Source organism: Capnocytophaga bilenii (genome assembly GCF_017565765.1).
GTDB lineage: Bacteria > Bacteroidota > Bacteroidia > Flavobacteriales > Flavobacteriaceae > Capnocytophaga > Capnocytophaga bilenii.
This window is the reverse complement of the sequence record NZ_JAGDYP010000009.1, coordinates 1-101,256: the sequence shown is the minus strand read 5'-3', so window position 1 is coordinate 101,256 and position 101,256 is coordinate 1. Positions and strand designations below refer to the sequence as shown.

Below are 101,256 nucleotides of genomic sequence, written 5' to 3'. Positions count from 1 at the left end.
TTAAGGTGGTTATAGTCAAAGGTCTCACCTCTTACCATTCCGAACAGAGCAGTTAAACCTTTTAGCGCAGATGGTACTACGGTTACGTGGGAGAGTATGTCGCCGCCTTCTTATAAAAGAGCAATTCTGATAATGAGTTGCTCTTTTTTTTGTTTGTGAATGGTGATTAGGTGTTAGACATTAGATTTGGATAGTGATATGGTATGTAAAGAAAAAGGCACGACCTGTAGCTCGTGTCAATGAAGATTAAGGAATACTTTAAAAGAGAATAAAAGTTATTCTTGTTTTTCTGTATTTTCATTTTTTTCTTCAGCAAGTTTAGCTTTTATTTTGCTTTCTATTTTTTCCTTGAGTTTCTTGCTAATACCTTTTTGTTTGCGCTCTTCTTCAAACTTTAGAAGTCGTTCTTTATGTTTTTCAAAACCTTCAATGAAAACACTTTCGTCAAGGGTTTCTGTTGCTTTTTGCACTGCATTGGTAAGACTTTCTAAAACGGCATTTTTTATCTCACGTCCTGAAAAACCATCTGAAATTTCGGCTAATTTTTTGCATAACTCTTCTTTATTAATCTCTGCACTAAAAGGTACTTTTGAGGGGATTGTAATATTAATAATCGCTTCTCGATTTTCTAGAGTAGGTAAATCGAAGTGGATGTGTTTGAGAATACGCGATTCAAAAGCTTTGTCATAATTGTCGGCTAAATTAGTAGCAAAGATAACAACCCCTTCAAAATTTTCTAAAAGAATAAGCATTTGGCTTCTGAGAGAGTTGATCGCTTGATCGGAGCTGTTAGATACGTTTTGGATACGTTTTCCTAAGAAAGAATCGGCTTCATCAAAAAATAGAACTGCATCGGCTTCTTTGGCAGCATTGAATGTCTTGAACAAGTTTTTAGGAGCATCACCCACATATTTAGACTCTATTTCAGCATAATTAACTGCCAAAATATTCTTGTTGGGCATTTTGGCTACAGCGTGCGATACCATTGTTTTTCCGGTACCAGGAGGTCCGTAAAAATTAAGGATAAGTTTAGGCTTGGCATCTACTTCAGCAAATCCCCAGTCCTCATAAATACGTTTTTGGTTTTCAAAAAGTTATCCAACTTGCTTATTATCAGTAAAAAAAAAATATGACTACACAACCTGAAAATATAAAAATAAAAAAAAGGCTCTACTTTACGTAAAGCCTTCCCTTTTCTTGCTCCCCCTACTGGACTTGAACCAGTGACCCTCTGATTAACAGTCAGATGCTCTAACCAACTGAGCTAAGGAGGAATGTTATGTCTTTCTCAAATGCGGTGCAAAGGTACAACTAATTTTGAAACCTGCAAATTTTTTGGCAGAAAAATATTAATTTTTTTTACCTTTATTTTCTATATAGTTAAAAATCAATGAAATAAAAAATAAAAAAGACTTCGCTAAAAGTAACAATTTTCGGCGAAGTCTCTGTTTTTTAGCAACAATTAGCTACTATTTATTATTTACAAAGTAGTGATAAAACCACGGAATAGTTTCAATACCCTTCAAAAAGTTGAAAATACCATAGTGTTCATTAGGCGAGTGTATCGCATCACTATCCAAGCCAAAGCCTAAAAGAATAGATTTGCTGCCCAATTCCTCTTCAAAAAGCGCTACAATAGGAATACTACCCCCAGAACGCACAGGAATAGGCTCTTTGCCAAAACTCTCTTTGCAAGCCATTACAGCAGCGCGATAAGCAGGTGTATCAGTAGGCGTTACATATCCCTGACCACCGTGATGAGGTGTAACCTTCACACGTACCCCCTCTGGAGCAATGCTTTCAAAGTGCTTGGTGAAAAGTTCTGTAATTTCGTGATTATCTTGGTTAGGTACTAAACGCATCGAAATCTTAGCATACGCCTTGCTTGGGATAACCGTTTTAGCACCTTGCCCTGTATAACCACCCCAAATACCATTCACATCAAGAGTGGGGCGTATAGAAGCACGCTCAGTAGTACTATACCCCGCTTCGCCATATACAGCATCAATATCTAATGCCTTTTTATAAGCCTCTAATGAGAAAGGAGCTTTAGCCATCTCATCTCGTTCAGCCTGCGAAAGCTCTTCTACCTTATCGTAAAAATGAGGAATAGTAATGCGATTATTCTCATCGTGCAACGAAGCAATCATCTTAGTAAGCACATTGATAGGATTAGCAACCGCACCACCATACAAGCCCGAGTGCAAGTCGCGGTTGGCACTAGTAACCTCTACCTCCACATAACTAAGTCCACGCAAGCCTGTTGTGATAGAAGGTGTATCATTAGCAAGCATACCTGTATCGGAAATAAGAATAATATCATTCTTAAGCTTCTCGTGGTTGCGTTTCACAAACCAACTTAGGCTTTCAGAACCCACTTCCTCTTCACCTTCAATCATAAACTTCACATTACAAGGTAGCACATTGTTTTTCACCATATATTCAAGCGCCTTTACGTGCATAAACATCTGCCCTTTGTCATCACAAGCCCCACGCGCAAAAATAGCCCCTTCAGGGTGAATATCTGTTTTTTTAATCACAGGGTCAAAAGGGTCGGATGTCCAAAGCTCAATAGGGTCAGCAGGTTGCACATCATAGTGTCCATATACCAATACTGTAGGCAAGGCAGGGTCTATTGTTTTTTCGCCATATACGATAGGGTAACCTGGTGTTTCACATATTTCCACCTTGTCGCAGCCTGCCTTTTCCAAGGCGTTTTTTACAGCTTCAGCTGTATTCAGCACATCTTGCGAATAAGCACTATCAGCACTGATTGAAGGCATTTTAAGTAGCTCAATCAATTCCGCAATAAAGCGATCTTTGTTCTCGTTGATATAATTTTTTACTGTATGCATATAATTTATAATTAACATTTTATAATATTGGCAGTTGTCTTATGACAAAAATTAGTTATTTTGTATTTGAAAAAAAGCTCTAAAAAAATAGTAACTTTCTGCAAAGATACAATAAATAAATGGATTATCCATTCTTTAAGTATAGGAAAAAAAGAATTTAAAAAAAATACTGTATCTTTGCGGTCTCAATAACTATTTTTGTAAATGACTTATTTCCTTCCTTTTTTGGCTGTCTTGCTGGGCTTTGCAGTTGTCTCCCTCTTCAAACTCTCTTCCCAGTGGTATATAAAATTATTGCTATCATTTAGTGGTGCTTTCTTGCTTGCACTTACTGTTTTTGTGCTGATTCCTGAAGTGTATCACCACGAAGAACACACTCACAATTTTAAACATATAGGCTTATTCATCATCATTGGTGTACTGCTGCAAATTGTATTAGAATTCTTTTCTCACGGCGCTGAGCACGGTCATTCGCAACATACAGTAGCACATCAGCATACAGTCTTTCCGCTTTCACTCTTTATTAGCCTCAGTATCCACTCTATTCTGGAAGGTTTTCCTCTTTCGCACGCACACAATCAGAACTTAGTCTATGGTATTTTTATGCACAAACTGCCCGTAGCTATTGTTCTAACTACTTTTTTTATCAATTCAGGTGTTGGTAAGTGGAAAACAACCTTCTTTTTACTATTTTTTGCACTAATGACACCGCTGGGAACGTTTCTGAGTGCGAATGTCCCTCAGTTAGGAGCCTATCATACTGAACTTTCGGGGATAGTCATTGGTATTTTCTTGCATATTTCTACAGTGATACTCTTTGAAAATGCTGAAGGACATCGCTTTAATTTATTAAAGTTTTTAACCGTTTGTATAGGTTTTGCTGTGGGGTATCTCAGTTAGAGAACCCCTACAACACTAAAACCTCATCTATAAACAACCACGCATCACCCCCTTTGGGCGGTGTTTTTACATTCTTTAGCTTAACCCTTACATAACGACTCTCTTTGGCGGCAAATTTTAGCACAAAATCCTTTAGTGAAGCTTTTCCTCTGATTTCACAAGGCACTTCTTTTGCAGCTACCTCTTCATAACGCTTGCCGTCTGCCGATATTTCTACCACTATTTTTACAGGAAAGTAAATCCCCGATGATTGCGCGTCCATTGCACCTACACGCACCTCACTGACTGTTGTTGCAGCCCCTAAATCAATTGTCATTTCAACATCATCACCCAGCCAACCTAACCATTGCCCATCGTGGAAATCCTTCGTGCCACGCACTATATTGGTAAGCGTTCCAGCTCCTTGTCCCCCATACTTTTTATGATAAGGTACCTTATAATGCACTTCTTTGTTCATAGCTTTATGAAATGTAATCTCCCCTGTAGTAATTGTAGTTGAAAAATTTCCCTGCATTACCGCTGCATTATAAGTAGTTGTTCCCTCGATGGCAATAGGCGCTGTATAACGCTGCCCTTTATTTATAGACACACCGCCAAGTGCATACTTTATTTCGGCAGTAGGCACTTCGCAATCCAAGTGCAAATATACCTTCCCATCTTTATTTTCCACCGTAGGCACTACTTGGTACATCGAGCGCGAATAGTTGATGCCCATTGCATCCATTCGAGGCATAAAACGCTCTACACGCCCCATAAAATCCTCCCAATTTTTCAACTTACTATCCGTCCAAGCAATTTCCGAAAGCGCTAATAGTCGTGGGAAAATCATATATTCTGAATGCGATGTGGTTTCTACGTGTTCAGCCCACAAATTAGCCTGTACTCCTAATACTCCTGCTTGTTCTTGAGCCGAAAGCTTATCCTTCTCTAAGTTATAATGATACAACTGCTTCAGCGGCAAATAGCCCCCATTTGCCAGCGGCTCATAATCGGGTAATCCCTGATAATGATTGATATAACAATCACTCGTCAGTACCAGCTTATTACCTTGTGCCAACGCTTGTTTGCCAACCTCTATGCCACGCCAATTCATCACTACGGCATCCTTAGCCAATCCTTCTTCTACAATCTCGTCCCAGCCCACCAAAGTTCTACCTTTAGAAACCAAAAAATCATTCACTCTATTGATGAAATAACGCTGCAGCTGATGTACATCTTTCAAATGATATTCTTTCATCCGCTGCTTACACTTAGGGCAACGCTCCCATTCGGTATGAGTAGCTTCATCGCCCCCAATGTGAATGTATTTGCTTGGGAAAAGCTCCATCACTTCCGTAAGAACCCCTTCAATAAACTCAAAAGTCTCCTCCTGACCTGCACAATAAATATCTGTAATAGGCCACACAGCCCCTGAAGGCACCCCAATAGGGCGTTTGTGGCACGAAAGTTCGGGGTAAGCCGCAATAGCACTCATCACGTGTGCAGGCATCTCTATTTCGGGCACAATTGTAATCCCTCTTGATGAGGCGTACCTCACCATCTCATCAATATCCTCCTGAGAGTAATACCCGCCGTATTTTTTAGCGCCCTTAGCTATCGCATCAGCATCGTTGGGCACACGTTCGTCCCACAATTTATCCTCTTGGTCTACACGCCACGCCCCTACTTCCGTTAGTTTTGGATATTTCTTGATTTCAATACGCCACCCTTCATTATCTACCAAGTGCAAGTGTAGCACATTGAGTTTCAGTAGTGCCATACGGTCTAATGTTTTAAGGATATATTCCTTGGGGAAAAAATGCCGAGCCACATCCAGCATCAGTCCACGCCATTGGTGAGCAGGAGCGTCCTCAATGGTTACGGCAGGAATCACCCACTCGCGCCCCTTAATCTTGTGTTCCACTTCAGACGGGAACAATTGTCGCAACGTTTGCAACCCATTCCGAATTCCCTCAACATCACTTGCCTTGATGATTACCTTATCCCTATCCGAAGAAAGTATATAGCCCCCTGCAGGCAGCGTTTTGTCCAATGACAATTCCATATAATTACGCTTTGCTCTTTCTTTTTTAGGACGAGCAGACATCAGCTGCAATTCTTCGGCAAGGAGATACAACGGCAACAAAAACGCGGTTGTGTCACGCACGACAAACCTTGTTTCATCGTTAAATACAAAGTAACCCTCACCCATTTTCACCGAAAGAGGTTTTGGGATAATGGTAAGGTCTTTTTCGGTAAAAGTCGCCTCTTTTTTAGGCGATTGGCAAGCTGCTACTCCCAGCAACAGCAAGCCTATCAATAATATGTTTTTCATCATTTATAGTATTTAGCCACAAAGATATAAAATAATGTTGAATTTTGAATTCTGAATTCTGAATTTTGAATTTTGAATTGTGAAGCGCATAGGCTTCACATACTCGGCTGCGCCGACTTTCCTTCGTCACATACTCGGCTGTGCCAGCTCGCCGACTTTCCTTCGCTCATCCTTCGCTGAACCTTCGCTGAACCTTCGCTGAACCTTCGCTCATCCTTCGTCACATACTCGGCTGTGCCAGCTCGCCGACTTTCCTTCGCTGAACCTTCGGTGGGGGAATTATGAATTTTGAATTCAAAAAAACTCTTCTAACGTTATTTTAAAAATATTTTTTGTTTTTTTTAAGTTGTTTTTAAAATTTTGTTGTATATTTGTAGCCTGATTAACCATTATGTTTTTAAATAAAAAAATGAAAAAATTACTTACTATTGTAGCACTAAGTGTGGCTTGCAGCTTGCAGGCACAGAAGCAGCCTGTGGATTATATCAATCCGATGATTGGTACGTCTAACTTTGGGGCTACGCACCCTGGTGCTGTTGTGCCTCGCGGGATGCTGAGTATTTCGCCTTTTAACGTTGCCTTTGATACTACGGGTGAAAAAAATCTGTTGGAAAAAGACAGCCGATGGCTCTCTAATCCTTATGTAAATGAAAATAACTTTTTTACTGGCTTTACACACGCTAACCTAAGCGGTGTGGGTTGCCCCGATTTAGGCGTAATTATCAGTATGCCTACCACGGGGGCTCTTGAAGTAAATCATTTAAAATACGGCTCTACCTATAAAAATGAGATAGCCAAAGCAGGATACTACAGCAACGAACTTACAAAATATGGTATAAAAACAGAAGCTACTGCTGCTACCCGCTCAGGAATTACACGTTATCACTTCCCCAAAGGTGAAGCCAACTTGCTCATCAACTTAGGCTTGGGGCTTACCAATGAAAAAGGTGCTATGCTCAAATTCGTCTCTCCTACTGAAGTAGAAGGGATGCGTATGGTAGGCTCATTCTGCTACAACAGTCCGGAATCAGCCTATCCTGTTTATTTTGTGGCAAAAGTTAATAAAGCAGCTCCTTCTTATGGCATATGGCAACAACCAGAAGTGCACAAAGGAGTAGAAGCCCAATGGATGTGGTACAATGGACAAGTACGCCTGAAAGAACAGTTTGCACGCGAGGTAGTAGGCGATAGTATAGGGGCTTACTTCCGTTATCAATTTGATAAAGAAGAGACTGTGGAACTAAAAGTAGGAATTTCATATGTGAGTATTGCTAATGCCCGCGAAAACTTATATCGTGAGATTGGCGACAAGAGCTTTGATGAGGTATATGCGACAGCACGTATCAACTGGAACGATGCTTTGCACGCACGTGTAGAAGGAGGTACTGAAGACCAAAAAACTATCTTCTATACAGGATTGTATCACGCCTTGTTGCACCCTAATTTGCTAAATGATGTGAATGGTGATTTTCCTGAAAATAGCACGAATAAAATTGGGAAAAACAAAGAGCGTTACACTGTGTTCTCATTGTGGGATACTTACAGAAATTACCACCCCTTGATGACCTTGCTATATCCCGACCAACAGCTGCAAATGGTGCGCACGATGCTTGATATTTATAAAGAAAGCGGCTGGCTGCCTAAATGGGAACTCAACTCTACCGAAACCTTTACAATGGTGGGCGACCCAGCAAGTATTGTGATTGCCGATACTTACTTGCGTGGGCTTACTGATTTTGACATCCATACAGCCTACGAAGCGATGCTAAAAGGAGCTAATACGCTGGAAGACAATCCTATTCGCCCAGGGGTAGAAGAATATTGGAAAAATGGTTATTTGAGTGTAGATGGCGGTATAAGAGGTCCTGTATCTACCACTCAAGAGTATAATATCGCTGACTTTGCAATTGGGCAATTGGCTAAAAAATTAGGCAAAAAGGCTGATTACGAGCGTTTCAACAAACAGGCTTATACTTATAGAAAACTATTTGATAAAGAAACACACCTATTGCGTCCTCGTTATGCAAATGGTACTTGGTATGCGCCTTTTAACCCTGAAAGTGGTGCTAATTTTGAAGAAAATGTAGGCTATATAGAAGGAAATGCTTGGCAATACGTGTATATGGTAACACACGATGTAAAAGGTATGATACAGCTAATGGGCGGTGAAAAGCCTTTTGAAGCACAATTAGACCGCATTTTTGATACCAAACAATACGATATGGCAAACGAACCTGATATTGCTTATCCTTATTTGTACAATTACTTGAAAGGTAAAGAATGGAAAACCCAACAAAAGGTAGATGAGCTTATTAAAGAATATTTCCAAAACAAACCAGCGGGCTTGCCAGGTAATGACGATACAGGCGTAATGTCGGCTTGGTTGGTGTACGGAATGATGGGATTATACCCAGTGAGCCCTGCTGAGCCTCTTTATACACTCACTTCGCCAAAGTTCAACAAAATTACCTTGCGATTAGATGAAAACTATTACCCTAATGGCGAATTGGTAATAGAAAGTAATGCTTCTGACAAGAATATTTACATTCAGCAAATATACGTAGATGACAAGCCTTTGAAAGGGTATTTCATTAGTCAAGATGATTTGCGTGCTGCAAAGAAGATACGTTTTGAGCTTAGAGAAAGCCCTCTTAAATAATAATCCAATTATTTGGTAGTTGTAATTTATTTTGTACCTTTGCATAAGAATTGGAATTATTGAATGGTAATTTGAGCCATCTAAAATTATAAAAACAATGGAAATTCAAGGACGTATTTTAAAGATAGGACCCGTACAAACAGTGGGGGCTAATGGTACTTTTCAGAAACGTGAATTGGTGCTTGTTACTGAAGAACAATACCCACAATATTTGCCAATAGACTTTGTGCAGGAAAAGTGTAGCCTTTTGGATAATTTTCAGCCCAACCAAGTGGTAAAGGTTAGCATTAACTTGCGCGGGCGCGAATGGACAAATCCGGCGGGAGAAGTGAAATATTTTGTAAGTATACAAGCTTGGCGTATAGAAAGTGCTGATATGCAACAAGGTTATGGACAGCCACAAGGCGGGTATCCGCAACAAGGCTACGCTCCACAAGGGTATGCGCAACCGCAAGGCTATGCTCCACAAGGGTATGGACAACCGCAAGGCTATGCTCCACAGGGTTATGCACAGCCACAAGGCGGCTATCCGCAACAAGCTTTTGGGCAACCACAACAAAGCTTCGGGCAACCGCAACAAGCCTTTGGGCAACCCCAGCAAAGTGCTCCTGCAATGCAACAAGTGCCACCAGTAGCACCACCGTCATCGCCTGTAGATGATGATGCTGATGATTTACCATTTTAGTAGATTATTTTGTACTTTTGCCACCGATTAAATATTGGTACAATTGAAGAATACATTAAAAACATACCTTATAAAAGTTTTATTTGCTGTTGCTCCGTTGGTATCGTGGCTAATGGAGAGTGTAGTTACTTTGTGTATGTGGTTATACAAAACGCTTTGCTATGCAGCTAAAGGGGTATGGGTATTGGTAGTAATAGCGATACTCGCAATACCACTACTTGTGTATTCATTACGAGGCAGAAGCAGAAAGTTTTATATAAGATGCTTTCTTATCCCTACAACTATAGGGGTGGGAAGCATCTTTTTATTGATATTGCTTATTTATTTAGGGGTATTTGGTACGTTGCCTACAAAACAAGATTTGAAGGACTTACGACAAGCCGAAGCGAGTCTTATCTACGACTGCAACGAAGAGTTTATAGGTAAGTTCTATATCTTCGACCGCACGAAAATTGAATATAAAGACTTTCCTCCATACCTCATCAATGCCCTAATAGCTACCGAAGATGAACGTTTTTACGAGCATAGTGGGGTAGATATTAAAAGCTTGTTTAGAGTATTCTTCAAAACGCTCTTGCTGCAAGATGACTCTTCGGGTGGAGGTAGTACCTTGACGATGCAATTGGCTAAAAATCTTTTTGGCAGGGAACAACGTTACGGCAAACTCACAATGCCTGTGCATAAACTCAAAGAAATGATTATTGCGCGGCGCATAGAAAAAGTATATTCCAAAGAAGAAATCATTGCTTTATATCTCAATACGGTGCCTTTCAGCGATAATACCTATGGTATAGAGAGTGCTTCGTGGCGTTTTTTCAGTAAGCCCGCCCGCGAGCTGACACTCAATGAGGCTGCTACCCTTATTGGCACCCTAAAAGCAAATTACAATTACAACCCTCGTACAGCAACCAAACGAAGCCAAGATAGGCGCAATACCGTTTTGGCAAAGATGAAAAAAAATGGGATGCTATCGGAGAACGATTACAATAATTATAGCAAAGATAGCCTAAAAGTTCACTACAACCCTATTGCAAGTAATGGAATTGCTCTCTACCTACGAGAGCAAATCAGATTGCAATTGCCTGAACTGCTTAAAGATATTAAAAAAGAAGATGGTACACCTTATAATATCTACAGAGATGGCTTGCGCATCTATACTACCATTGATAAAACAATGCAAGAATACGCCGAAATAGCTGTTAGAAAGCATTTAGAACGATTGCAAAAAGAATTTGAACAGGCTTATGGCAAGAAAGCTCCTTGGAACTTAGATAATGCGTGGCTTAAGCAAGAAGCTAAGCGGTTGCCTATATATAAACAGCTTAAAGAGCAGGGCAAAACAGATGAACAAATATGGGAACTGCTAAGTGAAAAGAAAGAAATGGACTTATCGTTCTATGAAGAGGATAAAAACCAATTGCATAGCACTTTGGATAGCTTATCGTTCTTCTCGCGTTTGCTCAATACAGGCTTTGTAACTGTTGACCCACAATCTGGAGGAGTAAAAAGCTATGTAGGAGGGATTGACTTCGAGCACTTTAAATACGACCATATCCTGCAAAGCAAGCGGCAAGTAGGTTCCATTTTCAAGCCTATAGTATACGCTACTGCCTTAGAGGGAGGAATGCCCGTATGCACTCACTTTTCACCACGCGCCCTCACCTACGCCGATTACAAATATTGGTCTCCTAAAAATGCTTCAATAACAGATGATGACCCCTATACATATTACTCCGTAGGAAAAGCGTTGCGCGAATCGCTAAATACTATTGCTGTGCAGGCATTGTTTTATGCAGGCTTAGATAACGTAATTGCTAAATCTAAAGCTATGGGTATCACTACCTCTTTGCCTAAAGTGCCTTCAATAGCTTTGGGTTCGGCAGAACTTCCTGTGATAGAAATGGCAAAAGCTTTTACTACTTTTGCCAATAACGGAGTGCCTTCACATCCTTATTTCATACAAAAAATAGTAAATAAAAAAGGAGTTGTAATATGGGAGTATCACCCTAAAAAAGAAGAAGCTGCCTTACAAGAAGCTACTGCACAAAAGATGATAGAACTAATGCGTGCTACTGTTAATGCAGGTACAGCTGCCCGTATGCGTAGCCAATATGGGCTTACCAACGACCTCGCAGGGAAAACAGGTACTACTCAGGACAATAAAGACGGCTGGTTTGCAGGGTTATTGCCCAACCTTGTAATGATTAGCTGGGTGGGGAATGACAAGCAAATAGGCTTCAGAAGTACCCGTATTGGGCAAGGAGCTAATTCAGCACTTCCCATAGCAGCCCTATTTGTGCAACAACTAAACCGCAATAAGAAATTCAGCAAGCTCACGAGGGCTACCTTCACTGTCCCCGATGAGATAAAAGAAGAAATTATAGCTTGTGATGCCGAAGTGCACGAAGGCTTTTTTGACCGACTGCTGAGTTCCCCTCCTAAAGATACCATAAGAGCTGGCGAATTGCATTACCGTATCTACGAACGCAGCGGTAAACTACACGATATAGACGATGAAGAAGTTATATCTATAGAAGATCTCAACGCCCCAAATAAACCTAATAAAGACAAAGAAGAAGAGCAACAACCTAAGAAGAAAGGGTTCTTCAATCGCATTTTTGGTAATTAATCAAGGGTATAGTTCTTGTAATTGCGCCACTTTTCAATACACAGCTGCATATCTTCAGGCAGCACACTGTCAAATCGCATATATTGATGAGTAATAGGATGTTCAAACCCTAAGGTTTTGGCGTGCAACGCTTGGCGCGGAAGTACCGCAAAACAATTCTCTACAAACTGTTTATACTTCGCAAAAGTAGTCCCTTTTAGCACTTTGTCTCCACCATAACGCTCATCGTTGAACAGCGTATGACCAATATGCTTCATATGCACGCGTATTTGGTGCGTACGCCCCGTTTCCAAACGGCACGATACCAAAGTAACATACCCAAAACGCTCCAATACCTTGTAATGCGTAACAGCTTCTTTGCCGTGCGAGCCATCTTCAAAAACAGCCATTTGCAGCCTATCTTTCAAGTGCCTACCTATATGCCCGCGCACTGTTCCTTCATCTTCGGCTATATTGCCCCATACCAAGGCAATGTATTCACGTTCGGTAGTTTTGTTGAAAAACTGTTGCGTGAGGTGCAGCATAGCCTCTTCAGTTTTAGCCACTACCAGCAACCCGCTAGTATCTTTATCAATGCGATGCACCAATCCAGGGCGATTACTACTATTGTTAGGCAAATTTTCAAAATGATATACCAGCGCATTGATAAGCGTTCCGCTATAGTTTCCGTGTCCCGGGTGTACAACCATACCCGCAGGCTTATTCACTACCAGTAGCTGCTCATCTTCATATACGATATCTAAGGCAATATTTTCAGCCACCAACAAATCTTCGTGAGGAGGATGCGCAAAAAGCACCTTTACCTCATCGTTAGCTTTCACGCGGTAGTTAGATTTTACAGGGCTTCCATTTACAAATATATTCCCCTGTTTGGCAGCCTGTTGTACTTTGTTGCGAGTAGCATTCTCTACAAAGTTCATCAAAAATTTATCCACTCGCAATGGTTCTTGTCCTTTGCCAGCCTTGAAACAATAATGCTCATAAAGCTCATTACCTACTTCCTCATCGGGTAGTAGTTCATCGTAATCGTCTTGTTCGTATGTCATTATTCGCCTATCAGTTCTTCAATTGGAATTTCACTCGGGATACTGTCATTATCTTTATTCTCCAAGCCATTGCCGCAAATAAGGTCTATGCGCGAAGTTTTCACTAATTTTTCCCCTGGCAATACGGGTTTGCCGTTGTGTTGCAGTTCCAGCACCATATCCTTGCCAATATCATCTACATAAGTAATATTGCCAATAGTAAGCCCTACCGATTGCAAAGTCGCTTCAGCATTGCGGCGTGTAACCTGTATTACCTTAGGTACTGTTACCTTGTGATAGCCCGTAGGGTTAATATTTAGGTATATTTTTCGGTTCTCTTTTACCCGCTCGTTAGGCTCTGGACTTTGGCTAATGACTGCCAAAGGCGGATATTTAGGGTCGTATTCAGTCGAATCGAGTACCTCATAGCGCAGGTGTTCTTTTTCAAAAAGAAGCTGCACCTCAGTAAGCGTTTTTTTCGTAAGGTCGGGCACTACGATATACTTTCCGTGATCAGTATAATAATCTAAGAGGTGAAGGGTAGCCCACACCAGCAAGGCAAAGGCTACTACGCCTAATAGCAGCTGCCCTAAGAGTTTTTGGAATATCTTTTTCAACATCTATTTTCTTAATTTTCTACTTTATCTTTTTCAAAAGGTGCAAAAGCAAGAGTTTGCGAAAGCGATAAGCAAGTACTAAACATTACAGCACCCCAAAATCCAAATACTTGAAAGCCCTCTACCAATTGTGCCGCCAATAGCACAATAATAGCATTGATAACCAACAAGAAAAGACCCAATGTCATAAACGTAATAGGCAATGATATCAGCGTAAGTATAGGGCGTACCACTATATTTAGCACCGATAACACCAAAGCCACCCATAATGCCGATTCGTAATTCTGTATCTCAGCGCCAACACGTAGGCTACCCAACAAAAATACTATCGTAGCCGTAACAAATAATCCTATAATGTATCGCATAAAAAATGAATAGTTTTATCGTAAAATTCAGTAGGGTTTTGAGCGTGAAGCCAGTGTCCAGCTTTGCTCACCTGCTCAATTACAGCGTTAGGAAAGTGAGTGTATATCAATGCTTCATCTTCAGGCATCACATATTCAGAAAACTCACCTTTTAGGAAAAGCGTTTTGCCGTCATACACATTGCCAGCAGGCAGCTCAGCCCCTATTTCACTTTCGTTATTGATAAGAGACGACAAGTTCAAGCGCAAGCCCAAGCGCTCCTTGCTTTCCCAATAAAGATTTTTAAGCAAAAACTGACGTACCCCCCAGTCGCTCACATACCGCTCCAACTGCTTTTCAGCCTCCGAACGCGAGTGCAGCGTGTCAAAATTAAGTGAAGCCAAGCCTTGCAAAAACTGCTCGTGATGTGGCGGGAAAAACTTAGGCGACATATCAGCAACAATGAGCGAAAGCACCTTATTAGGGTGCTCGGTAGCAAAAAGCATCGCCGTTTTGCCACCCATAGAGTGCCCCATTAGGTGAAAAGCCTTCAAGTGATGCCCTTCGGCATATTCCAGCAAGTCAGCCACCATCAGCGGGTAGCTAAAATCATCACTATGGAAGCTACGCCCGTGGTTGCGCTGGTCTACCAAATGCACCTGAAAACCCGCTGCGGCATACTGCAAACCCAGTGTACGCCAATTGTCGGACATCCCTAAAAATCCGTGTAATATAATAAATGGCGTCCCTTCGCCTATAATTTGTGAGTGAAGCATATTTTTAGTTTTTAGTCCCCAGTTATTAGTTTTTAGATTATGAGTCGCACAACCAATTCATAATTCATAATTCAAAATTCATAATTACTCCGTGTTGTTCTCACAATCTCTAACGCACTTACCTTCTTTGTTGATAACAAAACTTTTATCGCCTATATACACCCGTGTTTCGGTGCGATTGTAAATAAAAGGCTCTATTTTGTCGTATTTCACAGGCAGTAGCTCCTTGCCTTCGTAGCTATACAGCCCCCATTTGCCATTGCGGTGGTTCACTTGTATAGTGCCACTATTCCATTGGTCATCGTCTATATATGTATATTCGTCTTCAGGCACAATTACAGCCCCCTTATTGTTCACAACCGAAAAGCTCCTATTGCGGAAAGTTTCTATAAGGTTTGCTTTATCTTTCAGAAAATTAAGCATATCGTAGAAAGGTGGCAATATCGTTCTGCCGTCAAGGGTAAAAATACCTCTTTTACCATCAATACTTACAAAAACAAGACCATTTTCTATATGCACTTCGTCATATATTACAGGAATTATCACCTTGCCACTTTTGCTGATAAGCCCCATACGACTATTGTTGCCCACCTGAGTAAGTCCGTGCTGGGTTTTGCCTATAAACTCATAATACACCTCCCAACCTTTTTTGTTGGTTTTATAGAGGTTTTTCAGCTCTTCGGCGCCATATACACATTCGTTATTTTTGTTGATAGTGATAGCCGTACCATACATATACACCATCGCCTCGCCATTCTCTTCAAAAGGCGTAGCCATAGAGTACTGAAACGGAATAACCACCTTACCCAGCGTGTTGATATAGCCCCATTTGTCGTCTTTTTTCACCGCAGCCAGTCCGTTGTAAAAGTCGTCAGCTTGGTCGTATTCCAAGCCAATAACCTCGCGCCCATCTTTATCAACAAAGCCATATTTGCGATTTTTCATCACCCGCGAAAGACCGTCCTTAAAGCGATGCGCTTCGTGGTATTCAAAGAGCGTATGCAGTTCGCCATCCCTGCCTACGAAGCCCCATTTGTAATCTACGCACACAGGGGCAGCATTGCCGTAAAAAGGATAAGCATAATGAAAGCGGTAAGGAATCACCAGTTTGCCTTTGGTATCTATAAAGCCATAACCTTTGTCGTAGAAGCCCGCAATAGCCAGTCCGTGGCTAAAATAATCAACCGCATCGTATTTTAGGGGGATTACGAGTTTTCCTTTTTCGTTTACGTAGCCCCATTTGCCGTCATTCATTACGGCGCATAAGCCCTCATTAAATCCAAAAGGACTTACCAGTTCATATTGTTGTTCCCAATCTTTTTTTTGAGCCAGCATTGTTGTTACCAACAAACAGCACAAAACGGATAAGAAATTTTTCATTGTGGAATATTTTCGGCAAAGATACGAAATAATTATTAAAGCTTAACGATTAAAGGTTAAAAAATAGTTGTTAGTCTTTTCATCCCATACTCATATTTGAGTTACTCCACCGAACAATCAGCGAAGGAAAGTCGGCGAGCTGGCGCAGCCGAGTATGTGACGAAGGTTGAGCGAAGGATGAGCGAAGGATCAGCGAAGGATGAGCGAACAATAAGTAGCCAAGTATGTGAAGCCCGTGCGGCTCGCACCGAAAGATAAAAGCCTGTGTGGCTTGCACCTCTTTGGCAAAGATTTTGTGGGACAAAAATGATTAACAATAAAATCCACAAAAATGAAAAAAATCCTGTTCATACCCCTTTTTCTGTTACATTACTTACTCCCTGCACAAGTAGCCGAACTTACCCTGATTGATGCCCTCACAAAACGACCCATTCCCAATGCCGAAGTGTATTATACCACCTCGCTCAACGGCACCATTACCAATGAAGAAGGCAAAGCAAAAATTACGATAGAACCCGATACCCTTACCCTAAGCCATATAGGCTATATGAGTAAGAAAATACTCACAATCAATACTCTGACAAGCACAACCCTCTATCTCAATCCACAAGAAATACAACTTGAAGAAGTGGTGTTATACAACTACGATTTAAAGAAAAAAATAAAGTACGTTTTAGAAAATTATCACAAGCTGTACGACACCAAAGCCAAAATATTGGAATGCACTTATAGAGAAAAAACCACCAAAAACAGCAAACTCATACGCCTTTACCAAAACCAGCTAAATTGGTGGAGCAAAGATTATGTGTTCCGTTTTAAAGAACCTCTAAACAAGTTTATTCAAATAGAATTAAAAAACACCGATTATGCCAAGATTATTGGCGAAGAAGAAGATATAGCCAACGGATTGGCATTAGAACAGAAAACCCTGATGATGTACCTGCATTTAAGTCCGTATTTAGTGTTTTTGAACAATGCCCAAACCATTGATATTAAAAAAGTAGAAAAAGACAACCAATACACCATCGTAACCTTCGATGCCTATATTGAAAAAGTACACTTAAAGGTGTTTGATTCGGTTATTTACTTTGATAATCACAGCGGAGCCATCAAGAAAATCGTTTTCAATCAGCCCCTTTCAGAAACAATTGAAAGAGTATCAAGAAAATCAAAAATCCCCTGCAAATCAACCACAGAATTTGCCACTTGGGAACTCACATTTACCCCGTATAACAACAAAATGCTATTCAGTTCATTTGCTGTAAAAGCCAAAGTAAACGTAGAAATAGAAGGAAAAACATACACCATTATTTCCGAAGAAAACTTCCTGCGTACAGGCACTCAAGACAAACACATCAAGAAAGAAAACAGGATAAATATAGAAAATCCTTTCTTTGAATACACCCCTCCTCACAAGCAAGGCGAAGCCAAATATATACTCACCACAGAAGAAGAAGAATTTATAAAACAATAAACATATACGATTCAAAAATAATCGCTATATTTGCGCCCTATTAAAAACAAATAAGCTAATGAACTTAAAAAGAGAATTATTCACAGCTTTCTTCTTGCTACTAACATTTTGTATATCAGCACAAAACGTTGAGGTGAAGGGAGTTGTAAAAGATGAAAAAGGCGACCCTTTATTTGGAGTACTCATCTTGAAAAAAGGTACTCAGCAAGGCGCAGCTACTGATATGGACGGGAAATACTCGTTGCAGGCGCAAGTAGGCGATGTATTAGAATACACTTTTTTGGGGATGCAAACCCTTAGCCGCAAGGTTACAGGCAATGCAACCATCAATGTAGTACTAAAAGATGATGTACAACAATTAGACGAAATGGTGGTAACAGGCTATGGTACCCGCAAGGTAGCCAGCAAAACTGTAGCTTCAGTTGCCCAAGTGCAAGGCAAAGAAATTGCAGAAACCCCCAATGCGAGCTTAGCCGATGCTTTACAAGGGCGTATCGCTGGGATGGTTGTCAATACTCGAGGCGCTTCGGGGCGACCTGGTAGTACTGGCGAAATCTTGATACACGGCTTTAATAACTACCAAAGTTTGTTTATGCGAAATGCACCTTCTTCTTATCCACTTATTATTATGGACGGAATAGCTGTAAGCGAAAGTGTATTTAGCAACTTCAATTCCTCTGATATAGAAAGTATTACAGTACTAAAAGACGCAGCTTCTACTTCTATCTATGGTTCGCGAGCTGCCAATGGGGTAATCCTTATCACCACCAAGCGCGGGCGCAACAACGAGCGTACTAATATCACTATCAGCCACCAATTGGGCTTCTCGGCTCTTACCAGTGCAAGTAGCGATTTCTTCGATAAAATGATGACTTCGGAAGAATACCTAAACTTTTGGGCAGCTAAAGATGCCCGTTCGGTAAGAAATGCCGCAGGTATCACAGGCAGCACCGATGCCGATACCAGAGCTGCTGTAGAAAAAATATTGAGAGAAAACCCTTATAATACTCGTTGGGATAAGGTATTCTACCGCAATTTTGTACCACTCACCCGCACCGATGTATCAGTGTCGGGCGGTACAAATAGTACCTCCTACTATCTATCAATGGGGTACTTTAATCAAGAAGGTTCTTTAGTACCTGCTGATAGCTATAAGCGTTATACCCTCAACGGAAGCATCGATACCGAAATAACCAAATGGCTTAAAACAGGACTTTCATTTTCGGTAGGTCACAGCGAACGCGAAAGTGGTGGTACTCAAGACCAACCGCGTATCACAACGCTGCCTATGCTTACTCCCTATGATGCAAACGGCAATGAAAAAGAATTTATTGCCAACCCTATACTGAAACGTACACAATACGGCTTCTATCACCCTAATTATTATGGTAAAAAGCACCCTTCAGAAAGCTATGGAGATGATTTCCTCCCAACTATCTATGTAGCACTCACACCAATTAAGAATTTAACCTTTCAATCAAAGGCAGGGTTGCAATACTCTTCTGGTAGTTCTGAACGCAAAGAGTTACCTTCATTCTTGATATATAAAGGTCCTTCTACTCCTATACTTACCGATAGACCTTACACTTATAATGGTAGCGGACGTGATTTGCGCAAAACCATCACCAATACGATGGAGTATAGGTTTTTGTTGGGGCTTCATCACAGCTTCGACTTCCTGATAGGACAAGAATCTATAGAAAACGCTTCGCAAACACTTGGCGTAACTACCTTTGGGCAGCCTTCTGATGCTCTTTCTATGTTAGGACACGGTATAAAAAACATTAAAGTAGAAGACGATAAAAGCAAAAGCACTTTCAATTCATACTTTGCTCGTTTAGAATATAATTACCGAAATCGCTACTTTTTAGATTTATCAGCAAGACGTGATGGTTCTTCTTCCTTTGGGCGCGATAATCGTTATGCCAACTTTTGGGCTATAGGGGCAATGTGGAAACTAAAACAAGAAGCTTTCTTAAAAGATATATCTTGGCTTACCGACCTAAATTTGCGCTTCAGTACCGGTATCTCTGGAAATGCTGGTGGAGGTGGTTATAGTCACCTTACTACTATTGACCCCGATACCTACTACAACGGACAAATGGGCTATACAGTAAAGAACTTAGGAAACCCTCATTTGCGTTGGGAAGAACAAGGGAAAACTACTATAGGACTGAATGTAGTTATTGCTCGTGCTACTTCATTCAATATAGAATATTACAATCGTTCTACTTATGATATGCTTACTTATAGGCGTACCAATACTACCAGCGGTAGCGAACAGGTGTACGACAATGCTGGCGGTATGCGAAATAGCGGTATTGACTTTACGTTCTCTTCAGTAGTGTATAGAAGTAAAGACGAAAATTGGACAATACGCCCTTATTTCAATATGAACTATAACAAACAAGAGCTTACAGCTTTGTTTGGCAAAAAAACTTCGGAAGCTACCAGCAGTGGTATAGGTTATAAATTGGGCAGTCCGTTAGAATTTACAGCGGTATTGTTTAAAGGAATAAATCCGCAAACGGGTGAAATAGAATACTATAAACCAGGTACCGACCGTATGGAAATGCGCACCGATGATAATGATGTAACTACGCAGTACGATTCTGAAAAGCTGATACAAACCACAGGCAAGAAGCTACAAGCTCCTGTAAATGGTGGTTTTGGTTGGAATATCGCCTATAAAGGCTTTAGCTTAGATATGAGCTTTGCTTTCTCATTGGGCAGATATATGAAAAACCAAGATATGTATAACACCGAAAACCCAGGTAGGTTTGGTATGGCTAATATAAGCAAAAATGCTTTAGATTATTGGAAAAACCCAGGTGATGTAACACGCCACCCCAAAATCACCAGCCCTGCATTTATATACGGCAGCGATTCTCGCTTGATACAAAAAGCTGATTTTATGCGTATGAAGAGTGTATCGCTAAGCTATCGCTTGCCTAAAGAGGTGATAGACCAAGTGAAGTTCTTCAATGGAATACGTATCTACGGAACGGCTCGTAATATATTTACCCTTACTAACTATGAAGGTGCTGACCCTGAATACAACGCTTCTATAGCTATAGGGGGGTATCCTCCTACTCGCCAATTTACTATGGGGGTAGAACTTAACTTTTAAAAATAAATAAAATGAAAGGAATTTATAGAATCATTATATCAGTATGGGTAGCTATGCTACTTAATAGCTGCTTTAGCTTAGACCAAGAACCTTATAAAGAGCCCATACACAAAAACACTTTTGCTTCACCTCGTGACGCTCAGTATTGGGTGAATGGTATGTATAGCTTATTGCGCTCTAATATCTACGGCAAGCCTATGTATGCAAGTGACTTCCAAGCCGATTTCCTAAATGCAACAAGGCATTCTGTAGGTAGTGATGATGTTTTGAACTTGCACAATTGGAACTTACTTACCTCGTCCAACGAAACGCTGGCTTCTATATGGATGCGTTATTTTGCAGCAATTCGCAATATTAATATAGGCATTGATGGTATCCCTAATATTACTATCGCTTCAGGCAATGTTACTGCTACTACCGAGGTGAAACATAATTTGGGTGAGCTTTATTTGGCACGTGCTTATTACTATACTTATTTGGTTACGCACTTCTGCCCTGCTTATAGTGAAACTTCACCTTATGGGCTACCTATTTTAGACCATTTTATAGAGGCTGATTTTCCACCACGCAGCAGTGTAAAACAAACTTACGACTTTATACTAAGCGATATTGCTAAGGCTGAACAACGCCTTAATGATGTAACAGGAAGGGCAGGTAAAACAACATTTAGCAAAGATGCCGTAGCAGCACTTAAGGCACGCGTATTGTTATACAAAGGCGATTGGCAAGGAGCTTATACCGCAGCACAAAGTGTTATCAACAATAGTGCTTACTCGCTGGTAAGCCAAAAAGCCGACTTACAGAAGATGTGGAACGAAGATAGTAACAACGAAAGTATTACGATGCTATTTGCTTCGTTTGACGAGTCTGGAAGAGAAATGCCTACAGAGGCTAATGGTAAGTATTTGGGCGAAGATAGTTGGCTGCGAGTGTATAATGCACCTGTAGTCCCTACACAAGCGTTTGTAGATTTGTTTGATAGTAGCGATTGGCGTAAAGAAACTTATATCAAGCAGTTGTACTTTACCTATAGCGGTACACGTTATAACAATATTTATTTGGTAACTAAATATCCTGATAACAATCAGCTGAAATACAGCCCAGGTTCTGATGCTACTTATATGCACAAGCCTAAGGTATTTAGAATTGCTGAACAGTACTTAATAGCGGCTGAAGCGGCTTATCAATTAGGGCAAACAGCCAATGCGCAAACTTACCTAAACCGCTTGCGCCGCTCGCGTGGACTTACTACCGATGTAACAGCTACTGGCAGTGCGCTTTTTACTGAAATACAAAACGAACGCAATCGCGAATTGGCATTTGAAGGCTTCCGATTGGCAGATATTAAACGTTGGAACTTAGGAGTAGTGCGTGGTACGCCTCAGAATATGGATATTATCATCACAACTCCTGCTGCTGATTACTACCAGCTGAATATTGCACCAGGAAATAACAAACTTACGTGGGCAATTCCTGAAGTGAATATTAATTACGAAAATGGCAAATGGACACAAAACCCTGGCTGGTAATCATTAATCATTAGCCAGCTTGAAGGTTGCTGTAAGTGGGAAATGGTCGGAGAGTTCTAAATAATGGGTTTGGAAGTGAATTACTTTCAGTGATTTGTGCGGTAGGATAAAATCGATGCGCATAGGGAAATAATGAAAGTTGTAGGTGCGCCCAAAACCTTTACCGGCTTGCTCAAAAGCATCATTCAGGTCGTTGCCGCGCACTCGGCGGTAGATGTACGAATAGGCGGTGTTATTGAAATCACCGCAAACAATAGTTTTATGAGGGCTATAGGCTTTATGCTCTATAAAGAGCTGCACTTGGTCTTCTTGCTTCTCGAAGCGCTTGCTGATATTTTCAACAAGCGCTTCTTTTTCTTTATTAGGGTGCTGAAAGTTGTCGTCATCAGCACTGATATGCAGCAGGTTCTCGTCATCGGTATTGAGGTGCAGCGACTCTAAGTGCATATTGTAAAAACGAAGTGTATCGTTGCCAATGAGCAAATCGGCATACATAGCGTTGTTGGTAGTGTTTTCAAACTTCAGCGAGCCTGCTTTTAAGATTTTGAATTTGCTGAATATAGCTAATCCTATCTTGTCGTTTTTTTGCTTTACAATGATAGATTTGTAGGGATAGTTTTTGGGGTAATAGCGTTGGTTGTTGTAGAACTCTTGCAGTAAGATTACATCGGGGTTTTCTTTGGTAAAAAAATGGTTGATTTTTTCGGGCAATTGTAGGTCTTTATGCCAATGATAGTGGTTGAACAGGCGGGCATTGAAAGATAGTATTTTGATGGAGTCGGTGGTATCGGGGTGTAGCTTGAGGGGTTGTACCCATAGCTTGAGGTATCCGAAGCCGAGAGTCAGTACGCCTACCGAAAGCCATACCCAGCCTTTGTAGCGAAACATCCAATAGAGTGCGAAGAGTATGTTGGCAAGGAATAGGGCAGGGGTTATTAGTGCCAGCACAGATAGGTTGCCTATGCGGTGAGGGGGGAGGTAGGGGATTAGGTAGGTGAGCAGTAGTGTGGCAGCTACGGCTATATTGCTATAAATAATTATTTTTCGGAGTGTTTTCATTGGCGTATGGGTTGTGTGTTATGGGGTTTTTAATTGAAAGCGGATATAGGTAATGGGCTTGCCTTGTTGTAAATAGAATTGTTCGTAAAAGGTTTGTATTTGTGTAACTTCGGGGGGTACGCCATCGCTGTTGTAAATATTATGGTTGGCATAGAGCACTTTGTGCCCTGCGCCGTGTAGTAAGCCAAGCGTATAGCCGTGCATAAATTCGCTGTCGGTTTTCAGGTGTATATATCCTTCGGGTTTTAATATTTGGGCGTAGTGGTTTAGGAAGGTGGCGTTGGTGAGGCGGTGTTTGGTGCGTTTGTATTTTATTTGGGGGTCAGGGAAGGTAATCCATATTTCGCTTACTTCGTTGGGGGCAAAGCATTGTTGTATCAGTTCTATTTGGGTGCGCAAGAAGGCTACATTGTTGATTTGCTGAGTAACGGCAGTTTTGGCACCTCGCCAAAAGCGCGCCCCTTTGATATCGATACCTATAAAGTTTTTATGAGGGTTTTGCTGAGCGAGTCCTACAGAGTATTCGCCCTTGCCGCACCCTAATTCAAGCACGATAGGGTTGTTGTTTTTGAAATAGAGTTCGTTCCAACGTCCTTTGTAGGGGAAGTTGTTTTGCAGAAGTTCGTCTCGTGAGGGTTGTATAACGTTGGCAAAGGTTTTGTTTTCTTCGAAGCGTTTAAGTTTGTTTTTGCTGCCCATAGATTAGTTATTAGTCGTTAGTTTTTAGTTGCTAATGAGTTGTATTAGCGGTGCAAAGATAGTAATTTTTTTGGAATTAATTGTCGGTGGCTTGGCTTAAGTAGTTTATTCTATCTGTATTAGCACGCCGTTTTTTGTAGCTTGGGGTTGTGTTGATAAATTGCTTGAAAACGAGGGTGATGAAATTGAAAATATTTTTGTATCTTTGCGCTCAGTAAAAAGAAGTTAGAATAATTATAAACATTGAGTAGAAAATTACACTTAATATTTGCGCTGATTGCAGGCTTGTTTATCTTGCTGGGGGCGCTTACGGGGGCTATACTGGCGGGGGAGTCGGTATATAACCAGTCGTTGCCTTACAAAAGCAATGAGTTTGAAGGGACTACGCTTGCTCAAACGCTGAGGGCTTTGAAATATACAGATGTAGATGCTTTGAAACTCACGGTAGACCGCAATCACTTTGTGAAGGTAGAAACGACAGAGGGCAAAACGCTCTTTATACACCCGCAATCGGCAAAGGTGATTGAAGGAAATTATAAAACGCCTGCTTTCATTCAGTTTGTAAAAACGTTGCATCGCTCGCTTTATTTAGGCAAAACGGGGCGTGTGGTGATGGGGCTGACAGCCTTGTGTCTTCTGGCGATTACCTTGTCGGGATTATACTTAGTGCTGCGCAAACAGAAGCGTTGGGGTAGGTTTTTTGCTAAGTTGCCCAAGGAGCGTTTTTATAATTATTACCACACTTTTTTGGGGCGTTGGGCGTTGCTTCCCATTGCGATTGTGTGCCTTACGGGGGTGTATATGACCCTGGAAACAGTGGGTGTAATACCTAAATTCAAAGAAACACACAATTATGAGGTGGCTTCGCTTCGTGAAGAGCCTGTGGAGTTTATAGAGAATATTGAAGCGTTTAATGTACCCCTTTCGGAAGTCAGGTCTGTTGATTTTCCAGCTTTTGAAGATGTAGAAGAGGTGTACAAGATAGATTTGATAGATAAGCATCTTATAGTAAATCAGTTTACCGGTGAGGTTATTAGCAGTAGTAGCAGTCCGTTTAAGAGCTTGGCTTATTTGGTGCGTACGTTGCACATTGGCAAGGGGCACCCTATTTGGGCTAAGGTGTTGTTGCTCACTACGTTGGCAATATTGTTTTTTGTGTATTCGGGTTTTGCGATTACTTTGCGAAAAAGGCACAAGGGGCGTAATCCGTTTCATAGAGCCGAATGTGAATATGTAGTGCTTGTAGGTAGCGAGGGGGGAACTACAAGGCGTTTTGCAAGGTGGTTTCACGATGAATTGTTGCGAGCTGGCAAGCGCTCGTATCTTGCTGATATGAACCAATATGGTGGTTTTGAGAAGCTGGAGCAGCTGGTAATTTTTACTTGTACTTATGCTGAGGGAGAAGCACCCGTCAATGCAACTCATTTTGCGGAATTGTGGACTAAGACCCCGCCCACAAAGCCTTTTGGATATAGCGTAGTGGGGTTTGGCTCCGCTTTGTATTGTAATTTTTGTAAGTATGCTAAGGATGTTTCGGCTTTGCTCGCCGAGCATAAATTGGGGAGCTGTGTGGCGCCGCTACATACTATCAACGACCAGAATATAGAGGAGTTTAGAGTATGGGCAGAGGCTTGGGCTACAGCGCAGGGTATAGTACTGCGTTTGCCTGCCGATTTTAAGGCAAAACCTGAACGCAAGTTGGTTTCTTTTAACTTGGTAGCAAGGACGCCTGTGCAGGGTGATGATATATTTATGGTGTGCTTAGCACCGCAAAGTAGCTTGCGTTTTGCTTCGGGCGACCTTTTGGGCATTACTCCTGAAGACGGTAGGGAACGACTCTATTCGGTAGCTAAATACGAAGGCAAAGTGTGGCTGAGTGTGAAGTTGCATCCGCAGGGGGTTGTATCAAATAAATTGAACGATTTGAAAATAGGGGATAGCCTACAAGCGGCTTTGGTAGTGAATAAGCAGTTTCATTTTCCGAAGAAAGCACCACAAGTGGTGTGTATTGCCAATGGAGTGGGAATGGCGCCTTTTATAGGAATGATTGCCGAAAACACTCGCAAAAAACCTATTACGCTTGTGTGGGGCTGCCGTCGTGAGGAATCGTTGGAATTGTATCGCCCTTATATAGAACAATATACTAAAGAAGGTAAAATCACAACTTATTGGCAAGCTGTTTCGCGCGAAGGGGATCGTTTTTACGTGCAGGATATATTGCAAAGGGAAGGTGCTATGCTGGCACAATTATTACAGAATAAAGGAGTGGTGATGATATGTGGCTCGATGGCGATGCTCAAGGCTGTTAATGAGGTGCTGGAACAGGTATGCCGCACTCATTTAGGAAAGCCTTTGAGCTACTTTGAAAATAGAAAACAAATAAAAACTGATTGTTATTGATTATGAAGATACATCGTTCGTTATATATGACTGAAAAAACTTTGGTAAGCGAAGCCCAATGCTTGTTTGAAGAGTATAAGCTTTCGGCATTGCCTATTTGCGAAGGCGATGTTTTTATAGGGGTGCTGGATAGGGATTTTATAGAAGAAGATGCCCCCCCAAGTGCTACGATAGGCAATTATGCGTATGCTTATGAGCACTTTGCCGTGCACAATACTACCGCTTGGGACGAAGTGATTGAGGCTTTTGCGATATATAATACCGATATACTACCTGTGATAACCGATAACGGGCATTACTTGGGCTACTACCTATTGAATGACTTCTTATTGCAGCTTGCCGAAACACCTTTCATAAAAGAAACGGGTCGTGTACTAATATTAGAACGACCCGCTGATGATTATTCGTTTGCACAGATAGGGCAAATAGCCGAGAGCCATTACAGTAAAATTTTAGGACTTTACATTTCTAACCACGTAGGGAATACGGTGCACATTACCCTGAAAATTATTACTGAAGACCTGTCAGGGGTATTGCAAACCTTTAGGCGTTATGGCTATGGAATACTTTCTGAAAAAGAAGATGATAGCTATCGTGAGGAACTAAAGAATATATCTCGCTATTTTGAAAAATATCTGAATATGTAGTCTATCGCCCCATATAGATGAGCAATACACTTACATCGGCAGGCGATACTCCGCTGATGCGTGAGGCTTGCGATAGGGTAGTGGGGCGTATTTTCTTCAGTTTTTCACGACCTTCAAACGACAACGATACAATCTTATCATAATCAAAACCATCGGGTATGCGTACGCTTTCTAAGCGATTGAGCTTGTCGGCGTTATTTTTTTCTTTTTCTATATATCCTGCGTATTTTATTTCTACTTCGGCACGTGTTTTTTCTTCTTGTGTAAGCTGGTGCTCGGTGAGGTAGGTAGTGAGTTTCTCAAGTGGTTCAAAATCAGCTAAAGATAGATTGGGGCGAGAAAGTACTTTTTGGAGCTTGTCGCCTTGTTTCATAGCAGAAGAGTTGTATTTCTCCAAAATAGGGTTTGCCTCATCGGGGGTAATGCTGAGGTTGGCAATGTAATCGATAAAATGATTTACTTTGCGCTCTTTAGCCTCGAACTGACGGAAACGCTCTTCGCTAACAGTGCCTATGGCATATCCTAACGGTGTGAGCCTGCTGTCGGCGTTGTCTTGGCGTAATAAGGTGCGATATTCGGCACGTGAGGTAAACATTCGGTAAGGTTCTTCCGTTCCTTTGGTGATAAGGTCGTCAATAAGCACCCCTATATAAGCCTCATTGCGTTTTAGCACAAAAGGAGCACGCTCGCGCACTTTTAGTACAGCGTTGATGCCCGCCATTAGTCCTTGTGCAGCAGCTTCTTCATAGCCCGTAGTACCGTTGATTTGTCCTGCAAAATAAAGATTTTCAATTAGTTTAGTTTCTAAAGTGTGTTTCAGCTGTGTAGGCGGGAAATAGTCGTATTCGATAGCATAACCAGGGCGTAAGAACTTCACATTCTCAAAGCCTGCAACCTGCGATAGGGCAGCGTATTGCACTTCTTCGGGCAAGGAAGTAGAAAAGCCATTTACGTACATTTCTACAGTATGCCAACCTTCAGGCTCTACAAATAGCTGGTGGCGGTCTTTATCGGCAAATCGGTTGATTTTATCTTCAATAGAAGGACAATAGCGAGGGCCTACCCCGTGAATAATACCTTGAAACATAGGCGAGCGGTCGAAACCTGTGCGCAAGATGTTGTGCACACGCTCGCTGGTGTAGGTCATATAACAATCTTTCTGAACAGCCAGCGGTTGGGTTTGTGGCGAAAAAGAAAATTTCTGCGGATTGGCATCACCAGGTTGCGGTATCATTTTGCTAAAATCGAGTGAGCGAGCATCTACACGGGGTGGTGTACCTGTTTTCATACGTCCAGCTTCAAAGCCGTGTTGTACAAGGCATTCGGTAAGCCCGTAGGCAGCACTTTCGCCAGCACGTCCTCCACCAAATTGCTTAAGCCCTATGTGCATTACCCCATTTAGGAAAGTACCATTGGTAAGCACTACGCTCTTTGCCTTGATAGTGATACCCAAAGAGGTACGCACTCCTTTTACTTTATGATTCTCAATAACAAGGTCATTAGCCATTCCCTGAAAGAAGTCCAAGGTAGGGAGGCTTTCCAATTGCAAGCGCCAAGCCTCCGAAAAACGCATACGGTCAGACTGAGCACGAGGGCTCCACATAGCAGGCCCCTTCGATTGGTTCAACATCTTGAATTGGATAGCAGTTTTATCAGTAATAATACCCATATAGCCGCCAAGAGCGTCTATTTCGCGTACTATTTGCCCTTTGGCGATGCCTCCTACAGCAGGATTGCAACTCATTTGGGCTATATTCTGAAGATTCATAGTGATAAGTAGCGTTTTTGCGCCCATATTGGCAGCAGCAGCAGCGGCTTCGCTACCAGCGTGCCCTGCACCCACTACTATTACGTCATATTCGGTTGTAAACACTTTGATATAATTTTAATGATTAGTGGTAGTAACTAATTGGAGGCTGCAAAGTTACAAAAGTATTGCAAATTAGCAAATTTGTTTATTTTTTGCTTCTTGATAGACTTGCTTCAGGAAATAATACTGTTCTTTGGGCATCGTAACGGTAAAAGGCTTGTTAGGCTCAGCACGGGTGTAGATATGCAGCATTTCATCAATGTCAAAATCAGGGGAATTTCTATCGTTATTTCTCCGATGACGCACTTTGCGTTCCCAGCGCATCTCTGCAATGTCGTTGAAGGCGAGCCCTTCGGAGTCAAAATTGACAAAGAAGTATATTTTTTCGCGACAAATCACACAAAAAGGTTCATAACGCTGGGTAAAGCTCATCGCTTGCATCATTTGGGTGAAGAGGTTGTAATCGGCAGGGGTCATTTCTTCTAAGAGCTTTTGCAAGAGCTTTATATTCTGCTGGTGCCGCACATAGATAAACACACACCACCCGATGACTCCTGCCGAAGTAATATAAAGCATAAAAGGATGTTCCTCAAAATAAAGCGTTATTTTCCGCAGAAAAGAATAGTCATCATCCCCGCTCAAGTCAAAAAAAATAGTAGCGTAAAAAGGTACACAGAGCAATACTCCCCAAAAAAGAGACGTCCCTACCAAATATTTTTTTAGCTTTGCGATATAGCGTTTTCGCTCTTCGGGCAGGTGCGGGGTGTAATAGCGTGAGGTTTTGTAGTTTCGCTTGCGGAAATGATTAATAACCATTATGCAGAGCACCCAAAAAGGGAGGGTAGCAATATAACTAATCATTCGTTTTTAGATAGAATATTGTGAAGTTCTTTCACCGATTTTTCAAGTCGCCTCATACATTTAGGTTGCGTAACCTTGTGCCACAATAGCGGCTGCTCATACCACGCTGTATTGATACCTGCGCGGCTTACCCCCACCTCCAGAGCATCATCTATATTTACGATTGAAAAATATTCTGAAGGGAAATAAGCGTCTTTTACATCGTAAAAAACAAGCGCTTTGGGAAGGAAAAAATCGCCATATTCATAGGTCGTATGAGGCATTTCGGTATTCCAAACAACCGCATATTTAAAAGCCTTATCGTTTTTCCAGAAAAAGAAAGAAGAAGATTTTTGTGGTAGTTCAAATATTTGCAATTCGCCCTCAGGAATAAACGAAGCCATCCTAATAATCTCGTTGAATATATCAGTTGTAATAACGTTATTTTCCAAAGGTTCATTATGTAGTTTTCTCTCGCGATAATAGATTCGTGGCATAATATTTTTATAAGGTTGTATTTAGAAGGCAAAGGTATGAAAAAATATTTTCAGCAACAAAATTTTACTTTAAAAACAGTTTAAAAATTGCATTGCTTATTTTTTAATGATTATACACATCCCCAAAATCAGCCTCAATAAAAATAACGTGAAAAATATTACCTTGTTGTAGTCCTATAAATACTTTATTGCTGCCAGTGGCACGAAACACGTGCAACTCTTTTATGTCAGGAGTAATAAAACTTGGGCATTGAGGTTTTATTTTGTCTATCGGAATTTTCTCCATTCCAAAACTGTGGCGTTGAGACTTTCTGATTTCTTCCCAGCCTAAAACACTCAACTTGTGTAAACGCTCTAAAAAATCCACAAAAAATTTAGAGTCATTACTGTTTTTATAAGAGACAGATGTTTGTAAGTGTTTGAATGAAAATAGAGGATAGAAATACTTCCTTTCAACACTATCATCTTCTTCAACTGGTTTTATTTTTTTCTTACTCATCCCAATTTACACGAGTTTTAAAGAATTTAGTCATTCTTTCCTTAGTAATAATACTTCCTTTAGCAGTAGGTATATTTTTCCAAGTAGGCTCATTATGGGTACGATGCATAAGTCCTACTGCCGAGAAGTCATTATATACCTCAAATACCTCATTGAGCAACTCCTCCTCATCATTAGTAAATTGAGCTATTCCCTCACTTGTAGGTTGCAAAGCGTTTTTTCCAAAAGCGTTGAACTCGTAATAAGCATTAGGAACAACAGGTCCATATTGCCACGCCTCTATCTCATCATCAAAGAGAGGTTTTTCAAAAACTGCTAAATAATACCCTTGTAAGTAATATAATAACTTTTGAAGTTTTAAGTTAGTTATAAAGTCCCCATTTTCAGTATTATTAGCTTTTTCTATTAGCCAATTGGCTACTTGTATAACGTTATAACTCATAATTATTTAAAAATCTATAATAGTTAAAATGAATAGAAAGAAAATTAGTAGATTTGACTATGCAAAAGTACAATATTATTTTGATATTGCAAAAAAGTTTGTAAAAATACTTACACCGCCAGTACCGACTATAACCTCTATAATGTGACAAATCAAAATTAACATTAACCGCCTTGAGTTATCAGAATTATATTATTCATCAAAAAAAGGAGTTACTTCGTGCTGTCTGAAATAATGGATTATTTCCTCTATATCTTGAAGTTCTACGTAATCTACTATTTTGGTATTGCGAAGGTTATTCCAAAGTTGATGATTTTCTTTCAGTCTTTTGTCCGGTTCTTCCCCTATAAGATAATATTTTCCTTTCTTATTTTGATTGTCGTCTAATGCTTTTATCAGGGATATAAAGCTATTTATATTATTACTTATAGATTGCACACTTTTTTGTAAGTTAAGTATATCTCCTGCTGTGGGGACTTCATTTTTACCTATAAATCCAACTTTTGTAGGAATTAGAAGACTATTTAAATCTTCATTTGTAATTTCTCTATCTATATTAACTCTTTCGGACACTTCTTTATAAAAGGATATAGTCTGTGGTTTTTTCAATATATCAATATCCTTTTTTTTATCTATCAATACAGGATAACGAAACACATACATTTCAAAGAATTTTTTAAAGATATCTTCATTAAGATCTATATCAACAATTGTTGTTTCTCCAAATTGTATGAGATTGTTTGAGTATTTTTCTAAGTATGATAGATATTGTTTATTTACCCAATTATTCAATGTTTCTTTTCTGGTAAATAAAGTATCTGTTTCATCAGTATTAAAACTTTTATAAAGTGATTTTAGATATTGTTTTACAATAAGAAACGCTTCATTACTGAATAAGTTTTTCACTTTTGTTAGTTTTTCATCAGAATAGTTGAAAAACAAGGTATTACTATTTGCCATAATGAGCCCAACGCTAAATCTATCTGACGATAGAGCGTTTGTAGATAAGTAGATAGGACAGTATAAGGTTTCCATTATGGTTTATGAATTATTGATGTTTGTATATATTCTCTAAATGTATGCGTACAAATTTTAAGCCAATCTTCTGTGAAAATTGTATTTATTTTAGTTTCATAGCTTTGTAAGTTTATATGCCATTTTTCGGGAACTTGACTTAATATAGATTTTAAATTATTTTGGCAACTCTTTGTAAAGATAGGAAATTCTTTCAGTAAAACCTCCACTTCTCGCACTATTTCGCTATTATTCTTGAATACTAATGTAGATAAATCAGAATTGAGTATGCTGTCGCATTGTGCTATTTGCTCTAAAGATTGGCTATATGCCATTGATGAATTAAAAATCTCCGTATTGTCAATGATGTACAAAATTGAGTACCCTCCTTTTACTGCTTGTAATAACAAGTTGTAGTTATTTGTTGTTCTATCTTCGTTGGATAACCAAATATCAAAAAGAGCGATTTTTAGCAAATCATTTTTATTCTTAATCCTTCTAACAATATCTTTATCCATTAATATTGTTTTATTAACATCAATGGCATTCTGTAAGAAAAGCGAACCAAAACATTCTCTTTCAAAAAATTGTCGTTCTAACCCTCGTTTATTTTTAAGCAGCTCTATATGTTTCTTATAATCTATTTCTATTAAGGCACATTCAGGTATGTTTATCTGCCATATTTTTGCAAATTGATACGATAATAATTCATTAAAGAGTTGATTTACATTTCTATATTTACACACCCATTGCTTTAGGTCATTTGCCATTACTAAAATAGGACTACTTCCTTGTGTATCATACTTTTTTAAAATGGGTTGTATGCTTTTCAGTCTTTTCAATGGAATGTTTTTATAGTTTTTCGTTGCAAAAATATAAAAATAATTTTACGTGTGCGTATTATTTTTTATTTAATAGCTATAATCATCAATACCGACTATAAGTGCAATTTTTGAAATCTCTAATTTCAGAGTCTAAAACACTTTCCTTTATGGTTGTTCTATCATTAATACAGCTGTAGTTGTATCGTTGGGGGCAAATCGGCTGTCCATACGCTTGCCTACTACCCAAATGATAGCTCCATCGCCATTGCACAGCAACCATTGCGATTCACGGGCTATCTGCGAGTACTTTTCATCAATAAAAAACTTACTGAGTTTCTTTTTGCGTCCAAAACCTAAGGGGTAGAACACATCGCCTTCACGCTTGTGTCGTAATAGGAGCGGATATTGTAACTTATCGGCAGCTATGCATATGGAGTAGGGAGTATTATCAATAGGATGAGCTAAAAAGTTGAAGCACAACGCTATGGGCTCACTGATGGCTACTGTATTGCGTTCAATAGTATATTCTTGTGCTTGGGCAATGCGCTCTTTTAGGAACACACAATCCTTGTCTTTTACCAGCTGGTGTGTAGCCGATACGATATATTTACCAGCTTCCGCTTTAAAGAAGAGTTGTTCTAAATCGGGGGGATTATGGAAACCGTATTTATAAAATAGCTTGTGGAGTACCAATGTCCGTTCGGGGGTATTTTCTAATACTTTTACTGCTATTTTTATGGGGAAAGTGTCATTTAAGAAAGCTTGTTTTTGAATTTGGGCTATATAGGCATCTATCAATCGGGAGGCTTGTTGCAAATAAGCCTGCGTTTGCTGAAAATTGGCTACAAAATTGGGGTGTACTTGCAACAATTGTGGTGTAATATGATGACGAATACGATTGCGAACGTATTTATCGGTGTGATTTGAGCTATCCTCACGCCATTGCAGTCCGTGCTGTTGCGCATAAGATAGAATCTCCGCTCGCTGCATATGTAGTAACGGACGTACGAGTTGTGCTGTTTGTTGTGGTATCCCCAGCAAGCCGTCTAAACCACTACCTCGTGAAAGGTTGATGATGAAGGTTTCTATGTTGTCATTGGCGTGGTGTGCTGTAGCAATAGCACTACAATGGTGCTTTTTAGCCATTTCGGCAAACCAGCGGTAACGCAATTCGCGGGCTGCCAATTGCGTATTCAGTCCGCAATCCTTAGCATACTGTTTAGTATTGAAGCATACGACCTCTAAAGCTACCCCCAAAGTAGCGGCATATTGGCGTACAAAAGCCTCATCGGCATCACTTTCGGCACCGCGCAAGCTAAAATTACAATGTGCCAATACGATTTCTATCCCTTGTGAGTGTAATAAGTGGGCTAATACCACACTATCAACCCCACCGCTTATTGCTACCAACCACTTTTTCATAGTTTATTCTCCTAACTCATCCCAAAACGGGCTATTGTATTGAGTTTTCCTATTAAATTTTTAGCTACTTCGGTACTATATGTTTTTTTGCGATACTGCGTAATAGGTTGTATTCCTACCAGCGTATTAGTAATGAAGAGTTCATCGGCTTTTTGGAGTTCAAAAGGCGATATAGAAGTTTCTACTACCTCATAGTCGGATACTTTTTTAAGTGATTTGAGTAGTATTTTACGAGTGATGCCATTCATTGCTCCATCACTTAGCTGAGGTGTTTTCAGCGTATTGCCTTGTACGACAAACAAGTTGGCATTTAGCATTCCTGCTATATTTTTATCGCTGTTTAGCAATATACAGTTTTGATATTCATTTTCTTGTGCAAATATACTGCCCAGCACATTCACGATACGATTGGTATGCTTTACATTGGCAAGCAAGTCTGGCTGCAAGTAAAAATCTTTGAAGAGTTCTACCTCATATTCTTCGTCATTGAGTACGTAGAATGCTGCTGCTAATGCTTCTACTTCTATCAGGTAATCAATCTGGTTGTGCAAAGGGGTATAATTACCTCCATTTTGTCTGAAAATACTGATACGTATTTTAGCTTGTTTATCTTCCAGCCCATTGGCAGTCACGGTACGCACTATTTCCTCTTCTAAGTACTCCATAGAAAAGCTCATTGGTATTTCCATACGCATAATACGCATTCCAGCCATGAGGCGTAAGTAGTGGTCTTCCCAAAAAAGCACCTTTTTCATACTGTATTTAGAAATGTCAAACACCCCATCACCATATCTAAAAGCACGATTATCTACCGATAGGAAGTGTTCGGTAGTGCTTACAAGATTTCCGTTATAATTTATCATTCTCTATTTTTATAATCAAAAGTTTTATTAAGATAGTTTTTAGCCTCCTATTTGTAATTTCAAGGTACTGATTTGCTTTGTCCAAAGGTTTTTAGCCTCTTCTATTTCGTTGAGTAGGGCAAAATCGGTAACTACAAGTGAAGTTTCTTGTGTCATTTCATTTACTTTTATTTTTATTTCAAAGAAAGTATCGGCTTGTTCATCAGATTCCCAATGAAAACGAATCAAATCATCTTCTTTTTTGCGTAATAAAAGTGCTTTTTCTTCTACGCCGTCCCATACAAAGGTGTAATAAGGAGTTTTATAATGCACCTCATCGGCATACCAAGCTGCAAGCCCCTCTGGGGTAGCTATGTACTGAAACAATAGCGACCGTGAAGCATTGACATCTACTTCTAATTCGTATTTCTCTTTAGTTTCCATATTGGCTCATTTTTATAGGGCGCAAGATACAGCATTTTTTTAATAGTGCAAAATATTTTTTCAAATTTATTCTCTTTGTACTTTTAAAAAATAAAAAATATAGGTAACATTACAAAATAGGTGTATAGGTGGAGATAGTGGTTATAACACGCTGGTGGGAGGTTGAAGAACTATGGAAGGGGGTGATTATCAGGCGTTATTAACTTTGGCAAACTTTTAAAGTTTGCCAAAGTGTGTAGTGTAATTGTGTGTTTTAAGACTTTTGAGACGGTCTCTTGAATACTATAGTAGCTATTTTATTGCATATTTTTAGCTTCAATACTTAGGGTGGCGTGGGGTACAGCCATTAGTCGGCGTTTATCTATCAATTTCCCTGTAACACGACAAATGCCATAGGTTTTATTTTCTATCCTAACGAGTGCATTTTTAAGGTCTCGGATAAACTTTTCTTGCCTAATAGCAAGTGCGGTATTTTCTTCTTTGCTAGTAACCTTAGAGCCCTCTTCAAAAGCTTTAAACGTGGGCGAAGTGTCATCAGTACCATTGCTGGCACCATTCATATACGAACTTTTTATGAGTTCTAAATCGTTCTGAGCTTTTTTTATTTTTTCTTCTATAAGTGCTTTAAATTCTTCTAATTCTTTATCAGAATAGCGTACTCTTATTGTATCTTCCATAGTATTATTTTTTTATATTTGGTTCATTCATTTGTCATTTTTTTCAGCATCGTGTTTTTCAGCAGAAATCACCTTAGTTTTTTAGTTCTTTCAGCAAGCTCCATACCTCTACGCCTTCAATTTCTTCTTTATCTATTTGTTTGAAACCGTGTTTTTTATAAAAGAATACATTCATAGCTGTATTGGTAGAGAGGCTTAGGTAATGACCGCCATTGGCAGCTACCAAGGGTACTACTGCTTTGTCTAAAAACTTACCTCCTATGCGTTTTCCTTGCCATTGTGGGCTTACCAAAAAGCTCTCTAAATACCACGCTCCTGTAGGCACATTGTATTTGGCTGCCTCACTACTGCGTTCTAAGAACGGCAAAAAGTGATGTACTACATTGCTATAGGGCAGCAAATCAAGGGCACCGGAACGGATATAATCCCACACGGTAATGCGTGTTTTGCTTAAATCTTGCAATATGGCTACTGCAATAATATTGTCATCTTCTTCGGCTACCAAGCAATATCCTTTGCGGATATTACTTTTGGCTTGTACGTAATGCATCTTGTTCAAAAAGTCAATGTATTTACTATCGGCGGTAAAATGCTTGCTTAGAACGGTGCGATACATATTATAGTTAGCAAAAACGTCGGTTAGTAAAGTAGCTATTTTATTAGCATCATCGGCAGCAGCTAAACGAAAATCCATAAATAATTTAGTTTTTATAAAAAAGGCACTCCCTCACAACTCTTAAAATCAAACTCCAATGCCAAATTATTTAGTGCAAAAATAATAAAATAATTTAAAACAACAAAATATTTTTTTCAGGTGGTACGAGCCGCACGGGCTTCACATACTCGGCTGTGCCAGCTCGCCGACTTTCCTTCGCTCAACCTTCGCTCAACCTTCGCTCAACCTTCGCTCAACCTTCGCTCAGGGTTTGGTGAATCGTGAATTTTGAATTTTGAATTGGGGTAATTGTGAGGTAGAAATATAATGTACTAATATTCAAGTGGATATAAATGATAGAATTATTTTTTTATATTTTTTTTGGGCAAAAATTTGGAGATTTAAAAAAAAGCCGTACCTTTGCACCGCAAAACTGATAACAGTGGTCTATGGTGTAATGGTAACACAGCAGATTTTGGTTCTGTTATTCTAGGTTCGAGTCCTAGTAGACCAACCTTTTATGTTGCTTAAGTTGTTTGAGAAACGCTTGTTTCTTAAACAACTTTTTTGATTTTATAGTGTAATAACTCTGAGCTGAACTTGGAAAAAAAGACTAATATTAAAAAAACATTCTAAATATTTGTGTAGAATAAATGTAAATAGTACCTTTGCAGCGTTTTTATAAGTTATTAATAATGTTGCAGTTTCTATCTCTGTTGCGCTTACGTACTATTATAGGGGTTATTATCTTGTGGCTTTTGCCGCTGTCTTCTTGGGCGCAACCTGCCGATAAAGGTTTTATTTCGGGGAAAATACTTTACAAAAACGGGACTCCTGCTGCCAATGTGGTGTTGGTATTACAGCCTTTGGGGGTTTATGAGTATACCGATGACAAAGGTACTTTCACAATGGCAGCTATTCCGCTGGGGAAAGAATACAACTTGGAAATTCGTCCTTTTGATTACGGGAACAAGCCTATTATTGTGAAAGTAAATGCAACCCAACCTCATAATAAAGTGATTGTAAAATTGGAACGCAATGAAGAAATCTCGCTGAGCGAGGTGGTGGTAGTGCAAAAACACAAAGGGGCGCAAACTAAAGAAAAGGGATTTGCAATGGCGGTGGTAAATACCAAAGAAGCGAGTTTGAAAAACCTGCAAACTACAGAACTTTTGGGGCGCACTGCTGGGCTAAAAATACGACAAACGGCTGGTTTAGGTTCGGAACTGAGCTATAACCTCAATGGGCTTACGGGCAACTCGGTACGTATTTTTATAGATGGTATCCCGATGCGCAACTACGGGCGTTCGTTTTCACTCAGTAGCATTCCTCCTTCAATGATTGAGCGTATAGAAGTATATAAAGGAGTATTGCCTACTGAACTATCGGAAGATGCGCTGGGTGGAGGCATCAATGTAGTGCTAAAAAAAGAAATGCGCAATACGCTTGTTAGTTCGTATTCTTACGGCTCATTCAACACCCACCAATGGGATTTAAACGCCTCTTTCAGAGAACAAAAAACAGGGATAACGCTGGGGTTCTCTTCTTTTCATAACTATACCGATAACAACTACGAAGTGTGGGGCGAAGGAGTGTATATTACCGACATCAGTACGGGGCGTATGAAACCTATCAAGGCAAAGCGTTTTCACGACAGCTACTACGCTATGGGCTTGAAAGGTACGCTGGGAGTGGTGCATAAAAAATGGGCTGACGACTTTAGTGTGGGCTTTATGTTTTCGCAAATGCAAAAAGATATACAAACGGGGGCTACAATGCACATTGTTTATGGTGATAGGCGCACTTATAGTCATAGTCGTATGGCAAACCTACAATACCGCAAAAACGACCTCCTCTTAAAAGGTTTAAACTTCAAAACCTATACTACTTATTCGTTAGTTTTTAGGAATGTGATAGACGACAGTCCTTATGTGTACAACTGGCGGGGGGAACGTATGCGCAATTTTGACGGTAGCTATATGACTCGCTCGCAAGGAGGCGAAGCAGGCAACGCTACTCGTGCCGAAAATACGGAAGCAGGACTCTCTAACCGCTCACAACTTTCTTACCGATTAGCAAGAGCACACACCATAGGCGGAACTTTTTTTTACGAAGATTTTTCGCGCAAAATAGATGACCCTTTGCAGTCTGCTAGTGTGAGGAATGCAATGGACAAGCGCAACTACGGCAAACATATATGGGGGGCGAATTACGAAGGGAAGTATTTTAAAAATAAACTCAACACTACTTTTTTCTACAAATCATATCACCAGAGTGTATCGCTCACGGAGGTGAACGAGCGTATTCACCCTGTTTTTGGCTATATGTTTAGTACCAAAAAATACCATCGCAAGGCTAATTATCAGGGATATGGGGCTGTACTTTCGTATGCCATAACCCCAAAGATAGCTATTGCAGCCTCTGCTGAAAAAGCGATACGAATGCCTTCGGCTACTGAACTATTAGGTAACACTAGTGAGATGATAAATGCCAATTATACACTAAAACCCGAACGAGCTAATAACTTCAATCTAAGTCTAAACCTAAGTGATTTTTCTTACAAAAAGCATACTTTAGGGGGTGAAGTTACTTTTTTTGTACGCGATATTCACGATATGATAACTCGTGGGTTACCAAGTATTACATCTAATAACTTTTCGTATGAAAACTTAGGAAAAATTAGCAGTAAAGGGGTAGATTTTGAGCTAAAGTATGATTTCAATAAGCAGTTGTTTATCAATAGTAATCTGTCATATAATCGTGCTATTTTCAATTTGGAATTTGACGAAGCGGGATTGCGCTATTTTTACTACAAAAACCGCTTGCGCAACCAGCCTTATTTCACTTCCAACACCAGCGTAGAATACGTTTTTAATAAGCTGTTTACAACAGGCGACCGCGCCTCTATAGATTACAATTTCAATTACACTCACCCGTTTTATATCAACTGGGAGAGCTTAGGGTCGGCAAACAAAACGATGTTACCTGCCCAACCTTTGCACGATATAGGGGTGAGCTATACTTTTGCCAATAGAAGGCTTACCCTTTCGGCAAGTGCTAAAAATATATTCAACATACAAGTATTTGACAATTATGCCTTGCAGAAACCAGGGAGGGCTTTTTATGGCAAACTTACCTATCATATTCAGTAACAAATTTCTAAATAAATATTTTATGCGTAACAAACTTTTTACATTAGGAAAGATAGCTACTTTGGCTATCGCAATAGCTACTATAGTAGTAGCTTGTAAAGACAAGGAAGAGCCTCAAGCCCCTCCTACGCCTCCTACCCCACCTAGTGGCGAGGCTACCTTTAATGTGCTATACCGCGTAGGACACGAGAGAGCAGCCGACTGGTCATTACAGCCTTTTAGCGAAGCAGGTATAAAGGTAGGCGAGATAAGCTTCCAAGGTAAAGGTTACAATCTTGGAAGCACTCGTACCCAGCAAGTGTTTAGTTCTCACAATGGTAGTGTTGTGTATGTGTATGACCAAGGTACAGGTGAGCTTAGCAAGCTAAAACCAGCTGTAGGGAGTACTGAGGTTTATACTAAAATAGGCAAAATAGACACCAAAGCAGCTTTGGATAATGGTACTGGTAATATTCGCCTTATAGACAATAATACCGCTGTTTTATACCGTATCATTTCTAAAGTTACCACAGCTACAGTTAATGGCGAAATCAATACTACGGTAACTTCTACTGCTGTAATTGCTAAGGTTGATTTACAAAACCTTGCTGTAAATGCAGCCGAAACTAAAAAGTTTAACTTGCCTGTGGCTACTACTTCCTCTACTATTCTATATGTGAGTGGCTTAGGAGCTCCTGTATTGGCAAATGGGAAGCTATACTTTGGCGTAGCTAAAAATGAAGTATTTCGCAATTCTGGTAAAGGGACTACTTACAGCAATTACCCTGCGACTTCACTAGTAGTAAATTATCCTGCATTTGATGGTGGTAACCTCACTACTAATGGCAATACTAAAGGAGCTACTGCACGTCCGAGCCATATTTATGGACTTTCATATGGAGTGTATAATAATAGTCTTTACCATACTACTATAGACGGGAAAGTACTTAAGATTACTAACGGCAGCTACGATACCTCGTATGAAATAGACCTTAAAACAGCTGCAGGAATTACAGAGGGTATTACCGTTACAGGTTTCTTCTACGTAAATAACGGCATTGCTTATGCCAACTATAGTCCTGTAACCGACAAAGGGAAAGTAGTGGGTTATGATAATGCTGCTTCGGGGGTATTACGTATAGACCTGAATGCTAAAACAGCTGTAAAACTAAACGTACCTGCCAAACTATGGCTCAATTTTTACCAAGCTGCTAAAGTACACAATGGTAAATTGTATATGGCTTTGTGTCCTACTGATACCAAAGGAAATATCTATATTTTTGACCCTACCAAAACCGATGCTAACGGCTTTGAAAAGGGTGCTGCTTTAGAAGCTTTAGGTGGTGCACTCTACTTGGGAGTGTTCTAATAATTAGCAAATTAGAGAATTAGCAAATGCGGTACAATCTTTACCAAAGGTTGTACCGCATTTGTATTATATAAAGGCTGTCCGAAAAGTTTTGTTTGTAAGGGCGATTTGCCAATCGCCCCTACAATGTGAATAAACATCCTCCTACCCCAAAGGGAGGAAATGTCGCAATGCCTGTGCGGCTCGCACCTAAAAACTAAAATTAAACATTAAACATTAAACATTATTTTGTATCTTTGCTGCCTAAATTCTTTTTTTAATGAAAAAACCTTTTTTGTATTTAACATTTTTCTTGTTGTGTAGCGGTGCACTATGGGGGCAATCGCTTTCGTTTGAAGAGGCAGTTGCTAAAATGCGCAGTGGCAACCAAAAACTGAAAGGTATTGAAAAACAAGCGCAAGCTGCTACTGAAGGGCAAAAGGCTTACCAAGGGTTGTACTACCCTCAGCTGAGCCTTAATGCGAGTTATGCTCACTTGGCTGAACCGCTATCACTGAATTTTAACGACTACAAAGCGCCTATACAACAGCGTATGCGTGCTATGATTGGGGGATTACCTCCTTTGGGACAAGGGTTATTCGCGCCGCTATTGGGAAGGCTACAGCCTTATTTTTCACAAGATTGGCGGTATGAGTTTCAGAAACAGGATATTTGGCGGGTATCGGCAGATGCTCGCTGGGTGTTATACGCAGGGGGCAAAGTGCGTGCTGCTAATAAAGTGGGGGCTTTGAACTCTGAAATGGCTAACATAGAGACTAAAAAAACAGAATATGCGTTGATTTCGGAACTCGCAGAGCGTTATTATCAGGTGCAACTGGCATAAAAAGCCTTAGAAGTGCGCCAACAGTCATTGGCAACGGCTGAACATCACTACGAAAATGCACAAAAATTTGAAAAAAACGGTATGATTGCTTCTATTGAGGTAATGCAGGCTAAAAAAGCGGTGACTGATGCAAAACGGGAGGTGCTGGCGGCTGAAAAAGATATGCAACTGGCTCGCACGGCTTTGAATGGTGTAATGGGTAGTGATGAAAGTGAAAATCTTCCCTTAAGTAGTGAACTTTTTGAGGTGGCTCCGCTACAAGAACTTACTTACTATCAGCAACAGGCTAAAGAGAACTTTCCGCTGATAGTGCAGGCTAAACTCAAACAACAAATGGCAGCTGAAAACGTAAAAGTACAGCAATCGGGTTATTTGCCTGATGTGGCTGCTATTGGTAAAAAATACTTATGGAGCGAAAACTTGCCTCTTACTGAACCTGATAACTGGGTGGTGGGCGTAGGCTTACAATGGAACTTATTTAACGGCTTGCAAGACAAACACAAAATAGCTCAGGCTAAAGCTACCCAAGAGGGTGTGGCGCTATTGATAGCGCAGGCTGAAAAGGATGTGCAAACCTTAGTGAAAAAACTCTATACGGAAATAGAAAAACAACGTGAGCAGTTTGTGAGCTTGGAAGAGAGTTTGCGCTTTGCTGAAGAGCTGGTGCGCGCTCGCGATAAGGCTTTTTCGGAAGGATTATCAACTTCTACGGATGTGGCTGATGCGAATCTTTACTTGGCATCTATCAAAATAAAACGCTACCAAGCTCTCTTTGCTATGGATAAAACACTGGCACAGCTTTTGGAAACTTGCGGTATGAGTGAGAAGTTTATTAGGCAATAGGGAGAATTATGAATTATGAATTTTGAATTTTGAATTTTGAATTGGTGGGGCAGTGGGACTTGTGAGAGTTAATCGCATTATTTTTTGTAGTTTTGCATTTTGAATTCTACTTTATTAAAAAATAAAATCATTATAATTATATGAAAAAGAAAAACATTACGGGATTGGTAATTACTATTGCTGTATTTGCAGCGGTAATATTGTTTTCTATCTATTTTTTTAGCAATAACGAACCTATTTACTTGCAGGGACAGGTAGAGGCTAAACAAATAAACGTTGCCCCCAAAGTACCTGGACGGGTGAAGGCTATTTATAAAAAAGAGGGCGACAGGGTACAAAAAGGTGAATTGCTCTTGGAACTTGAAAGTACTGAAATTGATGCAAAATTATCGCAGGCTGAAGCAGCGCGCTCGGCAGCACAAGCACAATCGGATAAGGCACAACGCGGTGCTCGTGAAGAGCAAATAAAAGGGGCTTACAACGTATGGCAACAAGCACAAGCTGCAGCTGACCTTGCTGAAAAAACATACCAAAGGGTGAGTAACTTATTTAACGACAAAGTGCTTCCTGCCCAAAAGAAAGATGAGGCTTATACCCAAATGGTGGCACTCCAAAAACAAGCTGAAGCGGCAAAATCACAATACGAAATGGCTAAAAACGGAGCGCGCGATGAGGACAAAACAGCTGCCCAAGCACTTGTAGCCCAAGCACAAGGGGTTATTACTGAAGTGAATGCTTATAAAGACGGTGCTAAGGTGTACGCTCCTGCTGATACTCAAATACAAACGATTATTCCTAACGAGGGTGAAATAGTAAATGCGGGTTACCCTGTGATGAACCTTATAGATACTAACGATGAATGGGTGGTATTCAACATCAGGGAAGATAAAATGGTGAATTATAAAGAGGGTACTAAATTTAAAGCGATAGTACCTGCCTTGGGCAACCAAGAGATAGAATTGGAAGTGAAACACATAGCGGTGCAAGCTGACTTTGCTACTTGGACGGCGACTAAAAGCAAAGGAGATTTTGACAAGAAAACCTTTGCTATCAAGGCTTACCCTACTGCTAAAGTGGAAGGACTAAGACCTGGAATGTCGGTATTAGTGGAAGATAAATAAAAGGGCTATGAAGAAGTTTTTTATTTACCTATTCTTGCTGATAGGTTTATTAATAGGCGGATTGTACCTAACGGGTTATGGTTATTTGCTAAAAGCAGTAGCTACTATTTACGGGACAGGGCATAGCACAACATTTTTAGACGACTATACGCATTTTGACAACAGAGTGATTGAAAAGAGCCCTGCTCCACAACCTTGGGCTTTGGCACACGACTACAATAAAACGCCTGAAACGCCTCGTTTGGAAGAGCTGCACAAGCAATACGGCACGGTAGCTTTTTTGGTAATAAAAGGAGATAGCTTGTGGCAGGAACATTATTATGATGGTTATGGCAAGGATAGCAAGAGCAATTCATTCTCAATGGCAAAGAGTTATGTGTCAGCCTTGCTGGGGTGTGCTATAAAGGATAAATACATCAAGAGCTTGAACCAGCCTGTAAGTGATTTTTTTGACAATTACAAAGAGGGATTTGCCTCACGGCTTACCGTGGGGGATTTGTCGTCTATGGCATCGGGGTTGGATTGGGATGAGGCGTATTACGATCCTTTTTCTATCACTACGCGGGCTTATTTTGATACGCATTTTAGGGAACGCCTTCTGAACTTGCAAATTACTTCGCCCCCAGGAGCTTCGTTTAAATACTTGAGCGGTAATACATTCCTATTGGGAATGGTGCTTGAGAAAGCTACAGGCAAAACCTTAACGGCTTACTTACAAGAAGCCTTGTGGCAGCCTATGGGCTGTGAAAGCGATGCGCTATGGCAAGTGGATAGCGAAGATAGCGGGCTGGAGAAGGCTTATTGCTGTATTGCAAGTAATGCTCGCGATTTTGCACGCTTGGGCAAGCTATACCGCGATGGAGGCAAATGGAATGGCAAGCAACTGATACCACAAGATTTTATAAAGAAATCTATCAATCCGCGTTTTGCGGATACTCCTCACTACGGCTATGGGTGGTGGTTGCTGGACTACAAAGGGGTGCATTACTATATGATGCGAGGACACTTGGGACAATATGTGATTGTAAACCCTACGAATGGTGTTATCATCGTGCGCTTAGGACATCAAACGGGTGAGAAAACAAGCGAAGATGGTGTGTATTCATCGGATATTTACGAATATATAGATGAAGTAAATGCTATGTTGTGAAATCAAAAAAATCACTATTAACAATATGTATTTTATAAAAGAAACGAAGCGATTATTGGCATCTCCTAAACGATTGTTCTACGTGTTGGTACTTCCGTTGTTGCTGTTTGGCTTCTTTGCGCTTGTATTCTACCAAGGGGTGCCTCGTGATATGCCTGTAAAGTATATTGATTATGACCAGAGCTTGCTATCGGCACAACTATTGCGTATGCTGGATGCTACTCCAGCTATTGGATTGCAAGGGGCACTAAGCGATGAGGCAGAAGCTAAACGCTCGTTGCAACGACAGGAGATTTACGCTTTTGTGGTAATTCCTGCGGGTTTTCAAAAAAGTGTTTTCAAGGGTGAAAACGAGCAGGTGTTATGCTATGTAAATAACCAATTTATGCTGCCTGCAGGATTGATACAAAAAGACTTCCAAACTACGGTGGGAATGTTCTCTTCGGGCTTGGTAATGAAAAAGAAGATGCAGCGAGGACAACAAGCAAGCAAGGTACGCGCCGAAGCCCAAAGTGTAAAAGTAGACGAACACGGTTTATTCAACCCTTATTCTAATTACGCTTACTATTTATTGGTGGCGTTCTTGCCTATGATGTTGCAAATGGTGGTGATGATGGTAACGGTGTACGTAATAGGGGTAGAATTTAAATACCAACGAGGAGCTGAATGGCTTGCCGAAGCTGGAGGCAGTGTGTGGCGAGCTTTATTGGGCAAATTGCTGCCTTACACACTATTGCTTTTTGGGGTAGGCTGGTGGATGAATGTACTACTTTTCCAAATTATAGGCACTCCCTTACATACAGGAATGGTGAATGTAGTACTGATAACTTGTGCGCTCATTGTAGTATATCAAATTATAGGCATTGCGATAGCCTCTCTATTTAGTGAATTTCGCTTGGCACTGACTATAGGTAGTGGTTTTACGGCTATTGCTTTTTCGTTTGCAGCTTATACCTTTCCTATTGAAGGACTGCCCAAGAGTATGCAATTTTTAGCAAATGTATTCCCCTATGCTCATTTTATGAAATACTATGTAAACAGAGCGATAAAGGGTATTCCTGTGGATATGACGTGGCAGCCCTTATTGGCTTTATTGCTTTTTGCGCTCTTGTTTGTTGTAGCGTATCCTATGTTTGTAAGAAAAATTAAATCGGGAGGGTATGAACGCATTTAGAAGTTATATATATCAAAGTTCGTCAGATTTTTTAAGGGCACTGCTTTGGGAACTGAAATACATTTTTAGGGATAGAGCTGTGTTTTTCTCGTTTGTAGTAGTGGCATCGTTGGTATCGTTTGTATATACCTATCTTTATTCCGAAGAGACGCTGAAAGAACTACCTGTGGGGGTAGTAGATGAGGATAACAGCACGAACAGTAGGCAGCTATTGCGGATGATAGATGCTACGAGCCAAGTGCGCATTGTGGCGAGTTATCATTCGCTAAGTGAAGCCCATAGAGATTTTGAGCTCGAGAAAATAAGGGGCGTCATTACAATACCTGCTAATTTCGGTCGCTCGTTGCAACGCGGTGAGCAGCCATCGCTATCGGTATACGCTGATGCCTCGTATATGTTGTATTACAAACAAGTGCTTACAGCAGCTAAATTATCGGCTACCTATATGAATGTGGGGGTAGAGATGAAGCGCAACAGTGCGCAGGGCAAATTGCCTACGCAAGCCAAAGAAGAAGCACAACCCGTAAAACCTACTGTAGTGGGCTTATACAATCCTGCTGCGGGCTATGCTACGGCACTCATTCCTGTGATTTTGGTTATCATTTTTCAAACTACTATACTTACTGCGGTAGGTATTTTGGGTGGTACAATGCGCGAAGGCAGCAAGTTGCCGCATATATACCCCAATGCAGGTCATTTTTGGGGTGCTATGCCTATAGTAATGGGTAGGGCTACAGCTTATTTGTTGCTTTCTATGGGGGTATTGCTAAGCGTGTTATACATAGTGATGCCTCTATTTGGTATTCCCGTGCGAGGCAATGTGCTAAGTGTATTCGTGTTTATGACCCCATTTATTCTTTCAATCGTATTTATGGGTATTGCACTGATGCACTTTTTCAAACGGCGTGAAGATGCGATAATGCTCATAATGTACACTTCACTGCCCGCCGTAGTACTCACTGGTTTTTCGTGGGCGTGGAGTGCGATGCCGCAATGGCTACACTGTATAGCCTATTTGGTACCCACTACCTTAGGAGCTAAAGGTTTTGTATCGCTCACCCAATTGGAAGCTTCACTGACTACTATCTTGCCTTTTTGGGGTGGAATGTGGCTATTATGTATTTTTTATCTGATATTAGCTTCATTAACAATGCGCCGCTTGCTAAGATAAAGATATTTTTACTATATTTGTACCCTAAAAATACAATAACAATGAATAAACTACTTTTCTTACTAATGGGATTGCTATTGCCAGCAGGAGCTATAGCCCAATACACTGATATTATAAACTCTAACCTGCCCGGCAACTCACAGAGTGCTTATGCTGTAGGGGGTAGGGTATTACAGTTTGAAGGAGGCTTATGGTATGAAAGCAGCCACCACAAGCTTACGGCGACTACGATGCACTACGTGGGGCTGAATTATGCAGTGCGCTATGGTTTTTACAGAGAGCAATTGGAAGTGATGCTGAATGGTATTTTGGCGTATGACTATACAACGATGCTGGGGCACAGCGCTTCGCACCTTAGCTTTGTGAACAACACCATTGGCGCAAAATACTTGCTCTTCAAGCCTAAGTTTTTAGATGAAGAGCCTAACATTTACAGTTGGAAAGCTAATAATGCGCTGCGCTGGCGCAATATGATTCCTTCAGTAGCTATTTATGTGGGTGCTAATTTCTTACCTAACCAGCGTTATTATTACGAACGTATGGATGTAATATCGCCTAAAGTGGCTGCTATATTCCAAATGGAGCCTATGCCCCGTATAGTGTTGGTGGGTAACCTTATAGCCGATAGATTCATAAAAAAAGAACAAACAGAATATAGCTACTTGCTTACCCTAACCCATAATTTGCGCAATGGGTGGTTTAGTATTTTTGCTGAACAACAAGGTATTTACGGCAATAATTACAGCGACCAAATCACAAGGCTTGGAGCAGCCTATATAGCGAATGCCGACTTGCAACTCAATGCCGACTTGGGCGTGGGCTGGAACGATACGCCACAACGTTATATGATATTGGTGGGGGCATCGTACAGGATAGATAAACACAATGGATTTATAAAGAAGAAACTGAAAGAAAAGATAAAGACTACTAAGATAAGCCGAAAAAAGAAACCCAAAAAGAAAAAGAAAAAAGATGAACCCATCGATTTTGATTAAAGAACTAACCACGACTAAAGAACTCAAAGATTTTATAAAATTTCCGTTTTCGTTATACACTAATCACCCTTACTGGGTACCGCCGCTCATCAATGATGAGCTAAACGCCCTAAGCAAGGATAAAAACCCTGTATTTGCCAATGCAAAAGCCTTTTTTTACGGAGCTTATACACCTGCGGGGAAAATGGTGGGGCGTATTGCGGCTATCATCAACGAAAACGACCTAAAACAAGGCGACAGAAAGCTGCGTTTTGGCTGGATAGATATGATTGATGACCTTTCTGTAACTAAAGCACTCATAGAAAAAGTTACCGAAAAGGCACGTGAGTTTCATTTAGACTATATTGAGGGTCCTATGGGCTTTACTAGTATGGATAAGGTAGGCTTGCTTACCGATGGCTACGACCAAATAGCTAATATGATGACTTGGTACCACTATCCGTACTACAAGGCACATTTGGAACAATTGGGCTTGAAGAAAGAAAAAGGCTTTATAGATATGTCGTTTTTATTGGCGAACTCTAAGCCCGAAGTATTCAAAAAAACGGCAGAGGCTATCAGGCGGCGTTATGGGGTAAAACTGATAGATACCCCTACTACCAAAGAGGTACTAAAACACGTAGATGCGATGTTTGCCCTATATAACGACACCTATTCGCGTTTGGCTTCTTATGTGCCTATTACGGTGCAACAACAAGCGTATTTTAAGAAAAAATACATTCCGTTTATCAACCCTGAATATATACGCTTTATAGAAGATAAAGACGGAAAACTAATTTGCTTTGCTATTGTAATGCCTTCATTTTCTAAGGCTTTGCAGAAAGCAAAAGGAAAACTATTTCCTTTTGGGTTTTGGCACTTATTACAAGCCAAAAAACACCACACTGTAGTAGAGTTTTACCTGATAGGCGTGGCACCTGAATACCAAAGCAAAGGTATACCTGCTTTGTTATTTGACTATTATTACGATGTGTTTAAGCGCAATGGGGTAGAGAATTGTGTTGTTACGCCAGAACTAGAAGAAAATCTTGCCATACAACAACTATGGAAGAGCTTTGACCCTATTATTTTTGCGCGTAGAGCTACTTATAGTTTGAAGGTATAACACGACAGACAGCCCTTACCATAAAGCGGAATAAAAAAGAGGGTTAGCTTGCTTTGATGTAATTTTTATTTTTTTCGGTTATAATTAGCAGGTTTTGTTAATAAAAACTTAACGAAACATTTGTTTATGAAAAAAAAAGCACTTACATTTGCCGAAAAAAATAAAATTGATAAAAAATGAAAAAAGAATTATTATCAACTGCTATTTTATTGGCTTGCTGCACTGTAGGTGCTAATTTGCAAGCCCAAGAAACCACCGATATGGCAAATAATACATTTGAAGTATCGGCACAATTACGTCCGCGTTTTGAGTATCGCAATGGGGCTTACTTGCCTTTGCAAGATGGCGAATCACCTGCAGTTTTGGTGAACAACCGCACACGCCTAAACTTTGCGTACAAAAATGCAGATAAGCTAAACTTGTACGTATCGGTACAAAACGTAAATATTTGGGGGCAAGCACCACAAATACAAGCTGTTGATAGGACAGGAGGAATGTCGGTATTTGAAGCCTATGCTTCACTACCCCTTGCAGAACAAGTGAATTTAAAAGTGGGTAGACAAGTAATAGCCCTTGATGATGACCGTATTTTCGGTTCACTTGATTGGCACCCAGCAGGTCGTAGCCACGATGCTATAAACGTGAATTGGGCTCCTAACGAAGCCTTTACCCTACGTGGATTTATAGCCTACAACCAATCGGGGAGTACTACTACCCCTACCCTAAATGTAAACTTCCCTAAAGGACAGAATTTTACTCCTGGTGTGGGACAAGATTACCAACACTTGGAAGCGCTACACGCTCACTACAGCATCAACCCTTCACAACAAATCTCATTCCTTTTTGCTAACTTAGGCTATAAAGTAAATGCAGCTAAGGCTAACAATATGCAAACTCTTGGCGCACACTACACTGGCAAGAGCGATGACCTAAGCTATGGTGCTAGTGTTTACCTACAAACAGGCAAAAATGCAGCAGGAGCAAGCAAAAATGCTTATATGCTTGCCCTAAATGCAGGTTACCGCTTCTCACCTGTTTTTGCACTTACAGCTGGTCTTGACCACCTAAGCGGCAAAGCTACTGACGATAGTTCTGCCGAAGACAATGCTTTCAATCCTTTTAGCGGTACCAACCACAAGTTCTACGGCCTTATGGATTACTACTTTGTAGGTGCCCCAGGTTCTAAAGCTGCTCCTGCACAAGGATTGCTCAACCCTTACCTTACAGCTAATATACGCACCGGCGAAAAAAGTAACCTAAGTGCTACTTACCATTTCTTTGCTCCTGCTGCTAAATACCAAATAGGCAACAAAAAATACAGTAGCTATGGCAGTGAAATAGACCTTGTATATAACCTAAAAGTACAATCTTTTGTAGGGCTACAAATAGGCTATTCTAACTATTTTGCTAATGAGGGTACTAAAGCGCTTAAAGGAACTGCTAACCAACGTGCTAACCAAGACTGGCTATGGTGCAGCCTAAACATCAACCCTAAATTGTTCAGTGCGAAATTTTAATTGAGGAACGACTCTCCTATTTAACTTTTTAACTTTGGCAAACTTAAAAAATTTGCCAAAGTTTTTTTGTGTACTATTACCTTTTTGCCAAATACGATAGGCTTATAGGCTGTGCCCATAAAACATAAAAGCACAGAAAATTAAACATTAAACATTAATACCCTTTTATCCTTTATTGTTGATTTTGACGAATTTACGAGCAGAACGATTATTCATAATCAGTACAAAAAGCGTGTAATAATGTGATTTACTTATCATTGAGTGTCTTTGCTTATTTAGAACAAAGACAAATTCCTGTTTTATGTATTTTTTGTTTTGTTTAACAGTTTTAATGCCTTAACTTTGCAATGAAAAGATACGAAAAACCTCATACAAATAATGGCAACAAGAGACAATGAGACAAGAACGAATAAAAAGAGCCGATTATTTCGGTTCTTGATACCTGCACTTGCAGGTATGCTGATAGGCTTGGCAGGTTATATATTTTATATATCACGTGCCTATTCGTACCTATCGGATGATCCTAAAGCGTGTGTGAACTGCCATATTATGGAACCTGAATACGCTACGTGGTTTCACTCATCACACGGTAGAAATACTGTTTGTAATGACTGTCACGTGCCTCACGACAATGTATTTAGGAAATACTATTTTAAAGCAAATGATGGTTTGCGACACGCTACGATGTTTACTTTTCGTATGGAGCCACAAGTAATAAAGATGCACGAACCAGGGCAAATGGTAGTACAAGAGAATTGTATTCGCTGCCATAGCACCCTTGTGAGTGAAGTGAGCTTAGGAAAAGTAACCGCCCCTATGGCACACGCAGGTAATGGCAAACTTTGCTGGGAATGCCACCGCGAAGTACCGCACAGCCGCGTACGTGGTTTAAATGCCGCTCCTGCTTCGCCTGTACCTATAATAGATAACTTGGGTGCTAACGCCCCTGAATGGTTGCAAGAAATTGCTAAAAATGCTACAACTAAAAAATAAAGACACTATTTTGGATTAAGACTTCACTATTTAATTAGAAAATTTTATTAACGACAAAAGAAATATAATTTATACAGCGATGAAAAAGAAAAATTGGTTAATTGCAGGTATATTAGCAATAGTTACTTTCTTATTAGGGCTATTGGCTAGTTCAATAATGAACAGAAAGACGGAGGCTGAACTCATAGCAAGAGGCGGTAATGATCTTGCCGACCAAGAATGTAGGAATGAGCTTTACGCGCAGTTTTACCCTCGCGAATACGATTCGTGGAGAGCTACGATAGACACTACATTCCGCTCTAAATATATGAGCAGCCAAGATGATGATCTGCTTGAGCTACGTCCTGAAATGGTTATCCTTTGGGCAGGGTATGCCTTCTCTAAGGACTATACTTCACCACGTGGACATATGCACGCTATTGAGGATGTTACTCGTACCCTCCGTACGGGAGCTCCTACCGATTCTACCCACTCTCCACAGCCAGGTACTTGCTGGACTTGTAAAAGCCCTGATGTGCCTCGCCTAATGAAGAAAGTGGGCTTGGATAACTACTATAGTGCTCCTTGGGATCAATGGGGTAGCGAAATAGTAAACCCTATAGGTTGTGCTACTTGCCACAATACAAAGACAATGAAATTGGAAGTACATCAACCTGCTCTTGTTGAGGCTTTTGCTCGCCAAGGTAGAGATATCAACAAAGCTACTCACCAAGAAATGCGTTCGCTAGTATGTGCACAATGCCACGTAGAGTACTACTTCAAAGGTGATAAAAAACACCTTACTTTCCCTTGGGATAAAGGTATGACTATTGAAAAGATGGAAGAGTACTACGATGCAGAAGGTTGGACTGACTATGTACACCCACTTAGCCGTACTCCTATCTTAAAGGCTCAACACCCTGACTATGAACTTTCTCAACTCGGTATTCACGGACAACGTGGAGTTTCTTGTGCTGACTGCCATATGCCTTACAAAACTGATGGTGCAGTGAAATTTACAGACCACCAAATCAGCAGCCCACTACGCAACGTATCAGCAAGCTGCCAAACTTGCCACCGCCAAAGCGAAGACGATCTTAAAAACAACGTATTTGAACGTCAAGATGCTGTATATGGTATGCGTATGAAACTCGAAAAACAATTAGCAAAAGTACACTTTAAAGCTAAATTCTTGTGGGATAACGGTGCTACTGAAGAACAAATGAAACCTACTTTGGCACTTATCCGCAAATCACAATGGCGTTGGGATATGGTACACTCTTCACACGGTGCCGCTTTCCACGCTCCTATCGAATCTGAACGCCTCCTTAGCGATGGTCTTATCTATGCTTATCAAGCTGAAAATAATTTAGATGTGCTTAAAGAAAAACTAAATATCAAAACCGCTTTCGTAATGCCTGATATCAGCACTAAAGCTAAAGCTCAAAAAGAAATTGGCTTAGATATGCCTAAAGAAGAAGCTGCTAAGAAAGAGTTCTTGAAAACAATGGTTCCTAAATGGATAGAAACCGCTAAAAAAGAAGGTCGTTTAGTAACACAAAAATAGTGCACGCTGCATTAGGCAATAACAGTCAATAATATAGACTTTGCCAAAGGTCGTGGGACGAAAAGCCTGCGAGACTTTGGCAAAGTTTTTGCATTGAAGTGAGACGACCACAATATTCACTATTTTACTTTTTCACTAAATATGAAGCAATATAGTTACGCTACTAAAGTAGTGTTGATTTTACTTGTTGTGGGGGTATGCCTGCAACTATTATTGGGTAGTATCAGTAAGAGCTGGTTTTCATTCCCTTATAATATTATAGAGGGTATTACTTTTGTAATACTTACTACCTTGGTATTTTTTATTTTCAGAAAACGTACTTTTGTAGTGCGTTTTTCATCGGCACAAATGGCTATTGTTACAGTGATAACACTGGGGGTGCTTACCATCGGGCTGGGGAGTATCAATATAAACCCTAAGCAAGTGGAAGGTACTTTTTTGGGCAAAATGGGACTTGATGACCTTACAAAAACGTGGTATTTTGGGGTTATTTTTGTATTGGCTTTGATGAACTTATGGTTTTCTATACTGAAACGTTCAATGGTTTATGAGCATAAAAATATTCCTTTTTTGCTAAATCACTTTGGGCTATGGTTGGTAATGTTTGCTGGTGTATTGGGGCAGGGCGATATTATGCGCCTAAAGATGAACCTCTACAAAGGTCGCCCCGAATGGCGTGCTACTACTGAGGATAATATGACCCTACAGCTGCCTATTGCCTTAGAACTAAAAGAATTTAGTATTGACATTTATCCTAATAAACTTTTTGTGATTGATACCACAGGTACTACAATCCCTAAAGAAAAACCTATTGGCTTTATGCTGGAAAAAGAAGGGGAAAGTGGTAACATATTGGACTGGAAAATCACGCTGCACAAATATCTTGAAAAGGCTATTCCTGAAACGGATAGTACTTATATTCACCACACGATGTTTGGTTCTACTAATGCTGCTTATGTGACGGTAGAAAACGTAAAAACGGGTGTGAAGAAAAAAGAATGGATTTCTGCAGGTAATTACCAATTTCCACCTCGTGCTATTGAATTGGATAAGATGCATACGCTGGTGATGGCACCACCTGAGGCAAGGAAGTTTCAATCGGAAGTGATTGTGTACCAAAAGAATACTAAAGAGATGCGCGAGGAAAAGATAGAGGTGAATCACCCTATAGAAGTGGACGGATGGCGTATTTATCAGGTGAGCTATGACGAGCGTATGGGGCGATGGTCTGAATTGAGTGTAGTAGAGCTGATTTCTGACCCTTGGCTGCCTGTGGTATATACGGGTATTTTCTTGCTTATTGCTGGAGGAATTGCATTCTTATTCCAAGTGAAAGGAAAGAAATAATTCTAAATTCATAATTCTAATTATAATTAAAGAAATGTGGCATTATTTTGACATTATAACATATTTATCAGTAGCGTTATGGCTATTGGGCGGAGGGCTTATTTACGGCAAAAATGGGATGTTGCGAGGGCTGAGTATTGTGAGCCACGTAGCAGCAACTCTGCTAATAGGTGGATTTATAGCTTTGTTGTGGAAGAACTTAGACCGCCCGCCATTGCGTACGCTTGCCGAAACGCGTATATGGTACGCTTTCTTTATGGGGGTTATTGGGGTGATTATCTATTGGCTGTATAAACAGAAATGGATGCTGAGCTACTCGGCTGTGATGGGCATTGTGTTTGTAGGGCTTACCTACACGCACCCCGACACGATGAACAAGGCACTGATGCCTGCCCTGCAAAGTGTATGGTTTATCCCTCACGTGATTGTGTACATCTTTGCTTATGCTATGCTGGGAATGGCTTCACTGACGGCTTTTTACGGTATCTACCGATACAAAAAGGGACAAGAAACCCACTCTATTTTTGGGGTAATAGACCAGCTTATTAAGATAGGGTATGTGTTCCTTACTTTTGGGTTGCTATTTGGTGCTTTGTGGGCTAAAGAGGCTTGGGGGCACTACTGGACGTGGGATCCTAAGGAAACGTGGGCACTGATTACGTGGCTGGGGTATTTGGTGTATCTGCACCATAAATACAACCATAAAGAGAAAAAGCCTTTGCAGAGCTTTATTATTGTGGGGGTTGCCTTTATACTGTTACTAATGTGTTGGTTTGGTGTGAATTACTTACCTACCGCACAAATGAGTGTACATACCTACACGGGATAATCCTGATTTAAATTGTTAATAAAATACTTTTGGCAAAGATGCGAGCCGCAGGGGCTTGTATCTTTGCCAAAGGTTTTTATTCCAAATAGTTGAAGTCAGGTTCTTTTAAGAATTCTGAATTTAGTAAAAAAATCTGTCCGAAAGGTTGAGGAAACTTTTCGGACAGGTTTTTTTGTATTACATACTTTGGCAAAGCCTCTTTTGTATGTCACACACTTTGGCAAACTCTTAAACATCCCCCCCTTCCCCCCCTTCAAAAGGGGGGGGAGAAGGCGAAGTTGTACTATTAAAGACTTTTTGGACAGCGCCAGCAGGGGTAAGTAATTAATAAGGAATTATAGTAGGCACGAGCTACAAGCTCGCGCCAGCAGGGAAGATTACAGAGGAGTATTTTAATTCGGTAAGTTTACCGCAATTTAATATAGGAGATTTCAAGGTGTAAAAACATTGAAAAATTGCTATACAAAATATTCAACTTTGCCAAAGGTAGTAGGATGGCTACCTGCTAAACTTCGGCAAAGTTGTTTTTTATTCTATCATTCCCATAAAGAAGAGTCCGTAGCATTGTTCAGAATCTTCTAATTGCAAAAAATCTTTCAACTGAAACATAAAACCTGGTGTGCCCCAATAACAACCTACCCCGTGAGCCGTGCAGGTGAGATACATATTCTGTACTGCCATAGCGGTAGCAGCAATCTCTTCCCATTCGGGAACTTTGCCACTGAAATGAATGTTGATGGTGAGTACAACATCCGATAGGGCGGCTTTTTGTGCTATTTCATTCATCTTCCGCTCTGAAAACTGCTCTGCTGGTACATTTTTCTTATACAAGCGTACTAATTCTTCGCCTAAACGCTCTTTTTCGTCTCCTTTATGTACTTTTATACGCCAAGGCTGGGTGCGCTTGTGATTAGGAGCGTAGTTGGCGGCGGTGATAATTTCTTGTAATACCTCTTCGGGTATGGGCTGCCCACTATATTGGGGAGGAAATACGCTTTTGCGAGAGGTGATAATGTCGCGAAGTGTTTGCATAATCTTTAATCTTTTTAGCAAAGGTAATATTTTTTATCGTAATGACAAGGAGAAAAATTTCGGCTGACCATTCGTTAGCTTATCATTCGTAGTTGAATTGGTGAGTGATATTGGCTGGACTAAATTTTATGATAAAATTCTTGTATGTTTCAAAAAATATTTTTACCTTTACCGCCTCAATTATAAAATCCAAAAATTATAGTGATATGAAAAAAATAACTTTCTTACTTCTCTCATTGCTTACCTTATTTGCGTGCAAAAAGGATAGTGATTTCAACAGTAATCCGTTGATATTCAAAGAGTATATCGCGGGATTTACTTCAGGGCTGATAAGTTCGCACACGCAGCTGAACATTCTTCTGAATCAGCCTATACCGCAAGACAAATTGGATAAAGTAAATGAGTTGAACCTCTTTGAAATATCGCCAAAAGTAAACGGTAAAGTAGTGGCAGTAAACGCTACGCAAATTAGCTTTGTGCCAGAAAAACCTTTAGAGCAAAACACTCAATACCGAGTGTCATTTAGCCTTAAAAAACTATTTTCTGTAAAAAAAGAATTGCAACTTTTTAACTTTACGGTTAAAACACTAGAGCAGGCATACAGAATTAAAGACAACGACTTACAATCGTATAACCGCGATCTTTATTTCCTCAATGCTGAATTTTTAGCAAATGACCAAGTGGACTATTCGGTTGCTAAAACTCTTTTCAGTGCTTCGCTGGACGGCAAAACTGTGCCTGTAAAATTTCAGTCGCAAGGCTCTAATAACAAATTTGTGATTGTTTTTGACAGTCTTCCTCGTTTGGACAAAGAACAAACGCTTACTGTAAAATGGAACGCTAAAGATGTAAGCGAGGATAAATTGCTTCCTTTTAGCTTTACAATTCCTGCAAAAGGTGATTTTAAGCCTTTGAGTGTTAAGAATGAAGGGGGTAACCAGCAGCTATTGGTTAATTTTTCTGACCCTTTGGATAAAAACCAAGTGTTTAACGGGCTGGTAAGTCTTTCTAATACCGATACTGAACTGAAATACAGCGTGAATGGTAACGTTTTGAAGGTATTTCGTGAAGAAAAACGAGAAGGTGATTACAAATTGCGGGTAAACCAAGGAATAAAGAATATTTATGGACAGGTACTTGCTAAGGATTATACTTTTGATGTGAGCTTTACCCAGCAAAATCCTGACTTTCGCTTCCTAAAGAGCGGGGTGATATTGCCAAGTTCGGAGAATTTGAAAATCAATTTCCAAACGATTAACTTGCGTGCGGTAAATGTAACGGTATATCGTATTTATGAAAATAATATCTTGCAGTTTTTGCAAGAAAATGACCTCAGTGAGGGGTATTACATTCGCCGTGTGGGGAAACCTATCGCTCGCAAGGTGTTTAAACTTACCGATGGGGCACTTTATCCGCTAAACGATTGGAATACTTATTCGCTTGATTTGGCTTCAGTAATTACACCTGAACCTGGAGCTATTTACAAGGTGGAATTGGGAATGACTAAAAACTATTCGCTTTACACTTGTGGTGCTGAAAATACGGAGCCATTAGACCTTTCGTTTGAAGAAAAATCATTGGACGATGATGATTACGAAGATTATGATTATGAAGCTTATGGCTATTACGAAGAGGAGATCAGTCCTTGTGATGATTATTACTATTATGACAAAACTATTAGTACCAACGTATTGGCTTCGGACTTGGGGGTAATTGTAAAGAAAGGACAGACTAACAACTACACCTTTATAGTAAATAATATTCTAAATACTCAGCCTGTAAAAGCAGCTAACATAGAAATATTTGATTATCAGCAACAAAAGATACACGAAGGCAAAACGGATAGCAATGGTTGGCTGACCGTAAACTTAAGCAGGAAGGCTTATTTTGCTAAGGTTCAAAAAGAGGGCTATACGACTTACATCAAGATAGATGATGGTGAACAACAATCGGTTAGTAAATACGATGTAGATGGTTTGCGCTTGCAAAAAGGCTTGAATGGTTACTTATACACTGAGCGTGGCGTGTGGCGACCAGGAGATAGTATTTACGTGGGCTTTATTTTGAACGACTACGCTCAAAAAATACCTGAAAGTTTGCCTATAAAACTGCGATTTACCGACCCTTATGGTAAGGTTATCACTGAACGTATGCAAACATCAAACCCTTCTAACCACTATGTATTCCGTTTGAAAACTTCGGCAGATGCTCCTACAGGTTCTTGGAATGTACAGGTATCGGCGGGTGCTGCTAATTTTAGTAAAAACATTAAAATAGAGACTATTAAGCCTAACCGCTTGAAGATTGATAATGACTTGAATGGCAAGCTTATATCGGCTTCGGGGGCAAATGCGAGATTGAAAGTGCAATGGCTACACGGTTCGCCAGCAGCTAATACGGGGGTGAGCGTAAAGGCTAAATTTTTGCCTACCACTACTACTTTCAAAAGCTATGAAAAATATAACTTTGACAACCAAGCTTATAGCTTTGACAGCGAGGAGGTGGATGTGTATGAAGGCAATACCGATGGCAATGGATTGGCTACTTTCTTCTTTGGAATGAATAAGATGCAAGCGCCTGGTATGCTGAAAGTTAATTTCCTTACTCAAGCTAACGAAAGCGGTGGTGACTTTAGTACTGATGTGAGTACAGCTTCGTATTCGCCTTATAAAGAATACGTGGGCTTACAATTGCCAGAGCCTAACAAATACAATTACCTTAGCACCGAGAAAGACCAAACTTTCCGTGTGGTAGTGTTATCTGAAAATGGTAAGCCTTTGGCACATAAAGAGGTGAGCGTGGCGGTTTACAAAATAGGTTGGAACTGGTGGTGGGATGCTACCAACCAAAATATATCTACCTATAATAGTAGTGATAGCAACGCCCTCTACGGCACTCAAAACATAACTACTGATGCTAATGGTAAAGCACAATTCAGCCTTAATATTGCAGATAACGATTGGGGTAGGTACTTTATTTTGGTTACTAATGACGATAGTGGACACAAAAGTGGCTCTACTGTTTATTTTGATTGGGATAACTGGTCGGGCAAATCGCGCAAAGCAGAAGGTAGCGAGGCGGTAATGCTGAGCTTGGGTACGGATAAAAAATCGTATAATGTGGGTGAAAAGGCTAATATTTCATTCCCTTCGGATAAAGGAGGACGCGCTTTGATATCGATAGAAAATGGTAGCAGTGTATTGGAAACTTATTGGGTGGAAACTACTGCTGGAGAAACTTCTTACTCGCTACCTATAACAAGCAAAATGAGCCCTAATGTGTATTGCTACGTTACATTGTTGCAACCTCATAGTCATACGGCTAACGATGCGCCTATACGCCTTTACGGGGTAGTGCCTCTTTCGGTAGTAGATAAAAATACTACGCTTGAACCTGTTATACAAGCTCCTGAAAAGTTTGTTCCGCAGAAAAAAGCAACGATAAAAGTGAGCGAAAAAAGTGGTAAACCAATGAGCTATAGTTTGGCGATTGTAGAAGATGGGTTGCTAAATCTTACTCGCTTTAGAACGCCCAATCCTTGGAATGTATTCTTTAGCAAAACGGCTCTTGGAGTAAAGACTTTTGATATTTACAACGATGTGATTGGTGCTTATGGGGGTACTATCAACCAAGCCTTTAGCATTGGTGGTGACGAAGATTTGGGAGGTGGAGAGGCTCAAAAAGCGACTCGTTTTAAACCTTTTGTAATATTCAAAGGTCCTTTTAACTTGAAGAAGGGCAGCACTGACACTCATAATGTGGAGATACCTAACTATATGGGTTCGGCAAGGGTGATGGTAGTGGCTTCTAACGTAGAGCAAAATGCTTATGGCTTTGCTGAAAAGAAGAATGTGCCGGTATACAGTCCGTTATCGTTATTGGGTTCTTTGCCACGTAAGGCAGTTCCTGGTGAGAAGGTAGTACTGCCTGTAACGGTATTTGCTATGGAAAAACAGGTGAGGAATGTATCGCTGAACGTTGAAACTAATGGACAATTTAAAGTAGTAGGCAGTCGCAGTCAGCAGCTTAACTTTAGCAGTACAGGCGAGCAAATGGCTTATTTTGAGCTGGAAACTACTAATACGGGTATTGGAAAAGTAAAAATAACAGCTTCATCGGGTAATGAAAAAGCTACTTACGAGGTAGAAATGGATGTTTATAATCCTAACCCCATTACATATGCTATACAGAATGTAGTGCTTTCGGCAGGGGAATCGCAAAAGCTTAGTACACAGCCTTTGGGCAATGACGGTCGTTATACGCTTGAGGTATCAAGTTTCCCGAGTGTGAATTTAGCACAACGCTTGGGCTACCTAATAAGCTATCCTCACGGTTGTGCAGAACAGATTACTTCGGCAGCATTCCCTCAGTTATTCCTCACTGATTTTGTGAGTCTTACTAAAGAAAAAATTGATGAGGCGAGCCGTAATGTAAACAGTGCTATCAGTCGCCTACACGAAAACCAACTTACCAATGGAGGCTTTAGCTATTGGAAGGGCGGCAGGTATGCCGATAACTGGGCTACTTCATATATTGGGCAGTTTTTTGTAGAAGCGGAGAAGAGGGGGTATGTACTTCCTTCGGGCAGTAAGCAAAAATGGTTGAACTACCAAAATGACGAGGCGCGCAATTGGCACTTTGAACCTGAATACCAAAACGATTTTGCACAGGCTTATCGTCTTTATACTTTGGCATTGGCAGGTAATCCTAATATGGCAGCGATGAACCGCTTGCGTGAAACTAAAGACATTAGTGCTAATGCAAAACGTACTCTTGCCGCAGCTTATGCTCTTGCAGGACAAAAACAAGCTGCTGCTAAGCTATTTGATACCATAGGTTTGGACAGCGAAAACGAAGCGTATTTCTATTACGGCTCGGCATTGCGCAATAAAGCTCTTGCTATGGAAACCGCCTTATTGATAGGAAGAAAGAACGATGCGGCTCGTTGGGCACACGAAATTGCTGATAAGCTCTCTTCCAACGATTGGATGAGTACCCAAACTACGGCTTATTCGCTTTACGCTATGGCTAAATATATAGCGGTAAATAAAGCTGGTAAAGGTGTTGCCGCTAATTATACTGTAAATGGAAAAACTGAAAGCCTCAATACTTCCGAAGCAGTAGTGCAAGTAGTGCTACCTGTGAAAGGACAAACCAGCGTACAAGTGAAGAATACAAGCAAACAAACGCTATATGTAAACCTTATCAGTAGAGGTATATTGCCTGTGGGTAATGAATTGGCTATACAAAATGGTTTGTCTATCAATACTACTTATCGCGATAGCAAAGGACAGAAGATAGATGTGACTCATTTGCAACAAAGTACTCAATTTACAGCTGTGATAGAGGTAGCGAACCTTACTGGAGAATTTGTTGATAATATAGCTCTTACGCAGTTGATTCCGTCAGGATGGGAAATTATCAATACTCGCTTTACCGATTACGGCAACAATGAAAACCCTGATATTGATAATATAGATATTCGTGACGATCGTGCTAACTTCTATTTCTACTTGCGAGGCAATCAGAAAAGAACGCTTGTGTTGAAACTAAACGCTTCATATGCAGGTCGTTATTACCTTCCAGGCACTTATGCCGAAGCGATGTACAACAATCGCTATAACACTCGTACCAATGGCAATTGGGTGGAGGTAACGAAGAAGTAAAAGGGATATTTTTTTCAACAACGGGGAACTGAAGTTACGTTATAAGCGTGGGCATTCCTTTTTGCTTTGGTGTGCAGCCTTTGGTCGGGCTCCTGTAGTAAGTAAAAAAGGAATGCATCACGTTTTTTTATGGATTAAACAGAATAAAAAGGCAGTAACCGAAAAGCCTGTAACAGAGTAGGTATGATTTTAAATTTTTAAATTATGTTTAAAGCATCTTTTTCATTTTCAGGACGTATCCGTAGAACTGAATACGGGATATCTATGATTATTATACTTTTTACTAGCTTAATTCTTAACTTAATCCTTGGGGTAGTTACTTTGGAAAAATTTAAAAACTTTTATAATAACAATTCTTCCGATATAGTAATACTAGTAGCTACACTAATAGGACTAGTCATAAAAATACCTATATTTTGCTCTTTATTTGCGAAAGGGTATGGTGAAGATCCTAAAGGTAATAATTGAAAAGTTTTGTTTTGTGAGGGCGATTTGCCAATCGCCCCTACAATGTGAATAAATATCCTCCTGCCCCAAAGGGGGAGGTAGTGCATGTGTGGTGCAAAGTTTGGCAAAGTGTGTGGCGTATGTACAACAATCGCTATAACACTCGTACCAATGGTAATTCGGTGGAGGTGACGAAGAAGTAATGGAGAGAATACTCTAAAAAAGATTTTTTGTAATTTCAAAAAAACTTGTAACTTTGCAGAAAATTGCAAATGATTAAAAATAAATAGTTTGCCAAAGGCTGTTGTTTTGCAACCTTTGGCAATATTTTTATAAACATCCCCCTGCCCCAAAAGGGGGAGGTGGTGACATTGTACTATAAGTAATTGATTATCTATAAAGAGCCTGTCTGAAAAGTTTTGTTTTGTGAGGGCGATTTGCCAATCGCCCCTACAATATGAATAAAAGAGATTGATTATCTTTCTGAATTTTGAATTCTGAATTCTGAATTTTGAATTGATGGGACTTGTAAGACGGGTGGGACTTGTAGGACTTGGGGGAGATGTGGAAATAATAAGTAACATTCCCCCTTTAACACATACTCCGATGCACCAGCTCGCGGACTTTCTTTTAAAAAGGGGGACACGCTCTTATTATAGTAGGCACGAGCTACAAGCTCGCGCCAGCGGGGGATTATCATAGCAATAAACTTTGGCAAACTCTGAAACATCCCCCCTTCCCCCCTTCAAAAGGGGGGGAGATGCCGAAGTTGTACTATTAAAGACTTTTCGGACAGCCTCTGTGTGGTGCAAAGTTTGCCAAAGTGTGCGGTGCTATGTATATTGTTGTAAACGAGAAAACGATGATGAATTTAATTATAGATGAGGGAAATAGCTCTATAAAAATAGCCTTATTTGAGGAAAATAGGTGCAAAATATTTAAAAAAATAGAAAATGAAACAGTTTTAGCACAGTTTTTGCAGGAATTTTCTCTTGGTGAGCTGAGGGCTGCTGCGGTGGCTTCGGTAGTAAAGGATGCTGAACAACGTTTTTCGTTCTTAAACAATATATTGCCTGAAGTGTTGTACCTGAATGCTCTCTCTCCGATGCCTTTTGTCAATAAATATGCTACCCCCCAAACTTTGGGAATAGACCGCTTGGCTCTGGCTGCAGCAGGAGTACACCATTTTCCTAACTGCAATGTGCTGATTATTGATGCAGGGACTTGTATCACTTTTGATGTGGTTACCAAAAATAAAGAATACTTGGGCGGGGCTATCGCACCAGGGATAGGAATGCGCCTGCGTGCAATGCACGAATTTACCTCGAAACTACCACTTATAGAAGAACAAGACTATGATAATGAGGAGTTTATAGGTAATACTACCCAAAGCTGTATGCTCTCGGGGGTATATTGTAATGTGGTGCAAGAAATAGAGGGAGTTATAGGTTTATACAAGCAGCGTTTTCAGGATTTAGAAGTAATTTTAACAGGGGGAAATCATTTTTATTTGCAAAAACGGATAAAAAGTCGGATATTTGCAAGCTCATTAGTGTTGGTGGAAGGACTTAACGCCATACTTGAATATCAAAAACAACTATGAATAAGAAGCTAAATACACTTATTATTACTTTATTATCAGTTACTTATACGGCTATAGCGCAACAAACTACTGAGTCGCCGTACTCATTTTACGGAGTGGGCGAACGCAACTTTGGAGGGCTTACCGAAGAAAGTGCTATGGGGGGCGTAGGCGTTTTTGCCGATAGTACGCGGGTGAATATTCAAAATCCTGCTGCATTGGCTTCGCTAAAATATACTTCGTTTTCGGCAGGGCTTACAATGCAGTCTAAAAAGATTGTTACCAGCACTCAAAAACTAAATGTAGGGGCTTCTGCCTTTGATTATGTGGTGTTGGGCTTTCCCATTACGAAAAACTTAGGAATAGGCGTAGGCTTACTACCTTATTCATCTGTGGGTTATAAAATAAAAAGTACGGTGGGCAGTAACAACTACCAATATGAAGGTCGTGGTAATGTAAACCAATTTTTTGGTTCGGTAGCTTATAAAGTATATGATGGACTGCAAGTGGGGGTTTCTATGAAATATCACTTTGGCAACATTGCAATGAAAGATGTGATGCAACAACACAATGTGGAGTTTTACACACAAGAGGAAAGCAAATCGGTACTTAGTGGGGCAGTGTTTAACCTTGGCTTGTACTATCAGCATACATTGCAGCAGCGTTTGCGCCTTTATAGTTCGCTGGTTTATACTCCTGAAAGCAAGTTGTCGTCTGAAAATGAACGTACTATTTCGCTATTGAGCTATATCAACAACGGGAAACAGGGTACACAATTGGCGGTGCGCAACGGCAGTACGGTAGATTTAGCTGCCAAAGGCTTGAAAAACACCAAGCTCACTCTTCCTGCCCAAACTGAAATAGGCTTGGGCATAGGAGCTCACCAACAGTGGTTTGCTGGGGTAGCATATACTTTTACGGCGAATAGCAAGTTTTCCAATCCGTTCTTGAGCACTACTAATGTGGGCTATGAAAATAGTTACAAGCTGAGTGTGGGCGGTTTTTGGATACCGAACTACAATTCGTTTAGTAGTTATTGGCACAAAGTAACTTATAGGGTTGGTTTTAGGTATGATTCTATGGGAATAGTGCTAAATGGTGAGCGGCTGAACGACTTTGGCACGTCTTTTGGACTTACCCTACCTGTAAAAGGATTTTCAAACCTTACGGGAATGATAGAGCTGGGGCGCAAAGGGACGCTTTCGACTGGAGTACTCAAGGAAAACTATATCAATTTGAAAATAGGATTTACACTTAATGACAAGTGGTTCCAAAGAACTAAATATCAATAAAAACACGAGAAAAGATGAAAAGAAGGTTACTAACAGCACTAATAGTTGGCTTATTTGCTAGCTTAGGGGCTCAAGCCCAAGATTGTACTCAGAATGAGGAAATGAGACAAAAACTCTCAATATTTAGTGAATATGCTAAGGCACGCAATTACAACGAAGCATATCCTGTGTGGAAGGAAGTGTATACAGGTTGCCCTAAACTGCACTATGCTGTTTTTGCTTATGGTGAGCGTATTTTGCAAGATAAGATAAAAAATAGCACTGGGAGTGCAAAAGAAGCGTTTGTAAAAGAGCTTTTGGAATTGTACACCAATTACAACAAAACGTTTGCAAGCCGCTTGAGTGCTACTGAAATGCGTACTAAGCAAGCCTTATTGATGTTTGACGAAAAAGTAGGCACAGATGAGGAAATCTATAACTTGCTAAATGCGGCGTTCAACGAAGATAAAGCTAACTTTAAGAATGAAAAAGCGTTGTATTTGTATTTCTCTGAACTGGTAACTTTGCACGAAAAAGGCAAAAGGGAGCTACAAGAGGTATTTGACGCTTACGATAATATCTCGGAAAAAATACAAGACGAGAAAAACGAGCTTTCTAACACTATCAACCAGTATTTGGCACAAGAAGAAAACGGAACTATCAGCGATAACGATAAAAAGCTGCTTGATATGAGCCGCAAACGTGTGGATAACTACGAAACTATCAGCGAAAGTATTGATGCTAAATTGGGTAAATTGGCAGATTGTGATAAGCTGATACCGCTATATACTAAAAACTTTGAGGCTAACAAAACTAACGAGGAGTGGTTGCGCCGTGCGGCAGGGAAGATGTCGGACAAGGATTGTACAAAAGACCCTTTGTTTGTGAAGATAGTAACTTCGCTACACGAGGTGAAACCATCGGCTAACTCGGCTTACTACCTTGGTGTAATGAGTGATAAGGCTGGACAAAGTGCTAAGGCAATACAATACTACAACGAATCGGTGGATTTGGAGACAGATAACTTCAAAAAGTCAAAATTGTTGATACGTATTGCTACAAAACACAGCAAGGCACAAGCAGTGGCTTATGCACAAAAGGCGTTGAGCTTTAACCCTTCAAACTCTGATGCTTATCGTATTATGGCGCACGCTTATGCAAGTTCGGCTAACGAATGTGGTAATACTGCATTTGAAAAACGCGCAGTGTATTGGTTGGCAGCACAAATGGCTCGCAAGGGTGGTTTGGAAAGTTTGGCAGCGCGCTATGAGGCATTGGCACCTTCTAAAGCTGATATATTTGAATCGGGCTTGGCAGGCAAAAGCATTAGCTTAAAGTGCTGGATAGGGCAATCGGTAGTAGTACCAAGACTATAGAATTAGGAAATTAGCAAATTTGAAAATTTGGGAATTAGGAAATTAGCAAATTTGAAAATTAGATTTGCAAGTATGAATAGAATAGATACATATAAATTTGTGAAAAGTATTGCTGCACTATTGTGTGTGGCAATGCTTTTTTCGTGTAATAATGATATGCGTAACTTGCAGGAACTGAATTTGCGACATAAATTTCCGCAGGGCGAGGCATATAACTTTAAATTGGTGTACACTGATTCGAGCTTAGTGGTGGCTGAACTCACGAGTCCTCTGAACGAGGATTATACGAACCAGCATATGCCTTATTCTGAATTTCCTGAGGGGCTGAAAATAGATTTTTACGACCAACAACGCCATAAAAATACGGTGGAAGCGTGCTATGGGATTATTTACCCTACAATGGGAATGGTAGAGCTGCGCGATAGTGTGCGGCTTACTACCTATGATGGAAAACGCTTGCGCACAGAACAATTGTACTGGGATCAAAAAGAAGATTGGATTTTTACGGATAAGGAATTCGACTTTAGAGATGATGCAAAAGGGACGGTTACTAAAGGAATAGGTATGGATTTTGACAAAAAATTTTCTACCGTTAAAGCACATAAAACTACAGGAATATTGGCTATAGAAGATAATGATTAACCATAAAATATAAGATATGAATGCACGCTCATTTTTTGATTATGCCTATTTGGCGATAGCTGCGTATGCGGGTTATAATGCTTATGAATGGTGGGGAAAGGATACAAAAAGTTGCTATCTGAACCTTGCTTTTGCAGTGGCTGCTGTGGCTATGTTTTTCTTCCGCAGGCGATTACGCTATAAAAAAAATAAATAATGACAGAAATAATAGGCTATGGGGCTTCGCTATTTGTAGTGCTTAGCTTCCTAATAAAAGATAATATAAAATATATACGGCTTACTAATTTGGTGGGCTGCTTGCTATTTGTGTGGTATGGTATTTTGATAAATAGTATCCCAGTGGTGCTGCCCAATGCTTTTTTGGTAGTGGTACAAATAGTGTATGTGATGCGTGCTACACGTGTCAAGCCACAGGAATAATAATTTATATAATGCTGATAATTAAATAGTTGTATATATAGCTGAAATATTTATGTAAAAAAATTGTTTTTTACATAAATATGCTTTATTTTTGCAGCAAAATATTTAGTGTTTGTTACCGATGAGTAGTATCAGTGAACTTGCAGATTTATTAACAGATAGAGTTCTGTTACTAAAGGAAAAGATAGATAAATTGGAGCAGGAGAATGATAAGCTTAGGAGGGAAGTGTTGCAACTGGAACAAGCTGAACTACGAGCTAAAGAAGAGACGGCTGAGGTGAAAGGAGAAAATGAGGCACTGAAGGTAGCAAACCGAATATTGGGCAGTAAAGATCATAAAAAAGAAACGAAACTAAAGATAAATTCACTCATCAGAGAGATAGATGCGTGTATAGTTCAACTTTCAAAATAGGGATTTTATGAACAAAGAGCAATTAAAGATAAAACTTGCTGTAGGCGATAGGTTTTATCCTTTGTTTGTAACGCCTGCACAAGAGGAGGGTTTTAGGATTGCTGCAAAGCGAATCAATGAAATGATAAAAAACTTTGAACAAAATTATGCTTTGCAGGATAAGCAAGATGCACTTGCTATGTGTGCTATAGTGCTTGCACAGGAATGTGCCGAACTGCGCCTTGTAGCAAATAGCGATGTTGCAAACGCTAAAGAGAAATTGGAAGGGCTATGCAAGCTGATGGATATGATGATATAAAATACGTACCTTTACATAGAAAAATTTACTGCCTATATTGATTGACCTTTCGGTAAACTCAACATTAACATTTCACAAAAGGGTAATGTTCTAGTGGCTAAAGCGCGCCGTCATAGTTTCTATGCTACGGATACTTGCCCCACTGGGTATCCCTAAACCTGTTTTTCAGAGTTTTACGTGAAACACTGCAATCAATATAGGCTTTTTTTATATATCAAATTTATTTACAAAAAAGAAAATGACAAGTATTATAGTAATTATTGCTGTTTTTATCATTGCTCTTGCAGCTGGTTTTGGCATTGCAAAGGTGCTGGAAAAAAAGAATGCATCAGAAATTATTCTCAATGCCGAAGCTGAAGCTGAAAATGTATTGAAAAACGCAAAGAGCGAGGCTGAAAACATTAAAAAAGACAAGATTTTCCAAGCAAAAGAGAAGTTTTTAGAACTAAAAGCAGAGTATGAAAAGACTGTAAGTGCGAAAGATAAAAAAATGGCTGAGGCTGAGAAGCGCATTAGAGATAAAGAATCACAGGTATCTAATGAATTGGCTCAAAATAAACGTCTAAAAGATGAACTTGAAACCAAAACTAAAGAGGCTGACCATAAATTACAGACTTTAGAAAAAAAACAAGAGGAAATAGAACGCTTGCACAAAAGCCAAGTACAGCAATTGGAAGTAATATCGGGGCTATCGGCTGAGGAAGCGAAAAAACAACTTACTGACTCGCTAAAGAGTGAGGCTCAGGCTGATGCAATGGCGTATATACAAACTACAATTGAGGAGGCTAAACTTACAGCCCACCAAGAGGCTCGCAAGATTGTTATCAATACTATACAACGCATAGGTACAGAAGAGGCTATTGACAACTGCGTATCGGTATTTAACCTTGAATCGGACGAGGTGAAGGGTAGAATCATTGGTAGAGAGGGGCGCAATATACGCGCTTTGGAAGCGGCTACTGGGGTAGAAATCATTGTAGATGATACTCCTGAGGCTATTATCCTTTCTTGCTTTGATGCAGTACGCCGCGAGATTGCTCGCCTATCATTGCACAAATTGGTTACCGATGGGCGTATTCACCCTGCACGTATAGAAGAAGTGGTGGAAAAAACTACAAAACAAATAGAAGAAGAAATTGTAGAAATAGGAAAACGTACGGTAATAGACCTTGGTATTCACGGTTTGCACCCTGAACTAGTGAAATGTGTGGGTCGTATGAAATACCGTTCGTCATACGGGCAAAACTTGTTGCAGCACTCTCGTGAGGTATCTAAACTCTGTGGTGTAATGGCTGCTGAATTGGGACTAAACCCTAAACTTGCTAAACGCGCTGGATTGCTACACGATATAGGAAAAGTGCCACAAATAGAAAGCGAAACACCTCACGCTTTATTGGGTATGGAATGGGCTGAAAAATATGGTGAAAAACCCGAAGTGTGCAACGCTATTGGGGCGCACCACGATGAGATTGAAATGACTTCATTACTCTCGCCTATAGTGCAGGTGTGTGATGCTATCAGTGGGGCTCGCCCTGGGGCTCGCCGCCAAGTGCTTGACTCGTACATTCAGCGATTGAAAGACTTGGAGGATGCTGCCTTTACTTTCCAAGGAGTGAAAAAAGCTTATGCAATACAAGCTGGTAGGGAATTGCGCGTGATTGTGGAAAGTGAAAAGGTTACTGATGATAAAGCGGCAGAATTGTCATTTAACCTTTCACAAAAAATACAAACAGATATGACTTATCCTGGACAGGTGAAAGTAACAGTAATACGCGAGACTCGTGCTGTGAATATAGCGAAGTAATTATAAAACAATAACAATGATAGAACAAAAATATTTATACCAAATAATAGCTACAATAGTAGCTCTTGTGATATTTATGATATTGCGCTACTTGGTGAATACTATCATTGATAATATAGGAAAAACTTCGGAGTTTGCAGAATCACGGACGCAATTGGTGAAAAAGTATATAGATTACTTCATCTATATGCTTGCACTACTTGTGATTATCTCTATTTGGGGGATAAAGCCAGAACAGATATTTCTTTTTATATCATCGGTACTTACAGTTATAGGGGTTGCTTTCTTTGCACAATGGTCTATCTTGAGCAATATTACTGCGGGGATTATACTGTTTTTCTCCTCTCCTTTTAAGATAGGGAATGTGATAAAGATTATGGATAAGGACTATCCTATTGAGGCTAAAATAATAGATATTAGATCGTTTTATACGCTACTGAAGACGGCTAAAGGAGAGGAAATCACCTTTCCGAACAACTTACTACTACAAAAAGGTGTTGTAGTAATGAATAATATTTAATAATAAAAAAGAAAGATTTAAGAGGCTACTCAAGAAAGTTTGGTTTAACTTTTAAGGGTAGCCTCTTTTTATGTTTACAATGTTGTTCCACCGTGAGACAGATATTTGTGTAGGAAGTGGAATTGTTGCAATTTTGCAGCCTAAAAAAATGCGTTCTTTGACATTTTGGGATAATAAATATAGGTAATGCTATTATGCAATTACTTTAATGGTTTGCTTAACTTTCTCGGCTATAGCACGAGCTTGGTTAATATCCTCATTAATGATGGTTACGTGTCCCATTTTACGGAAAGGGCGGGTTTCTTTCTTGCCGTATATGTGTGGGGTTACACCACTCATTGCCATTATTTGTTCTATATTTTCGTATATTACCTTACCTTGATAACCTTCAGCTCCTACTAAATTGACCATTACTCCTGCAGTTTTGCTATCAGTGTTGCCTAAAGGGAGGTTTAGGATAGCGCGTAGGTGTTGTTCAAACTGGTTGGTATAAGCTGCCTCGATACTATAATGTCCTGAGTTGTGTGGGCGTGGCGCTACCTCGTTTACCAGTATATCATCGTCTTGGGTTTGGAAGAGCTCTACTGCTAAAAGTCCTACTACTTGAAGGGCTTCGGCTACTTGTAGCGCTACGGTGCGTGCTTTGTGGGCTACCTCATCGGGAATGCGTGCTGGGCAAAGTACATACTCCACCTGATTAGCCTCTGGATGAAACTCCATTTCTACTACAGGGTAAGTGGTAATTTCGCCATTAGGGTTACGTGCTACAATTACTGCTAATTCTTTTTTGAAAGGTACTAAGGTTTCGGCGATACATTCTTCGTTGGGGAGCGTATCAAGGTCGGTGAGGTGGCGTACAATCTTTACGCCGTTACCATCATAGCCAAAACGCGCTGCTTTCCATACAAAGGGTATATTTACTTCATTATTTACAACGGCTTCTTTGAGGTTTTCAACATTACAAAAGACCTTAAAAGGAGCTGTAGGAATATTATGAGCAGCGTAAAATTGCTTTTGTCTAGCTTTATTTTGTATTGTTTTGATAGTAGTGGGTGAGGGGTATATTTTTACGCCTTCGCTTTGTAGCTGTTGTAGGGCTTCTACGTTTACATTTTCAATTTCTATGGTAAGTACATCTACAGCCTTTCCGAAGTTATAAACGGTGTTGTAATCGGTGAGCGAGCCTTGAGTGAAAACATTAGCCCCAATGCGGCAAGGAGCTTCGGTGCTGGGGTCTAAAACGCAGGTGGTAATATCATATTTACGAGTCTCGGTAAGGAGCATTTTGCCTAATTGTCCTCCGCCGAGTATTCCGAGAGTAAAATCTGAAGAAAAATAATGTGCCATATTATTTCTTGTTTTTTGGTTTTTTAATTAAGTAGATACATACGGGATAATGGTCTGAATAGCCCCAAGTGTAGTTACCGTTTGCCATACTGCGAAAAGGGTAGCCTTTATAACGCCCCGTTTGGGTAGTTAAATAATCGGGATTGAATACAGAGGCTTTCCAATAACGATAAGATGATTTATCGCCTTTTAGGACATCGTATGTAAAGTAAATCTGGTCGAATAAATTCCATTTATCTTGGTGAGCAAGCGTTCCCATACCTTTATTGTACATTGTTTCCATAGGGTTGAAGAGGTCGCCTTTCTGAACGTCTTCTTTTTTATCTTTGGTTTGGAGTATTTTTTTGAAAGAAGAGTTGGTAGGGTCATCATTAAAGTCGCCCATAGAAAACACTTTGGCATTAGGGTCTATTTTCAGCAATGAATCTATGATTTGTTTATTGAGGGCTGCGGCTTCTTCGCGAAGGTGGCGGCTACGGGGTTCTCCTCCTAATCGTGAAGGCCAGTGATTTACGATGAAGTGAACCATTTCACCATCTAATTCGCCCGAAACAAGTAGCTGGTCTCGGGTGTTTAGTGGGGTACCATCATCTTTATAAACGTGAAGCGGGTGAGGGAATGAAGAAATTGGCTTGAAAGCACTCTTTTTGTAGATAAGAGCTACATCTACACCGCGGTTATCAGGAGAATCGTAATGGATGATACCATAGTTATAATCTTTTAGGTAGGAAGTATTGATAAGGTCGGCAACTACTGCTTCGTTTTCTACTTCGGCAAGCCCAATAACATCAGGAGCACTATGGGTAACATCGTTGCCAATTTCGGAGAGTACTCTTGCTATCTTTTGTACGTGGTCGTTATAGCACTTGCTTGTCCAGCGGTCGGCACCTTCGGGAGTACGGGCGTCATCTAATGTATTAGGGTCGTTGATGGTATCGAACAGGTTTTCTACGTTATAAAAAGCTATGGTGCGCACTGCAAACTTCTTAGGCTGTGCACAAGCAAAGGTAGTGAGTAGTATAAATGCGAGTATAATTATCTTTTTCATTTTAGTTCTTTTAGTGATTAGTGGCTAAATGCACTATACGTTCTTTTTCAATAGGCTTGTTGCTAAAGAAGAATACCTTATCCTCTTGGCATTTAGCTTCTATAAGATATTGATTACCTTGGAAATAGCTGTTTTGTACAGTAGCCACCCAAGCAGAGTGAGCTACTACTGATATTTGGTGAGGTTTTAGCAGTTTTTGATTGTGAGAAGTAACTTCACCAAATAGTGAAGCCGTATAAAAATCACTATCTTGGTGATATATAGTAGCAGTATCACCAAAGGCTATGAGCTGCCCGTCTTTCATAATGAGCGCTTTATCAGAATATGAGAGCGCATCTTTGCCATCGTGAGTAGCTACAATACAGCTAATGTTTTGCTTTTTCAGATAAGCAAAAAGAGTACGTTGTAAGTCGTTTTTTCTAAAGTTATCTATTTGGCTAAAGGGCTCGTCCAGCAGGAGGAGCTGAGGCTCTTGGGCAAGAGCTACTGCAAGCGCTACACGTTGCTTTTCGCCACCGCTAAGGTTAATAGGTTGTTGCTGAGCATATTGCTGCATTCCTACAAGGGTGAGTAGCTGCGTAGTACGTTGTTTTTTGTACTTCAAATTAAGGTTAGAAATAAATTTCCCCACGTTTTCGGCTACCGTGTGATAAGGACGCAGCCCGAAGTCTTGGGCAAGGTATTTCATAGATTTGAATCCAGGCACCAATTGGTATGAAGGTCCCCATACCCGTTCTTCACAAAATCGTATTTCGCCCTCTTGCAGGTCTACAAGCCCATATATAGCTTTTAGGAGTGTGCTTTTCCCGCAACCACTTTCTCCCATAACCGATAGATGCTCCCCTTGTGGTAAGTGAAAAGAAATGTTTTTTAGTATAGGTTGTTCGGCGGTATAGGAATAGTATATATTATTTACTTTGAGCATTTTATGTATTAATAAGCACTTTTGAATTGTTCTAAGAATCTAGTGTCGTTTTCATAGAACATACGAATATCGCCAATTTGGTATAGCAGCATAGCAATACGTTCAATCCCCATACCAAAAGCAAACCCACTGTACTCATTGCTATCTATATTACAGTTTTTAAGCACATTAGGGTCAGTCATACCACAGCCCATAATTTCCAGCCAGCCAGTACCTTTGGTAATGCGATAATCTACCTCGTTATTAAGCCCCCAATAAATATCCACTTCGGCACTTGGTTCGGTAAAAGGGAAATAGGAAGGGCGGAGGCGTATGCGTGATTTTCCAAACATCTCTTTGGTGAAGTAGAGAAGCGTCTGTTTAAGGTCAGCAAAAGAGACGCTTTTATCTATGTATAAGCCTTCTACTTGGTGAAACAAACAGTGCGAACGTGCAGATATAGCTTCGTTGCGGAATACACGCCCCGGAGATATAGTTCGGATAGGAGGCTGGTGATTTTCCATATAACGTATTTGCACCGAACTTGTATGAGTACGGAGTAAAATATCAGGGTTAGTTTGGATAAAGAAAGTATCTTGCATATCACGAGCAGGGTGATATTCAGGCAAGTTCAGCGCAGTAAAGTTGTGCCAATCGTCTTCAATTTCAGGCCCGTCAGAAATATCAAAGCCTATATTGGCAAAGATATTGAGAATTTCGTTTTTCACGATAGATATGGGGTGGCGAGTGCCTATAGTTGTAGGAGCTGCAGGACGAGTAAGGTCACTATGGTGAATAGGAGTGTTGTTTTGGTTTTCAAAAAAAGTACGTAGTTCCTGAACTTTGGCTTCAGCTTTATTTTTAAGTTCGTTTACTACCTGCCCAAAGGTCTTTTTTTGGTCGTTGGGAACATCTTTAAAAGCAGTGAAAAAGTCGTTTAAAAGCCCTTTTTTTCCAAGATATTGAATGCGAAACTGTTCTAGTTCCTCTTTTGTTTTGGCTTTAAAATCGTCTATTTTTTGAAGGTGTTCTTTTATAATATTGATCATCATAACAATAGGTCGTTTGCTTTAAGTTTTCAAGAGGCAAAGGTACAAAATAATTTTGAATGATAAACGATGAATAATGATTTTTTTAACACTATATCTTTTAGGCTCTTTTAGCTTGTTTTTAGCGCAGAAATTTCAAGCCTTTGTTTCTATTCTTGTAGTTATTTGATAACACAGAAAAGCATTAGGCTGTCCAAAAAGTCTTTTATATTGTAAAGAAGATTTGTAAATCGCCCTCACACAACAAAACTTTTCAGACAGCCTTTCTGTACTATTTCATCAATACCTCTGCCAAGGCGATACCCACAACACAAGCCACCGATACAGCTATGAGTCCTGGCACCATAAAGCTGTGATTAAAGTAGTATTTCCCTATCTTTGTAGTACCTGTAGGGTCAAAATTTACCGTAGCAATATCCGAAGGATAGTTAGGTATAAAAAAGTAAGCATAAGTTGCTGGCATAATACCTATGAGCAGCGGCACAGGCAAGTTCATAGCTATAGCTATAGGCAACATCATCTTAGCGGTAGCCGCTTGGCTGTTCACAACTACTGAAACAGCAAAAAGCGCAAAGATAAACGTCCAAGGGTACGCTTGCACCATTGCCGTAATCCCATCCTGAAAGTTAGGCATAGCATAAGTAAAGTAAGTATCACTCATCCAAGCAATCCCGAAAATAGCAATACAAGCCACCATTCCCGATTTAAACACAACCCCTTCAGGTACCAGTTTTACAGGCGTTTTACAAGTAATAAGAATAATCCCACCAAAGCAAAGCATTATCATCTGGATAATAATCCCCATAGGTACCGTATAAGCGATACTTATATTATTTTCTTTTATCATAAAAGTACGCACTTCAGGCAATAGAGCTAAAGCCACAATCACCACTATTGATGATAAAAATATGTACACCGCATTTTTTGCCGACTGAGGTATCACCTCATTCAAAGTCGTCTTGCTGCTATTGAGAATTTGCTCGCGGTATATAGGGTCTTGCAAGCGGCGTTGGTATTCAGGGTCTTTTTCCAATTCCTTACCACGTTTGCTACTATAAAGGCACATTGCCAATAACCCCAAGAAAGTTGCAGGTAGCGTAACCGAAAGAATATTCAGCAAAGTTAGGTTTTCACCCCCCTGCAAATGAAACAAATTCAGTAGCTCCTTACCTAAATAGACCGTTACTACTGCCGATATAGGGCTAGCTGTCATCGCCAATTGCGAGGCTACCGAAGCAGCTGCCATAGGGCGTTCGGGGCGAATTTTGTTCTTCAACGCTATATCACCAATAATAGGCATAATAGAGTATACAGCATGCCCCGTACCAAGCATAAAAGTAAGAGTGTAAGTAGCGATAGGACCCAAAAAAGTAATCTGTTTAGGGTTCTTTCGCAACACCCGTTCAGCCACCTGCAGCATAAATTTCAGCCCACCAGCAGCCTCCAAAATAGAAGCACAAGTAACCACTGCTAAAATAATCAACATTACCTCAATAGGCGCAGAGGCAGGAGGCATCCGAAAAACAAACACCTCTATAATGAGTCCTATCCCCGATACGACTCCCAAACCTATTCCCCCGTAGCGGCTGCCTATGTACAGCATTACCAGCAAGAATAGAAATTCAAGTACTAATACATATGTATCCATAAAACATAATTTTTTATAGAAAGAAATTATCTTTCATTAAGTTACTTTTTCAGCCAACAAAGGTACAAAACAATTGTAAATCAAATATAAATTAGTAACGTTTTTTTTCGTTTTATTTACTATTTATTTTCTTTTCAAAGTAACGTTAAATAATGATAAAACACACCTCCTCTACAAATACTTTACAGCCAATTCCAGCTCCAATACAAAACCAATTTTCATAGCACCTTGCATACCCTTTCCCTTACTACATAAGGCTTGGCAAGGGTACTGATGGCAAATTTTGCATATTTACGAGCATAATAAAAAAACTAAAAATGGCAGATATTGCATACTTTTTGGCTGAAAATGCAAACTCTACTTCCAAAAACCACCGTACCTTTGCACCAGAAAATAAGAGGTATTTTTCCTCATCAAAGAAAAAATCACTTTCTAATGGAAACAAATAAAAAAATAGCAAACCAACAACAAACTAACCTTCATTTTTGCGATGAACGGGTAGAATTGTTAGATACCATTAGAGAAATTGTGAAAATTGAAGTAGATAAACGTATTGACAAGCTTAAAGAAGATAAAAAAGAAGACTTGCCTCCTCAAGATACTTTTTTCATTAAAACAAGTTAGGACGTATATGAGAACCAATTGCCGCACATTACGTGGAGGAAGAGGATTGATATGAACATCTGGCGTTGGTTCTCAATGTCCTAATGAAAAAACAGCATAAAAGTAAAATTTGTCATTTTTTTGCTAATTTGTTAATTACCAGTTTGCTAATTTGCTACTTTTTATTATCTTTGCTGCAAAATTAACATTACTTTTTTAATGAAACACATTTTTTCAGTACTAGCACTTATTCTTGGCGCAGGCTCTTTTAGCTCTTGCACCCTTAATAGCTCATCACAATCGGCAGAAAAAGAGCAAATTACCAACCCTACCCATTGGCAAACTAACAACCTCAAAGGCAAGGTAAAAACCATCAAAAAAACAGTATACGCCACCAATAGCACCAACGGAAGGCTCGGCGTAAACGAATATGATGAAGATGAAGACCCCATACACATAGTACAGTACAACACCGATGGTTACATCACCAGCGAGGTATATTACAACGCCAAAGAAGAATGGACAAGAAAAATTAAAAATACTTATGACCAGCAGCATCGCCTTGTAGAGCAACAAACCCTCTACAAAGACGACCCCAACCCCTATTACGAAAAAAATACCTACGATGCACAAGGCAATTTGCAACAAGTAATCCTGCACAACCTCGACAAAACCACCGATACCATCTCCTACCAATATCAGCAGCTAACAGATGGCAAAAAAGTAACCCAACTAAACGACTTTTATAAAAGTTTTTCCAAAATAGAGCGACTTTACAACAAACAAGGTTTGCTCACCCAAGAAACCGCCTACAACGGTCAGCATAAAGAAGAAGAAACCCTATTTACTTACAACGAAAAGGGGCAGTGCACACACGAAAAAACCTATTACAACTACGGCAAAGAACAGTATATACAAAGTGATTATACGTATGACAAATACGGTAATGTCCTAGAAATCAAAACATCAGGAAATAATACCGCTATGAATTATTATACCGAAAAACACCAATATACCTATGACGAACAAGGAAATATCGTAAAAGATGTTTTACAAGATAGCGATACACAACGCACTGTAATATACGAAATTACGTATTATCAGTAAATAATTTTGAATGCTCAGTTCTAAATAGCCAATTCTGAATATCAAACAACGAATATGAGATGAAAAGTGAAAAATATGCTACTACAACAGCTTTATCTCAGCTAGTATTTATTGTTATAACTCTATTTATAATAGCTTGTAACAATAAAGAAACAAATACAAACGCTGAAAAACAACGAACACTGATAGAGAAAAAACTCAATCACTTTCTTTCAGCCGATTCGTTGGCGCCGATACAGCGACAAATGGAGGCAGAAGGCAATAAAATAGGAAGTGTTATTGCACTTCGCGAATGGGGGCGTATGCTTCGCAACGAAAGTAGATTTGACGAAGCACTACGTGTCCACAGCGAAGGAATGCACCAAGCCGAAGCCTTACACGACACCATCGAGTGGGTCAGAGCACTCAACAACATAGGCACAAACTACCGAAGACTCGGTATTTTAGATGCCGCACAAGAATACCACTACCTCGCTTGGAAAATAAGCGAAGCAAGCACCGACACCTCCTTCCAAGCCAAAAAAAATCGCGTAATATCACTCAACGGGATGGGAAATATATATCTCACCCTCAACAACTACGAGAGTGCCGATAGCGTCTTCCGAAGAGCCCTAGCTGGTGAAATAGAACTACGAAGCCTCTACGGGCAAGCCATCAACTATGCCAATATAGGCTCTATCTTCAAAAATAAAGGACAAATAGACTCTGCCAACATCTACTACAAACGCTCAATGGAACTCAATACCAAAGCTAAAAACAATATAGGTATCGCTATTGGGCACACCTATTTTGGCGAAATAAACGAACTTGAAGGCAATTATGATGAGGCATATCAAGAGTACCAAAAAGCACTTGAAATAATGAAAGCCTCAAAAGATGACTGGCACGCCCTCAATACCCTTTTGGCAATTGCTCATATCGATTATGTTACAGGAAAAGAAGACGTCGCCCTCGCTAACCTTACCAATGCCGAAGCAACCGCTCGAAAAATAAAATCAAAAGAACACCTTGCCGACATCTATCACCTTTACTACCTCGTATATCAAAAACAAGGAAACTACCAAGCAGCTCTCCAAAAACACCTCCAATCTACCATCTACCGCGATAGCGTAGTAGGCGCTGAAAAAATGAACCGAATACAAAACGTAAGCCTAAATATAGAACGCCGCCGGCAGATGGAGCAAATGAAAAACGCCGAACAACAAATCGAAAAAGAACGATCTCGAAAATATACCATCATCGGCATCTCTGCCTTCGTATTACTGCTGATGTTCATCTCATTAGCAATGCTCAACTACGTACAACGCATACGCGCTCGCAACTACTTAGCACTCAAAAAAATGAACCTGCTGCGCGAAAACTTTTTTACTAATATTACCCACGAATTCCGAACGCCACTCACCGTCATATTAGGACTAAGCCACGACATCGCCAATAACCCCGAAACCGATCAAACTACAAAAGAAAAAGCCAACAACATACAAAAACAAGGCAAAAACCTTTTGCAGTTCGTAAATCAACTATTAGATATTTCAAAAATTAAATCAGCCGTAGGCGACCCCGACTGGCGAAAAGGCGACATCTCTGCCTATATCGCTATGATTGTGGAAAGCTACCGCGATTATGCCCAAAGCAAACAAATTCACCTCCAATTCGTCTCCCACAACCACATCTTTACAGCCTTTGTGCCCGATTATATCAATAAAATAATGAACAACTTGCTGTCCAACGCATTCAAATTCACACCCCAATACGGTAGCGTAACAGTAACTATTAAGCAGCAAAACAATAACATACAGCTTGAAGTAACCGATACAGGTGCAGGTATCAGTCAATCTCACCTCCCACACCTATTCGAAATATTTTACCAAGCAGGCAACAATAGTAATACCATAGGTTCAGGCGTAGGACTTTCACTTGTAAAACAAATTGTAGATGCCATTGAAGGAACAATCACCGTCAAAAGTACCGAAGGCAAAGGAACATCCTTTCTTATTACTTTCCCCACCAAAGAAGCCAAAGCATCACTCGCTCAACTAAACGATATAAGCGAGAATACGCCCATATTACCACAAGAAAAAACAGAACTAAAAGACAGCCCAACCAACAATGACAACATACAACGCATTCTCATCATCGAAGATAATACCGATGTAGCTGCCTATATAGCAAGCCAGTTGGGTAACAACTACGCTATTTACTACGCTATCAACGGTGTAAAAGGACTTGAAAAAGCCAAAGAACTCGTCCCCGACCTTATCATTACCGACCTGATGATGCCCGAAATGAACGGATTAGAAGTCTGTAAAAAAGTACGAAAAAATGAGATTATAAGCCATATCCCTATTATTGTTATCACAGCAAAAGTTACCGAAGAAGAACGCGTAGAAGGCTTCAAAGCCGGAGCTGATGCCTACTTAGCAAAACCTTTCAACAGCCAAGAACTACAAATGCTGGTAGAAAAACTATTAGAACAACGCCAAAATCTCCGACAAAAATACTTGCAATGGGCTATCGAGAGCACCGCAGAAACTGCCCATAAAGCAACTGATGAAAACCAAAGCGATACCTCAGCAACCAACATCGTATCACAAGAACAACAACGCGCCGACCAGCAATTCCTTGCCAAAATGGTAGATTATATCTACCTGATGCTCGATAAAGATGTAGAAATAGATGTCCCCGTGATGGCAGAAAAAATGTGTATGAGCACAAGGCAATTCTATCGCAAAATAAACGCACTCACAGGTCACAGCCCACAAGCCTATATTACACGCGTAAAGATACATAAAGCAAAACAACTATTAGATAAAAACCCCGATATGCCCTTAAAAGAAGTCGCTGAACTATCAGGCTACACCGATTATTCAAGCTTCATAAGAGCATTTAAAAATTTAGAAGGTATCACACCCACACAATACACCCGAAAAATCGAAGAATAACCCAAAAGTAATGCTACACAAAATAAACTTACAAAATATACTCTTTTTAGATATAGAAACCGTCCCGCAGAATGAAAATTACCAACAATTATCAGCAAGTGAGCAAGAATTGTGGGAAGAAAAAACCAAATATGTACGAAAAGAAGAGATTTCAGCCGAAGAATATTACCATAGAGCAGGTATTTGGGCAGAATTTGGTAAAATAGTATGTATATCAGTAGGATATTTTGTGTTTAAGTACCAACAACGCACTTTTAGAGTTACTTCATTCGTAGGAGAAGAAAAAAAAATACTGAAAAACTTTGCAGTAATGTTGGATAGTTACTTTTCGCAACCACAACACCTGCTCTGTGCCCATAACGGCAAAGAATTTGATTTTCCTTACATAGCCAGACGTATGATAATCAACCGTATAGCCATACCACAAAAATTGCAACTATACGGCAAAAAACCTTGGGAAATACCCCATTTAGACACGCTGGAACTATGGAAATTTGGTGATTATAAACATTACACCTCCCTGAAACTTTTAGCACATATATTGGCAATACCTTCACCAAAAGACGACATCGATGGCAGCCAAGTGCGAGAGGTGTATTATCAGCAAAATGATATAGACCGCATCGCTACCTACTGCGAAAAAGATACTATCACTGTAGCCCAAATACTACTGCGTTTTCGCAACGAACCCATACTCACCGATGATGAAATATTGATAGTGGTAAATGAGAGAGACTGAGCGAAGAATAACAAAAAAATATTTGTTATTTCAATTATATTTAATATCTTTGTAGCGATTTTTTAACAATTACTCCTTTGTAGGAAAAATAATAATAAACTATGAAAAAAGAACAATTAGAACAGATGCGCAGTAGCAAAGGATTTGTTGCAGCACTCGACCAAAGTGGCGGTAGCACTCCCAAAGCCCTAAAACTTTACGGAGTAAATGAAGATGAGTACAACGGCGAAGAAGAAATGTTCGACCTTATTCACCAAATGCGTACCCGTATCATCAAAAGTGCCGCTTTTAACAGCGAAAAAATAATCGGCGCTATCCTTTTTGAACAAACTATGGATAGAAAAATTGATAATAAATTTACTGCCGACTATCTGTGGGAAGAAAAACACATAGTACCCTTCCTAAAAGTAGATAAAGGTCTTGAAGAACTTGACTTAGACGGAGTACAACTGATGAAACCTATCTCTAATCTTGCCGATTTGTTACGCCGTGCCAATGTGCGTCATATTTTTGGTACCAAAATGCGTTCAGTAATCAAAAAAGCAAGTCCAGAAGGAATAGAACGTGTGGTAGCTCAACAATTTGAGGTAGCTCATCAAATTATTGAAGCAGGATTAGTGCCTATCATTGAACCTGAAGTAGATATCAACATCCCCGATAAATCACGTGCAGAAGCTATTTTGGCTGACGAACTTAGAAAGCACTTAGACCGCTTGCCAGAAACTCACAACGTGATGCTAAAGGTTACCCTGCCTACTATCAACAACCTATATAAAGAATTTACCAAACACCCTCGTGTAGTGCGAGTAGTAGCTCTTTCGGGAGGTTATAGCCGTGAAAAAGCCAATGAACTTTTGGCGCAAAACAAGGGGGTAATAGCCAGCTTCTCACGTGCCCTTAGCGAAGGCTTATCAGCCAAACAAACCGATGCCGATTTTGATGCTACTTTAGCAAAAAGCATTCAAGGCATTTACGAAGCTTCTGTAAAATAGTTAATTAGTAGTTAAATTGCTGTATAAACTTTGGCAAAGTCTTGAATTTTGCCAAAGTTTTTTTATATTATATTTTGTGCTACTTCTTCAAATTGTGCTATCCGCTCACAACTAAAAACAAATTACTAAAGACTAAATGTTAATTATTGGGGTATAATTGTTAATTTTTAGTGGATAATTGGTATTTATTTTGTACCTTTGCCACATCAAAACCCACTAACGAAATGAAAGAGGCATTAGAACAAGAATTAGTAAATTTTGCTAAGGAAATCATAGCTCACCAAGGGCAATTAAATATCTCAAAGATGCGTCAGCAAGCCCTACGTTTGACCGACAAAATCACTATATTGGGGTTTGTTGAGAAGTATTATCAAACACTAAAGGCTTCCGAAGAACGTATGCTTTATACGATGCGTAAGGTTGCTTCATTTATAGAAGAACATCAGGAAGAAGATATTTTTAATATAGATACAGATGTTACAGAAATTGAGCCGCTAAATATTCAGTTGAAAAAAGAGGAGACGGCACCAGTGGCATTTGTAGCTATGGAACCTGCTCCTATAACAAAACAATCTGCACCAGCTCCAGCGGCGGCACAACCAACGTCACCGCCAGCATTTACCGCTCCAGCAGCGCCACCACAGCCTCAACAACATACAGAACCTGCATCTGCGCCTGCACCAACACCAGCAGCGGCACAACCAACGCCACCGCCAGCTTTTACTGCTTCAGCAGCGCAACCACAGCCTCAGCAACATACAGAACCCACACCTGCGCCAGCTCCAGCTCCAGCAGCGGCACAACAACCTCAACAACATACAGAACCTGCATCTGCGCCTGCACCAGCTCCAGCAGCGGCACAACCAACGCCACCGCCAGCTTTTACTGCTCCAGCAGCCCAACCACAACCTCAACAACATACAGAACCTGCATCTGCGCCTGCACCAGCTCCAACAGCGGCACAACCAACGCCACCGCCAGCATTTACCGCTCCAGCAGCGCCACCACAACCTCAGCAACATACAGAACCTGCTCCTTATAGAGAACCTCTTTATTCAATACACGCTAAACAAGACCCTCGCGATGAAACTGAAGAAGAACAAGAAGCACGCATAGAAAAAGTATTACAGCACGTTTTTGAAGCTACACAAGCATTCATACCCGAAGCGATGAAATATAAGCCTTTCCCTCAAGAAGAAGAGGAAGAAGGTGTGGCACACGAGCCTAAAGATTTCCCTACTGAACCAGAAGCACAACCATTTTTTGCGGCAGCAGCTAAACCAGCAACTCCTGCCAGCACCCCCACAGCACCCCCACCAGCTTCTGTAGCCAAAGAACCTGAAGCTGAAAAGCCTCATAATCACAATCCGTTTGAGGCAATGGCAGAACAGTTTATACAGCAACACGTTCAAGAACAAGCAGCGCAACAAAAACAACAACAAGCAGCGCAACAGCATTTGCACGAACAAATGCAGCATAACCCATTTGGAATAAATAATGCTACACCCAATACTCCTTTTGGGCAGCCAACAGCTGCACCAGCAGCACAACCTCAGCCGTTAGAAAATCCTTTTGCAGCAACAGCCAATCAGGATAATGTAAAAACGAGCTGGGCAATGAACATAGATCAGCCTTCGTCACAAAACATAGCGCAGCCACAGTCTGCCGCACGACAAACTCCTTCGTTAGAAGAATTTTTGTCTCAAAAGGCAAAAACAGCTTCCTTTGAAAGGAAGAACCCTGAAGAGCCCAAACCTACACAGTCGCTAAACGACCGTTTTAGCAAGGCAATACAGATAGGTCTCAACGACAAACTTGCCTTTGTACAAAAATTGTTCTTCGGTAGTGAAAGTGAATACAACAAGGTATTAAAACACCTTGAAGAGTTGCATACACTTGAGGAGGCAGCCGTGTACATACAGCAGCAGGTAAAACCTACTTACAATCATTGGAAAGGCAAAGAAGAATATGAGGAGCGCTTCTTAAGCCTCATATTACGCCGCTTTGAATAATGAGCAAATTGTATTTGATCCCTACACCCATCGGGAATTTAGAAGATATTAGCCTCAGAGCCTTGCGTTTGCTGGGCGAAGTAGCTGTCATATTGGCTGAAGATACACGCACTAGCAGTAAGCTACTGAAGCATTACAATATAAACACCCCTATGCAAAGCTACCACCTTTTTAATGAACACAAGGTGGTAGATAGCTGGGTGCAGCGTATCAAAGGAGGTACTACAGTTGCCCTAATTACCGATGCAGGTACGCCAGCCATTTCCGACCCAGGCTTTCTTCTTGCAAGAGCTTGTATTGCCGAAGAGGTAGCCGTAGAATGCCTGCCAGGGGCTACAGCTTTTGTACCTGCCTTAGTGAATAGTGGCTTGCCTGCTGAACGTTTTACCTTTGAAGGCTTTCTGCCTGATAAAAAAGGACGGCAAACACGCCTACAGCAATTAGCCGAAGAGCAACGTACAATGATTTTCTATGTTTCACCTCACAAACTTCTAAAAACCTTAGCAGATTTTATTACTACCTTTGGTGCTGACCGCAAAGCGAGTCTCTCACGTGAGCTTACCAAATTACACGAAGAAACTTTAAGGGGAACTTTAGGGGATTTGCAATTGGCTTATACTGATAAGATTATTAAAGGAGAAATGGTGCTGGTAGTGGCAGGCAAGAAGTAAAACGCAACAGATAGATGATATTACATATAGAAACTTCGGGAGTTAATTGTTCGGTAGCTTTATCCAATGAAGGAATATTATTAGCAGAACAAACTGAAAATGCAGGGCGATTTACACATTCTGAACACTTACATTTATTTATAACAACAGTAATGCAGCAAGCAGGAATAACCTTCAGTGAGCTCAAAGCTATTGCGGTAAGTGCAGGAGCAGGTTCTTATACGGGCTTACGTATAGGGATAGCTACAGCCAAAGGTTTGTGTTTTGCCTTAAATATTCCACTGATAGCCATACCTACACTACAAATTATCGCTGCTCAAGCTCCTCACAATCCTATAATTATCCCAATGATTGATGCTCGCCGTATGGAGGTATATAGTGCGGTACTAAATGAGAAATATACTTTTATAGCTCCTACGCAGTCCGTTATCCTAAATGAGGAAAGTTATAGTGAATACCTCGCACAAGGGAAGGTTGTTTTCTTAGGCGATGGCAGTGATAAGTTTGCCGCTATCTGCAAGCACCCCAACGCAGAGTTTATCAGTGGCGTTTTCCCACAAGCTAAAGATATGATTCCTTTTGCTACTGAAAAGTACAAACTACAATCTTTTGAAAATACAGCTTATTTTGAGCCTCAATATCTAAAATAGCACTTCCTTACAATTAAACTTGTTGAGGCTCACCATAGAGGTCGTAATCGGTGGCATCTATAATCTTTACGTCTACAAAATCACCAATTTTTACATAGTGCTTCTTAGCATCAATGAGTACTTCGTTATCTACATCGGGTGAGTCGTATTCGGTACGACCAACAAAGTGGTTCCCCTCTTTGCGGTCTATCAGGCAACGGAATGTTTTGCCTACTTTCTCTTGGTTGAGTTCCCACGATATTTGTGATTGTATCTCCATTATTTCATTAGCACGAGCCAGCTTTACCTCTTCGGGTACATCGTCTTCCAACTGGTAGGCTGTAGTATTCTCCTCGTGACTGTAGGTAAAGCAACCCAAACGCTCAAAGCGCATTTCTTTTACGAAGTCTTTTAGAGCATCAAAGTCGGCTTGGGTTTCCCCTGGGTAGCCAACTATTAGGGTAGTGCGTATTGCCATTTGGGGCATTGCTTCGCGGAGCTTGTGTAGTAATTTAGTAGTTTTAGCCTGTGTAGTACCGCGTTTCATACTCTCCAAGATAGGGTCGGAGATGTGTTGTAGGGGTATATCTAAATAATTGCAGATTTTAGGTTCGTTTTTCATCACCTCAATCACGTCCATAGGGAAGCCTGTAGGGAAGGCGTAATGAATGCGTATCCATTCTATGCCTTCTACCTTTACAAGAGCACGAAGTAAGTCGGCAAGGGCGCGTTTTTTGTAGAGGTCGAGCCCGTAGTAAGTAATATCTTGCGCTATGAGTATCAGCTCTTTTACACCTTTAGCGGCAAGTTTTTCAGCTTCAGTAACAAGTGCTTCTATGGGGGTAGAGATGTGTGCCCCACGCATCAGTGGGATTGCACAAAAACTACACGGACGGTCGCAGCCTTCCGATACTTTCAGGTAGGCGTAGTTTTTAGGGGTAGTAGTGAGGCGTTCGCCTATAAGTTCGTGTTTATAGTCAGCGCCCAACACTTTTAGCAAGGCAGGAAGTTCACTAGTGCCAAAATATTGGTCTACATCGGGTATTTCTTTTTCTAAATCAGGCTTGTAGCGTTCTGAAAGGCAGCCCATTACAAATACTTTATCCACTAAGCCAGCTTCTTTCTGTTGTACGTAATCTAAAATAGTATTGATACTTTCTTCTTTGGCGTTGTTGATAAATCCGCAGGTATTGATAACCACGATATTACCTTCTTTTTCGTGTACTACGTTTTTACCACCTGCTTTTAGTTGTCCCATCAGCACTTCGCTGTCGTATACGTTTTTAGAGCAGCCGAGAGTTACTACATTTATTGTGTTCTTTTTGATACTTCTTGTTCGCATTTTATAGAAATCTTGAAACAGGCTGCAAAGATACGAAAATAATGTTTAATGATTGATGTTTAGTGATTAATGAGTACGCTTAAGAAAAACTTTGGCAAAGGTTAGTAGCCTCTTGTGCCACCACCTTTGCCAAAGTGTGTAAGTAAATATTTTTGAAAAAATCGTATACTATATTTAGCTTCGTTTTCTTCGTTTTCTTACAAAGATTACGAGGGCTACAAAGGCTACAACTACGCCTATACCTATCCAAAGAGCACTAAATGATACTTTTTTCTGTTCACCTGCAGGATTTACCTCTTCTTTCTTGAGGAGTTTGCTATTTTTGCCATCTACCGCTTCTTGCTTGCCTTGCTGAGATTTAGCCAACTGTTGTTGGTAGGCTTTTGCATTCTCGGCAGTAGCTTTTTGCGCTATATAGGCTTGCAACTTCTTGTTTTCCGATGAAAATTGTGATGAGCTCACTCCGTATTGTTGGGTGAGGGTAGTGTGCAAATCGGCTAAATGAGCTATTTGTGCTGCAGAGGCTTTCCACATTCCTTTACGGGTAGCTTCAAGCATTACGGCAGAAACTTCTTGCAAGGCTGCCACGTTTTCTTTCTTGATAAAGTCGGTAATGCCCAATTGCTGTTTGTCTTCTATATAAGTGTTGTACACTTCGTTCCAAAGCGCATCGTCTATCAGTTCAGGGCGTGTAGCTTCCCAGCCGTGCATATTGGTTACTATTTCGGCTATTTGTCCTGCGCTGGAGGCTTTCCCTTTCATCATTTCCTTGATGTATTTAGGGTTGAGGATAGTACTGCGAGCCTCTACGCCTACAGCTTCTTTCAGCTCTTGCACGTGCATATTTTTATGGTTGCGATAGTCAGCAAGATAAGCATCGGGGTCTTTACCGGTAACTTCTTTAATTGCAGCGTTCATACCGCCCATAAACTCGTATACGTGGTCGAGGCTCAAGGCGCCCCAAGTATTGTTTTGGCGAGGCTGTATAAGCACATCAGCATTCTTGATAGCAGCGCGGAACATACCTTCTTGAAACTTGCTCCACTCCTCTTGGCTTCCGTAAAAAGCCCCCATATTGTGCAAATACACCTGTGCAATGTCCTGTTGTGTTTCCCACTTGTCGCCTGCGTTGATAAGCTCTTTGATGCCTGTATCGTAACGTCCTTGCAAGCCACCAAAAATACGGCGAGTAGCCATTTCGCGTGCTTCTTTAGGAGGTACACCTGCTTGTACCAACTCTTTTTCTATATCTACAGAGCCCGCGCTCACCTCGTTGGCGTACTTCTCTTCAGGCAAGGCTGATACCATCTCTATCGCCTTGTTCAGCAAGAAAAGACGAGAGGCTGCCAAATCGCGAAACTGACCAGAGGTTTGTATAACCACATCTATACGTGGTCTGCCGAGTTCTTCAGAAGGAATCACGCGCACATCGCCCACGCGCCCAAAGGTATCCCAAACGGGTTCTACCCCCAGCATATAAAGAGCCTGTGCTATGGATACCCCTTCGGTTTCTATAAATTCAGAACTCCAGAACGTATAAGCTATTTTTTTAGGATATTCGCCGTGTTTGTTTTTGTATTCATTGATTACGTTATCGGCAAGGGCAACGCCTCTGTCCCACGCTAATTTAGAAGGAGTACTTTCGGCATTTATCCCATAAAGGTTACGCCCTGTAGGTACGCCGTTGGGGTTGGCTACCGCATCGCCTCCTGATGAAGGTGGTGTATAGCCGCCGTTGAGGGCATTGATAAAGGCTTGTAGTTCACGTTGCGGACTTTCTTGTAGTCCTTTTTGGTAGCGTACTACGTTGGTAATGGTTTTTTCTATATCCACTAGTGCCCTTGCGTGGTCTATTTTAGCTTTTTTAGCATTGATAGCAGCCAGCTCTTCAGGGGTAAGCGGTTTGCGGTCTTCTTTTTTAACAGGAGCTTTTATTTTGGTAGGGCGACCTACGGCATCGGGTTTCTTGCCTGTGTGGGTAGCTGTAGCAGCCATAGTAGCCGTTTGGGTTGCAGCAGCCGTAGCGGTAGCCGTTTTGCCTTTGTTGGCTTCGCGTTGTAGCTGTTGGCGCAAGAAGTATGGCATTTTGCCACCTTCTTCCGTCTCTATTGTTTCTTTGGCTTTTTGAAGCTCCTCGGGGGTGATGTGAGCATAATCACATATAAAGGCGGTAGTAACCTCTTTGCCTGCCAAAATTTGCTGTACTAAGGCTTTGGCAGGATTTAGATAATGAGCGGTAAAGAAAGCCTTGCGCTTCAGGTCTTTTTCGGTTACTTTGCCTTTGTGCTTATCAAGAGTGGCAAGGCTGTAAGCAATAGGGTCGGCACTCATTGCTAGAACGGTAGAGTTAATTTTATCAGGACTATAAGGTACACCTGTTATATAAAATTCACCGTTGATTTTTTCTGTAGCAATTTCTTCGGCAAAGTTTTCAAGTTTAGTAATTTCGTCATCGGTATAAGGCTTGGTAAGAATACTATCCAAGCGCAAATCGCGGTGCAAGCCCATACTTACGGCTAACTTTTTAATGTGTAGCCCTATGGCTTGTTTATCGGTAGGATTTTTAGATTTTTCGTATGAAAGGAAGGTTTTTTCAAGCTCGTTGAAAGTGTTGCGCATATCGCTCTCGGTGAAAGCAGGGGTAAGGTATGAAACGATACCACCGTAAGAGCGGCGTTTAGCTATCATTGCCTCACCTATATTGCCAATGGTGTAATAGTAGAAGTGAGGCACGGTACCTACACAAATGTCTGGCCAGTCATAATCGGAGAGGGCAACTTGCTTATGAGGCGTAAATTCCAGCGATCCGTGTGTGCCAAAGTGGATAAGCGCATCGGCTTTTAGCCCGTTTTGTACCCACATATAAGCACCAAAATAAGCATAAGGAGGTATTTCTTGCACCCCGTGTTGCACTTTGAAGTCGTCTTCGGTACTTACAGCAGCTGGTGGTTGCGGTAGGATAGTGATATTGCCCAATGTAAGTTGCGATACGGCTAAATAGTCTTTGCCGTTTTGGGTAGTACTCAGATAAGTACCAGGAACAGCTCCATTGTGGGCTATCACTTGCTGGTAAAGGGTAGGGGGGAGTGTTTGTTGCATCCAGCTGGTTAGCTGGTTAGCTTCCACCAAGGCAGGTTTGCCTTGTGCGAAAAACTGTTCTATGTCGCCTTTGGCGTTGCCGCGGTAGGTATTGGCGTGCGTGAGCAGAAGCTGCTTAAAGTTTGCAAGGGAAGGCAGTTGCCCTACGTTATAGCCTTGGGCTTGTAGTTGTTGCAAGAAGTTGTAAATTGATTCTTCTACCTCTAAGCCTTGTGCTGCGGCAGGGTTCAGCCCTATTCCTTTAAAATACACAATAGCCAGCTTTTTGTCGCCATTGGCTTTGTGTTTTAGCTGGGTGAAGTTGTGAATGATTTTAGCAAACTTTTTGGCGCGGTTTTCTATAGCATTCAAAAAGTAGTAGCCGTCTTTGTTCTTTTCTTCAGCTATTACCACGTAGGGGTAGAGGGCGCCGTCTAATTCGGGCATTACGATAGTTTGCCCCATAAAGCCTCCTGCCATTCCCATTGGGTCTTTTTCCCAGTCTTCTTTCATTGATAATACCGATAAGCCTGTGAATAGCGGCACATTGTGCTGTTTAGCCCAATTGATGTAGCTTTCGGGATTGCCCATCATCATTTGTCCGTGAGGGAAATAAACAACGGCATCAGGCTTGATAGCTTCTAAAAACTCTATGCGCTTGCCTTGTGATGTGAAAGGGTACACGTTCATACCCTCATCTTGCAAGGCTTTGATAACGCCATTCAGGTGTTCTTTGTTACCACCAAAAGGCTCGTGCAAGCCCGCTACCATTGCAATGCGTGGAGCGCCTTCTTTATAAAAATTATTTTGCTTTAAATACGTTTCAAAATCGGGAAGATTGTCAAATGAGCGTTCATCGTCTAAGTGGAAGTATACGTTTTCTTTGCGCTCAATAGGGGCTGAGGGTTCGGTAGCAAACCATTTGCGGTCTATGTATTTACGCACATAGCGCGCCAAGTTTTGGTAATTGGTTTTGTTGGCACTTTCTAAGTAAGAAGTTACTTTTTTCAGTTCGGTTTCGCTAAGGCTACTAATATCGTTATCGGGGTTAGTAACGGCAAAGCTGTGAAAAGGAACGCGGTTGGCAGCCTCTATCAGCTGGTTGCGCTGCTCATCACTAATTTTCAAGCCCATAGCCCACACCAGCACAAAATCGTATTTCTTAAGCTGGTCTAATTGGTCTAAAGGCACTTCTTCGAACTTGATAAACTTATCTTCGTTAGATAAGGCAATGTTTGAAGCCTGATAGCTCACAAAATTTACTAAGGCAATGCGCGTTGTAGCTATGTAGTTGCGCCATACCATATAGCCCCCAAAAGCTACTATAGCAAGGGCTAACAACATTAATATTCTCTTTTTCATACTTATGTAATGATTAACACTTATGGCTAATGATTAATTTTGCCGCAAATATATAAAATAATTCTGAATAAGAGAATATTTATTTTTATTTTAACACTTTAGGGATAAGCTACCCAATACATTTGATTGTTTATCTCGAAGAATAAATGGTATTGTGTCCCTACTTTCAGCACTCTTAAGTCTCTGATATACCCACTTTTTTCAAAAGGTGTAGGCAAATAATAGAAGATTTCTTCAGGCTTGCCTATGGGTTGAAAATCGCTCTTGCTAAGGCGTTGTTTTTTTATAATATAGAAACACCCATTTTCTGTTACGTAAAAATAATCTATTCCTTCCGTATCTACCACTGCCATTGCCGTACCCTTCCCATAGGGGGTCTTTGTTTTAATAGTGCGTGAGGGACTTTCTATGGTGTAAAACTCTAAGATATCATCGTTTTTATCGGTGTAAAACTGCTGCTTGTCCCAGCTGAGGTATTGAGGTCCCCATTGAAACTTTTCTCCTAAAACAACTTGTTCTACCAGCTCGGTACCGTGTATCCGTAGGTGATATACTTTTTTGTCTATTTCTGTGCACCATATAAAGTCATCGGTAGTTTGCATTTCGGGGTAATTTAAGTAGTGTCTGTTTGTTTCTTTAGGATTACCCAATAGCTTGCTTAAAGGCACAATACCCAAAATATTACCCGTTTTGGTACTGAGGGTAAGTACGTACATATCTCTGTTCTTAGAGTTGTAGTCTTTGTATAGTACATACAGATAATTAGGGGTAGCATAGCTGTATTCTACATAGTTTTTGTTAGTTTTAGAGGGATCTCGTTTCTTATCAGAAGGTTTTTGGTAAGGGTATACATCTTTTTGGGCTACCTCTTTGTAATAATAAGCCGTGTCATTGGCTACAGGCACGTATTTAGACCATAAAAAGTATTCCGAAACGGCGTATAAAGTATCTTTTTCGGCATAAAAAGCCGGAAACCAATTGGAATAGGATTGTTCATTATTGAAAATATACCCCTTTTTCACCTCCTTAGTGCGAGGTGAAAGCTGAAGTATATGAGGTGTTTTATTTTTTTTACTGGGCTTGTAGTTAATAACGTAAATTTTTTGCTGGGCGGCATCTGCTGTAATTAGGTCGCACCTGATGTCAGGCAACACGGTATAATGCTGTTCAAGAGGTGCAATCGTAAGGTTTTGCAGCCGTTGCCACCATTCTTTCCAGTCTTTTTTCAGCGGAAATTGTGGCAGTGGTAGCAAGCCTTCGGCAAATTTCTGTACCCTATCCATATTGTTATGAGCTATCCACCCCAGTAGCCTATTTTCGGTACGTGTTTCATCGTCTTCATCGGCTACTGTTATAGTTTCTTTGCTATCCAAGCAGTCTATCCAGTAATCAATATCGCGAAAATCATACTTGTAGCTGCTTTTTACTTCTAGTTCACTTTCATTGAGTGTCTTTTTTTGTGCAATAGCCTCCCTCAGTCCGCTTTCTTTATCAGCAACGATTGTAATTTTCTTGCCATCTAAGGTGAAAGTAGCTTTTTTGCTGTAATAACAATGCTTTGCGTTGGGAATAGCGGTAAGTTCAAACTCAATAGGGGTATTTTCTGGCAAGCGAAAATCGTCCATTAACAATGCAATAAGAATCCTGTCTGTTCCTATCTTTTTGCGTTCTTTTTCTTGTAGTGGCACTATCAAAGCTTGGCGAGGCAGTTCTACCTTACCTTTTTCCATTACAAAAATAGTACATAGCATTGTTACGTCCAAATCCTTTGTTTCTTTATGAGAGGTTAGTTCGGTAATTACAGACGATAGCAATTGTGCCTCGCTGTAAAAACAGCTAAAAGCAAAAAGTATAAACAGTATTCTTTTCATATCAAAATGTTAGTTCTGCAAGTAGTGGTGCTTTTTTATCTTTTTCAGAGAGGAGGATATCGCCCAAAGGCAATTGCCAATTGATGTTTATTTGCGGGTCGTCCCAGCGCACGCTTCCTTCAGCTTGCGGTGCGTAGTAATTATCACATTTATACTGAAATACAGCCTCTGGGCTCAGCACAACAAAGCCGTGTGCTAACCCCTGCGGAATAAAAAACTGACGCTTGTTATCCTCGCTTAGCAATACCTGTTCGTATTGCCCAAAGGTAGGCGAATCTTTACGCAAATCTACTGCCACATCCAATACTACCCCTTTTACTACGCGCACCAATTTAGATTGTGCATAGGGCGGTTTCTGAAAGTGTAAGCCACGCAATACCCCATAGGTAGAGCGTGACTCATTGTCTTGTACAAAAGTAACAGGAGCTACCAGCTCGTTGAATCGCTGTTGTGAAAACGATTCAAAAAAGTATCCGCGGTCATCGCGAAACACACGGGGTTCTATAATTACCACCCCCTCAATTTTAGTTTTTATTACGTTCATAGGTTATTTTTTTCCACCTCCTGCCGATTTCATACGGTTGATACGCTCGGTAATCAAATCACCGTTGATAAAATCGACATCAGGCTGTGTATATGATTTCTGATAAGCTTTTAAAGCCTTTTTAAAGTCACTTGTTTTTTCGTAGTATTCCGCCATAAAAAACTGAGGCATAGCCGTTTTGTCATAGCCATTTTCCTCCACGTATTTAGATAATTTCTTTAGCGACTCCCAGTCAGCAGCACTTTTTATAGCCGTATAGTCTGCCAAAATATCGTTAAGAGAAGGTTTTTTCTTAATGCCGAAATACTCTTCAATGGTATTGTATTTTTTCTCTAAGTATTCAAATATTCCTGTGCTCAGCGTTTCCATTTTGGTCTTGTATTCCTTGCCTCCAATGGGTTTATACACATCAAAACAAAGGTCGAGTGCCTCTGCCAAAGCTACTAATTTAGAAGCGTTTACAGTCATATTTTTCATATCCGAAAAATGATACTCTACCGATTCGTGAGCCGCTGTAGAGCGCATCGCTTTTTCAAAACGCGTAGCCGTTTCGTAATTCAGTTGGTTTTCCACACCTGGGGTTGCCATATAGTAAAAAATACGCTTCTTAAACCCCGTAGCAAAAACCTCAGCAAACTGTTCACCCATACGAGGGATAGTTGTAGGGTTTAAGCTTACGTACATATTGAACACAGGCTTTTCGGCAAGCAGATAATAGTTGATAAGAAAGGCAGCCTCTTCAGAAGCCACAATTCCTTTAAGCCCCGCTATCGGAAATTTCCCCTGTATGTAAGGCACCAATTCATTAGATACAAATTCAAAAAACCTCGCCGATTCGTTCATCGGGCGCGCTACCTCATCAATAATCGCCACATCGTCTAATTTCGCATCAAATACCCCTACCACTATACATTTAGGCATCTCCTTGAATTGTTCGTAGTAACGCACCATCGAGATGATAGGCTCCATAAGTGTTTCGGCATTCAGCACCACTATTAGCGGATAGCTCTGTTTGTCGGAATAATTGCTCGGCTTGTAAATACCTATTTTTTGTTTGCGTTCCATCTTTCCCGAAGAGAAAGATTCAGTAGTAAATTGCGCAAAAAGGCTTGGTAACACTACCAAACTGAGAATAAAAGTGCAAATCTTTTTCATTGCTGTAGTAATTTGTTAGAATAATGCCACAAATGAAAGAAAAAAAAGCCACATAGCCAACCTTTCATTATTATTTAACAAAAATTTAACGTTTATTACTACATTGTCACTTCATTACACCGATACCTCAGCCTTAATAGCAGGGTAAGGGTCGTAACCTTCTAAGCGAAAATCGTCATAACCGAAGGCAAAAAGATCAGTAATTTTGGGGTTTAGGTGCATTGTAGGCAAGGGGCGTGGAGTACGACTTAGCTGTAAGGCTACTTGCTCGCGGTGGTTATTGTAAATATGAACATCGCCAAAAGTATGCACAAAATCACCTAATTGCAATTGGCATACTTGGGCAATCATCATCGTAAGGAGTGCATAAGAGGCGATGTTGAAAGGCACTCCCAAAAACACATCGGCACTGCGCTGGTATAGCTGACACGATAGTTTGCCATCGGCTACATAAAACTGAAATAGCGCGTGGCAAGGAGGCAAGGCAGCTTTGCCATTGGCTACATTTTCAGCAAACGATTTGCCATTATCGGGCAATACCGAAGGGTTCCAAGCCGAAACGATAATGCGCCTGCTTTCGGGGTTGTGTTGCAGGGTGTCGAGCACCTGTTTTATTTGGTCGATAGCCTCGCCGTTCCAGTTGCGCCATTGCGTACCGTACACAGGACCTAAGTCCCCGTTAGGGTCAGCCCATTCGTTCCAGATACGCACCCCGTGATCGGTAAGGTATTTGATATTTGTATCGCCTTTCAGGAACCACAACAATTCGTAAATCACCGATTTGAGGTGAATTTTTTTGGTAGTAAGCAGCGGGAAACCTTCATTGAGGTTGAAACGCATTTGGTAACCAAAAACGCTCGTAGTACCCGTACCAGTACGGTCATCTTTTGAATAGCCATTATCGAGAATATGGCGCAATAAATCGTGATATGAAGTCATTGTATTTTTCTAAATAGGGCGCAAAGATAGGAAATAATTATTATATTTAGCTGTTAGTGATTAGTCCTTAGGCATTAGACATAAACCGCAAAAGTAATTAGTTGTTAAATTGAGGGAAGGTAAGGGGAAGGTAAGGGGAAGGTAAGAGGAAAGTAAGAGGAAAGTAAGGGGAAAGTAAGGGGAAAGTAAGGGGAAAGTAAGGGGAAAGTAAGAGGAAAGTAAGGGGAAAGTAAGGGGAAAGTAAGGGGAAAGTAAGGGGAAAGTAAGCGAAGGATAAGCGACTAAAACTTGTTCATTAAACATTATTTGAGGTGCCGAAATAATTTCATATATTTGCACTCTGAAAATTAATGTATTATGGAATTATTTAAGGGACAAAGCCTCTTAGAGTTTACTGAACGCTTTAAAACAGACTTAGATTGCGAAGAATACTTAACTTCCATAAAATGGGAAAAAGGGTATTGTTGTCCGTGAAGCTATGAAATCCAGTGAATCGCACAAAATGAATGATAGCGTTTAGGTTGATGAATTTACCATAGGAGGGAAAAGAGGAAGGAAATACACCAAGTAAAATCTTGGATAAGAGGTATATATTCTTGGGTATCAGAGTTTAACATAGACCGCTATTTAGCGGAATACAGTTTTAGAATTAATCGCTCACAGAGCAAAGATACTATTTTTAACAAATTAATAAAAAGAATTGTAGAGCGTTCTCCCATTTCCCAAAGTCAATTAGTATGTAGCTAAATAGACACCTCAAAAATTTTATTTCATTAACAATCAATACAAAATAGCTGCCCACTATTTTTCTTTATCCACCATAGAGATAAGCATTTTTTAAGCCTATAATGCGCTCTAAATAGTGCGAGGGGAATTGGTAAATTCTGAATTGTGAATTCTGAATTTTGAATTGTGGGACGGGTCTTTACTTTGCACCCTGAAAATAAGAAGTTATTTTCAAAGAAAAGCAGAGGAGAATAAAAGTCTGTTCATTCTGCCTCTGCCCGTTCTTTGAATACCCTGATTTTCAAAATAGAATGGTAAATAAAGACTTGAACAATCAGGGCTGGAATTGATTTGAAATGCAAAGTTATAAAATATTTTTGAAAATAATATCCTAATATAAAAGAAAAATAGTATTTTTATATTTCAAAGAAGTAACAGAGGTGAACTAGGAGGACGGGTTAAGATAACGTCTTATGTCTCACATTAGTCCTCTGCCAATTCTTTGATTTAAAGCCTTATTTTTAAATAGAATGGTAGACGTTAGGGTCTAATAAAGACTTTAGAAGCAAAGGCTTATTTTTAATATCAATAATCATATTTAGAAAATGAAAAACTATGTTCTTTTTACAGGAATTGATGTATCCAAAGACAAATTAGATATTTGTTATGTGGATAAAAATGGCAATGTATTAGGTTCAAAAGTAATTGACTATAAGCCTAAAAACATTAAATCTATTGTAAAGGATTTGGAAAGGTTAGGTTACAACCTGACTCAAACGCTTATTTGTTTTGAAAATACAGGGGTGTATTCAATCAAATTAGGTGAAGTGCTCTCTGAGCTAAATGCTTATTATAGTGAGGTTTCAGCTCTTGAAATTAATAAATCTAAAGGTATTACTAGAGGTAAAGATGACAAAACCGATGCTAAAATGATTGCTCTTTATGCCTTGAGAAATATTGATAAAATAGTGCTTTCAAAGGTAACGGATGAAGCTATACAGGAACTTAAACTTCTCTTTGCTGAAAGGGAAAAAATACAAAAGTCAATAACAAGTTTGAAAATGACCCAAGAGAATGAAGGACGGGTAAATAGCAAGGCTTATGAGAGTGTTCATAAAATAAATCAACAAACAAGAGTAGCTCTTAAAAATAGTCTAAAAGCTATTGAAAATGAAATAGAAAGGGTTTTTAAAGAGCATCCTGAATTGAAAAAGAATCGCGATTTATTGAAGAGTATAAAGGGAATTGGTACTATAATTTCGGCTTATTTAGTAATGATTACTCATAACTTTACTAAATTTAAAAATAGCCGTAAATTTGCTTGCTATTCGGGAATAGCGCCCTTTGAACATAGCTCGGGAAAGTCGGTAAGAGGAAAGACTCAAGTAAATCATTTTGCAAATAAAAAAGTTAAGGCTTTGCTGAGTATGGCGGTTCAGTCGGCTAAAAAATATAACTCTCAAATAAAGGCATATTTTGAGAAGAAGAAAGAGCAAGGGAAGCATATTTTGCTGATAAGCAATAACATAAAGTTTAAACTTGTAAATATTGCTTTTGCAGTAATCAAGAGAGGAACTCCTTATGTAGACATATATAAATATGCTACCGTAGCATAAGAGAAAAAAGAGTGTATTAATACTCTTAAATATTTGAATAACAATAAAATAATAGCTTAAATAAATTAGGCTATAGGTGATGTTTTGGGCAAAAATTTGTTCTAAAATACAAAAAAATCAAAAAAAATACCTTTTAAAATTTGGATATTAACATAGAATGTGCGACAAGTGGGACTTGTGCGACAAGTGGGACAAATGGGACAGGTAGGACAGGGAGAGAATTGTGAATTCTGAATTCTGAATTTTGAATTGCGGGACGCGTGGGCAATTATGGGAGCTATACGGTGTGAGCCACATGGGCGATTATGGGACTGGTAGGACGGGTGGGACAAATGGGACAAGTAGGAGAGAGAGAATTGTGAATTTTGAATTGGGCACAAGCTACAAGCTTGCGCCAGCGGGGGGTAATATATCATACTAACTCCAAAGAATTAAGAGATCATTATATAAAGATTTTTGAAGAAACAGGAATTACTAATTTTCAATTTAAAATAACAAAATAGTATGAATGACTATGTAAAAATATCAGGTTTTGAAAAGATTGAAGGTGTAGAAATACTATATTTACAAAAAACAGAGAAGTATGATTTTTTCAAAATAGTAAATGCACAAAAGCCTTTATTAGCGACAAAAGGGGGAGTCGTTGAAGATGGCTGTTTCATAATAACACCTGAAGGAGATATGTTTTTCTCTGTCCAATATCATTTGGATATAGAAGGATGGCGAAACCAACTAAAAAGAAGTGCTGAATTATTACATATATTGGTAGGCTGGATTGATAAGGAGTCTTTTATTCTATCAGATGGACGTTCTTACCTTCTAAGAGAGTGTGAGGTAACAACTGATTTTAAAAATCACTATAAAGGGTAATGTATCAGATATGTTGTTAAAATTACAACAACTTACTAATCAGTATAATACAAAAGAATTGCCCCACTATATTCCTTAACCCATCATAGAGATAAGCGTTTTTTAAGCCTATAACGCGCTCTAAATAGTGCGAGGGGAATTGGCAAATTATGAATTTTGAATTCTGAATTTTGAATTGTGAATTTTGAATTGGGCACGAGCTACAAGCTCGCGCCAGCGGGGGTATTACTATTGAGTTTGAATATGCTAATGGAGGGACACGCCCAACAAAAGTAACCTATACTGCTACAGCACCTAATGGAGAAAAACTATCGAAAGAATTTGAAAATTCACACTAAAATATATTAAAGATGAATGATTTAGAAATTGCAAAAAATGTAGTCGTAGATT

At 40.2% G+C, this 101,256-nt stretch carries 80 protein-coding genes, 2 tRNA genes, 1 rRNA gene and 2 pseudogenes; 50 read left to right on the top strand and 35 right to left on the bottom strand.

Annotated elements, in window-relative coordinates:
* Nucleotide 1 precedes the first annotated feature (1 nt).
* Nucleotides 2–111 (top strand): 5S ribosomal RNA (rrf, locus tag J4N46_RS11150).
* A gap of 164 nt (nucleotides 112–275) precedes the next feature.
* On the opposite strand, the gene J4N46_RS11145 is transcribed toward rrf, so the two are convergent.
* The 3 genes from J4N46_RS11145 to J4N46_RS11135 form a co-directional block, all read right to left on the bottom strand.
* A complete protein-coding gene (locus J4N46_RS11145; protein WP_317194300.1) occupies nucleotides 276–1,025 on the bottom strand; it encodes an AAA family ATPase in 750 nt (249 codons plus the stop codon).
* 175 nt (nucleotides 1,026–1,200) lie between these two features.
* A tRNA-Asn gene (locus tag J4N46_RS11140) sits at nucleotides 1,201–1,274 on the bottom strand.
* Nucleotides 1,275–1,469: 195 nt separating this feature from the next.
* Nucleotides 1,470–2,855: a dipeptidase gene (locus J4N46_RS11135; protein WP_034557253.1), complete on the bottom strand. Its 1,386-nt coding sequence runs from the start codon at nucleotides 2,853–2,855 to the stop codon at nucleotides 1,470–1,472.
* A 204-nt stretch (nucleotides 2,856–3,059) separates the two neighbouring features.
* Between J4N46_RS11135 and J4N46_RS11130 the strand changes: the two genes are divergently transcribed.
* Nucleotides 3,060–3,755 (top strand): ZIP family metal transporter, encoded by a 696-nt coding sequence (locus J4N46_RS11130; protein WP_208059353.1) that lies wholly within the window; start codon nucleotides 3,060–3,062, stop codon nucleotides 3,753–3,755.
* Between the two features lie 7 nt (nucleotides 3,756–3,762).
* Here the strand turns inward: J4N46_RS11130 and J4N46_RS11125 are convergent, their stop codons facing one another.
* Nucleotides 3,763–6,072 (bottom strand): glycoside hydrolase family 20 protein, encoded by a 2,310-nt coding sequence (locus tag J4N46_RS11125; protein WP_394369237.1) that lies wholly within the window; start codon nucleotides 6,070–6,072, stop codon nucleotides 3,763–3,765.
* Between the two features lie 406 nt (nucleotides 6,073–6,478).
* Here J4N46_RS11125 and J4N46_RS11120 point away from each other — a divergent pair, with 406 nt between their 5' ends.
* The 3 genes from J4N46_RS11120 (at nucleotide 6,479) to J4N46_RS11110 (ending at nucleotide 12,042) form a co-directional block, all read left to right on the top strand.
* Complete coding sequence (locus tag J4N46_RS11120; protein WP_208059351.1) at nucleotides 6,479–8,728, top strand: GH92 family glycosyl hydrolase; 2,250 nt, start codon at nucleotides 6,479–6,481, stop codon at nucleotides 8,726–8,728.
* 97 nt (nucleotides 8,729–8,825) lie between these two features.
* The gene (locus J4N46_RS11115) at nucleotides 8,826–9,413 is read left to right on the top strand and encodes a DUF3127 domain-containing protein (RefSeq protein WP_208059350.1); all 588 of its coding nucleotides are present in this window, start codon (nucleotides 8,826–8,828) and stop codon (nucleotides 9,411–9,413) included.
* A 34-nt stretch (nucleotides 9,414–9,447) separates the two neighbouring features.
* A complete protein-coding gene (locus J4N46_RS11110; RefSeq protein WP_208059349.1) occupies nucleotides 9,448–12,042 on the top strand; it encodes a transglycosylase domain-containing protein in 2,595 nt (864 codons plus the stop codon).
* Here the strand turns inward: J4N46_RS11110 and J4N46_RS11105 are convergent.
* The 5 genes from J4N46_RS11105 to J4N46_RS11085 form a co-directional block, all read right to left on the bottom strand.
* Nucleotides 12,039–13,088, bottom strand: coding sequence for an RluA family pseudouridine synthase (locus tag J4N46_RS11105; protein WP_208059348.1), 1,050 nt, complete (start codon nucleotides 13,086–13,088; stop codon nucleotides 12,039–12,041). The genes J4N46_RS11110 and J4N46_RS11105 overlap by 4 nt on opposite strands.
* Complete coding sequence (locus J4N46_RS11100; protein ID WP_208059347.1) at nucleotides 13,088–13,687, bottom strand: PASTA domain-containing protein; 600 nt, start codon at nucleotides 13,685–13,687, stop codon at nucleotides 13,088–13,090. Before J4N46_RS11100 ends, J4N46_RS11105 begins: the two co-directional genes overlap by 1 nt.
* Nucleotides 13,688–13,695: 8 nt before the next feature.
* Entirely contained in the window at nucleotides 13,696–14,049 is a 354-nt protein-coding gene (locus tag J4N46_RS11095) for a phage holin family protein (protein ID WP_009416084.1), read from the bottom strand.
* Nucleotides 14,034–14,804, bottom strand: a complete 771-nt coding sequence (locus J4N46_RS11090) for an alpha/beta fold hydrolase (protein ID WP_208059346.1) — start codon at nucleotides 14,802–14,804, stop codon at nucleotides 14,034–14,036. Before J4N46_RS11090 ends, J4N46_RS11095 begins: the two co-directional genes overlap by 16 nt.
* Before the next feature lie 84 nt (nucleotides 14,805–14,888).
* Complete coding sequence (locus J4N46_RS11085) at nucleotides 14,889–16,184, bottom strand: WG repeat-containing protein (protein WP_208059345.1); 1,296 nt, start codon at nucleotides 16,182–16,184, stop codon at nucleotides 14,889–14,891.
* A 331-nt stretch (nucleotides 16,185–16,515) separates the two neighbouring features.
* Here J4N46_RS11085 and J4N46_RS11080 point away from each other — a divergent pair, with 331 nt between their 5' ends.
* Genes J4N46_RS11080 through J4N46_RS11070 form a run of 3 tightly spaced genes read left to right on the top strand, consistent with a single transcriptional unit; the run spans nucleotide 16,516 to nucleotide 22,317 of the window.
* The gene (locus tag J4N46_RS11080) at nucleotides 16,516–17,658 is read left to right on the top strand and encodes a carboxypeptidase-like regulatory domain-containing protein (protein ID WP_208059344.1); all 1,143 of its coding nucleotides are present in this window, start codon (nucleotides 16,516–16,518) and stop codon (nucleotides 17,656–17,658) included.
* 58 nt (nucleotides 17,659–17,716) lie between these two features.
* A complete protein-coding gene (locus J4N46_RS11075; RefSeq protein WP_208059343.1) occupies nucleotides 17,717–20,788 on the top strand; it encodes a SusC/RagA family TonB-linked outer membrane protein in 3,072 nt (1,023 codons plus the stop codon).
* Nucleotides 20,789–20,799: 11 nt separating this feature from the next.
* Entirely contained in the window at nucleotides 20,800–22,317 is a 1,518-nt protein-coding gene (locus tag J4N46_RS11070; protein WP_208059342.1) for a RagB/SusD family nutrient uptake outer membrane protein, read from the top strand.
* Between the two features lie 3 nt (nucleotides 22,318–22,320).
* On the opposite strand, the gene J4N46_RS11065 is transcribed toward J4N46_RS11070, so the two are convergent.
* Together J4N46_RS11065 and trmB are read right to left on the bottom strand one after the other, a co-directional pair.
* Nucleotides 22,321–23,376, bottom strand: a complete 1,056-nt coding sequence (locus tag J4N46_RS11065) for an endonuclease/exonuclease/phosphatase family protein (RefSeq protein ID WP_208059341.1) — start codon at nucleotides 23,374–23,376, stop codon at nucleotides 22,321–22,323.
* A gap of 18 nt (nucleotides 23,377–23,394) precedes the next feature.
* On the bottom strand, nucleotides 23,395–24,075 hold the full coding sequence (trmB, locus tag J4N46_RS11060) for a tRNA (guanosine(46)-N7)-methyltransferase TrmB (RefSeq protein ID WP_208059340.1): 681 nt from the start codon (nucleotides 24,073–24,075) through the stop codon (nucleotides 23,395–23,397).
* Nucleotides 24,076–24,318: 243 nt separating this feature from the next.
* On the opposite strand from trmB, the gene J4N46_RS11055 reads away from it, so the two are divergent.
* Both J4N46_RS11055 and J4N46_RS11050 read left to right on the top strand, forming a co-directional pair.
* Entirely contained in the window at nucleotides 24,319–26,475 is a 2,157-nt protein-coding gene (locus J4N46_RS11055) for a PepSY domain-containing protein (RefSeq protein WP_208059339.1), read from the top strand.
* A gap of 2 nt (nucleotides 26,476–26,477) precedes the next feature.
* Entirely contained in the window at nucleotides 26,478–27,122 is a 645-nt protein-coding gene (locus J4N46_RS11050; protein ID WP_034557235.1) for a CBS domain-containing protein, read from the top strand.
* A gap of 1 nt (nucleotide 27,123) precedes the next feature.
* Here J4N46_RS11050 and mnmG read toward each other — a convergent pair whose 3' ends face one another.
* From mnmG to J4N46_RS10990, 12 genes are all read right to left on the bottom strand, one after another.
* Entirely contained in the window at nucleotides 27,124–28,995 is a 1,872-nt protein-coding gene (gene mnmG, locus J4N46_RS11045; RefSeq protein WP_208059338.1) for a tRNA uridine-5-carboxymethylaminomethyl(34) synthesis enzyme MnmG, read from the bottom strand.
* Between the two features lie 69 nt (nucleotides 28,996–29,064).
* A complete protein-coding gene (locus tag J4N46_RS11040) occupies nucleotides 29,065–29,793 on the bottom strand; it encodes a signal peptide protein, YSIRK family (protein ID WP_208059337.1) in 729 nt (242 codons plus the stop codon).
* On the bottom strand, nucleotides 29,790–30,269 hold the full coding sequence (locus J4N46_RS11035; RefSeq protein ID WP_208059336.1) for a hypothetical protein: 480 nt from the start codon (nucleotides 30,267–30,269) through the stop codon (nucleotides 29,790–29,792). Before J4N46_RS11035 ends, J4N46_RS11040 begins: the two co-directional genes overlap by 4 nt.
* Before the next feature lie 103 nt (nucleotides 30,270–30,372).
* On the bottom strand, nucleotides 30,373–30,768 hold the full coding sequence (locus J4N46_RS11030; protein ID WP_009416071.1) for a hypothetical protein: 396 nt from the start codon (nucleotides 30,766–30,768) through the stop codon (nucleotides 30,373–30,375).
* The gene (locus J4N46_RS11025) at nucleotides 30,761–31,210 is read right to left on the bottom strand and encodes a Panacea domain-containing protein (RefSeq protein WP_009416070.1); all 450 of its coding nucleotides are present in this window, start codon (nucleotides 31,208–31,210) and stop codon (nucleotides 30,761–30,763) included. The genes J4N46_RS11030 and J4N46_RS11025 overlap by 8 nt, the downstream gene beginning before the upstream one ends.
* A 192-nt stretch (nucleotides 31,211–31,402) precedes the next feature.
* Nucleotides 31,403–32,245 carry a hypothetical protein gene (locus J4N46_RS11020; RefSeq protein ID WP_208059335.1) on the bottom strand — a complete coding sequence of 281 codons (843 nt, stop codon included), beginning with the start codon at nucleotides 32,243–32,245 and terminating at the stop codon, nucleotides 31,403–31,405.
* Complete coding sequence (locus J4N46_RS11015; protein WP_236013956.1) at nucleotides 32,245–33,066, bottom strand: HipA family kinase; 822 nt, start codon at nucleotides 33,064–33,066, stop codon at nucleotides 32,245–32,247. The genes J4N46_RS11020 and J4N46_RS11015 overlap by 1 nt, the downstream gene beginning before the upstream one ends.
* A 147-nt stretch (nucleotides 33,067–33,213) precedes the next feature.
* A complete protein-coding gene (gene tilS / locus J4N46_RS11010) occupies nucleotides 33,214–34,470 on the bottom strand; it encodes a tRNA lysidine(34) synthetase TilS (protein WP_208059334.1) in 1,257 nt (418 codons plus the stop codon).
* A gap of 11 nt (nucleotides 34,471–34,481) precedes the next feature.
* Nucleotides 34,482–35,333 (bottom strand): aminotransferase class IV, encoded by an 852-nt coding sequence (locus J4N46_RS11005; protein WP_208059333.1) that lies wholly within the window; start codon nucleotides 35,331–35,333, stop codon nucleotides 34,482–34,484.
* Nucleotides 35,334–35,372: 39 nt separating this feature from the next.
* A complete protein-coding gene (locus J4N46_RS11000; RefSeq protein ID WP_208059332.1) occupies nucleotides 35,373–35,756 on the bottom strand; it encodes an START-like domain-containing protein in 384 nt (127 codons plus the stop codon).
* A gap of 296 nt (nucleotides 35,757–36,052) precedes the next feature.
* Complete coding sequence (locus tag J4N46_RS10995) at nucleotides 36,053–36,433, bottom strand: TraR/DksA family transcriptional regulator (protein WP_009416063.1); 381 nt, start codon at nucleotides 36,431–36,433, stop codon at nucleotides 36,053–36,055.
* A gap of 73 nt (nucleotides 36,434–36,506) precedes the next feature.
* Nucleotides 36,507–37,127 (bottom strand): GNAT family N-acetyltransferase, encoded by a 621-nt coding sequence (locus J4N46_RS10990; protein ID WP_208059331.1) that lies wholly within the window; start codon nucleotides 37,125–37,127, stop codon nucleotides 36,507–36,509.
* A gap of 404 nt (nucleotides 37,128–37,531) precedes the next feature.
* Between J4N46_RS10990 and J4N46_RS10985 the strand changes: the two genes are divergently transcribed.
* From J4N46_RS10985 to ccsA, 15 genes and pseudogenes are all read left to right on the top strand, one after another.
* Nucleotides 37,532–37,602: transfer RNA gene (locus J4N46_RS10985), tRNA-Gln, on the top strand.
* 181 nt (nucleotides 37,603–37,783) lie between these two features.
* Nucleotides 37,784–40,240, top strand: coding sequence for a TonB-dependent receptor (locus J4N46_RS10980; protein ID WP_208059330.1), 2,457 nt, complete (start codon nucleotides 37,784–37,786; stop codon nucleotides 40,238–40,240).
* A gap of 22 nt (nucleotides 40,241–40,262) precedes the next feature.
* On the top strand, nucleotides 40,263–41,588 hold the full coding sequence (locus tag J4N46_RS10975; protein ID WP_208059329.1) for a hypothetical protein: 1,326 nt from the start codon (nucleotides 40,263–40,265) through the stop codon (nucleotides 41,586–41,588).
* A gap of 259 nt (nucleotides 41,589–41,847) precedes the next feature.
* Nucleotides 41,848–43,254 (top strand): annotated as a pseudogene (locus J4N46_RS10970) (TolC family protein).
* A 140-nt stretch (nucleotides 43,255–43,394) separates the two neighbouring features.
* Nucleotides 43,395–44,375, top strand: a complete 981-nt coding sequence (locus tag J4N46_RS10965; RefSeq protein ID WP_208059328.1) for an HlyD family secretion protein — start codon at nucleotides 43,395–43,397, stop codon at nucleotides 44,373–44,375.
* A 7-nt stretch (nucleotides 44,376–44,382) separates the two neighbouring features.
* Nucleotides 44,383–45,525 carry a serine hydrolase domain-containing protein gene (locus J4N46_RS10960; RefSeq protein ID WP_208059327.1) on the top strand — a complete coding sequence of 381 codons (1,143 nt, stop codon included), beginning with the start codon at nucleotides 44,383–44,385 and terminating at the stop codon, nucleotides 45,523–45,525.
* Between the two features lie 25 nt (nucleotides 45,526–45,550).
* Entirely contained in the window at nucleotides 45,551–46,699 is a 1,149-nt protein-coding gene (locus J4N46_RS10955; protein WP_208059326.1) for an ABC transporter permease, read from the top strand.
* Entirely contained in the window at nucleotides 46,686–47,870 is a 1,185-nt protein-coding gene (locus J4N46_RS10950) for an ABC transporter permease (RefSeq protein ID WP_208059325.1), read from the top strand. Before J4N46_RS10955 ends, J4N46_RS10950 begins: the two co-directional genes overlap by 14 nt.
* Before the next feature lie 41 nt (nucleotides 47,871–47,911).
* Complete coding sequence (locus J4N46_RS10945; RefSeq protein WP_208059324.1) at nucleotides 47,912–48,865, top strand: transporter; 954 nt, start codon at nucleotides 47,912–47,914, stop codon at nucleotides 48,863–48,865.
* The gene (locus J4N46_RS10940; RefSeq protein WP_208059323.1) at nucleotides 48,843–49,970 is read left to right on the top strand and encodes a GNAT family N-acetyltransferase; all 1,128 of its coding nucleotides are present in this window, start codon (nucleotides 48,843–48,845) and stop codon (nucleotides 49,968–49,970) included. Before J4N46_RS10945 ends, J4N46_RS10940 begins: the two co-directional genes overlap by 23 nt.
* A gap of 176 nt (nucleotides 49,971–50,146) precedes the next feature.
* On the top strand, nucleotides 50,147–51,487 hold the full coding sequence (locus J4N46_RS10935; RefSeq protein WP_208059322.1) for an alginate export family protein: 1,341 nt from the start codon (nucleotides 50,147–50,149) through the stop codon (nucleotides 51,485–51,487).
* A gap of 378 nt (nucleotides 51,488–51,865) precedes the next feature.
* Nucleotides 51,866–52,480 (top strand): cytochrome c nitrite reductase small subunit, encoded by a 615-nt coding sequence (nrfH, locus tag J4N46_RS10930; protein WP_208059321.1) that lies wholly within the window; start codon nucleotides 51,866–51,868, stop codon nucleotides 52,478–52,480.
* Nucleotides 52,481–52,559: 79 nt separating this feature from the next.
* Nucleotides 52,560–54,026, top strand: a complete 1,467-nt coding sequence (gene nrfA, locus J4N46_RS10925; RefSeq protein WP_208059320.1) for an ammonia-forming cytochrome c nitrite reductase — start codon at nucleotides 52,560–52,562, stop codon at nucleotides 54,024–54,026.
* Between the two features lie 141 nt (nucleotides 54,027–54,167).
* Nucleotides 54,168–55,373, top strand: coding sequence for a cytochrome c biogenesis protein ResB (locus tag J4N46_RS10920; RefSeq protein ID WP_009416044.1), 1,206 nt, complete (start codon nucleotides 54,168–54,170; stop codon nucleotides 55,371–55,373).
* 34 nt (nucleotides 55,374–55,407) lie between these two features.
* On the top strand, nucleotides 55,408–56,202 hold the full coding sequence (ccsA, locus tag J4N46_RS10915) for a cytochrome c biogenesis protein CcsA (protein ID WP_009416043.1): 795 nt from the start codon (nucleotides 55,408–55,410) through the stop codon (nucleotides 56,200–56,202).
* A gap of 528 nt (nucleotides 56,203–56,730) precedes the next feature.
* Here the strand turns inward: ccsA and J4N46_RS10910 are convergent.
* Entirely contained in the window at nucleotides 56,731–57,234 is a 504-nt protein-coding gene (locus tag J4N46_RS10910) for a nitroreductase family protein (RefSeq protein WP_208059319.1), read from the bottom strand.
* 206 nt (nucleotides 57,235–57,440) lie between these two features.
* Here J4N46_RS10910 and J4N46_RS10905 point away from each other — a divergent pair, with 206 nt between their 5' ends.
* The 13 genes from J4N46_RS10905 to J4N46_RS10850 all read left to right on the top strand — a co-directional run bounded on the left by J4N46_RS10905 (nucleotide 57,441) and on the right by J4N46_RS10850 (nucleotide 71,672).
* Nucleotides 57,441–62,900, top strand: a complete 5,460-nt coding sequence (locus J4N46_RS10905) for an alpha-2-macroglobulin family protein (protein ID WP_208059318.1) — start codon at nucleotides 57,441–57,443, stop codon at nucleotides 62,898–62,900.
* 204 nt (nucleotides 62,901–63,104) lie between these two features.
* Complete coding sequence (locus J4N46_RS13055; protein WP_449506385.1) at nucleotides 63,105–63,368, top strand: DUF805 domain-containing protein; 264 nt, start codon at nucleotides 63,105–63,107, stop codon at nucleotides 63,366–63,368.
* A 44-nt stretch (nucleotides 63,369–63,412) separates the two neighbouring features.
* Nucleotides 63,413–63,550: a hypothetical protein gene (locus tag J4N46_RS13050; RefSeq protein ID WP_449506384.1), complete on the top strand. Its 138-nt coding sequence runs from the start codon at nucleotides 63,413–63,415 to the stop codon at nucleotides 63,548–63,550.
* 662 nt (nucleotides 63,551–64,212) lie between these two features.
* Complete coding sequence (locus J4N46_RS10895; protein WP_208059355.1) at nucleotides 64,213–64,950, top strand: type III pantothenate kinase; 738 nt, start codon at nucleotides 64,213–64,215, stop codon at nucleotides 64,948–64,950.
* On the top strand, nucleotides 64,947–66,221 hold the full coding sequence (locus tag J4N46_RS10890) for an outer membrane protein transport protein (protein WP_208059316.1): 1,275 nt from the start codon (nucleotides 64,947–64,949) through the stop codon (nucleotides 66,219–66,221). The genes J4N46_RS10895 and J4N46_RS10890 overlap by 4 nt, the downstream gene beginning before the upstream one ends.
* Nucleotides 66,222–66,235: 14 nt before the next feature.
* Nucleotides 66,236–67,576, top strand: coding sequence for a hypothetical protein (locus J4N46_RS10885; protein ID WP_208059315.1), 1,341 nt, complete (start codon nucleotides 66,236–66,238; stop codon nucleotides 67,574–67,576).
* 72 nt (nucleotides 67,577–67,648) lie between these two features.
* Nucleotides 67,649–68,218, top strand: a complete 570-nt coding sequence (gene lptC, locus J4N46_RS10880) for an LPS export ABC transporter periplasmic protein LptC (protein WP_034556748.1) — start codon at nucleotides 67,649–67,651, stop codon at nucleotides 68,216–68,218.
* Nucleotides 68,219–68,234: 16 nt separating this feature from the next.
* Nucleotides 68,235–68,414 carry a hypothetical protein gene (locus J4N46_RS10875; protein WP_208059314.1) on the top strand — a complete coding sequence of 60 codons (180 nt, stop codon included), beginning with the start codon at nucleotides 68,235–68,237 and terminating at the stop codon, nucleotides 68,412–68,414.
* The gene (locus tag J4N46_RS10870) at nucleotides 68,414–68,638 is read left to right on the top strand and encodes a uroporphyrinogen decarboxylase (protein ID WP_208059313.1); all 225 of its coding nucleotides are present in this window, start codon (nucleotides 68,414–68,416) and stop codon (nucleotides 68,636–68,638) included. The genes J4N46_RS10875 and J4N46_RS10870 overlap by 1 nt, the downstream gene beginning before the upstream one ends.
* Nucleotides 68,639–68,759: 121 nt before the next feature.
* Nucleotides 68,760–69,050, top strand: a complete 291-nt coding sequence (locus tag J4N46_RS10865; RefSeq protein ID WP_208059312.1) for a hypothetical protein — start codon at nucleotides 68,760–68,762, stop codon at nucleotides 69,048–69,050.
* 7 nt (nucleotides 69,051–69,057) lie between these two features.
* Nucleotides 69,058–69,348, top strand: a complete 291-nt coding sequence (locus J4N46_RS10860) for a cell division protein ZapA (RefSeq protein ID WP_208059311.1) — start codon at nucleotides 69,058–69,060, stop codon at nucleotides 69,346–69,348.
* Between the two features lie 238 nt (nucleotides 69,349–69,586).
* Nucleotides 69,587–71,152: a ribonuclease Y gene (gene rny, locus J4N46_RS10855; RefSeq protein WP_208059310.1), complete on the top strand. Its 1,566-nt coding sequence runs from the start codon at nucleotides 69,587–69,589 to the stop codon at nucleotides 71,150–71,152.
* Between the two features lie 16 nt (nucleotides 71,153–71,168).
* A complete protein-coding gene (locus J4N46_RS10850; RefSeq protein WP_009415176.1) occupies nucleotides 71,169–71,672 on the top strand; it encodes a mechanosensitive ion channel domain-containing protein in 504 nt (167 codons plus the stop codon).
* 192 nt (nucleotides 71,673–71,864) lie between these two features.
* Here J4N46_RS10850 and J4N46_RS10845 read toward each other — a convergent pair whose 3' ends face one another.
* The 5 genes from J4N46_RS10845 to J4N46_RS10825 form a co-directional block, all read right to left on the bottom strand.
* Nucleotides 71,865–73,019 (bottom strand): 5-(carboxyamino)imidazole ribonucleotide synthase, encoded by a 1,155-nt coding sequence (locus tag J4N46_RS10845; protein ID WP_208059309.1) that lies wholly within the window; start codon nucleotides 73,017–73,019, stop codon nucleotides 71,865–71,867.
* Between the two features lies 1 nt (nucleotide 73,020).
* Nucleotides 73,021–74,067: an endonuclease/exonuclease/phosphatase family protein gene (locus tag J4N46_RS10840; protein WP_208059308.1), complete on the bottom strand. Its 1,047-nt coding sequence runs from the start codon at nucleotides 74,065–74,067 to the stop codon at nucleotides 73,021–73,023.
* A gap of 10 nt (nucleotides 74,068–74,077) precedes the next feature.
* Entirely contained in the window at nucleotides 74,078–74,992 is a 915-nt protein-coding gene (locus tag J4N46_RS10835) for an ABC transporter ATP-binding protein (protein ID WP_208059307.1), read from the bottom strand.
* Nucleotides 74,993–75,000: 8 nt separating this feature from the next.
* Nucleotides 75,001–76,023, bottom strand: a complete 1,023-nt coding sequence (gene pheS / locus J4N46_RS10830; RefSeq protein WP_208059306.1) for a phenylalanine--tRNA ligase subunit alpha — start codon at nucleotides 76,021–76,023, stop codon at nucleotides 75,001–75,003.
* A 268-nt stretch (nucleotides 76,024–76,291) separates the two neighbouring features.
* Nucleotides 76,292–77,668, bottom strand: coding sequence for an anaerobic C4-dicarboxylate transporter (locus J4N46_RS10825; protein WP_208059305.1), 1,377 nt, complete (start codon nucleotides 77,666–77,668; stop codon nucleotides 76,292–76,294).
* A 317-nt stretch (nucleotides 77,669–77,985) separates the two neighbouring features.
* On the opposite strand from J4N46_RS10825, the gene J4N46_RS12880 reads away from it, so the two are divergent.
* From J4N46_RS12880 to tsaB, 9 genes are all read left to right on the top strand, one after another.
* Entirely contained in the window at nucleotides 77,986–78,117 is a 132-nt protein-coding gene (locus J4N46_RS12880) for a hypothetical protein (RefSeq protein WP_255351822.1), read from the top strand.
* On the top strand, nucleotides 78,104–78,292 hold the full coding sequence (locus J4N46_RS10820) for a hypothetical protein (protein ID WP_208059304.1): 189 nt from the start codon (nucleotides 78,104–78,106) through the stop codon (nucleotides 78,290–78,292). The genes J4N46_RS12880 and J4N46_RS10820 overlap by 14 nt, the downstream gene beginning before the upstream one ends.
* A 198-nt stretch (nucleotides 78,293–78,490) precedes the next feature.
* Nucleotides 78,491–79,378 (top strand): RHS repeat domain-containing protein, encoded by an 888-nt coding sequence (locus J4N46_RS10815; RefSeq protein WP_208059303.1) that lies wholly within the window; start codon nucleotides 78,491–78,493, stop codon nucleotides 79,376–79,378.
* A 59-nt stretch (nucleotides 79,379–79,437) separates the two neighbouring features.
* A complete protein-coding gene (locus J4N46_RS10810; RefSeq protein ID WP_208059302.1) occupies nucleotides 79,438–82,320 on the top strand; it encodes an ATP-binding protein in 2,883 nt (960 codons plus the stop codon).
* A 10-nt stretch (nucleotides 82,321–82,330) separates the two neighbouring features.
* The gene (locus J4N46_RS10805; protein WP_009415186.1) at nucleotides 82,331–83,059 is read left to right on the top strand and encodes a 3'-5' exonuclease; all 729 of its coding nucleotides are present in this window, start codon (nucleotides 82,331–82,333) and stop codon (nucleotides 83,057–83,059) included.
* Nucleotides 83,060–83,160: 101 nt separating this feature from the next.
* A complete protein-coding gene (locus J4N46_RS10800) occupies nucleotides 83,161–84,051 on the top strand; it encodes a fructose bisphosphate aldolase (protein ID WP_009415187.1) in 891 nt (296 codons plus the stop codon).
* A 224-nt stretch (nucleotides 84,052–84,275) separates the two neighbouring features.
* Nucleotides 84,276–86,063 (top strand): hypothetical protein, encoded by a 1,788-nt coding sequence (locus tag J4N46_RS12875; protein WP_208059301.1) that lies wholly within the window; start codon nucleotides 84,276–84,278, stop codon nucleotides 86,061–86,063.
* Nucleotides 86,063–86,734, top strand: a complete 672-nt coding sequence (gene rsmI / locus J4N46_RS10790) for a 16S rRNA (cytidine(1402)-2'-O)-methyltransferase (protein WP_009415189.1) — start codon at nucleotides 86,063–86,065, stop codon at nucleotides 86,732–86,734. Before J4N46_RS12875 ends, rsmI begins: the two co-directional genes overlap by 1 nt.
* 14 nt (nucleotides 86,735–86,748) lie before the next feature.
* Nucleotides 86,749–87,384: a tRNA (adenosine(37)-N6)-threonylcarbamoyltransferase complex dimerization subunit type 1 TsaB gene (gene tsaB, locus J4N46_RS10785; RefSeq protein ID WP_208059300.1), complete on the top strand. Its 636-nt coding sequence runs from the start codon at nucleotides 86,749–86,751 to the stop codon at nucleotides 87,382–87,384.
* Nucleotides 87,385–87,397: 13 nt separating this feature from the next.
* Here tsaB and rimO read toward each other — a convergent pair whose 3' ends face one another.
* The 6 genes from rimO to J4N46_RS10755 form a co-directional block, all read right to left on the bottom strand.
* Entirely contained in the window at nucleotides 87,398–88,705 is a 1,308-nt protein-coding gene (rimO, locus tag J4N46_RS10780) for a 30S ribosomal protein S12 methylthiotransferase RimO (protein WP_208059299.1), read from the bottom strand.
* Nucleotides 88,706–88,879: 174 nt separating this feature from the next.
* The gene (locus tag J4N46_RS10775; RefSeq protein WP_208059298.1) at nucleotides 88,880–93,145 is read right to left on the bottom strand and encodes a cobaltochelatase subunit CobN; all 4,266 of its coding nucleotides are present in this window, start codon (nucleotides 93,143–93,145) and stop codon (nucleotides 88,880–88,882) included.
* A gap of 98 nt (nucleotides 93,146–93,243) precedes the next feature.
* The gene (locus J4N46_RS10770) at nucleotides 93,244–95,016 is read right to left on the bottom strand and encodes a hypothetical protein (protein ID WP_208059297.1); all 1,773 of its coding nucleotides are present in this window, start codon (nucleotides 95,014–95,016) and stop codon (nucleotides 93,244–93,246) included.
* A gap of 1 nt (nucleotide 95,017) precedes the next feature.
* A complete protein-coding gene (gene rfbC, locus J4N46_RS10765) occupies nucleotides 95,018–95,560 on the bottom strand; it encodes a dTDP-4-dehydrorhamnose 3,5-epimerase (protein ID WP_009415194.1) in 543 nt (180 codons plus the stop codon).
* A gap of 3 nt (nucleotides 95,561–95,563) precedes the next feature.
* Nucleotides 95,564–96,715: an alpha/beta hydrolase-fold protein gene (locus tag J4N46_RS10760; RefSeq protein ID WP_208059296.1), complete on the bottom strand. Its 1,152-nt coding sequence runs from the start codon at nucleotides 96,713–96,715 to the stop codon at nucleotides 95,564–95,566.
* A gap of 114 nt (nucleotides 96,716–96,829) precedes the next feature.
* On the bottom strand, nucleotides 96,830–97,654 hold the full coding sequence (locus J4N46_RS10755) for a thymidylate synthase (protein WP_208059295.1): 825 nt from the start codon (nucleotides 97,652–97,654) through the stop codon (nucleotides 96,830–96,832).
* Nucleotides 97,655–98,212: 558 nt separating this feature from the next.
* Here J4N46_RS10755 and J4N46_RS13020 point away from each other — a divergent pair.
* The 3 genes and pseudogenes from J4N46_RS13020 to J4N46_RS10740 form a co-directional block, all read left to right on the top strand.
* Nucleotides 98,213–98,401, top strand: a pseudogene (locus J4N46_RS13020) (IS1595 family transposase); the annotation flags it as partial.
* A 584-nt stretch (nucleotides 98,402–98,985) separates the two neighbouring features.
* Entirely contained in the window at nucleotides 98,986–99,996 is a 1,011-nt protein-coding gene (locus J4N46_RS10745) for an IS110 family RNA-guided transposase (RefSeq protein WP_208059294.1), read from the top strand.
* 504 nt (nucleotides 99,997–100,500) lie between these two features.
* Nucleotides 100,501–100,866 carry a hypothetical protein gene (locus J4N46_RS10740; protein ID WP_208059293.1) on the top strand — a complete coding sequence of 122 codons (366 nt, stop codon included), beginning with the start codon at nucleotides 100,501–100,503 and terminating at the stop codon, nucleotides 100,864–100,866.
* The last annotated feature ends 390 nt before the right edge of the window (nucleotides 100,867–101,256 follow it).

Coding starts and splice junctions, on each gene's coding strand:
- J4N46_RS11135 (WP_034557253.1), bottom strand. CDS start 2,855: ATGCATACAGTAAAAAATTATATCAACGAGAACAAAGATCGCTTTATT.
- J4N46_RS11130 (WP_208059353.1), top strand. CDS start 3,060: ATGACTTATTTCCTTCCTTTTTTGGCTGTCTTGCTGGGCTTTGCAGTT.
- J4N46_RS11125 (WP_394369237.1), bottom strand. CDS start 6,072: ATGATGAAAAACATATTATTGATAGGCTTGCTGTTGCTGGGAGTAGCA.
- J4N46_RS11120 (WP_208059351.1), top strand. CDS start 6,479: ATGAAAAAATTACTTACTATTGTAGCACTAAGTGTGGCTTGCAGCTTG.
- J4N46_RS11115 (WP_208059350.1), top strand. CDS start 8,826: ATGGAAATTCAAGGACGTATTTTAAAGATAGGACCCGTACAAACAGTG.
- J4N46_RS11105 (WP_208059348.1), bottom strand. CDS start 13,088: ATGACATACGAACAAGACGATTACGATGAACTACTACCCGATGAGGAA.
- J4N46_RS11100 (WP_208059347.1), bottom strand. CDS start 13,687: ATGTTGAAAAAGATATTCCAAAAACTCTTAGGGCAGCTGCTATTAGGC.
- J4N46_RS11095 (WP_009416084.1), bottom strand. CDS start 14,049: ATGCGATACATTATAGGATTATTTGTTACGGCTACGATAGTATTTTTG.
- J4N46_RS11090 (WP_208059346.1), bottom strand. CDS start 14,804: ATGCTTCACTCACAAATTATAGGCGAAGGGACGCCATTTATTATATTA.
- J4N46_RS11085 (WP_208059345.1), bottom strand. CDS start 16,184: ATGAAAAATTTCTTATCCGTTTTGTGCTGTTTGTTGGTAACAACAATG.
- J4N46_RS11080 (WP_208059344.1), top strand. CDS start 16,516: ATGAAAAAAATCCTGTTCATACCCCTTTTTCTGTTACATTACTTACTC.
- J4N46_RS11075 (WP_208059343.1), top strand. CDS start 17,717: ATGAACTTAAAAAGAGAATTATTCACAGCTTTCTTCTTGCTACTAACA.
- J4N46_RS11070 (WP_208059342.1), top strand. CDS start 20,800: ATGAAAGGAATTTATAGAATCATTATATCAGTATGGGTAGCTATGCTA.
- J4N46_RS11065 (WP_208059341.1), bottom strand. CDS start 23,376: ATGAAAACACTCCGAAAAATAATTATTTATAGCAATATAGCCGTAGCT.
- trmB (WP_208059340.1), bottom strand. CDS start 24,075: ATGGGCAGCAAAAACAAACTTAAACGCTTCGAAGAAAACAAAACCTTT.
- J4N46_RS11050 (WP_034557235.1), top strand. CDS start 26,478: ATGAAGATACATCGTTCGTTATATATGACTGAAAAAACTTTGGTAAGC.
- J4N46_RS11040 (WP_208059337.1), bottom strand. CDS start 29,793: ATGATTAGTTATATTGCTACCCTCCCTTTTTGGGTGCTCTGCATAATG.
- J4N46_RS11035 (WP_208059336.1), bottom strand. CDS start 30,269: ATGCCACGAATCTATTATCGCGAGAGAAAACTACATAATGAACCTTTG.
- J4N46_RS11030 (WP_009416071.1), bottom strand. CDS start 30,768: ATGAGTAAGAAAAAAATAAAACCAGTTGAAGAAGATGATAGTGTTGAA.
- J4N46_RS11025 (WP_009416070.1), bottom strand. CDS start 31,210: ATGAGTTATAACGTTATACAAGTAGCCAATTGGCTAATAGAAAAAGCT.
- J4N46_RS11020 (WP_208059335.1), bottom strand. CDS start 32,245: ATGGAAACCTTATACTGTCCTATCTACTTATCTACAAACGCTCTATCG.
- tilS (WP_208059334.1), bottom strand. CDS start 34,470: ATGAAAAAGTGGTTGGTAGCAATAAGCGGTGGGGTTGATAGTGTGGTA.
- J4N46_RS11005 (WP_208059333.1), bottom strand. CDS start 35,333: ATGATAAATTATAACGGAAATCTTGTAAGCACTACCGAACACTTCCTA.
- J4N46_RS11000 (WP_208059332.1), bottom strand. CDS start 35,756: ATGGAAACTAAAGAGAAATACGAATTAGAAGTAGATGTCAATGCTTCA.
- J4N46_RS10995 (WP_009416063.1), bottom strand. CDS start 36,433: ATGGAAGATACAATAAGAGTACGCTATTCTGATAAAGAATTAGAAGAA.
- J4N46_RS10990 (WP_208059331.1), bottom strand. CDS start 37,127: ATGGATTTTCGTTTAGCTGCTGCCGATGATGCTAATAAAATAGCTACT.
- J4N46_RS10980 (WP_208059330.1), top strand. CDS start 37,784: ATGTTGCAGTTTCTATCTCTGTTGCGCTTACGTACTATTATAGGGGTT.
- J4N46_RS10975 (WP_208059329.1), top strand. CDS start 40,263: ATGCGTAACAAACTTTTTACATTAGGAAAGATAGCTACTTTGGCTATC.
- J4N46_RS10965 (WP_208059328.1), top strand. CDS start 43,395: ATGAAAAAGAAAAACATTACGGGATTGGTAATTACTATTGCTGTATTT.
- J4N46_RS10960 (WP_208059327.1), top strand. CDS start 44,383: ATGAAGAAGTTTTTTATTTACCTATTCTTGCTGATAGGTTTATTAATA.
- J4N46_RS10955 (WP_208059326.1), top strand. CDS start 45,551: ATGTATTTTATAAAAGAAACGAAGCGATTATTGGCATCTCCTAAACGA.
- J4N46_RS10950 (WP_208059325.1), top strand. CDS start 46,686: ATGAACGCATTTAGAAGTTATATATATCAAAGTTCGTCAGATTTTTTA.
- J4N46_RS10945 (WP_208059324.1), top strand. CDS start 47,912: ATGAATAAACTACTTTTCTTACTAATGGGATTGCTATTGCCAGCAGGA.
- J4N46_RS10940 (WP_208059323.1), top strand. CDS start 48,843: ATGAACCCATCGATTTTGATTAAAGAACTAACCACGACTAAAGAACTC.
- J4N46_RS10935 (WP_208059322.1), top strand. CDS start 50,147: ATGAAAAAAGAATTATTATCAACTGCTATTTTATTGGCTTGCTGCACT.
- nrfH (WP_208059321.1), top strand. CDS start 51,866: ATGGCAACAAGAGACAATGAGACAAGAACGAATAAAAAGAGCCGATTA.
- nrfA (WP_208059320.1), top strand. CDS start 52,560: ATGAAAAAGAAAAATTGGTTAATTGCAGGTATATTAGCAATAGTTACT.
- J4N46_RS10920 (WP_009416044.1), top strand. CDS start 54,168: ATGAAGCAATATAGTTACGCTACTAAAGTAGTGTTGATTTTACTTGTT.
- ccsA (WP_009416043.1), top strand. CDS start 55,408: ATGTGGCATTATTTTGACATTATAACATATTTATCAGTAGCGTTATGG.
- J4N46_RS10910 (WP_208059319.1), bottom strand. CDS start 57,234: ATGCAAACACTTCGCGACATTATCACCTCTCGCAAAAGCGTATTTCCT.
- J4N46_RS10905 (WP_208059318.1), top strand. CDS start 57,441: ATGAAAAAAATAACTTTCTTACTTCTCTCATTGCTTACCTTATTTGCG.
- J4N46_RS13055 (WP_449506385.1), top strand. CDS start 63,105: ATGTTTAAAGCATCTTTTTCATTTTCAGGACGTATCCGTAGAACTGAA.
- J4N46_RS10895 (WP_208059355.1), top strand. CDS start 64,213: ATGAATTTAATTATAGATGAGGGAAATAGCTCTATAAAAATAGCCTTA.
- J4N46_RS10890 (WP_208059316.1), top strand. CDS start 64,947: ATGAATAAGAAGCTAAATACACTTATTATTACTTTATTATCAGTTACT.
- J4N46_RS10885 (WP_208059315.1), top strand. CDS start 66,236: ATGAAAAGAAGGTTACTAACAGCACTAATAGTTGGCTTATTTGCTAGC.
- lptC (WP_034556748.1), top strand. CDS start 67,649: ATGAATAGAATAGATACATATAAATTTGTGAAAAGTATTGCTGCACTA.
- J4N46_RS10875 (WP_208059314.1), top strand. CDS start 68,235: ATGAATGCACGCTCATTTTTTGATTATGCCTATTTGGCGATAGCTGCG.
- J4N46_RS10870 (WP_208059313.1), top strand. CDS start 68,414: ATGACAGAAATAATAGGCTATGGGGCTTCGCTATTTGTAGTGCTTAGC.
- J4N46_RS10865 (WP_208059312.1), top strand. CDS start 68,760: ATGAGTAGTATCAGTGAACTTGCAGATTTATTAACAGATAGAGTTCTG.
- J4N46_RS10860 (WP_208059311.1), top strand. CDS start 69,058: ATGAACAAAGAGCAATTAAAGATAAAACTTGCTGTAGGCGATAGGTTT.
- rny (WP_208059310.1), top strand. CDS start 69,587: ATGACAAGTATTATAGTAATTATTGCTGTTTTTATCATTGCTCTTGCA.
- J4N46_RS10850 (WP_009415176.1), top strand. CDS start 71,169: ATGATAGAACAAAAATATTTATACCAAATAATAGCTACAATAGTAGCT.
- J4N46_RS10845 (WP_208059309.1), bottom strand. CDS start 73,019: ATGGCACATTATTTTTCTTCAGATTTTACTCTCGGAATACTCGGCGGA.
- J4N46_RS10840 (WP_208059308.1), bottom strand. CDS start 74,067: ATGAAAAAGATAATTATACTCGCATTTATACTACTCACTACCTTTGCT.
- J4N46_RS10835 (WP_208059307.1), bottom strand. CDS start 74,992: ATGCTCAAAGTAAATAATATATACTATTCCTATACCGCCGAACAACCT.
- pheS (WP_208059306.1), bottom strand. CDS start 76,023: ATGATGATCAATATTATAAAAGAACACCTTCAAAAAATAGACGATTTT.
- J4N46_RS10825 (WP_208059305.1), bottom strand. CDS start 77,668: ATGGATACATATGTATTAGTACTTGAATTTCTATTCTTGCTGGTAATG.
- J4N46_RS12880 (WP_255351822.1), top strand. CDS start 77,986: ATGGCAGATATTGCATACTTTTTGGCTGAAAATGCAAACTCTACTTCC.
- J4N46_RS10820 (WP_208059304.1), top strand. CDS start 78,104: ATGGAAACAAATAAAAAAATAGCAAACCAACAACAAACTAACCTTCAT.
- J4N46_RS10815 (WP_208059303.1), top strand. CDS start 78,491: ATGAAACACATTTTTTCAGTACTAGCACTTATTCTTGGCGCAGGCTCT.
- J4N46_RS10810 (WP_208059302.1), top strand. CDS start 79,438: ATGAAAAGTGAAAAATATGCTACTACAACAGCTTTATCTCAGCTAGTA.
- J4N46_RS10805 (WP_009415186.1), top strand. CDS start 82,331: ATGCTACACAAAATAAACTTACAAAATATACTCTTTTTAGATATAGAA.
- J4N46_RS10800 (WP_009415187.1), top strand. CDS start 83,161: ATGAAAAAAGAACAATTAGAACAGATGCGCAGTAGCAAAGGATTTGTT.
- J4N46_RS12875 (WP_208059301.1), top strand. CDS start 84,276: ATGAAAGAGGCATTAGAACAAGAATTAGTAAATTTTGCTAAGGAAATC.
- rsmI (WP_009415189.1), top strand. CDS start 86,063: ATGAGCAAATTGTATTTGATCCCTACACCCATCGGGAATTTAGAAGAT.
- tsaB (WP_208059300.1), top strand. CDS start 86,749: ATGATATTACATATAGAAACTTCGGGAGTTAATTGTTCGGTAGCTTTA.
- rimO (WP_208059299.1), bottom strand. CDS start 88,705: ATGCGAACAAGAAGTATCAAAAAGAACACAATAAATGTAGTAACTCTC.
- J4N46_RS10775 (WP_208059298.1), bottom strand. CDS start 93,145: ATGAAAAAGAGAATATTAATGTTGTTAGCCCTTGCTATAGTAGCTTTT.
- J4N46_RS10770 (WP_208059297.1), bottom strand. CDS start 95,016: ATGAAAAGAATACTGTTTATACTTTTTGCTTTTAGCTGTTTTTACAGC.
- rfbC (WP_009415194.1), bottom strand. CDS start 95,560: ATGAACGTAATAAAAACTAAAATTGAGGGGGTGGTAATTATAGAACCC.
- J4N46_RS10760 (WP_208059296.1), bottom strand. CDS start 96,715: ATGAAAAAGATTTGCACTTTTATTCTCAGTTTGGTAGTGTTACCAAGC.
- J4N46_RS10755 (WP_208059295.1), bottom strand. CDS start 97,654: ATGACTTCATATCACGATTTATTGCGCCATATTCTCGATAATGGCTAT.
- J4N46_RS10745 (WP_208059294.1), top strand. CDS start 98,986: ATGAAAAACTATGTTCTTTTTACAGGAATTGATGTATCCAAAGACAAA.
- J4N46_RS10740 (WP_208059293.1), top strand. CDS start 100,501: ATGAATGACTATGTAAAAATATCAGGTTTTGAAAAGATTGAAGGTGTA.